Below are 115,343 nucleotides of genomic sequence, written 5' to 3' on the forward strand. Positions count from 1 at the left end.
AACTTCAGGAAAGTAAGTGACGCCACCAACAATTACTTCTGCTTTTACTGGAATAAGCAGGTTGCCTTGTGTGTCAACAGGGCAGTCAAAGTCACCTTTGAGCCCACTGGGATCAATTTGTTCAATGCCAAAAGTTACATCTTGCGGCACGGCTTCTTTTTCATCTTTCTGGCAGCTTACAACCGCAATTGCGAGAAGCACCAGCAATGTTAAAATTTTTGTTTTCATAATTTCTGATTTTTGGTTTTAAACTTTGTTTTTGGTTTGTTGATTTATTTGTTCCTCCTTCGTGTTCAGGAAACCACTCCTGTTTTTTTTCTGAAGGTCTCCGGCTCATACCGGAGGAAATTTGGTTTTAATTTAACCTGATGGTTTCTGGCTTTTTGTATTTTGCTAGGGGCTGCGGCTAGAGCAGCCAGGCACAGAGCAATCTACATTTGTTCATGGTTTGATTTTTAGGTTGTTTGGACTAAGGTTTAGGAGTTATATAGGGATTCGATCTGGCTGTGGAATACTGACCTTTTGCCTGCTTACTGAAACCAAATAGCTGGCAGGCTTCAGTTAAATAGCACAAAACATCAACCTGCACTTCGGTTTTCTCAAACGGACTGACATTAATATCAAAGTCAACAACGGAAGTTACGTAATCGGCATAATAAGAACCACTTAGCGGTGTTGCCATAATTATATCGCCCCCGATGGACTCAAGCAAAGCGAACCATGAGATATTATATGAGGTTGCAGAGCCCTCAGGCAGGGCAAGTTTAATAGCCTGGGTGTAAAGCTTGTCATTCAAATAATATGTGGAAGGATAATAGGTAGTATCGTTTATGACCACTTCTGCAACTGTGGGGATTTTCAGGTTGCCATCAGCATCAAGCGGACATTCAATATCGCTGGCGTCCTTTAATAATAAGGGATCAATCTGGCTGACGCTGAATACAACATATTGCTGCATCATCACCCTGGGCTCTTCATTTTTATTGCACCCCAGGCTAAAAAGGATCATGATGACCAGTACTATTAAATGTTGGAGATTTTTCATTTGTTTTCTCTGTTAAAAACCTGGTTGATGAAAGTCTGGTTTTTAAGACTGTTGATATTAAAAGCTATATTTTATCTGAGCTATTCCTGTAATTCAATTTTTTCTTGTTATTTATTTCAATTTTCTTTTCAACGATATAATAATGTATGGAGGTGTTGAGTGTATTATCGGCAAGCATGAAATAGTGACGGGAAGGGTTTAGTACTATTACCTTTACTGTTTGCGGTAGTTGCCTGAGTTCATTGAGTAGCAATTTTACCGGGTTTGTTTCATTTTCAATGACCAGGAGTTCTGCATAATAGCGTTCCACTGCATCAAGCGCTTCATCAGCATCATTCACATAGTGATATGTATCGTTCGCGATCTTCTCAATGGCACTCATGGCCTTTCTTGCACTGCCTAACACAACTATTTTCATTTTGGTATCAATCGTTTTTTCTTTTACTAATATCGTGCCAAGCTTATAATCAATTGAATAACAGGAGGTTGCAATGAATATTCGTCAAAGGGGTTGCATATCTGCATGCCCGGTTCCGGGCAACATTTTAGACAACACCTTCCAAACCGGCTTATTTTACTGGCCTTACCGAAGCAAACCTTAAATTGCCCGTAAACGGGCAAGTGGGCAGATTTTGGGCAATTGTTTAACAAAAGCAGATTCTTGAATTCCGGCGATGATGTTTTATTTCTGACAGATTGTTATCCAAAAGCAATCAACCCGAAATCACGCAATCGCCCGGTTGTGGGGCAGTTATTTTATGCAGAAGAGAAGGTATTAGACGGGATGAAGAATAATCATTTTTCTTCGCACAAAGACAACACAATGAGGGGTATATGAGTGTGTCGGAATCAGTCTTGTTTGATGTTTACTTCATTATTATGATTTGAGAGTTTACATTCATTCAAAGTTTGCTCTCATTTTTACATCAGAAAATTAAATTGCATCGAAAGATGCAGTTTAATTACAGATTAAAAGCACCTGATCCATTTTCTTATTCCTGTTACTGTCCTTTCAAAATGTGTTTTCCGGCATTGAACCCATGATTAGGGTATTTCACCAAGCATCATTTTCCTATCCCTGAGCCAGGGCTTACTTTTGCTACAAATCTGAATTGAACTATCCATTTATATGTTGAGGTAAATAGAAATGCGCAAACCCGTAATCCAATCATTAAAGGAATTGAACCAGTTCAATCATGATCATGGTTTTTTGCATTACCGCGAGAAAAACCTGAAACGTATCCTGTTGGTGATTACTATTATAGGAATACTGCTGGTGGCAGTTTTTCATACCCACGACTGGCTTTCGGGTTTCCATGGCATCAATTTATTATTTGCGGTAAGGCTTGGCATCATCATGGTTTTTATCACCAATCTGGCCATTGCACACATATCGGACAGCGACAAGGTTGTAAAATGGTGCATTTATATCGGCTTCTATATCAGTGCATTTTATTGCACTCTCATTTCATGGCTGCACGGCGGCCTCGAAAGTTCATACTGGGGCGGCCTCAGTTTTATGCTCATCATTTGGTTTGTTTTTATACCTTTTCCCTATCGCAACCAAATATTGCACGGGATTATTTTCATCTTCCAATATTATCTGATCCTATACGCTTTTTCTTCCGAACCCATTGACTGGGTTCCTGTGCTGGAATGGAGCTTCTTTATGAGCGGTACCTTGCTTATGGGAACCCTTGTTACGGTGCTGAACAACCGTTTATCGGCCAACGCCTTCTACAGCAGCGAAGCGAAAACAGAAGCCGAAAAAGCATTGAAGGAAGCCAACAAAAGGCTCACCCTCCATATACAGCACTCTCCACTTGCTTTCATTGAATGGAATGAGCATCTCGAAGTAGTGGATTGGAACCCGGCTGCCGAAAAAACCTTTGGGTTCACACGGGAAGAAGCCATTGGAAGTCATGCCTATGAGATCATTGTGCCGGAACACCAGCATGCGAGCATCAACAAAGTCTGGGAAAATATTCTGAATAAAACCGGCGGATCTTTTAATGTAAATGAAAATCTGACAAAAGATGGCCGCACCATCATCTGCGAATGGTACAACACTCCGCTGAAAAATAGCACGGGAAAGGTGATTGGGCTTGCCTCTATGGCCCAGGATATTACTGCACGAAAAAAACTTGAAGCCGACCTTGAAAAGTCATTGTCAATGCTTGAGAAGAACTACTCAACAACTTTGGAACAAATGCAGAGCTATTTCAGTGAGTTGCAACTGAAGAAAAATGAACTGCTGCAACTTCAGAAAGAAAATTTGCAATCGCAGTTTGAGATGCTTAAAAACCAGGTAAATCCACATTTTCTTTTCAACAGCCTCAATGTGCTCACTTCACTGATAAGCGTTGAACCTGAACTGGCCGAGAAATTCACCGGGCAGCTATCAAAGGTTTACCGCTATGTGCTCGAACACCGCTCCGATGATCTCGTTCAGTTGAGAACCGAGCTTGATTTCCTGAAATCTTACATTTTTCTGCTACGTATCCGCTTCGGTGATAAACTGGAAGTAAATTACCGAGTGGATGCTGGCAATCTGGATTTGAAACTTCCACCGCTTTCGCTGCAGATTCTGATTGAGAATGCTATTAAACACAATACTTTTACCAATCGCTCACCATTAAATATTGATATCTTTGTGGATGATGAAAATTATCTGAATGTGATCAACAATTACCAGAAACGCGAAAAAAACATGGAATCAACCGGCCTCGGCCTGATCAATATTGCGAACCGCTACAGCTTTTTAACCGACCGCCCGACTTTTTTTGGAATAGACCAAGAGCGATTTATCGCCCGTATTCCACTTTTATAAATTTGAACCTTAAACCAACTATAGAACAATAGAACAATAGAACATTTGAATTATGAATCCTCAAGAGCGGCAGTAGGCAGCGGCAGCAGCAGTCCACAAGTAACTTAAATTTTACAAAAACGAGAAATAAACAAGTAAGCAGTAAGCAATTAAACAGTAGGCAAAAAAACCAGCAACCAGCAACCAGCAACCAACCTCTTGAACAAACAATAGAACAATAGAACATCTGAATTATGAACCGAGAACCCAGAATCTTGAATTTTGAATCTTGAATTTTGAATCCTTGAACATAAACATCTCACGATTAAATAAATATAAAACTACCGCTATGAAAGTCGTAATCATTGAAGACGAAAAACTTGCAGCCAATCACCTGGAAAAAATGATCACCAAATATGATCCTTCCGTTGAGGTGCTTGCAAAACTCGAATCGGTTGAAGATTCCATTAACTGGTTTACCGCCAATGGCGATCCCGATTTGATTTTTCTTGATATCCATCTTGATGACGGATTGAGTTTTGCCATTTTTGAAAAGGTAAAAGTCAGTGCCCCCATCATTTTCACCACCGCTTACGATGAGTATGCCATCAAAGCATTTAAAATGAAGAGCATTGATTATCTGCTCAAACCAATCTTGCCCGAAGAACTTTATAAGGCCATTGATAAATACAAAGAGTGGCAGGCTCCCGGAAACACTGCTATTGATATGCAATCACTGGTTGATCTTATTTCAAAGCGGGATCCGGTATACAAAGCCAGGTTCAGCATCACGGTTGGAGAAAAGATTAAATCGGTGGGCATTGAGCAGGTGGCTTACTTTTACTCAAGCCAGGGCATTACCTTTTTGGTAACAAATGAGAACCTGCATTATCCTATTGATTTAAGCCTCGAGCAATTGGCCGAGCAACTCAATCCCACGGAATTTTTCCGCATCAACCGGCAATTCCTCATCAGGCTGAAAGCCATCCGTAATGTGCATGTTTACCCCAAAAGCAGGCTTAAGATTGATCTGACCCCAGCCTATCCCGACGAAATTTTCGTGAGCATAGATAAGGTCACCCGCTTCAAGGCATGGCTTGATGCTTAAGAATTTCTGGCAGATTCTTACCTTTGCACCCTTTCCGGCAATTTGAGTTGGCGGAAGGATCATCAAACTGAAAACTAAATGAAAAGAGTACTTATAGTAACCGGCGGCGGTGACTGCCCCGGATTAAATGCTGTGATAAGGGCCGTTGTAAAGCGCGCCTCACAAGAGAAAGATTGGGAAGTCTTAGGCAGTATCGAAGCGTTTAACGGTATTTTGCGCGAACCAACCGAGATCATGGTGCTGGACGAAAAAGCCGTTTCAGGCATCCACTATCAGGGCGGCACAATACTGCAAACCACCAACAAGGGAGGCCCGTTTGCCTGGCCTGTGAAACAAAACGATGGTAGCTGGATCACAGTGGACCGCAGCGATGAAATGATCCGCAAAATACAGTATCTTGGCATTGATGCCGTAATCAATATCGGCGGCGACGGTTCGCAGCGCATTTCCCAGGCCTTGCACGAAAAAGGGCTCAATATCATCGGGGTTCCCAAAACCATTGACAATGACCTCTCGGCAACCGATTCCACGTTTGGTTTTCAAACCGCAATCCAGATTGCAACCGAGGCCGTTGATAAACTGGTGACCACCGCTGCCAGTCACAACCGTGTGTTTATCATGGAGGTGATGGGCCGCGATGCAGGTTGGATCGCACTGAATGCTGCCGTAGCAGGTGGTGCGGAAATCTGTCTGATCCCTGAAATTCCTTACGATACACAAAAGGTTCTCGATAAAGTGAATTCCCGCTTTGTACGGGGACGTGGATTTGTGAACATCGTTATCTCCGAAGGCGCTCATCCGGTTGGAGGCGATGTGGTAGGGAGCAAGTCAGACGAGGTAGGATACCGCAACTTTAAACTAGGCGGTGTCGCGTTCAAGCTATTGGAAGACTTGAAAACAGCCGGATGCGTGCATGAAATGCGTGCTACAGTTTTGGGCCATCTGCAAAGGGGCGGGATACCTATTGCCTACGACCGCGTGCTGGCAACACAGTTTGGGGTGAAAGCCTTTGAAATGGTTAAAAATGCTGAATTCGGCAAAATGGTTTCTTACCAGCATCCTTATATCACAAGTGTTACCCTGAAAGAGGCTATCGTTCAGCCTAACCTGGTTACACCCGATAACGCCCTGATGAAAACTGCAAGGGGAGTAGGGATTTGTTTCGGGGATTGAGACGGGGCCTGATCAGTCTGCACCACTAAGGCACTGAGTTCACTTAGCCTTAATAATTCACACCGCCAAGACACGAAGACGCAAGGATTTGATTTATAGAGAATAAGAAAATCTAAGATAAATTGATTTGAGAACAAGGATTAACGAATAGCGATCTATGAAGTGCCCTCCTAACTTCGAAAATCTAAAATCGTTAACTTAGCGAAGCGATCTCACCGGAGGTAATCCTTGTTCGTAAATCAGTTCTAAGTGAGCTTAGTGGTAAAAACCAAGCTTGGCCGATAGCTGCTTTTTTCCCTATTTTTACAGCCGATTTTAACCATCTCTAACATAACTCTCAGCCACTATGGTAAAAGCCAGCGAAATTCCTTTGGAAATTGTTCTTGAAGAGCGTATTCGCGGTTCGAAGCTAATGGTTCATTTCAGATGGGTTTTTATTGCCCTGCTGGTTTTGCTGCTCGCCATGCAGTATTTCACCGGTTACAAGTCCGAGTCGTTACATGCCATCCTGCTCATAGGTTTTTATGCGCTGTGTAATATTCTTATTGCTGCAGGGCTCAAGCGTAATTACGACCCCGCGTGGAGCCGTTATGGCGGGGCGGCGATTGATACAGGAATTATAGCGTTCCACCTTTTTTATCTTGCGAACTCCTTCGACCAGATTGCCGTAACTGCCGCAGCCACAACATTCCTTTACCCGGTGATGATCCTGCTTTACACCTTCCGGCTCGATCAGCGCTTACTTGTATTCATTACACTCTTCTCGATTTTTAGTTTCAACATCGTTTATTTTTACCATTATTTTGGCAATCCTGATGCCTTTCAGGTCAGCCTCTCGCTCTCACCATCCAGTCACATTTTTAAGTCCTCTTATCTACTGTTTATCGGGTTTCTGTGCATCTATCTTCAACATTCGCTCAAGCGCTTGATCATTAAACAAATGAACGAATCACGCCGAAACCTTGATGCAGAAATTGAGCTCAGCCTCGCCCAGCAGAAAAATGCACATACGGAAGAACTCATCAGGCAGGAAAAAGAACTGAACAAACAACTCGCACGCGAAATTTTTGAACGAAAGGAAGCAGAAACGGCATTGGCTCAAAGCCGGGAACAGCTGCACAGCATTATTTCAAACCAGCTAGGGGTCACCTATCGCTGCAACAACGATGCAAACTGGAGTATGCAGTTCATCAGCCATCAGATTGAGAAAATTTCCGGTTATCCGGCAAGTGATATCATTGGCAATTCAAAGATGAGCTATATGGATATCATCCATCCTGACGATCGCGAGGATGTTGTCAGGCAGGTTAACAATGGCATTTCAATGAAAATGCCATTTGAGGTTATCTATCGGATCACACATGCAAGTGGCAAAACGGTTTGGGTTCAGGAAAATGGTAGAGGTATTTTCGACAAAGACGAAAAACTGCTTTGGATTGACGGTGTGATCATTGACATCAATGAAAAAATGGAAACTGAAAAAGCTTATCATGAAAGCGAGATACGATTCCATGAACTGACTGATTTTCTCCCTCAAACCATTTACGAACTTGATCTTGCAGGCAACATTGTTTTTGTGAACCGCGCCGGAGTTGAACTCTTTGGCGAAGGCGTTCGAAAACCCGATGGCAAAGTATCCGCATTACAATTTTTTATTCCTGAAGATAAAGAAAGGATGGTCAGCAATCTGAGAGACAAGCTGCAAGGGAAAGGAAAACTTTTTAACGAATACACTGCTATTTGTGCTGATGGCAGGCATTGTCCGGTGATTATTTATAGCAGTCCGATCATACGCGATGGTAAGGTAACAGGCTTTCGTGGGATCATAGTAGAAATTAGCGAGCTCAAACGAGTGGAAGAAGACCTTCGCTATGCCAAGGAAGAACTCGAAACACTCAACATGAATCTTGAGAAGGCCGTTGACCAACGCACTGCCGAACTCACTGAAGCCAACACACAACTGTTGCGATTGCAAAAAGAGAACCTGCAATCGCAGTTTGATGTGCTCAAACAGCAGGTGAATCCCCACTTTTTGTTTAATAGTCTGAATGTGTTGATTTCATTGATCAAACTCGAACCAAACCTTGCCGAAACCTTCACCGAGCGGCTGGCCAAGGTGTATCGTTATGTGCTTGAGAACCGTGATGAAAACCTGGTTCCGGTAAAAACGGAAATGGATTTTCTGCGGGCTTACGTTTTTTTAATTGATACGCGCTTCCAAGGCAAAGTGATCATCAAGATAGAATTTGATGAAGAAAAGGAAAACCGCCTCATTCTTCCATTATCGCTGCAATTGTTGATTGAGAACGCCATCAAGCACAACGTTTTTTCGACCAAATCTCCGCTGACCATCCGTTTATTCATTGATGATAACGGTTACCTCAACGTTGTAAACAACCTGCAGGTTCGCGAAAAACATATTGCCAGCACCGGTATTGGGTTGAATAATATTTCCAGCCGTTATTCGCTCATTTGCGACAAAGCACCGGTATTTGAGCAATCACAACACGAATTTATTGCAAAGATTCCTTTGCTGCATGCTTAGCAAGCCAATAGCCAGATTTTTGTAAGTTCAATACTTCTAATGACGGGAGTTTGAAACAGCAAGATTATTAAATAATTACTGCTGCAGATTTTTTTTCTTCAAATTGTTGCAAACGTATATTTTTAAATTACTTTTGCGATATCAAAATGATATCAAAATAATACAGTTATGGAAAAAGAAAAAAACTCATCGTCTGTGTTGGGATTCCTTGGAGTGGTTGTTTCACTTATTCTGCTCATCGGCCCGGTTTGGCTTGCTTTTGCAACCATGAATTTCTGGTGGTTGTTACTGCTTATCCCTGACCTTTTTAGTTGGATTGGCCTGCAAATCGTCAATCCGAATGAATCATGCGTACTTGTATTATTCGGTAAGTACAGCGGGACTTTAAAGAAAAACGGTTTTTACTGGATCAACCCATTTTATAACCGTAAAAAAATCTCGCTACGGGCCCGAAATCTTAACAGTGATCCCATTAAGGTAAACGACAAAATTGGTAATCCTATCATGATTGGCATCGTGCTGGTTTGGAGGGTTGAAAACACTTTTAAAGCTGCCTTCGAAGTAGATGATTATATCCGTTTCGTGGATATACAGAGCGAAGCCGCAATCCGGAAACTGGCAGGAGCATATCCTTACGATAATTTTGATGATGAACAAGCTGAAATTTCTTTGCGCGCCGGAGGTGAAGAGGTAAACCAGCAATTGGAGGATGAATTGCGAGAACGCCTTGAAATTGCAGGCATCCATGTAATGGAAGCGCGTATTGCGTATTTGGCTTATGCTTCGGAAATTGCAAGTGCAATGCTACGCCGCCAGCAGGCTTCAGCCATTGTTGCCGCCCGACAGAAAATCGTTGAAGGCGCTGTGAGTATGGTTGAAATGGCCCTTGAGCAACTTTCACGAAAGCAGATTATTGAACTTGACGAAGATAAAAAGGCTGCCATGGTAAGTAACCTTATGGTGGTGTTGTGTTCAGATAAAGATGCCAGTCCGGTTATAAACACCGGGACCTTGCACCAATAGGAGATTTGAATGACAAAAAAGAAAGCATTTGTTTTAAGACTTAACCAGAAAACCATGGAAAAGCTTGAGAAATGGGCTGCCGATGAGTTCCGTAGCACCAACGGACAGATCGAGTGGATACTGCATCGCGCGCTAAAGGAAGCAGGCCGTCTCAAAGGCCCTGCACCAGGCGAATCGGATGAAACAGATGATAATGCTGCATCGTGATGGAAAATCTTAAGATCAAGGACCTTCTCATTTTATTATGCATCCATCCCGAAAAGGGATGGGTAAGAAAAAACAGCGTGATAGAATATGCGTTGATTGCTGCTGCGATGTTTGACATGGTTTTGCTGGGGAAATTAAATATTGTCACCGGCAGAATTGAAGCAACGCCTCATGAAACCGGCGACCCTGTGCTTGATGATTTGCTTTCGAAACTATCCGGTTTAAATGGAAAGAAATTTTCATGGCTGATGAATGGGCTTAGTACAAAGGCTGGGAAAATTTACCGTAATCAACTCAATTATCTCGAAAATACACGTCAAATAAGCAGTTGGCCTGTTGAATGGCTTGGCATTACATGGGGCAAACGTTATCGTGTGAACCGTTCCGATAGACTAAAGCCTATATTAACCATCATGGACAGGGTGTTGATTTATGGCCGTAAACCTGATCTGAAAATGAGGCTTCTTATTGAATTGCTCGGTTCGCTTAATGTCCTGGGACAGTTTTTTCCTGATGGTGAACTTAGAAAAAGAGCTAAACAACGGTTCAGGCAGATTTCAAAATTACCGTATGAAGACCACAAAGACACATTCAAAGCCATAGGGAAAGAGTTGCAACAAACGCTACAAATGAAAAAAGCATCATCAGGCACGTAATCATAATTTAACCGGGAGAAATTAACCTCACTTGCATAGCGATGATTTTGTAAGGGAAATCATTCGTATGTCAGAAACGGGATTTCAACAGGCTTTTTCCGTCATATATTGTAGTTGTGTTGAGCTGTTTCCCTCCAGCTCAATATTTTTGTTGACAAGAAATAACATGAATAAGCATGAGTAAAACTATAATTATTACAGGGTCAAATTCAGGAATAGGAAAAGCAGCTGCAATAAGATTTGCGCAACAGGGTCATACAGTGGTGATGGCTTGTCGTAACCTTGCTACGTCAGCGAAAACACGGGAAAGTATTATCGCGGCAAGCGGGAACAATAAAGTTGATCTGATGCAGCTGGATGTTTCCTCGTTTGAATCAATCCGGGATTTTTGCGAAGAATTCAAAAGTAAATACAGCAAACTGGATATTCTGATCAATAATGCCGGATACTTCAACTATGGTGAAAAGCACTATCAGCATAGTCAGGAAAACATTGAAATGTCTTTTGCCACCAATGCTTTCGGGCCGTTTTTACTTACAAAACTTTTAAGGCCGCTGCTGGCAAAATCTGAAAATCCCAGGGTTCTGAACGCAAGCACTACAAACATCAAATACTTTTTCGACCCCAAACGTAGCATTGATTGGGATAATCTGCGTGGAGAACATAAAAACGAAAGAAAGTACAACGCTTACAAAATGTACGGCGATTCCAAAATGGCTTTTTTGATGCTCTCATTTAAGCAGGCTGAAGAGTATGAGCCCGATGGAATAAATCTTAACTCTGTACTTATTCCGGCCATAAAGATCAGCAACGAAAAGCTTCGTGGATTTAAGACATTTTATTGGCGAACCATGGCCCGTTTAATGAACCTCACTGCCCGGCCACAAAAGGATATGGCAGAATGTTACTACGAGATTTGCACTTCTGAAAAGTTCAGCAATCTGACAGGCAAACTACTCAATATTCAAACTGAAATCATGGGAAAGCCCGATCTTGAAATGAAATGGACTGGTAAGACCACTATCCAACAGCTTCGGCACATGACAATGGTTCCCCGCTACGCTGTTTTACCAGAAAATAAGGAAAAGATCTGGGATCTAGGAATTAAGCTAATCCAGGAAACCAACCCCATAAATTAAATCCTTTCTTCCGTCCTGCATCCTGGCCCAGTTCAGAGTCTAAAATTCAATGCTCAAAATCCAATGATCAAAGAACAAATAATTAGCAATTACTGAATTATCCAATTAACCAATTGACCAATTAACTAAACACAACTCCATCACTCCATTACTCCATTACTCCAATTACATTAATCTATTAACTAATCACAACTTCATCACTCCCAAGCCAACTGCCACTGCCTCCTGCCTCCTATTTCCCCTGCCTTCCTGTCAGCCAATTTTACTATTTTTGCAGCCACAAATGGGATTTCTCCTGTTGGCATTATTTCTGATAGCCACCCATGTCATAAAATATTAAATAACCACAAGATGCAAAACCAGACTGAACAAGTAAAATGCCTGATCATTGGTTCAGGCCCGGCCGGTTACACGGCTGCCATTTATGCTGCACGTGCCGAACTTAAACCTGTCATGTACCAGGGCTTGCAACCCGGCGGACAATTAACCATTACTACCGAAGTTGAAAATTATCCCGGGTATCCCGATGGAAAAACCGGCCCTGAAATGATGGAAGACTTCAAGAAACAAGCTGAACGTTTTGGCACTGATACCCGCTGGGGCATCATCACCGAAGTGGATTTGTCAAAACGCCCCTTCATTGCCAAAGCAGACGACGGTAAAATTATTGAAGCCGAAACCATTATTATAGCAACCGGTGCAACAGCCCGCTGGTTAGGAATTGAATCAGAAAAGAAATACAATGGCTTTGGTGTTTCGGCATGTGCTACCTGCGACGGGTATTTTTTCCGTGGCCAGGTGGTTGCCGTTGTTGGTGGAGGTGATACAGCCGCAGAAGAAGCCACTTACCTTGCAAAACTTTGTAAGAAAGTCTACCTTATCCATCGCCGCGATGAATTAAGAGCATCGAAAGCTATGCAGGAAAGGGTTTTTAAGACAGCCAACATTGAACCTGTTTGGAACCATCATGTAAAAGAAGTGTTGGGCGATGGCAAGGTTGTGACGGGTGTATTGCTTGAGAACTCTCAGGATGGATCGCACAAACAACTTGAAATTGACGGTTTGTTCATTGCCATTGGTCATACCCCTAATTCTGCCATTTTCCAGGGCCAGCTCGAAATGGATGTGAATGGCTACCTGAAAACCATTCCCGGAACTACCTCCACAAAGATTCCCGGTGTTTTTGCTGCCGGAGATGTGCAGGATCATATTTACCGCCAGGCTGTGACTGCTGCCGGAACCGGATGCATGGCTGCAATTGAAGCGGAAAGGTTCATTTCAGCACAGGAGTAAAAAAAAGAATAAGGGACGCCATCCCCTTTTTTGGTCGGGGTTTGCGTCCCTTTAATCTATCAGATATTAACTTATCTCCGTTTGAATTTCGACTTCTTGTCTTTACCCGCTGATCTTTTTCCCCTTGACTCAGAGAAAAACTCTTTTCTCTGAAATTTATCACCCGAGAAATCGTCCCTGTTTCCACCGAACGATGGCTTTTTTCTTTTTGTTTGAGGTGCGGCGCCATCCCTGTCGCTGGCAAGTTCAATCCTCACCCGCATCGGGTTCTGACTTTCATTGGCGAATGAGCGCTTGAGAAGTTCTACGGAATTGCTGTCAACATCCACAAATGAAAAAGCATGCATGATGTCAATGCGGCCTATCCTCACATCACGCGAACGGGTTACCTCGTTGATCAGGCCGATGATCTGCTGTGCTGCCATTTTATCTTTACGACCCACACTAAAAAACATGCGCTGAAAACGTGATACTTCACCACGCGAATCCCGGCTTTCTTCAACATTCAAATCACGAGCATCGCGGTAATAATCAAGGAAGCGGTTGAATTCCAGTGAAACAAATCTTTTGATGATCTCTTCGCGATCCATCCACTCGAGCTTGCGATAGATAACAGGTAAGAAAGATTCAATTTCTTCGCGATTCACCTCCACGTTTTCCATATTGTCAATATGATGGAAAAGTTGTTTCTCGCAAACCTGCACGCCGGTTGGAATCTTGGCTTTGGCAAATTCACGGCCAACCTTTTTCTCAATCATCTTGATCTTGAATTTCTCTTTCATGTGGATGATTGAGACGCAGATGCCGGTTTTATCGGCCCTTCCTGTTCTGCCGCTCCTGTGAATATAGGTATCGGCTTCATCGGGCAGGTTATAGTTGATCACATGGGTAAGATCATTTACATCCAGGCCACGGGCTGCAACATCGGTGGCAACCATCATTTGCAGGGTCCGATTACGGAAGCGTTTCATTACATGGTCGCGTTGCGCCTGGCTCAGATCACCATGAAGCGAATCGGCATTGTAACCGTCGCGTATGAGTGAGTCGGCTATTTCCTGGGTCTCAGCACGGGTCCGGCAAAAAATGAGCGCATACATGCGGGGGTTGAAATCGGCAATGCGTTTCAACGCCTGGTAGCGATCTTTGGCCTGAACCATGTAATACATGTGTTTTACATTGCTGGTTCCTGAATTACGCTGTCCCACAGTTTTAATAACCGGCTTCTGCATGTATTTGGTCAGGATGCGTTCCACTTCTTCGGGCATTGTAGCCGAAAAAAGCAGTGTATGCTTATCTTTCGGTGTGGACTCAAGGATGGTATCTACTTCTTCCTGGAAACCCATATCGAGCATTTCATCGGCTTCGTCGAGCACTACCCAGGAAACCTTACTGAAATCCACTTTTTTACGACGGATCATATCGTTGAGCCTGCCCGGGGTAGCTACAATGATTTGAGGTTTTGCCGCCAACTGTTTAAGTTGCACATCAAAACTGGCGCCTCCGTATATCGGGACAATGTTCACACCTGGCATAAATGCTGCAAAGCTTTGCAGGTCACGGGTAATTTGCATGCAAAGCTCACGGGTGGGGCAAAGGATTAGGGCTTGCGTATGGCGCAGGCTCAAATCCAGATATTGCAGCAAGGGTAAACCGAATGCGGCAGTTTTGCCTGTTCCGGTTTGTGCAAGACCGACAACGTCGCGGGCTTGGGTCAGTAAAAATGGGATTACGGCTGCCTGTACAGGCATGGGTTCTTTGAACCCGAGGGCTTCAACCGCTTTTATAAGGTCCGGTTTCAACCCAAGTTCTTGAAAATTAAGCATAAAAGTATTTAGGAAATTTGCCTGCAAAGGTAGTCTTAATTGTTAATCAAATAACATGACAACGCTAATTATTGAATTGAGTGTTTATCGTCTGTGTTGTCAATTAGAATGATCTTCACCTAAAAGAATGCAAAAGAATTGTTCTTAAGTGTTTGGCTCTATTTCAGCTAAACAACCTATCTGTTAATCTTTTGTTAATTTACGATTTAGACAGCTTAAATGCTTGACATGGCTTCTTAGATGTTGTAGCTTTGATCCTGCATTAAGCCGGCCTGAGTAACCCAAACAAACTCATTCCACTACACCCCATTTAGCTTCGGCTCCACGAGATTCAAATTGTTTATTTATCAGGCTATTTTGACTGGACTTTGTTGAGATACGATTAAGTTCGTGAGTGTAAATAATTAGAAAAGAATGGTTCATCCTGTTTTAAAATTCCTTGCTGAACAAATGAATGTATTCATTGACCAGGTAAAAAAAGCCGGCGATGGGATCACTTCTCCTGTTGTTGCTTTGCAGAATGTTGCCCGCCTCAGCGAGGATGATCTTGATACGACCAATAATCTTCTCCTTTCTCTTGTGAACCTGTCGGAAGAGCCGACCATGAAAAATAATCCCGGGCATACTATTGTTAACAATGATCTTGTGAAATACGGTAACCCACCGGTAAATCTCAACTTATCGCTACTGGTTTCTTCATGTATGACTAATTACGAGAATGCATTGATCTACCTATCGTTTGCTATAACCTTCTTTCAGGGTAAAAACATTTTCACCAAACAGAATAGTATGACACAGGTAGAGGGCTTGCCTGATAATTTCCGCATTATCGTTGATCTTCAATCGTTGAGTCTTGAACAGGTAAATTTCCTCTGGAGCACCCTGGGTGGAAAACAGCAACCATTTGCATGTTATAAAGTAAGGATACTGCAGCTTGAGCGCGACAGCACAACCGAAACCCGTGGAATAATCAGGCAGGTAAGAATTGAGGAATCAGGAATCTAAAATTAAAGCTGAATTGAACAAACATTCATTAAATGGCAGTGACAATCACATACAATAAACTATTCGAGGTGAAAATACTTCATCACTTCTTCCTGAACAAAGGAGAAACGGTTTTTGACTCAATGACTGATGAAGACAAAGCGCTGACAATGCTGCAATATGATGTGCGTGATTTTTTTGATATTTACCCTTCACCCGAATGCCAAAAAACTTTAAACGCGCATAATTGCGTTTTCAAAGCAACGTCACAGGGCATCATTATCGGGGTCAGAGCCGAAAGCGATGATCAGAACCCGCCAACCTTAAGTCTGTTCAACCCTTTTGATGATGATCAGGTTTTTACCTTCGTGATACAGCTTAAGGACATGGGTTTTATGAATTACACTGCCCTGCCATTTATTGGAAATTCTGGCAAAATGTATGTGTTCAGAAACCTGACTTCTGGTTCTTCCAGGAGTTTTCCATCAATTTCTTCAAATCCGCCGGTGTATGAAGCAGATACCGAGTATTATCCAGGTGATATGCTTGGAAACCATCCTGATAATCTTACTACGTTGTTCACAGCCCTTAATAAGACCACCAATCCTGTTACAAATTCAGTTGATTGGATGATTGAAACGCTTGCAGATAATGTTCCGTTAGCTTATGTCAATATAAACGACCAGCATAGTGTGGTTCGCGGAATGCTTCTTTACAAAGTAAGTGAAACCGATGTTACCCCTTCAATTACGGTAAAAACAGCAGCGGGCGTCACAATCACTCCCGAAATAAATATTCTTGCAGGAGAGTATCGTACAGTACAGGTTGATATGCGTGGATTCCCCGATGGTTTTTACACAATTCATTTTGAGTCTGCTGATCCAATTTATGACGACGATATTGCCTTCTACCTTTTCCAGCAGCGATCAAATCCGTTTGGCATTATAAACCTGACCCTGCATAGCGATAGCCCGGATTACAGTATGATTGATGGTAACGGATTCCTTCGATCCCCGGAATATGAACTTCGCTTCCGCAACCGGCGTACTTACTGGCGCTATGTTGGCAAAGTGTTCAATGCAAATTCAGTTACTGAAAAACCGCTTCCTTTAACCAGGTATGGAGTAATCACCAATGTAACCGTTAAAGATAAAGACGGTGCAGATATTGAAGATTTACCCAATCCCGGATATGCCCCTGTTAAAACAGAGGCGTTAAGCAAACCAGCTGAAAACAAATATTACTCAGAAATTCATATAAATTAATTTAAACAATAATTACAATGGCAACAACCTACAAAACCCCAGGAGTGTATGTTGAAGAAATCTCCAAACTGCCTCCATCCGTAGCCCAGGTTGAAACGGCAATTCCTGCTTTTATCGGGTTCACTGAAAATGACAGTTATAACGGATTGTCGCTCTTAAACAAGCCCAGGCGCATCAGGTCACTCGCTGATTTTGAACAGGTATTTGGAATGCCCAGGCAAACAGCCTTTACCAATGATAACGATCCCACCAACGGCATCAGGATAATGAAAAATACGCAAGGTGAATTTGTAATGGATGGCAGCCTGCGCGATCCTTTCGACAGCCTGCAGTTCAGGCTGCATTATTGCCTGCAGATGTATTTTGCCAATGGTGGCGGGCCGTGTTACATCATTTCCTGCGGAAGTTACGATGATGCTGTCTTTAACGAACCAGACCAGATGGAAGATGCATTGGCGGCGCTCAGGAAAGAAGATGAACCGACCATGATCATTTTCACTGATGCAGTATCCCTTTCCCGCACTGATTTCTACTCGCTCTACACCAGGGCCTTAACCCAGGCTGCTGAGTTAATGGACAGGGTTGTGATCGCCGATTTATACCTGGATCTTTCCGATGCTCAAAGGTTGAGTGATTTTAAGGCAGGCAAAATTGACATGTATTATGATATGGGGGCCGGAGCCCTGGCTGATGATTTCCGCACAGGTATCGGCAACAATAATCTTACCTATGGAGCGGCTTATTTCCCCTGGCTTATAACAACTTTGCCCTACTTCACCGATGAAAGTCAAATTGTGATCACCGGCGGTGTGGATGAACTTGCCGACGTGGAGGTGCTTCGTAAATACCCCGAACCTGGTCAGGCCGATGTGGAAGACCCGCAGGAATCATTGTACCACATGAACAGTCAGTTGTATGCCGCTATCAAAAAGCAGATGGATATGCTGAGGGTAATTCTGCCCCCGGCTTCTGCATTAGCAGGGGTTTATGCAACGGTTGACAGCACACGTGGGGTTTGGAAAGCGCCTGCAAACATCAGTCTGAACTTTGTAAAGGAACTCAGTGTCAAACTCGACGATGAGGATCAGAAAGATATGAATGTAACAGCGACAGGAAAATCAATCAACGCCATTCGCAGGTTCACAGGCAAAGGCATATTGGTTTGGGGCGCCCGCACCCTGGCTGGCAATGACAACGAATGGCGGTACATCAGTGTGCGCAGGTTCTATAATATGGTTGAGGAAAGCGTGAAAAAAGCCACCGAACCCTTTGTGTTCGAACCCAACGATGCAAATACATGGGTGAAAGTGAGGGCTATGATTGAAAACTTCCTGATCCTGCAATGGAGGGCAGGTGCGCTGCAAGGTGCAAAACCAGAGGAGGCATTCTTTGTGCGCGTAGGTTTAGGTGAAACCATGACCGCCCTCGACATCCTCGAAGGCCGCATGATCGTTGAGATCGGGCTTGCAGTAGTAAGGCCGGCAGAGTTCATCATCCTCAGGTTCAGCCATAAAATGGTAGTTTCATAGTAAATTAATTCAATACCTAACGATTATGTCATACAAAACCCCAGGTGTTTATGTGGAGGAAATCGCGCTGTTTCCGCCATCGGTTGCGCAGGTCGAAACGGCCATTCCCGCCTTTGTTGGATATACCGGAAAAGCCGAAGACCCAAATGGCAAAGACCTTACAGACCTGCCCGTGAAAATAAAATCGCTCGTGGAGTTCGAATCATTGTTCGGGACGGCTTATACACCCGAAAGTTTCCGGATTGTTACCGATGAAACGAAAAGAAACGCCATTGTTTCGATCACACCCTCCAAGCACTTCTTCCTTTATGAATCCATGCGCCAGTTTTATGACAATGGAGGTGGAAACTGTTATATCGTCAGCGTTGGTTCGTACGAAGACAACATTGAATTTGCTGCGCTGAAAGCTGGATTTGATACACTGCGAAAGTATGATGAACCAACCTTGTTGCTCTCGCCTGATGCGGTTGGTTTGCTGGATGGCGATGATGAGCCGGATTTAGCACAGTTTGCTGAATTGCAAAAGCTCGCACTTAAACAATGTGCCGATCTTCAGGACCGTTTTGCGATCCTTGATGTCATGCAGGGCCATCTGGCCGAAGATGTGGTTAGCCAACCGGTTTCAGATTTCCGTGATTCCATCGGCATCAATTCCCTGAATTACGGAGCAGCCTATTATCCCTGGGTCATCAGTTCATACAATCATAAGGTAGGCCTCAGGCAATTGCAGTTTTTTGATGTAGCAGACCTGGATACTGAAATCGTTGATCTGACTGAATTTTCAAATAATACTAATGAAAACGCACTGCTTGAAAAACTAGCTGAGACCCGTGAAGACAGCGATGCGGTCACTGACATAACCGAGCCTCAAATTGATCTGAATGAACTGCGGGCTCGTGGAGTTGAATACATACGTGAACAGTTAGTGTCTTACAGATCAGCAATTGCTGCCGATCAGTCACCGATTGTGAGCATCACGGCTTATCTGAACCTGCTTGCCGGCCTGGTCGGAAGTTTTGAAAAGTCGGACATTGCAGCAGATGCCGGTTCAAATTTTCATAAAGATGTTCAAGCGTTGAAAATCAATGCAGCGCTTACCGATGCCATAAAACATCTTGTGTCCATTGAAAAAAATCCTGCAACCCTGGCTAACTCACATGCCAACCGCGATGCTGCTGCTCTTGAAGCTCTTTATGAATTTCTCGAAACTGAATGGTTTGGCGGCGACACTTATGCTGCCATAGCAGCCGATGGTACACCTTTTAGCAATGATAACACCGGCCGCATCGCAATCATTGATGCACTGAGCGCTACTGTTGATGTGATCCTTCAAGCTTATCAGGGCTTGCTTTCTGCTGCACTGTTTTATGAGGACCAGGCAGAAAAGGCCATATTTGCTTCGCATACTTTCTTTCATGGTGTCAACGACAAGGTTACTGAATATATGCGAACCTTGCCGCCATCTGCCGCCATCGCCGGTGTGTATGCCACCATTGACCGTACCCGTGGTGTCTGGAAAGCGCCGGCCAATATCAGCCTGAATTCGGTAATTGGCCCGGCTGTGAAAATTGATAGCCGCGATCAGGAAAGCCTGAACGTACACACCACCGGAAAATCAGTGAATGCTATCCGCGCTTTCGCCGGAAAAGGCACTTTGGTCTGGGGGGCTCGCACCCTGGCAGGAAATGACAATGAATGGCGTTATGTGCCGGTACGCAGGTTCTTTATCATGGTTGAGCAAAGCACAAAGAAAGCTTCTGAGCCATTTGTGTTCGAACCCAACGATGCAAACACATGGGTGAAAGTCAGAGCAATGATCGAGAACTTCCTGATACTCCAATGGCGGGCCGGAGCGCTACAAGGCGCCAAACCCGAAGATGCATTCTTTGTTCGTGTAGGTCTCGGCGAAACCATGACCGAGCTCGACATCCTTGAAGGCAGAATGATCGTTGAAATTGGCATGGCCGTGGTAAGGCCGGCGGAATTCATCATCCTCCGCTTCAGCCACAAGATGCTGACGGGGAATGCATAACAGATAGCGGGAGGTTTCACTTCCGCCAAAAACATAACAGACAATCCAACAATCCAATAAAACAAAACCTTAAATAACATTAACATGGCAACTTATCCATTACCTAAGTTTCATTTTCAGGTTGAGTGGGGCGGCACACGTATCGGCTTTACCGAAGTCAGCGGCCTGACCATCGAAAATGAAGTGATCGAATACCGCGAAGGCAGCAACAAAGAATACAGCAAACTTAAAATGCCGGGAATGCAGAAGTATGGCAACATCACTTTGAAACGTGGCACGTTCAGATCGGACAATGAGTTTTATAACTGGCTCAACACCGTAAAGCTGAATACCATTGAGCGCCGCGATCTGACCATCAGTCTGCTTAACGAAGAGCACGAACCTGTCGTGGTGTGGAAGATTAAAAACGCATGGCCGGTGAAGATCCAACCAACTGATATGAAAAGCGATGCCAACGAAGCTGCAGTGGAAACATTGGAACTTGCACACGAGGGGCTGGTTATTCAGAATGATTAATTGATTCCTTAGCTGCTATGGCAAATTATTATCCACCGGTAGGATTTCATTTTCGTGTGGTTTTTTCGGGCATTGGAAATGAGAATGTTGACAGCCGCTTTCAATCCGTTTCAGGCCTCAGCATGGAACTGGAAACCGAATCAGTGAAGGAAGGCGGTGAGAACCGATACGAACATGTGCTTCCGGTTCGCGCAAAGTTTCCGTTGCTTGTGCTCAAACGTGGCCTGGTAAAAAATTCCGCTTTGCTCACACAATGGTGCAACGATGCATTTCAGTCGCTGATCATCAATCCGGTTGATATTTCAATTTCGCTGCTTAACGAAGCGCATGAACCCTTGATGACCTGGAATGTGAAGCATGCCTGGCCGAAAAAATGGAGTCTCAGCGACCTGGATGCGGAACAAAGTTCCATAGCTATAGAGACCTTTGAGCTGCAATATCAATATTTCACTTTGTCGAAAAACTGAAGCCATGCCCATTGAGATCAGAGAATTAAACATAAAGGTGAGTGTGAACCGCAACCAATTGGAGCGCGACGTAAGGCCTCTGCAAACGGGGCAAGTCCCATCCAAAGAGGAGATCATAGCCGAATGTGTCGAGCAGGTGATGGAATTGTTAAAAAAGAAAAATGAACGCTGATGCAGATGAATGTTGCAAAGATGATGATCTTTTCCTACCCTGACGCCGAAAGGAAAATTCCCGATGGCATGATGGTAGTAATGGTGAACCCTGAAAGCTACTCACAGAAAATCAATGTGAACTATGCTGAGAAACAGGCTCCGGGAACTACCGGTATGCTTCCGCAGTTTAACAAAATCGAGCCGCAGAAACTCAACTTTGAGTTGCTTTTCGACAGTACCGGAGTGGTAAACTCGATCAGGAACGATGTCACTGGCGTTGAAGCTGAACTTTTCTTGTTTAAGAAAACTGTGCTGGAATACAAAGGCGACAAACACAGGCCAAGGTTCCTTAGCATTTTCTGGGGAACTCTGAAATTCGACTGCTGTCTTGAGAGCCTTGATATTACTTACAAACTTTTTCGCCCAAGTGGCCTTCCAATTCGTGCAGTTGCCAAAGCCGGCTTCATCGGTGCAATTGACGACACCAAACGCGTAGCCAAAGAAAACGCCAGTTCGCCGGATCTGACCCATGTGCGAACCGTCAACGAAGGAGATACCCTTCCATTGATGGCATTCAGGATTTATGGCGATTCCAAATATTACATTGAAGTGGCAAAAGCCAACGGATTAAATGATTACAGGAACCTTGTAACCGGACAAAAAATCAAGTTTCCACCCATAGCAAGATAGTATGCCCAGTAGCAGAACCATACCAACAACGCGGCCTGCAACGGTTGTTACGCCTGCGATCAGGATCAACGGCAATGAGATTGCTCGCACTTTTCTGGTTGATTCCATCACTGTTTCAAAAGAGATCAACCGCATACCCTGGGCTAAAATTGTATTAATTGACGGAGAATCCGCGGGAGGGAGTTTCCAGGCCAGCGACAATGAACTCTTCATTCCTGGACAGGAAATCGAAGTGATGGCAGGCTATGAAAATGATGTTTATACTATTTTCAAAGGCATGATCATCGCACACAGCATCAAGATCAGGAGCGGAGGGGGCTCCGTTCTTGTGCTGGAGTGCCGCGACAAAACTGTGAAAATGACAGTTGGCCGCAAAAGCAAATATTTTGCTGAAATGAAGGACAATGATATTCTTTCAGCTATCGCCGGAACCTATGCTGGTTTGAACCCCAATATTGAGGCTACAGCGGTATCGCACAAAAAGCTGATCCAATATGATTGCAGTGACTGGGATTTTATTGTGGCCCGCGCCGAAGCCAACGGCAAATTCTGCTTCGCTGACGATGGCCAGCTAACTGTAAAAGCTCCCGATATTTCACAGAATGCGGTTTTGACCCTAACCTACGGGGCAACCATCCTGGAAATGGATGCTGAGATTGATGCAAGGCTTCAGCTTGGCAAAGTGAGTTCGAATTCATGGAGCCCCAGCGATCAGGGAATCATTGAAGTTGAAGCCAATAATCCACAGATAGCCTTGAACGGAAATCTTTCCAGTAATGATCTAGCTGAAGTAATCGGTCTTGATGAATTTGTGTTAGGGCATGGCGGCCAGGTTGAAGAACCGGAATTACAAGCCTGGGCCGATGCATTGATGCTGAAACGCCAGTTGGCAAAGGTTCGCGGACGTGTAAAATGCAGGGGAATTCATACGGTTAAGCCCGGTTTAACGATTGAACTCGAAGGTGTTGGAGAGCGGTTCAACGGAAAAGCTTATGTGAGCGGCGTGCAGCATTTCATTTCTGGTGGCGACTGGCAACTTGATATTCAGTTTGGTTGCGACCCGGATTGGTTCACGGGAAAATTTAATATTGAGAAAAAACCTGCCTCAGGCTTGATGGCTGCTGTGCAAGGCTTACATATTGCGAAAGTCTTACAATTGGCCGGCGATCCTGATGGTGAGGACAGGATAAAAGTTCATCTTCCAATTCTTGGTTCAGACCAGGAAGGCCTTTGGGCACGCATTGCAAGCCTTGATGCCGGCAACAACCGCGGCTCGTTTTTCAGGCCCGAAATAGATGATGAGGTGATTGTGGGCTTTATCAATGATGACCCACGCGATGCAATTGTGCTCGGAATGCTGAATAGCAGCAGAAAACCGGCACCACTGTCAGGCAGCGACGACAATCATGAAAAAGGCTTCGTAACCCGCAGCGGAATAAAAATGATTTTTAACGATGATGAAAAATCGTTCACACTGGAAACTCCGGGTGGAAAGAAAATTTTGGTGGATGACTCGGGCGGGGAAATACAATTACAGGATGAGAACCAGAATAAAATTGCAATGAACAGCACAGGGATTTCTATAGAAAGTATTGGCAAGATAGAGTTGAAGGCGGGCCAGGGGCTTGTGCTCGGAGCCGCAAACCTTGAACTCAAAGCCCAGGCAGGCATGACGCTCGAAGGAGGTGCAAGTACTGAGTTGAAAGCGGGTGGCGTATTGATAATCCAGGGATCATTGGTTCAGATAAATTAAAAGAATTATGGCATTTGCAGCAAGAGTCACCGATATGCATGTCTGTCCGATGGTTACAGGAACTGTACCCCATGTGGGCGGACCTATATTGCCACCAGGGGCACCAACGGTTCTAATTTGTGGAATTCCTGCTGCAAGGGTAAGTGATCAGTGTGTTTGTGTTGGACCCACGGATGTGATCATCCAGGGTTCGGCAACAGTTCTCATTGGCGGTTTGCCGGCTGCACGGATGGGTGATGCTACTGCTCATGGAGGAATGATCGTTGCTGGTTGCCCAACGGTGATCATAGGTGGATAAAATTGAAAATCAATGAATAAGTAAAATATAATGAGCGCTGAAAATTCATTCCTGGGACGTGGCTGGGGCTTCCCGCCAACCTTCGATAAAGCATCGAAAGGGGTGGGCATGCTGGAAGAGGAAAAGGACATTGAAAGCAGCCTCGACATACTGCTCTCAACCCGATTGGGCGAGCGCATCATGCAACCCAATTACGGCTGCAACCTCGATGAAATGGTGTTCGAAGCTATGAACCTGACTTTGCTCACCTATCTGAAGGATCTGGTGGAAAACGCAATTCTGTATTTCGAACCAAGGATTGATCTTGGCGAAGTTGAAATTGACACCTCGCGAGAGTTGGAAGGCGTGTTGCTCATAAAAATTGATTACACGGTTCGAACCACGAACTCCCGGTTCAACTTTGTATATCCGTTCTACAAACTTGAAGGGTCGAATTTACCTGTTAACCGATAAAGATGGCACTGAACTGCAATACGAAACATCCCTTACAGCATGATGGCACCAGCCAGCATCAGCGGTTTCTGGAAGCGCTTGAGCCGTCTTTTGTTAAAATCCATGAATTCGATCTGCGCGACTGGATGCGTTTTGCTTACCATTTTTCCGCAAAACTCAAATATTTCAATGTCAATGACGATCAGAAACCCGATGGCAACTGGCAGGCATTCCTGAAATCGGAAGAAGAAATTGAGTCATTCCTGAAAGATGCAGCTCTCGTTGAAAATGAAACCTGGCTTTCAGAAACTGAACGTGAAAAAATCCTCAGGCGCGAACCACAAGGCAATTACGAACCACACCTTGCGCTGTTCCTGAGTTTCCTGAAACTGCTGAAATTCCAGCAGGAACAGATCAACGGCCTCAGCAAACGCCATCTTGATTTTTATTACAAAGAAGTTCTGCAACTTAGTCTCAAACCTGCCGTTCCCGACCGTGTGCACCTGATTTTTGAACTGGCCAAGAATGCCGGTCAGGCCATTTTGGCAAATGATACGCAATTGGAAGGCGGTAAGGATAAAAATGGCAAACCACTTTATTATGCCACTGATGAAGAACTTGTGGTGAATCAGGCAAGTGTTGCCATGCTGAAAAGCGTTTTCCACCGGCAAGGCGAAAGTATCCGTTACGCTGAGCAAACAAATTCCCTTGATGGCCTCGGCACAGAATTCACGGATGAACATCCGAACTGGCAAGCATTCGGCAACGAAACCTGGCCGGCTGCAAGCCTGGGGTTCGCATTGGCATCAAAGATTTTGCTTTTGAAGGAAGGCACGCGCAAGATCACGGTGGAACTCAGTTTTGCAGCGGATTCAATTCCGTCTGATTTTCCTGACAAGGAAAAACTGCAATCGCAATTTCTCGTTTTGCTCAGCGGTGAAAAAGACTGGATTCAGGCAACTGATTTCGAAGTGGGCAGTGTTCCAGGCTCCAGGGCCGGTAAACTCAGTTTAACTATGCAGATTGATGCTGCCGAAAAAGCAATCGTTCCCTACGATCCGGAAATTCATGAAGAAAGTTTCAATACTGATTTACCAGTGCTGAGGGTGCTGATCAATACCGGCACTGAAGAGGGGTACGCTGTTTATGCTGCCCTCGAAAAAGCAATCGTCACCGAAGCAGCAATTACAGTGGAAGTCAGCGGCATTAAAGACATCAACCTCGAAAATGATCAGGGTAAGCTTGACGGCTCCAAACCTTTCTATCCATTTGGAACCCAGCCCAGGGCAGGCTCAAACTTTTACATAGGCAGCGCCGAAATTTTTCAAAAAAACTGGGAGCACATCAAACTGAACGTTGCCTGGAAAAACAAGCCTCCCAATCTGCAAGCGTATTATTCAGCCTATACCGATGCCGGCATCACGGTTACCGGCGATGATTATTTTACTTTCAAGGCCCGGTATTTAAAAGATAACAAGTGGTTCCCGGAAGGAGCAAGCGCATTCTCAAAAGGGCTTTTTGATGAACTCATTATTGAAAGAGATGCCTCAGATTCTGGATTCAAAATTGCAACATTAGCTTCTCCTTTGCTGATTAAGAAAGGGGTGGATATAAACAAGGCTGTGTTGAAGAATTACCTCGCAAAACAGACCCTGGTTTCTCCGTTCAAGTTGAAGAAAACTACCAAACCGATTTCAACCAAATTTGAGATCGCAAAATTCAATCCCGGATTTTCTACACCTATGACAGCAATTGCGGCTTTTGGCCAGGCCATTAAAGCTGACTATCTCAGGCTCACCCTCGATAAAAGTTTTCTGCACGAATATTTTGTGAACCTGATGACCCAGGCAATGATCAAAATTGCCAATGAGGAAACTGCTAATATTCCGAACGATCCTTACACTCCGCAGATAAGTTCCTTCACGGTTGATTATAAGGCCAGCGCTACCAACAAATTTGCTTTCGGTTCAAGTGCCACGCCCGATAACAAGTTCCGGAATTTCAAGGATCGCAGCGTTCAGTTGTTTCATGAGCAGACTTTCGGGCAAAGCGAGCAGCATGTGTTCCTGAAAGAGCAATGCGCTTTTCTCGATCCGAACGCGAAGCGCAACATTCAATTGCTACCAAATTATGCCCCGGAAGGTGAATTTTACATTGGTTTGGAGAAAGCCAATGCATCTGATATGATCAGTTTGCTGATCCAGGCTGTTGAAGGTAGTGAAGATCCGCTGGCTCCCACCTTTACCGGAAACCAGGCGGTGGAATGGTTCGCATTGGTAAACAATGAGTGGCAGCCATTGAATGATAATTATATTTCGAAAAACAGTACCACCAATTTGCTGCGAGCCGGTATCGTCCGGATACAGTTACCAGCCGGCGCCAATTCCAGCAACACCCTGCTCGATTCCGGTTTTCACTGGATCAAAGCACAATTGCCTGCCGGATTGAAGCATACCTCGGTTTGCAGGATTGCCGGCATTCATGCCCAGGCAATTGAAGCTAATTTCAGTGATCGCGACAATGAACTTTCCCATCTCGCGGCCTCAGTTCCTGCGGAAACCATTAAAAAATTCATAGCCAAACCACCGCTGGTAAAAGGTGTGAACCAGCCTTACGCCACATTTGGCGGGGCAGCCATCGAGGAGGATGTGATGTTTTATCAGCGGGTGAGTGAGCGTTTGCGCCATAAAAACCGCGCGGTGAACATCTGGGATTATGAGCGCCTTGTGCTTCAGGAATTTCCAAAAGTTTATAAAGTCAAATGCCTGAACCATACTTCAATCAACAAAGAGTACGGCACACCCGATTATTTCGAGATCAATCCCGGCTTTGTTTCACTGATTGTGATTCCGGACATTCGTAACCAGGACAGTTTCGATCCGTTGCAGCCCCGTGCCAGTCAGAACCTGTTGCGTGAAATTGAAGATTACATCGCTCCGCTGAATTCACTGCATGTGAAGTTTGATGCTGATAACCCTGATTATGAAACCCTCTTCCTTGATTTCAGGGTAAAATTCTACAATCAATTTGACCCCAATGCCTACCTGAAAATTTTGAACGAGGATATTGTCAGGTATCTTTCCCCCTGGGCTTTCGGTGATTTTTCGGATATCAGTTTCGGTGGAAGCATTTACAAAAGCGTGGTGATCGGGTTCATAGAAGAGCGGCCTTATGTTGATTTTGTTTCGCAGGTGAGAATGTACCACCGCAAAGGCGAAGTGGACACAAACACCTCCGACCTCAACTTCATCAGCGCCTCCAGTGCGCGGGCCATTTTGGTTTCGGCGATAGAACACCAAATAAATTTAATTGATAACGACCTTAGTTGCAATGAATGAGATAAACGCCATACCCAAGGAGATCAGCGCTGAATACGGACGCGATTATGCATTCCTGCGTGCAGAAGGGCTGAAATATATCGAACAGCTTTCACACAAGCTCTGGACCGATTACAACATCCACGATCCCGGCGTTACCATGCTGGAAATGCTTTGCTATGCCATTACCGATCTTGGTTACCGCACTGCTTTTCCAGTGGAAGACCTAGTCTCCAGTGAAAAAGACAACATGGCAAACATGCACAGGCAGTTCCTGTCGGCCATCAGGGCGCTACCGTCAAACCCGATCAGCGCCAATGATTACAGGCAATTATTCGTCAGAATTGAAGGGATAAGAAATGCATGGATCTTACCTTCTGAGCGCCATGTGGTGGCAAAGTTCAATGACCTGACCCAGGAAGGCATTGTAGAATCGCACTACAAAAAGCCCGGCGAAGTGGTTGACCACAAAAAAGCGCATGAATTCAGGCTGCAGGGATTAAACAATGTTTTGCTCGATTTTGATGATTCAGCACTGCTTGATTCCGAAGAAAAGAAAAAATCGCAGTCGGTTCAGGAAACACTGATGGCAAAGAAAAAGAAGGAAATTACCAATCGGGTGCTCGAAGTTTACCAGCGTTACCGCAACCTCTGCGAAGATATTGACACCATTGAAGAAGTTCTGCAACAGGGCGTTGTGATTTGCGGCGATGTTGATATCCAGCCCAACGCAGACCCCGAGCAGGTTTGGGCGCAGATTGTCTTTAATATTGATCAGTACCTTTCGCCCGATGTTCCGTTCTATAACCTGCAGGAAATGCTGGAAGACGGCAAGCAAGCCGATGAGATTTTCATTGGCCCTGCTTTCAGTTTCGATGATGATTACCCTTACCGCACCGCAGGCAATCCGTTTTATAAAAAAGGATTTATCTGCGAAGAAGATTTAGTAAACAGCGAGTTGCGCATGGAAGTTCGCCTGAGCGATATCATCCGCATCATCATGCAAACCGAAGGGGTGAAAGTGGTAAAGGAAATTGCCTTCGGCCTCTGTGCTTGTGATGAAGCGGACATGACCAAGGTTCGCAAAGCAGTTGCCGGCAACAAATGGAATCTGTGCATTGCCCCCGGCCACAAGCCGGTTTTCTGCAAAAGCAGTTCGGTGCTGAACATGTGGAAAGATGTGATGCCCATAATGCTGCGAACCGAACAGGCATTCAGCAAACTTGATGATTTACGTATTGAACGCAACACAAGCATGCAGGCAAAACTCACGGAAGACCTTCCTATGCCAGAAGGAAAATTCCGCGACATTGCAAATTACCAGACTTTCCAGAACCATTTTCCTGAAACCTACGGCACAGGCCAGACCGGCTTGCCTGAAAGTGCCGGTGCTGCCCGCAAATCCAGGGCAAAACAACTGAAAGCTTACCTGCTGTTCTTTGAGCAGGCGCTGGCCAATTATTTTGCACAACTCTCAAATGTTGGTGCAATGCTTTCAGCGAAAAGCGACATCAAACAAAGCTATTTTGCCAATGTGGTGAATGGGCTAAAAGGTGCTTCAGAAATTTTTACGACCCCTAAAAAATGGCAGGACGAAGTTCAGATGCTGCTGAAATCAAATGGGCTGGACAATTTCGTACAACGCCGCAATACATTTCTCGATCATCTGCTTGCCCGCTTCGCCGAGCATTTCAATGAATATGTGTTTCTCATGCACCGCTTGTATTCCGGTGATTCTGACCGAGCTGTCATCCGCCACAAAACTGATTTTCTCAAGGATTACAACAATATGAGCACGAGCCGTGGCAGCGGTTTCGATTATTATAATCCGCTACCTGCTGAAATGCAGGAAGTGAACGTTCCGGGCATGGAAAAACGAATTTCCCGCCTGCTTGGGTTCAACAATTACAAAAGGAAACTCCTTGCGAACCTGGCTTACAAGGTTGAGCAAAGCGGCACGGTTACATTGCCAGTGAATGGCTCTCCGAAAGAAGTTCCTGTGTATGCCTGGAGCATTCAGATGAACGGCAACAAGGTTTTTGAAAGTGTGAATAAAGCTATTCTGACCCGCACAGATGCTTTTGAGGAAATGGGGCTGGCAAGCCTGCTGGGCTGCGAACGCGAATATTACCAGATGGTGCTTTCGGCAAACAAGAAAAAAGTGACTTTTACGCTTCACACTACTTCCGGCACAACCGGTGTTCCGGGCGATGCCATTGCGACCCATCCGACAAAGTACAACGTGCTGGAAGGTGAAGCTGAATCCGGTAAGTTTTCACTGGCTGAAAAGGCAATCAGCAGTATCATTGATTATTTACTCAATGATTTTAAACTGGAAGGAATGTATGTGGTGGAGCATCTTTTACTACGACCCGATTTCACCACGCCGAAAACAAAATACAATCTTTTCCTGCCACTTTGCATCGAATCCAATGGCAATTATTGCCGTCCGCTTGATCCGTATTCGTTCAGGATTACCGTGGTGTTGCCGGGCTACAGCATGCGCCTGCGCAACAAAAATTTCAGGCAGTTTGCCGAAAGGCTCATACGCATGGAAACACCGGCCCATGTGCTGCCCCGCATCTGTTTTGTGGACGAGGAACATATGGACAAATTCGAGGGAGCTTACAATGATTGGCTCACAGAAAGAACGAAATCCAAAGATCCTTTAAAACAAGCTTCAGACGAAACGCTGGTCAAACTCATTGAAGTATTGGAAGAAATTTTCACCGTTTACGAGCAGGGCCGCCTGAGTGATTGCGACGACGAAACCCCTGAGCGCAACCCTGTGATCCTGGGCAGGTCAACCCTGGGTTCGCTCGAGCAGGGTTCAGAACCGGATCAACCGGCATAAACAGCAAATAAAAAATACACGATATGGCAACCAAGCAAAAACTCCAACTTGAAAAAATAAACCTCGAATACAGCAGGTTTGTCAAAGACCAGGTGCTCACTGAAGTGCAACTGAATGAAATCATTGTTTTCTTTGAGGATCAGCATAGGTTAACCCGCACTTGCCTGATCGGAACCGGCATCGTTTGCGGCCTGCATTTGCAGCGCACTTCCACACAGGTTACATTGAGCGCCGGTGCAGCCATCACCACCGATGGCGACCTGCTGAAGATGGAACTTACCAACTACAAGCATTTTGCGGAATATACCATGCCTGATGCCGGCAAATATGATCCGTTCTATTACAAGGAAGGTGGAAAAGAGAAAGTTGTGAAACTTTATCAGTTGCTCACCGATGAGGACAAAGACAAGATCACCTCGGCGCAGGTTCACGGTATAAAGGACCTTGACAGCGAGATTTCTAACTGGGTTGCCATTTTATACCTTGAATATTACCTTAAAGATCCCGAAAACTGCACCCCGACCAATTGCGATAACCTCGGTCAGCGCCAGGTAGCAAAACCCCGTTTGCTGGTGCTTTCAAAAAGCGATCTCGACAAAGTGATACAGCGTGATCCTGACGAAACCATTGGCGACGACATTTACCTGAAATATCATGAGGCTTACGAAAGCTATTTCACTTTCCCGGTGCTCCGTCCCAAACGCGTGATCCTGAACCAAAACAACACAATAAACAGTATTACGCTGGCCAGCGCGTATTTCAAAGCAGCGAAAGATGGCAGCGGAAACATTACCAAAGCCATCGGCGATCTTTATCAGGCTTTCAAATTCATGATTGATAAAAGCGAAGGCCTGAACATTGATCAATTAATGAAGCGGCTTTCCGAAAACCTGAACAAGGCGTCGAATCCCCTGCATGCGCAATATACCTATGATTTTTACAAAGATGTGCTTGTGGCCTACAACGAACTCAGGGACATGATCTACCATGTGGCATTTGAGTGCTGCCCGAATATTTACGCCTTTCCAAAACACATCATGCTTGGCGAACCCAATATTGAGTATGGTTCGCAACCACCAAAATACCGTCACCAGTTTTATCCTTCACCGGCAGTGTCCCGCAACCAGCAGAACAATGTTATAGGCATGTTCAAGCGCCTGCAACTGATGATCATGAATTTCGAACCCAAAGAAATGGATGCTATCCGGATCACGCCTTCAAAGGATTACGACAGGCCGCTTGAAGACAGGGCAATTCCTTTTTATTACGGAAAACCGGCCGATCTGACAAAAGAATGGAATCACAACCGGACGCTCAAAGCCAACGAAAAACTCAACCTTTCCTACAATGCTGATAAATATAATCCTCCCGTTCCCGACGAATCACTCAACCCGCTGGATTACAGCATTGACGAATTTAATTTTTTCAGGATAGAGGGTCATATTGGCAAAAACTATAAAACCGTTCTCAGGGATTTGGATCGCATCAAAAGCAGCAAAGCCGTGCCGGTAGATGTGGTGGCCATCAGGCTGGGCGATGCAAGGTTATCGGATATCAATCTCGACGATTTTGAGTGCCATTTCGAAGATCTTAACGTAATGCTTCGTGCCTTCCAGACAGAGATCAGTTGCCTGCTGGGCGAAGGGAGCAACTTTTTCTCCGGCTTCAGCGCCAAACCTGAATTCCAGCATGTGAACTTGGTGCGCTATATTCCGCCTCCGGATCAGCCACCCTGGATCATCAAAACCGATCTGATCAAAAACCTGTTCCCCAAGAGAGGTATTGAAAAGCTTACAGTTGATCTTAAAGCTGCCGAGCGAATGTTGGCGACAGAATTGAAATCTGCTGAGCGAAAGGAGGCGACGGAAATTAAAACACCTACCAAAAGGGAAACCACAGAAATTAAGTCCGGTGTACGGGAAGCCATCCTTGCTTCAGGCGATCTCTTTGCAAGCAATATGAGAGAGAAAATAGCTGAGATCAGCAGGCTGGATCTGAAAGTTGATGACTGTGACCGCTTTCTCAAACCCGTTTTTAAACCTGAGCGCCTGGTAAAAGAAACACTTGATTTACATCCCGATGCGTTCGGAAAGTTTGTCCTGAAAGCGCTTGAAGAACCTGTGGGCACTGTGGATGAGTTCGTGGAAAAAACCAGGAATTTTGCAGCTGCCGATCCTGATATTTTGAAGCTTGACGAAAACAACCGCAATGTTCTTTTTGAATATCCGGTTCAGATCCTTGCACATCTGAACTTTGTGCAACGCTTTGTTCCCGGTTCAATAAGAGAAATAACGCCAAAGTTTATACTTGATTACCGCAACTTCTCGCTGAGCTTTTGCAGCAGGCTGAAAGTGATGCGAACCCGGTTGGAGCGCTATTTCCGAACCGGAAATTACGTGGCAAGAGGATACGAGTCGAATTACCTGAACATGGTTGATCGCATGGAACGCATCTGCTGCAGCAATGAGAAACTGGAAGTGATCATGCGTGAGATTGAGCGCCGCAAAACAGAAATTCTTTCTTACCTCTCGTTTTCGAAATATATAACCCGTCATCCCGGCCTCGAACACAAAGCCGGAACCCACCGTGGCGGAACATTCGTAATTGTGTATGCCGGCGCAACAAGGGATGGCGGTGTGCAGCAGCCTTCCAGGGATTTTACAAGAGTTACAGGACTTGCGCAAGGTATTGCAGTCGTAAACCTTGCAGAGAAAACAAAGCCCCAGTATCGCGATGTTGAATCGTTTGCTCTGTTCATTGTTAACAACGATGAAAAGATTGACAGGGAAGAAGAACTCGACAATTTCTTTACGATCAACAATATTCAACGCAGCAGCGCCTATGCTGAAATGGTTGTTAAGGAACTGAACACAAGGGTTACTGACATAAGCCGCATTATTTGCAGAGACCTTACGCAAGCGCCTGAAGATATAGTTGTAGCCGATTTTAGCCTGCCTTACCTATGTTGCTCTGAATGCCCGCCAGTGGCCTTTATTGTAGAAAAAGAGAAAGAACCGGAACCGGAACCAGATCCGGATCCCGTATCACTAGAAATAGAAACTTCAGAGTTTTGCAGCAACGACCGAAACGTATATCCTTTTATTGTTACACCTGAAGATGGAGAGGTTACAACTGCTGACCCTGATCTCGTTAACATGGTCAAGCAAGATGAGGGTAGCTCGAAATACCAATTCATTCCCCGGCTGGCACCCGCTGATCATTTTGGTAAGCCAATCGGATTCACAGTCAACGGCCAGGATGTGCCTTTAACAGTTACCGTTTTCAGCAATCCGGTTGCAAAGATCCTCGTACCTGCTGTTACCGAAAACCGGGCTGATATTACGATCGTTCTCAAAGCACAGCCAAATCCGGAAGGGGAGGGCAATTTTGAATACAAATGGACATTTGGTGATGGCTCAACAATGGATGGACTGGAAATCGAGGCGCACTTCAAAAAGGCTGGGTTTGATGGAGAAATTCCTGTAACGCTTACCGTGACTAACGGGCCCTGCACTGCAACTGATTCTGTTACTATCCCATTCCAGGGTGAAGAGCCGACAGTGGACTGTCAGGAAATTGTTGCAAGTTTCATTACAGAAAAGCAAAAATTCCTGGGGCTGGAAACCACTAAAACCTCAATATCAAAACCCAGTAACCGGACTATAAATGCCATGTATGCGGCCGTTATAAAAGCATTTGATGGGGCAGCCGCTTTATCGCATAGACCAACTCCGGCAAGAACATTGACGGTGATACAAAATGTGGATCAGCTCATAAGGCAGATCTACGAATTTAACCCTCCGGCGAATAGTCCTGCTGTGGCCAGGGTATTGGAAGAATTCATCAGGCTGCTGATGATCCTTATGTTGAACCTTGTAAGATGTGGCCGAAGTATTCCTGAAGACCAGGTTAATATAATCCTTGAGAACCTGGCTGCATTCAATATTTCTTTCAGAACGCTACTGAGTAAATATCCTGAATTGAATAACAGGAAGTTATTTGAAAATGAGGTGACAGAATTTTCTCAAAATTTTGTTTCACAGGATGCAAAGCTTAAATCTGCGCTCACAAAGTTCATTAAAGCTATTCTTAAGTTTCCATAATTAAATGAGTAAGAGTAAGCATATAATTCATCGTGTGAACCTGGAGTTAGAGGCACCCGATCAGCAAACTGCAAGGCAGTTGCAGGAGGATGCAATACGCATCCTGAAAAATGATGTTTTGCCCTTACTTGATAAATATCTTCATAGCATTGAAACCGGTAACCGGATTTTCAGGATTAATGAGTTTGATTTGAACCTTGCCGATATCCGTTCGGAGGATTTTGAAGCAGAATTTACCGCTGCATTAATAAACAAATTCAAGGAACAGATTGAAAAAATAGTTGATCCGCATGGTTCACATGAAGATGATGAACCTGTAACAAAGCTCACACAGGATGAATCGGACTTTGAACGCTTCCTTTATTTTCTAAAAACCGGTCACTTACCCTGGTGGAGCAGCAGAGAAGATGCTTTCCCGGATGAGCCGGCGTTATTGAAAAACCCTCTGCTTGCAAAACAAACCTACCGCAAGCGCCTGATAATGCTTCTGTTTGCTAATGGGGTTGCGCTTGAACGTTTGTTGCTGCAGTTCACAAATGAGTTTGCTGTCAGCCTGGTTCTTACTGCATTGAATGCTAGACCCGAAGAAAAAAGTAAAGCAAGGAAACTTCTAAAAGAGAACCAAACTTCAGGTTCCAACCTGAAAAATCAACTCATTGATTTGATGAAGGAGGTTCAGCAAAAAGAAAAAGATGTTGGCGAACCTAAAGACAAAGCAAGTTCAGATGAGGCAAAGCAAGAAGAATTGATCCAGGATGAACCAGCTACTCCATTTCCTGTTGATGGAATCTTTGTGCAAAATGCAGGGTTGGTGCTGCTTCATCCTTTCCTGGAATATTTCTTTTTGGAGTTTAAATTGCTGAGCGATCAAAAATTTGTTAACACAAAAGCCCAAATCACTGCCATTCATTTGCTGCATTACCTGGCCAACGGCAAAGAAAACCCCATGGAATACGAGCTTTTGTTTGAGAAATATCTCTGTGGCTGGGATCTTGAAAAACCTGTTCCGCGCCGTATCAAGCTGAGCAAGGCCATGAAAACTGAAAGCGATAAACTGCTCACATCAGCCATTGGGCATTGGAAATCTCTAAAGAAAACTTCGTCTAACGGTTTGCGGGAAGGATTTCTGCAAAGAGAAGGAAAACTTGTACTGAATGATTTTCAGCACCGGCTTATTGTTGAGGGAAATGCTACCGATGTTTTGCTGAGTTCCCTGCCCTGGGGTTATGGAATGATTAAACTGCCCTGGCTGGATCAAATTTTAATTGTGGATTGGAACCATTAATTCTATTGAAATGAAAGAAACGGCCAAACCTCAAAATACCATAGAATCGCCAGATAAAACTCCATTCTTTAAAAAAGAAGGGGAGAGCGAAACTGCTGTGATGAGGTCGCCGGCTTCATTTTTCATTGCCAATGGAATACAGGCGAAGCTCACAGTAGGCCAGCCAGGCGATAAGTTTGAGCAGCAAGCCAACCGGGTTGCCGACAGAGTTGTGAACGGCCATAGCCTGGCAATCAACCGAAAATCCGACGGACAAGACACTCAATTGCATGAAGAGGATGGTGTTCACATGCAGGAAGAAGAAGAACTCCAACTGCAGGAAGAGGAAGAAGATCTTCAGATGCAAGAGGAGGAAGATGAAGTGCAGATGAAGGAGGAAGAAGAGGAAGCAGTTCAGATGCAGGAAGAGGATGAAGAGTTGCAGATGCAGGAAGAGGAGGAAGAACCTATCCAGATGCAAGAGGAAGAAGAACTCGTGCAACCGCAGGAAGAAGAAGAGTTGCAAATGCAGGAAGAGGAGGATGATCTTCAGATGCAGGAGGAGGAAGAAGAAGTGCAGATGAAGTCAGAAAAAGGCAAATCCCGTATGAGCGATGATTTGAGCCAGCAGATAAGCAACGCTGCCGGAAAAGGTAGTTCTTTGCCGGCATCCACTCAATCTGAAATGTCTGAATCCATTGGTTATGATCTCAGTGATGTGAAGGTTCACATTGGCCCAGAATCGGTTCAAATGAATAAAGCCTTGGGCGCCCAGGCCTTTACGCATGGAAATGATGTGTTTTTCAATTCCGGGAAGTTTAATCCTGAAAGTACCAATGGGAAACATCTCCTTGCTCATGAGTTGACCCATGTTGTGCAGCAAGGCAAAGGCAGGGTTGCACCACAGGTTCAGGGAATTTTTGGCAAAATAAAAAAGGGTCTGAAAAAAGTCGGCAGAGCAATTAAAGGAGGTGCAAAAAAAGTATTTGGTGGAATAAAGAAAGGCGTAAAAGCTATCGGTAAAGGCGCCAAGTGGTTGGGTAGAAAAATAAGCAAAGGCGCCAAATGGCTGGGTGGCAAAATAAAAAGAGGCGCTAAATGGCTATTTGATAAGATCAGGAAAGGAGCCACGAAAGTAGGGAGAGGAATTAGAAAGGTAGCATCTAAAATCTGGAAAGGTCTTAAAAAAGCAGGTAAATGGGTCTGGAACGGATTGAAGTATGTTGGGCGACAATTGTGGGACAAGATCAAAGCCATTTATCACCGCGCCAAACGATGGATTACGTCTCTGCCAGCTAGACTGAAGCGCCTTGTTGTTCATTTGTGGAACGGAGTCAAAAGCCTTAAACCCTGGTCGCTTGAATGGTGGAAATCGCTTGGTAAGGCAGATACCTGGAAGAAGTTTGGTGCATGGCTGGGAGAACTCGTGATTTACGCATTGGAAGTAGGTGGAATTGGTGAATTATATGAAACTATAGCCGATTTTATCAAATTCAATACCCGCGCCATGACGGATGATGAAATAAAACTGGCCAAAACTGTTTTTGGCAACAGTATCAACTACAACCTGATCCGTATTGACGAGTATGCCGTGTTAGGTCCTAAGTTTTCAGGCAGGGAGTATGTCAGTTTTCATACCATAAACGGTTGGGGCAAGATTGATCCCTCCACCCTTATTCACGAACTCACTCATATTTGGCAATATGAAAAGATGGGCGCCATGTATATGCCACGGGCCCTTCACGGAAACAGCAAGCCCGGTTTTTATGATTATGGGGGTGTCCCCGCTTTAATTGCCAATGCCGGCAAGGGAATGGATGCCTTTAATCCCGAGCAGCAAGGCGATATCATGGAGGACTACTATCGCATAATAAACAATATTCCAGTGAAACATGGCAGCGGAACCAAATCTGACATTTTCCATTATGAAGTTTATGTAAATGAAGTTAAATCTAAATAAAGATTTCAGAGCTTGAAATCCAACTCCCTTTATAATGCTCGAAAAGGAACTCAATTGGCTGGCTGATGTTGTGCAAGGGCAACTTCAACAATACTTCCTGAAAAAGGAAGGCAAGCATAATGAAGATCAGGTAACTCCCTTGAAGCCACCGGAGTCAGGTGAAAACGAAGAGTATTTAAATCTTATCAGGAGATTTAAGTTGGCCGCTGAAGAAAGACTTGTTCTTATTCTTGGCCTTAGCCCTCACATTTCCCCAAATTTCCTTGATGATGTGATCCAGACAAACCTGAAAAATTCAGGCGATTTTCCACAAATAGGCGGAACCCGTGGAAAAACCTTCCGCGGCATGTTACCCACCGGCGAAACCGCGCTCTTTCTGCTAGCCGGTGATGACCAGGCCAAACGAACCCAGGTGCAGGAACTTTTTGCCGAAGAACATCAGTTTGCCAGGAACCGCATCCTTTGGCTCGAAGCCGTGCCACATGGCGAACCACGCATGAGCGGTCGTATTATTGTGAACCCTGATATTGTTGATCAGTTGCTCAGCGGAAAAGTTTCCCAACCCCGCTTCAGCATGGATTTTCCGGCTGAATATATTACCACCGAACTGGACGACAATGATTTGGTGCTGGACAAGAAAACCCGCGCTCAGATTGCCGAACTGCAAAACTGGCTCAAACACCAGGATACCCTGATGAACCAGTGGAACCTGAAACGCTGGGTCAAACCAGGCTACAGGGTCTTATTTCACGGGCCTCCGGGAACCGGAAAAACTTTAACGGCCATGATCCTCGGGAAAAATACCGGGCGTGATGTGTTCAGGATTGACCTCTCCATGGTGGTTTCAAAATACATTGGCGAAACCGAGAAAAACCTTTCCCAGCTTTTTGACCGCGCCAAAAGCAAAGACTGGATACTGTTCTTTGATGAAGCCGATGCGCTCTTCGGCAAACGCACCAGCGTGCGCGATGCCCATGACAAATATGCGAACCAGGAAGTTGCCTATCTCCTGCAGAAAATTGAGAGCCACGACGGACTTGTGATTTTGGCTTCGAACTTTAAAACCAATATTGATGAAGCTTTTATGCGCAGATTCCAATCGGTGATCTATTTTCCGCCACCCACACCTGCTGAAAGGTTTATGCTATGGAAAAAGACGCTGCCGGAACGCAAAGGATTAAAAATTCCCGGCGATGAAATACTGCAGACCATTGCCAAGAAATATGAGATTACCGGGGCTGGGGTCGTAAATGTTGTTCAATATTGCTCGCTTGCCTGCCTGGCAAACAAAAAGCACGAAATTACTGTTGATTTGATTCAGGCCGGCATTGAACGGGAATATCAGAAAGAAGGAAAAGTATTCTGATTTAAATACGAAAATGGATATATCCACTTTAAAAGCAAAAATTATGGGAGTTACAGTAATCAAACATGGAAGAATCACTTCTTTGGGCAACAGGCCTGTTGAAGGCACTCCGTCAGGAATGGTTGTGGAAGAAAAACGAACAACTGAAGAAAATAATCCGGTTGAGCAAGCATCTCCTGAACCCAGGCCATCTGGCAAGAGATACCAAATCATGCGTGAACCTGATCAAACCAGGCAAACGCTTGGAACCTTTTCCATCACAGAAGGGAATAACATTTTGTACACATGCAAAACCATTGAATTGCCCTGGAGAAACAATGAGCGAAAGGTTTCGTGTATTCCCAATGGAGTTTACAAAACCATTCGTCATCGCAGTCCTAGCTATGGCGAGTGTTTCTGGGTTCAGAATGTACCCGGGCGTTCGGAGATACTTATTCACCATGGCAATTACGCGGCATCCATCAACCCAAAGACTGGCACACCCGACACTAAGGGCTGTATTCTTCCCGGCGAAAAGCATGCCGATGTAAATGCTGATGGAATTCCCGATGTTACAAGTTCGGTGAATACGATGAAAAAATTAAGGGAAATTTTGCCGGATGCTTTTGAACTGGAGATCAGGACGAAGACTGTTTGATTTTTAAGTTAACATCCGCTTGATAATCTTTTAATTTACACTCACACGCTGTCATGTTGAAAATATTTGGCAAAAATATCATGGGTAATTCAAATTCACCGTTCTATCAGAGGCTTGAATCTGAGATTTTTTTTACTGAACAATCCATAAAAAGAAGGATCGAGGTAAAAAAAGATAGCCCCAATGATTCGAAATGGGACAATTTTGCTTTAAACCAGATCGAAAGGGCCAAAACGTCGCTTAAACAAATGAACATCGATGATGGCTGGAAAGCATTGAACGCAGCCAAACGCTTCGAAGTCTATGCAATGGAGATACCTGAACGAAAGGCTGTCGCAATCCAGGTTGATCATGAGACTGAAAAATTAAATAAGTGGCGTGCTTCGGCCATCAAGGATATTTTCGGGCATGAACATAAATATGAGGAAGCAATCTCAAGCCCTGAAGTGCTGATCAAAGCTATTGAAATCAGGGATGAACATTTCGATAACAGATATAATATCAGCAAAATTGCCCATGGATATTTCACCTTACTGTTTGCCTTACTTTGCATTAGCCTGATATCTATCCTGATTTGGTTTATAGTTCAAACCAACCAGGATTTAAATACTTTAAGTACCGGAATGTCAATGATTGGCATTATTACCGGCGTTTTACTTTTTGGTTTTCTTGGAGCCATTAGCAGTTCGATCCTTTTTCTACGCAAAACTTTCATTAAAGCAGGTAATCAGGACATGCGCATACTGAGTATGATACTCCTCAGCAAGATAATCATCAGCAGCGCATTTTCATTATTTATTTTCTTTTTAGTGAAGTCCTCACTGGCACAGCAGTTTGATATTTTCAGCTTTGAGGTCAGCAATATTTTTGATTACCTGGCGCTCGCATTTGTTTCAGGCTTTTCGGAACGTCTTGCCCAAAAAGCAATCGAAAAGTTTACCGGTAAGGAATAAGAATGTTGAATTATAACTTTAACCAATTCATCAATTTTCAAGCGGTGGTAACGAACAGATATCCCAAATATTAAACACAACACTTATGAAAACAATGATCAAAGAAATTTTTCCGATTCATTTTCGGGTAAGCTGTATCTTGGCCAGGATGTTAGCGTTCACGGCTTTATTGATACCATGTTTGCTGGCTGCTCAACCTGAACATCAGTTACGGCAGCGACAACCCTATACAAGACAAGCAACTACGGTAAGCAGGCCCGATCTGGAAGCCAACCAGCACATCATCAAAGATACCTTGTCGCAGGTAACTGTTCAGGTGGTAAGGGGCGATAGAGTGGAGGTGCAAAATGTGTCCGTGTCTGATTTCAGGTTGAAGCAGGACGAGAATGTGGCCGTTATAAAAAGTACTGATGAGATCAAGGGTTTTGAATCCAAAGGCACAGTAATGATTGATGGCAGCCGGGCAACCCTTGAAGGAGCTGTGCTTCCGGAGATTTATTTTGCAAGGATAAAACGTCCCCCGTCGGAAACAGTACATCCGGAAGAATCACCTTCCGAACCCGAACAGGTCATTTTACAGATACTTGTTGATACCTTGCCAAAATTGCAATACAATGCTTCGAATGGCGCTTACGAAGGCTCCTTCTTTGTTACTTTACTTGAGGATTCGAAAACCAATCTGCTTCCCAAAGAACTTGAAGAACCAGTTTCAATGCAGTTTTCTTCAGTCAGGGCGGAGTTTAACCCGGGCTTCACGGCCATTCGTAATACCAATCTGCCCTCAACAATTGTTCAAATCTCTGATAAGTCAAATGATAATCCGGTTCCCATCAGGATCGCAACAAGTTTTAATCCACAAGGATATACCACTTATCTCAGCAAGCAAGCAGTTGTCCGGATCGAGACCCCGGAGAGAAACGTACAGGGTTATGGCGTTCAGGCCATCCCGGTAAGTATTTCGCTGCTTTCTTACACAGGGCTTGATTCTGTGCGTGTGAACCTGGTTGCCGGCCAGGGATCAGTTGAACCTGATCATATCTTTTTAAGCAGCGGCCGTTCGGGTAAAGTCTTACTCAAATCAGAAGGTATAGGGCAGGCCACGCTTACAGCAAATGCACATCTTTTTACTTCTGATGAGCGTAATTTCAACTTTGTCTTCCCCTGGATGTTTATCCTGTTTTCAGTGATTGGCGGTTTCCTGGGTGCACTTGTTAAATACCTGATGAGATCCGAGCATAAAAATTTACCTCCAACACTGTTGCTGGGTTGCCTTACCGGCTTTATCGTCGGAATACTCTATTATGTTATTGGGATCAAGCTTTTCACTTTTGAGTTTGGGCAGTTGTACTTTGAGTTCGCGGTGTTAGGCCTGGCATTTCTGGGCGCATTGTTCTGGGATTCAATTTATGGCGGACTTTCGAAGTTGGTTGTGCGTTGATTCACATTATAGTAGACCTGTATTGATTTCTCACAAAAAAAAGTCCCGGCCAATTGAATGAGCCGGGACTGATAACTAAAATCGGCAGGATTTACGCCATCTTTACTTCTACCATTGTTCCGTTTGTCACCACATCGTAAACCGGTGATTGGTATGCAAACATCAACATCTCCTGTTTTTGCTCCTCTGTAAGATTGCCTTTGATGTCAAAGGTAACCCTGATTTTTTGATAGCCGTTTCGAACCATGTCGTTGAGGCCGAGGAAGCCCTGCACATCAATGTCACCTTCAAATTTTGATTCGATGCTTTCAATTTCCATGCCCCTGGCTGCTGCATGCAATGCCATGGTGGTTGTCATGCAACCTGAAAGGGCTGTCAGCAGGTATTCAACAGGATTGGCACCTTCGTTCTGACCCAGCAGGATGGGTGGTTCGCCATTATCAAATACCCAGGCCTTTTCGCGGGTGGTATCTTCCTGCATTCCACCATAAAAACCCTTTACAGTAGCCTGATTGTGGCCACCAGTGATCCACTTGTTTCTTACACGAAACTTGAATTTTGCGATTTCAGGGTTATCCTGGATTGCATTGATTGTTCCGACTATGTCTTCAGTCCGGAATCCGTTTACGGTTGTTTTTGTCATTGTTTCCATTTTAATTGATTTTAAGAGTTAAACAAACTTGTTTCCTGAAAGCCAAGCTTCGTGCCACTCTTATAAACATTTGTATTTCAGTACATTTAGCAAATAATTAGATTACGAGATTTCGTTTTTTATGAAATGTCGTTAACTTTACTTCGTAAAACCAAGAAAAATGAGTTCAAAAACAGAACCAGCCAGACATTTACCATCGGGTTTATTGATGTTGAAAAAGATTGTGGAAGGCACTTCTGAACATACCGGAGAAATGTTCTTCCGCCAGTTGGTCAGGAACCTGGCCGAATCGCTGGATGCTCACGGGGTTTGGATCACAAAATATCTGAAAGATAAAAACCGGCTGCGTGCACTGGCTTTTTGGCTCGATGACCAATATGTAGATGAATATGAATATGATGTGCCCGGCACTCCTTGCGAGCCGGTTTTGGAAAATAAGGGTATTTGCCACGTGCCCGAACGTGTAATTGAGTTATATCCTGACGATCCTGATTTGCCGCCTTTGGGAGCGGTCAGCTATATGGGATTATCCCTACGGGATGAAAATGATAACATTCTCGGCCATCTTGCATTGCTTGACAACAAGCCAATGGAAGAAATTCCCGAGGCATTTGCCATTTTCAGGATTTTCGCAGCACGGGCTGCTGCCGAAATGAGACGGCTACGTTACGAGAACATACTGATTGAAAATGAAACAAGGTTGAACCGATTGGTAAATGGAACCCGCGATGCACTCATTGAAATTGATGAGCAACTTTCTGTTTCACAGGCAAACCAGGCTGCATTATTGAATTTTGCCTGCAAGGAAGAGAAGTTTATCGGTCAACCCATTTCAAAATATTTCGATGGGCAAAGCATAAGACAAATTGCCGATTGCATCAATCATTTGCATCAAGCAGGGCAGCATTCTCAGTCGTTCAGTTTTCCCGGACAGCTTGTTTGCATCAAATCTGACCGGAAAATGTTTCGTGCTGAGGCAACTATTTCAAAGTATCATTCTGAAGGCCTTGAATTCCATGCGCTTTTCTTAAGAAATATTGAGGATTCTTTGAACACACAGGAAGAATTAAAGCAATTAAGTGCTGAAGCTGTTATGTTGCGCGAAAAGGTGAGTGACCATAACTTTGAAAATATTATCGGCAGAAGCCCGGAAATTCTAAAGGCGCTGGAAGCTGTTGAGCAGGTTGCCCCTACTGACACTTCGGTGCTGATAAGAGGAGAAACCGGAACAGGTAAAGAATTGTTTGCTCAGGCTATCCATAAGGCAAGTAAACGAAAGCATAAGCCTATCGTTATGCTCAATTGTGCAACATTGCCATCGGAACTTGTTGAAAGCGAATTGTTCGGGCATGTAAAAGGTGCATTTACCGGGGCGACCAATGCAAGGGAAGGGCGCTTTTCGCTTGCCGATGGTGGCACCATATTTCTTGATGAAATTGGTGAGTTGCCTTTGCACTTGCAGGCAAAGCTGTTGCGTGTGCTGCAGGAAGGTGAGTTTGAACCCATTGGCAGCTCAAAAACATCAAAGGTTGATGTGAGGGTAGTAGCAGCTACTAATCGCAATCTTGAGGAGGAAGTTGCAAAAGGGACATTCAGGCAGGACCTGTTTTACCGCTTGAATGTCTTTCCTATTGAAATCCCGCCTTTAAGAGCGCGGAGCGATGACATCATTATGCTAGCTGAAGCATTCCTAGAAAAATTCTCAAAACGTGCAGCTAAAGTTATGGGCACGCTTGATGCAGTAAGCAGGCAACGGCTTCTGGCATACCCCTGGCCAGGGAATGTAAGGGAATTGCAGAATATTATTGAAAGATGCATCATAATCAGCCAGGATGGTAAGATCAACCTTTCCCAACTTTTACCGGCTTCGGAGACCAGCCAGCCTTTAGTGAACACAACTGAGGAGAAGGTTTTTACCGAAACGGAGATGAATAATTTTGAAAAGCAAAATATTATAAAAGCTCTGGATTTGTGTAACTGGAAGATTTCGGGAGATGACGGGGCAGCAGCGATGCTGCAGATTCCATCAACGACATTGAGTTCAAGAATCAGCAAGTTGGGTATAAAAAGAGGGAGTTAATAACTGGTGTGAAGTTAAAAAGTTGTTGCCCGCTAAAACAGGAACATCCTGTAATAGCGGGCAACATCAGCATTAAACATGAATAATTTGTAACAGTTTAGAACTGACCACGAATTTCACCTCCGGGAAATTGACTTGTATGCACGTTTACATACGCATTTCCGTCGTTAAGGTAATCAACCAGGTCAGAGAGATCCATTCCTGACAACGGCCCTACCAGGTTCGAGCTTGTTATTACACCCGTAGCCAGGACACCATTATAAGGTCCCGGTATCAATTGTGCCGGTGGGCCGGATGGATACAACCATGCTGCAACAGGCCCGTTGGCGCCTGAAGGGGCAAGGTGAATATGCGCCATTGTAACATTTTCAATGTTTGCTACAATAACACGATAATGCAGTTCGGTTCCATTTTTTCTTAAGTGGAAGATAGATTGCCCCACAGCATTGGTTTGTGCCGGGGGTACTTCCTGATCGCCCGTCATGTGAACCGCAAAATTCTTACCTGAATTTCCTTTTTTCAGGGCTGAATCCTGCTGCACTTCCTGCGGGCTTACAGGATCACTTTTTTCTTTAGCACACGATGCTAGTATAAACATCATGGCAGCGAAGAATAGTAAATTGTGTCTTTTCATTTCCAGATGTTTTAGTTAATAATGTTGTAAACATCTGGCTGCGTAATTGGTTCACAATGATAGTGTTAATTATCTGTTAAATAGCTAACATACCTGGTCTTTTTCTTGCATTATTCAGATAAGATTCTACTCTCCAGAGACTGTTAAAACCGCCATTTCTATTTTGCTTCCAAACTCTTAGGCTGTGTTAATTTGTATTTTCGTAGCTGGAACCAGTGCTCTCCGGCAATCTGACCTTGCAAGCATGAATAACAACGGATCAGCTCGACATTGTACAAAAGCAATTACAGGAATTTGTTAACCAATCAAAAAAACACATTATGACAAAGACAAAGAATAAAGAATTGATTCCAGAACAACAGAAAGAATTATTAAGCACCTTAATGGCCCGTTTTGAGAAAAATATGCAGCGTCATGAAGGTATTAACTGGGCTAAGATTGAAGTACGGCTTCAATCAAAGCCTGAAAAATTATGGTCACTTTATAAAATGGAAGAAACAGGTGGCGAACCAGATGTGACAGCTTATGACAAAAGTAAAGATGAGTTTATTTTCTGCGACTGTGCTGCTGAAAGCCCAAAAGGTCGTAGAAGCATTTGCTATGACCAGGAAGCACTGAATTCAAGAAAAGAAAACAAACCTAAAAATAGTGCAGTTGGTATGGCAGATGAAATGGGTATAGACGTCCTAACTGAAGAGCAGTATCGTGAAATGCAGCAGTTTGGAAAATACGACACAAAAACATCAAGCTGGCTGAAAACCCCTGCTGAAATCAGAAAGCATGGTGGCGCCATCTTTGGCGATTACCGCTATGGGCAGGTATTTATGTATCACAACGGTGCAGAGTCATATTACGCTTCCAGGGGTTTTCGCGGGGTATTAAGAGTGTGAGTTTTGCATTTACAGCCCAACCTGACAATCCGCCGGGTTAAGAAAGTTTTGTGAATGCTTTGTAAGTTTGACTGAGTGGTGCGTGAAAGCTGAGAGTAAATCCCTATTTTTGCTCAGCTATCAAAAGCTGTTGCAAAGAGTGAGTATATATTCAATTCTGCACAATCCCATCATTATTATCAACACCCAGAAATCAAACTTATGAGAAGAATTATATTCCTATTCCTGTTGCTGATCATTGCGTTCAGTGTAAAGGCGCAAAGTTATTTTATCACTTTCAGCGGATCGGGGCAAAGCGCTGCCGTAGATTCAGTTTGGGTGAAAAATATTGAATCGCAGCAAACCCTCATTCTAAGTGGTTCTGACACCCTTCATTTGCTGAACCCGCTTGGAATAAAGCCGGTTCAGGAACAGGATCAGCAACCTCTTTTATACCCCAACCCAACCACTGGAAGCAGTATCCTGGAGTTCTATTCCACCGGTTCAGGTGAAATAAATATTGAAATTATGGATATTACCGTTAAAATTCTTACCGGTATTAACGGCAATTATCCAGCGGGAACTCATCAATTCAATCTGAGTGGTTTGAAAGCCGGTATTTATTTGGTCAGAGTGATTACGCCCATAAAATCCTTTGCAATTCGCTTGGTTTCAGTGTCTGAAACCGATGCTTTACCTCAGATCAGATACAGTGGGGTCAAACCTGATATGCCCTTTAACAGCCAGGCTAAAAGTACAAGAGATATCCATGTGATGAATTATGATGATGGCGAACACCTGGTATTCACTGCCACCTCAGGCATTTATTCCCATACCAGTTCTTTGGTTCCAACCCAAAGCCAGAACATTGACTTTGAGTTTATTGAATGCGGGGATTACGATGGAAATCAATACGGCGTTGTTACCATCGGGGAACAAGTTTGGATGGCGGAAAACCTGAAGACCACACATTACCAAAACGGTGTTCCAATAGAAAATCCGGTTGATAATTACCTCTGGCCGCTCAATACCACCGGTGCTTATTGCTGGCCTGAAAATAACATTTCATGGAAAGACCCTTATGGTGCCTTGTACAACTGGTTTGCAGTTACACAACCTCATGGCCTTTGCCCGGAAGGCTGGTATTTACCTTCAGCAGAAGAGTGGCTACAATTGATTGATTATCTGGGAGGAGTCAATTCACCTAATGGCAACTATTTAAAATCCTGCCGACAGATATTATCTCCGCTGGGCGGAGACTGCGAAACATACGTGCACCCACGCTGGCACGTTAATGTAGCAGATTTTGGAAACGATAAATTTGGATTCTCTGTCGTTCCTGGCGGCGCTCGTTACACTTATGGGGATTTTCTGGCCGTAGGTCACGGAGGTAAAATGTGGAGTGCAACAGAAAATAATGACGAAAACGCATGGTTGATCAGGCTTGGTTATTATACCGGTGAAATATTATGGATCACTAATAATAAACATCTAGGCTTATCAGTACGCTGCATCAGGAATAATCCACCAATGGTTTCTACATCAGCGGTTAATTCCATTACTTCCATTTCGGCTAAATCAGGAGGATTGGTTCTCAGCACTAATGGCGCTGAGGTTACAGCCCGTGGTGTGGTATGGAGTAAGTCTGAAAACCCAACCATTGAAGACCATGAAGGCATGAGTACAGATGGTAACGGAACAGGAACGTATGCAAGCAACCTTTATGGCCTCGAACCGGGAACCATCTATTGCGTCAGGGCTTATGCCATCAACGCTGCCGGTGTGGCCTATGGCGAACAGATTGAATTTACGACCCAGACTGCTTCGGTATCGTTTGGGTTTTATGTGGTTGGAAGTGCAACACCATTCAGCGTTGCGGATATTACCGGACGATTTGTACAAGGTATTAATGAGTTCAACCAGCAACCCAGGCCTGGTATGTGGGAAAAATATTGTACCATCCTTGAAGGTTCGGACGGTTTCAATATTGTGAAGATTGAAGGTAATATGCAAACAGTGTTTGGTCCAGCAAGCAATCAGACTATTGACCTTAACGGTGAATGGGATCAGCCCTGGATTACCATACAGAAAGGTAACCTGGGAGCCACAGGGGCCTTTACCGTTTCGTCCGATGGCTTATATCACATTACCATTGATCTTCAAACCAATACTTATGTAATCGCTCCTGTTCCCTACTGGGGAGTGATCGGCAGTGCATTGCCTTCGGGCTGGAGTTCAGACGTTCAGATGCCTCTTGCCGGAGATTTTAATTTGTTCGAAATGTGTTTCGCGGCCACTGATGTTTCGCTCAATACCGGGGAGTTCAAATTTCGGTATGGTGCTGGGTGGCGCATTTTAATCCTGGAAAGTGTGGTAAACGTGAATACGAATTTTGGGGGTTTGCTCAGCGGAACCTTGCCCGAACTGACCACTACCTTAATCCCTGGCGGACAAAACTACCTTGTGACTCCGGAAACCAAAGGCCTTTATGATGTGGAACTCAACTGGAATGCAATTGATGGTTTTACATCGTTGTTGACCAGAACCGGCGACATACCTCCGGTTGAGTACAACGATACTGAACTTGGGTTGATTGGCAGCAGCCTGTTGGTAAACGGTATTCCATGGGGCTGGGAGCTAACTTACCAGCTTCATTTACCAGTGGTTCAAAATGGAACCGATTATTTCTGGACCTGGAGCAATATCGAAATCGCCGCTGGCGAAAGCGGGTTCAGAATACGCGAAGGGCAGGATTGGTTTGGTATTATTATCGGGCGCAACGACGTAACCATGGCCGGCAATGCTGCCGCCACTTTCCCGCCCAATCCCGATGGCAATTTTACAGCCACCGAACACGGATTCTTCGATATGGAACTTCATATTGATGCCGTGCTGGAGGTGTTTACTTTTACGGTGAATGGGGTAGCAGGAAAGGGAACAATAGAATAGTAGAATAATAGAACAGTAGAACAACAGAACATTTGAATTATGAACCAAGAACCCCAGAATCTTGAATCTTGAATTTTGAATCTGGAATCTTGAACCCCCGCCAAACATCGAACTTTGAACTTTGAACCTTGAACTAACAATAGAACCATAGAACAAATGAACAACGGTGCCGGCAGCACCTCATCACTTTTCCTTACTTTTGCCTCTTAATAACACCACCATGATTATCTTCTTCCAGGGCAAAGGGCCGGTTATCTATGCCGTTTCAACTTCCAACAATATAGGCAATTCCGAAATCGAAAAACTTTCCTGGCTCTTTGGGCAGGCAAGGCTGATTGAAAAGGAAAATCTTGAGGGTTATTTCATCGGTCCACGCAGGGAAATGGTCACCCCCTGGAGCACCAATGCTGTGGAGATCACACAAAATATGGGCATCAGGGGAATTGATCGTATTGAAGAGTTTGTGGTTGAGGAAGAAGACAAAGTAAGTTACGATGTGATGTTGCAACAGCTTTACCGCGGGCTTGATCAGCAAATTTTTCATATTGAACATCAGCCTGAACCTTTGATCCCGGTTCAGGATATTGGAAAATATAATAAGGAACATGGACTGGCTCTGAGCAATGAAGAGGTCATTTATCTGGAAGAACTCAGCAAACGCCTGAACCGCCCGCTTACCGATTGCGAGGTATTCGGTTTTTCCCAGGTAAACTCCGAGCACTGCCGCCACAAGATTTTCAACGGGCAGTTCATTATTGATGGCAAAGCCATGGATGAAACGCTTTTCCAGTTGATTAAAAAAACTTCCCGTCTGCATCCAGGTTTGATTGTTTCGGCATACAGCGATAATGTGGCTTTTATTGAAGGCCCCAAAGCGGAACAGTTTGCACCAATAACCCAGCATCAACCTGATTATTTTACAGTCAGGGATATTGAAACCGTCATTTCCCTGAAAGCCGAAACCCATAATTTCCCAACCACCGTGGAGCCTTTCAATGGCGCAGCTACCGGCAGCGGCGGCGAAATACGCGACCGCATGGCAGGTGGCAAAGGCAGTATGCCATTGGCCGGAACCGCCGTATATATTACTTCCTATCCCCGCCTCGATAAATCCCGTAGCTGGGAATTTACTAATCCTGAACGCAAATGGCTGTATCAGACTCCACTCGATATCCTTATAAAGGCTTCCAACGGTGCCAGCGATTTCGGTAATAAATTCGGGCAGCCGCTGATTTGTGGTAGTGTGCTCACGTTCGAACACAAAGAGCAGGACAAAACTTTTGGCTACGACAAAGTGATTATGCTGGCCGGTGGCGTTGGGTTCGCACTAAAAAAGGACGCCATGAAAGACCTGCCCAAACCCGGCGACCGCATCATTGTGATGGGCGGCGATAATTACCGCATCGGTATGGGTGGCGGAGCGGTTTCATCGGTGGCCACGGGTGAGTATGCTAATCAAATTGAACTGAACGCCGTGCAGCGCTCCAACCCCGAAATGCAGAAACGCGTGTATAATGTGATCCGCGCCATGGCCGAAAGCGAAGAAAATCATGTGGTTTCCATTCACGACCACGGTGCAGGCGGCCACTTGAATTCCATAAGCGAGCTGATTGAAGCGACCGGCGGAACGGTAAACATGAACAAGCTTCCCATTGGTGATCCCACGCTCTCGCCCAAGGAACTGGCCGGCAATGAGTCGCAGGAGCGCATGGGACTGGTGATGCATGAAGAGGATCTGGATCTGATTCAAAAGATTTCGGAACGCGAACGGGCGCCGTTTTATAATGTTGGCGAAGCCGGTTCTGACCATCGCCTTGTTTTTGACGACCCAAAAGCCGGCAACAAACCCATTGACCTGGATGTGCATGATTTCTTCGGCAAACCGCCGCAAACGGTGCTGGATGATAAAACAACCGCCTTTGGGTTCGGAGAAATTGAATGCAAAACGGAATTAATCGAAACCTATATTAAGCAGGTGTTGCAATTGGAATCGGTGGCCTGCAAAGACTGGCTCACCAACAAGGTTGACCGCTCCGTTACCGGAAAGGTAGCCACGCAGCAATGCACCGGGTCGCTGCAATTACCCTTGAATAATGTGGGCGTGATGGCGCTGGATTACCAGGGAATCAAAGGTGTGGCCACGGCCATCGGACATGGGCCTGTAGCGGCATTGATCAGTCCGCGTGCGGGTTCGAGGCTCAGTATTGCCGAAGCATTGACCAATATTGTATGGGCGCCATTAACGCATGGTTTGGAGGGAGTTTCATTGAGTGCCAACTGGATGTGGCCAGCAAAAAATCCCGGCGAAGATGCACGTTTGTACGAAGCCGTAAAAGCCGCCAGCGATTTTGCGATTGAGTTGGGTATCAACATTCCCACCGGCAAGGATTCCCTTTCTATGACCCAAAAATACCCTGACGGCAGCACAGTTTTTGCACCCGGAACTGTGATCATTTCTGCGGTAGCCGAAGTGGAAGACATACGCAACACTGTCACTCCGGCTATGGTTTCCGATCCGCTAACAACATTTATTTACATTGATTTTTCGCACGAACCCATGCATTGTGGTGGAAGTGCTTTTTCTCAAACAAGGAACAAATTGGGAACCCGAGCACCGGAAGTAGCCAGTGCAGATCATTTTAAGAAAGCATTCAATGCGTTACAGGAATTGATTAAAAAAGAAAAGATCCTGGCAGGGCATGATGTTTCAGCCGGAGGTTTGGTAACCTGTCTCCTGGAAATGGCTTTTGCCGGAAATAATATGGGTCTTGCCGCGGATTTGAGTTCTCTGAATGAACCCGATCTGGTAAAGCTGCTGCTGAGTGAAAATCCCGCGGTAGTGATCCAAACTGACGACCTGGATTTTGTCAGCGTTTTCCTTCATGAAAGCGACATTCCGTTTCATGTGATAGGAAAGCCTTTATACGAAAAGACTTTGCAGATCAAAAACCAGGAAGCACAGCTCACATTGGATATCGAAAAACTCAGAAGAAGCTGGTTCAAAACCTCCTGGCTGATGGATCAGCATCAGAGCGGAAAAGACCTGGCTGAGAAGCGTTACCGGAATTTCGATCAGCAAGCCTTAAGTTTTATAATCCCGGAAAAATTCAACGGTTCATACAGTCAATATAATATTGACCCGAAACGCAGAAAACCTTCAGGCATCAAAGCCGCCATCATTCGTGAAAAAGGTGTGAACGGCGACCGTGAAATGGCCTGGTCGCTTTACCTGGCAGGCTTTGATGTAAAAGACGTGCACATGACCGACCTGATCTCAGGCCACGAAACCCTCGAAGACATCAACATGATTGCTTTTGTGGGTGGTTTCTCCAATTCAGATGTGCTTGGTTCCGCAAAAGGATGGGCAGGCGCATTTCTTTATAACCCGCGGGCCAAAGAAGCTTTGGATAAGTTTTATGCCCGACCCGATACGCTGAGCCTGGGCGTTTGCAACGGCTGCCAGTTGATGGTGGAACTGGGCCTGATTTACCCGGATCACAAAGCAAAACCAAAGATGCTGCATAATACTTCAGGGAAATTTGAGTCGGATTTCCTGAACGTGGGGGTTCCTGAGAACCCATCTGTAATGCTTGGAAGCCTTGCCGGTAGCCGCCTTGGAATCTGGATCGCGCATGGTGAAGGACGTTTTAGCTTACCGTATGAAGAAAGCAAATACCGTATTGCTGCAAAATACAGCTACACAGAATATCCGGGAAATCCAAACGGTTCAGACTATGCTACCGCTGCCATTTGCTCAACCGATGGCCGCCATCTCGCCATCATGCCCCACCTTGAACGCTCACTCTTGCCCTGGCAATGGGCGCATTATCCCGCTGAGCGGAAGAAAGACGAGGTTTCGCCGTGGGTGGAAGGGTTTGTGAACGCGATCAACTGGGTCAGGAAAAGTTCCAAGACCCAAGCTCCAAATTCCAAGACCCAAGACTAAAGACCAAAATTCAAAGTCCAAAATTTCAAAAAGACAAGGAGACAAGGAGATGGAGAGAGTTAGAGAAAATATCGAATATTTAAACAAATTAACCATTTAACCATTCACTCATCCAACACTCCATTACTCCATTACTCCAACATTCCAAACATCAACACAGTATCACTGCATCACTGTATCACCGCAACACAACAAAAAAATGAGCATACACATAGCAGCCAAATCCGGCGAGATCGCACCCTTCGTGCTGCTGCCCGGCGACCCGCTGAGGGCAAAATTCATTGCAGAGAATATTCTTGACAATGCCGTTTGTTACAACCAGGTAAGAGGCATGTTTGGATATACAGGAACTTACAAGGGCAAAGCGGTTTCGGTTCAGGGAACGGGCATGGGCATTCCATCCATTAGTATTTACGCGCATGAATTGATCTGCGATTATGATGTGCAAACCCTGGTTCGCATTGGAACCTGTGGATCATTTCCGGAGGATTTGCATGTGCGGGATGTGGTGATCGCTCAGGGCGCCTGCACTGACTCTGCTTTTAATAAACTCAAGTTCAAAGGTATGGACTATGCCCCACTGGCTGATTTTGAACTACTGCGTAAAGCATACGATTATGCGAAACATGCTGGTCTGAAAGCCCGTGTTGGCAATGTGCTCACTTCCGATGCATTTTACAATGACGACGAGCCCAATCCCTACGCAATCTGGCAAGCTTACGGAATCCTTGCGGTTGAAATGGAAGCTGCCGCCCTTTATACCCTATCGGCCCGGTTCAAACGAAAAGCACTTGCTATTCTTACCGTAAGCAACCACATGATTACCGGCGAAGAACTTTCCTCAAAAGATCGCGAGCAATCATTTATGGATATGGTGAAGATTGCGCTGGAGCTTGCATAACACCAGTCAATTCCCGGAGTCTTATAATTTGGTCAACACAAGCTTTTGCTGACTGAAATCAATGGCTTCATCAAGTACTTCGGGCAGTTCCATACAGTTTTCAAGGGGAACAAAATTACTTGAATGGTATTTATAGACTTCAAGTGTAATTCGCTCATATCCAATTTATACTGAGCTAATAACACACTAACAGGATATCAACATTTCTGTTCAGACTTCCCTGATAATATCTGCTTCGATAACATGCTGGCTTCATAAACAGGATAAAATCAAAATTGAGGAATTAAATCACTTTCAGGCCGGCAAATCAAACACTATGCAACTCTAGATGTTAATTCATTTACATAACTTCTGTTTATTGATGATTGATTCATAAATGAACAAAACTGCTGATGTTTTAAAAAAAGTCTTAAAAGTGATTTTATGGGTAGTAGCTGGTTTTATGATGCTGCTCATACTTGTCATTGTGCTTATACAAATTCCGGCTATTCAGACTAAAATTGTTCACGAGGCTGCTTCCTTTGTAAGCAGCAAAACTAATACAAAGGTTGAGATTGGAAATTTACGCATCTCTTTCCCTAAGTCTATTTTGATCAAAGACCTTTATCTTGAAGATATTAAAGCTGATACGCTCGTTTACGCCGGAGAAGTCAGGATCAATATAGCGCTCCTGGGTCTTTTAAAGAACAAAATCCAGGTCAATTCTTTCATGCTTGATGAGGCTGTACTGAACCTGGCACGTTCGGAAACTGATTCGCTGTTCAATTTTAATTTCCTTATCAATGCATTTAGCGACACCACCAATCAAGCGGTTGAAAAGGTGGAAAATGAGGAGAAGGCAGCATGGTCGTTTAGCATTGATAAGGTTGATCTCAGAAAAATCCGCTTTCTTTTTAATGACAGTTATGCCGGGATGAATGTATCGCTGGCCGTGGCTAAACTGGAGGTTAAAATGGATGAAATTGATTTGGATGCATCCATTTATGATATTGACAAGCTGATCGTTGAGCATCTTGTAGCTGATGTATTGATCACGAAATCTTCAGAGTCAAGCGAAGAAGCATCTGAGAATTTGCCTAAAATATCGGCAAAGGAGATTCAAATCAGCGATACGCGTATAAGCTACGAAGATTCACTAATCAATCAGTCAGTTGTAGCTGAGATACATAAATTTATTTTAGACAACGGAGCAATTAACCTGGAGGAACAAACTGTATCAACTGATAGGCTACGCTTATCACAAAGCAGTGTTGCTTATAACACCAGAGAAAATGAGATACCTGATACCACAGAAACAACAGACAGTCCTGAACCTGAAAGCAATGAATGGGCAGTAATTGTCCAGCGTATTGATCTTGAAGACAATTCATTGAAATACAATATTGTAAATAAGCCTGAAATTAGCCAGGCTTTTGACGTCAATCATATTGATTTGAAAGAACTTACGCTCAAGGCTAAGGATTTCCAGTTTTCGCCTGTAAAAACTGAAGTGGCAGTCAATGAATTTACTGCAATCAATAAAGATGGTTTTACGATAAGCGGGTTTGAGACTGATTTTAGGATGGATCAGCAGTCCATCACCGCCGATAATCTTAAAATTTCGACCCAAAATTCTTCTATTGATGCTGATGTGAACCTGCAGTTTTCCTCAATGGAATCACTAAGTGATTCTCTTCAGAACCTTGTCATCAACCTTGATATGAGAAATGTGAGCATAAGCAATGCTGATATTCTCTATTTCAGCCCCGACCTGTCTGCGCAGCCATTTTTCAGCAATGCAAGGAATGTTACAAGTATTTCGGGAACCGTATCTGGTCCGGTAAGCCAGCTCAAAGGTGAAAACATCTTAGTTGAAACTGGGTTCGCTACAGTACTTCGAACCGATTTTAACATCAATGGCCTGCCTGATGCTGAAACCGCCTATTTTGATTTTCCTGATCTGAGCATTGTTACCAAAAAGAGAGATATTCAAATGCTTGCGGGATCATACATCCCAGATTCCATCGGCATTCCCGAGAACCTGGATGTTCAAATTGCTTTTAAAGGCCGGATGAAATCTTTTGAATCAACAGTGGAAATGAACAGCAGCTTCGGTTCTGCAGAACTTTATGCAACAATTGATAATTATGAAACTTTTAACGCCACTCTGAATATCAACAGTTTTGATGTTGGCAGTGTACTCATGGACACAGTCATGTTTGGTCCGGTGACCTTAACTGCTGAAACCAGCGGTCAAGGCCTGGATCTGGCAACCATTAACGCAAAGATCAATGCCGAAGCCTCGCAGCTTTTCCTGAACGGCTACAATTATCAAAACCTTATCGTAGATGGAACCATCAACGGACAAGGATTTGAAGGTAAAGTCAATTTGAACGATGAGTATGCAGTGTTTGAATTTGACGGACTTGTAAATTTAGATCTAGATCAGGAAAAGTATGCATTCCGCTTCGACCTGCAAGGGGCCGATCTTCAGAAACTAAATTTCACGGAAGATGATATACGAATAGCAATGGTTGTGGATTCTGATCTGCAAGACGGAAGGCTTGAGAAGTTGAATGGTACCTTTGCGATTGCAAACATCATTATTGCCAGGGACAATGATGTGTATAAACTCGATTCATTATTATTTGCTTCGGTTAATGAATCGGACGTGAGCACATTGGATTTTAGCAGCGCCCTTATTGATATGAAATATTCAGGAACTATTTCTCCGATAGCTCTTTCAGCGGAACTTAGCGGGTTTATAAACAATTACTTTCAATTTTCTGACAGCATCCAGGAAACCACGGCAAGCGAGCCTGTTAATTTTGATTTTGAAATTCAAATCCACAATCATCCTATTCTTTCGGAGGTTTTCCTTCCTGAGTTAAATGCTTTTGAGCCGGGAATCATCACAGGAAGCTTTGATAGTGAATCAAACAACCTTGAAATCAATGCCACACTAAAAACTTTAGTGTATGGCCAGATTGAAATCAAAGACCTTGTGCTGGATGTGAACTCAAGCCAAGCGGAATTGAATTATTCATTATCCGGCAGCTCTGTATCAAATGAACAATTCAGCCTGGACAACCTGCTGCTTGAAGGCAAACTTGCTGATAATGTGATTTTCGCGGGTGTAACTTCCACTGATGAGGATCAAAGCAAAAAATTTGCAATTCACTCACAGCTCACCAGGCAAAATGATAATTACCGGCTCGCACTCGATCCCGATGATTTCTATCTGATGTATAAGCAATGGAACATTGCTGCCGATAACTACGTTGAATTTGGGGATGAAGGGGTACTTATCCACAACCTCTTTATGAACAACAATACGAGCGAGATTAATCTCACCTCTGTAAATCAGCAGTTCAATGATGATATCAGCATTGGAATAAAGAATTTCCTGTTGGATGATATTTCAAGGATCATTGAAAAAGACACAACTTTTGTAAAAGGAGTTGTGGATGCTGAGATTTTGCTGAAACAATTGGCCGGTACTTATGGTGTAATCGCCGATGTTGAAATAAGCGATCTGGTTGTCCGTGAAGTTCCTGTGGGCAAAATAGATTTGAAAGCCGACAACCCGGAGGCCGGTAGATTTGATATTGAGTTGAATTTAACGGGTGTTGACAATAATCTTACAGCGGAAGGATATTTTATTCCTGAAAGCGAAGAGGACGCCCTGAATATCGAGCTTCTAATTGAATCACTATCAATGAAGACTGTTGAAGCTTTTGCTATGGGACAAATAAGTGAAGCTGAGGGTACATTGTCGGGCAATTTTACTATTCAGGGAAAAACCGATGCCCCTGAAATTACTGGCGAGCTGGTTTTCAATGATGTTTTCATGAACCCGGCCTTACTGAATAACAGGCTTGAAATCAGGGATGAAACTATCCGTCTGCAAGCCGACGGGATTTATTTTAGTTCTTTTACGATCCTGGATGCTGACGGACAGCCTGCAGTTATTGATGGTTCTGTAAAAATGACAAATTTTGCTGACTATGTTTTTGCTTTAAAGGTTGATGCAAACGACTTTCTGCTATTCAATACATCAGCAGCGGATAATGAATCGTTTTTCGGAACCATGATCATTGATAGCAAAATTGATGTGGAAGGCCCTATGGAACTTCCGGTTATTAATGCTAATATAAAAGTGATGGAAGGCTCCAACTTCACCTTTGCAATTCCTGAAGATCAGCTCACTACTGATAGGGGAGAAGATGTCGTGGAATTTCTCGCACCGGAAAATCTGAACCCAATAATATACAGGGATGAAGAGGAAACAGAAACAAGCGTTGTAGTTGAAGGTATTGACCTATCCGCCATCATCGAAGTTGATGAAAATGCAACGCTGAGATTATTGATGGATCCCAGTTCAGCCGATTCATTGGTGGTAAAAGGGGAGGCGGCATTAAGTTTTGGAATTGACAGAAGTGGAAAGATGAGCCTTACCGGAGCATATAACCTGCACGAAGGTAGCTATCTCGTATCACTTCAAAGTGTAATAAAGCGGCAATTTGATATTTTAGAAGGCAGCACAATAATATGGACCGGAGATCCGATGAATGCTGGAATTTCCCTCAATGCCAGATATACTGTAAGAGCCGCACCTTACGATCTTGTAGCTTCTCAGATATCAGGATTAAGCGATGTTGAAAGGGGAAGCTATAAGCAACAGTACCCCTTCTGGGTATTGCTGAAATTACGAGGTGAAATATTAAAACCACAAATTAGTTTTGAAATTCAGCTACCGCCTGAGGAAAAAGGCATCCTGGGCGGCGCAGTTGATCAAAAATTAACTTTACTCAATGAAGATGAATCCGCCTTAAATAAACAGGTATTTGCTTTATTGGTAATGGGCCGCTTTATCCAGGAAAACCCATTCCAGACCGAATCAGGTGGCACCTCTGCTATGGTACGGTCAACAGTAGGTGGATTTTTGTCAGCACAATTAAATAAGCTAACCGAAAAGGCTATTCCGGGAGTAGAATTAGATTTTAATATTCAATCTTATGATGATTATCAAACCGGCGAAGCTGTGGGCAGAACAGAAGTGGAACTGGGTGTGAGGAAACAACTTTTTGATGAGCGGGTAACAGTGAAGGTGGGCGGTGCAATTGATGTGGAAGGTGAACAAGCCAAACAGAATGCGGCCAGCGATATCGCAAGCGATGTTGAGGTAGAGTACAGATTGACGGATGATGGTCGTTACAAACTCAAAGGGTTCAGACAAAATCAATATGAAGGAGCCCTTGAAGGCCAACTGGTTGAAACCGGTGTAGGTTTTGTGTATGAACGTGATTTCAATAAATGGAAGAATTTTTTCAGAAGTCCAAAGACCGAAGAGGATTCCCGGGATGACTAATACAACACTATCATAACTAATCATAACTCTGAAAAGGAATGGCAATCCTTCAAAAAATAAAACTCTTGACCATCGTCAGACCCATAAAGAATGGATTCTCCTTACACATAATGGTGCTGATGCTGATGTTGCTTTCAGCATGCAGCGGCCTCAGAAATTTACCCGAAGGTGAAAAATTATACACGGGTGCGGATATTGAACTGGAACATAACGAAAAAATCGGGAGAAAAAAGAAAAAGAACATCACTAACGTTGCCGAAGGGGGAGTGCGGCCAGAACCGAACCGAAGTTTTCTTGGCATTCGACCCAGACTGTGGTTGTATCAGGTAGCAGGCGAAAATCCTGAATCAAGACTGGGCAAGTGGATCAAAAAGAAAGGAAGCCCACCGGTATTAATGAGCCAGGTTAAACCGGATGTTACTAAGGCTATTATTGATGCACGTCTATACAATATCGGTATTTTCGAAAGCTATACCGATTATGAAACTATAGAAAAAAAGCGCACCGCCAAAGTAGTTTATACAAGCGATATTCACACGCCATATACAATCAGCGAAGTGAAATACTCCATTTTTATTGACAGTTTGAGCCGCCTGATTGAGTCAGTTAAAGAAAGCTCACTGGTTGAGCCAGGCGAGGATTACAACCTGGATATACTTAAAACCGAAAGAGAGCGGATTGATCTCTTCTTAAAACACAGGGGCTATTTCTATTTCAGCCCCGATTATTTGCTTTTTTTAGCAGATACCGCTGCCGAAGACCGATCTGTTTCGCTAACACTCATATTAAAAGGAGGCATCCCTGAAAGTGCCATTACTGTTTACTGCATCAAAAATGTATTTATTGACCAGGATTATTCATTAAGTGAAGAAGTTGTAGAAAGAACGAAAGATACAGTAAGACACCGGAACAACGTATTCCGCATCAGAGGATCAGGAATGAACATTAAGCCCGAAGCAATTTTAAACTCAGTGTTTCTGAGAAAAGGTGAAATTTATTCAAGACGTAAACACAACATCACACTTAACCGCTTGATGTCAATGGGCAATTTCAAATTTGTTCAAGTTAAGCTTTTTGACAGCGATACCAGTGCCTTAGGCTACCTCGACGTGGACATTTTAATGACTTCCATGACAAAACGCTCGTTCAGGGCAGAAATGGACATTGTAACAAAATCGAATGATTTTACCGGGCCACGAATGAATGTGAGCCTGTTAAACAGGAACATCTTTAAAGGAGCCGAATTGTTGTATGTGGCCATGGCCGGTTCGTACGAGGCACAATTTGGCGGAGATGAGAATCTCTATTCTTTTTCCCTGAACCCAAACCTGGAGCTGACTTTTCCACGTTTTATAACTCCGTTTAAAATCAGAACCGAGAATAGTATTTATATTCCAAAAACAATTGTGAACCTGTCTTATAATTATTTAAGGAGAGTTAAGTATTTCGATATGCAGACCATTCAGTTTGGTTTCGGTTACCGATGGAGAGAAAGCAATTTGAAGGAACATGAACTGAATCCCTTCACGCTGAGCAACACCTCTATCAGGAACCAGTCAGCCGAATTTTCAGAATTACTCGAATCTAATCCATTTCTGAAAAGAAGTTATGAGGAACAATTTATTGCTGCTGCAAATTATACTTTTGTTTACGATGACCAGGTTTTGCCGCATAAAAGCCTTCAAACCTATTTACGTGCATCTGTTGAATCTGCAGGCAATTTGTTTTCCCTGGGCAATATAATATCCGGCGAAACTCCATCTCCGGAAAATTCTTCCAGCGTTCTAGGTTCAGTTTATTCCCAATATGCAAAATTTAGCCTGGATAGCCGTGTTTTTTACAGTTTCAGGGATAAGAACAAGATTGCTGTAAGGCTTTTTACGGGTGTTGCCAAACCTTACGGAAATTCCGCTGTATTGCCTTATGCAAAGCAGTTTTTTAGTGGAGGATCAAACAGTATACGTGCTTTCCATATAAATTCAGTGGGACCCGGCACTTTTAACCAGGATAGCATTAGCATCGGATTCCTGCAGCTGGGGGGTGAAATAAAACTTGAAGCGAATGCAGAGTACCGCTTCAACATCTATCGCTTTTTTAAGGGCGCTCTATTTGTTGATGCAGGTAATATATGGTTGAATAAATCAAATCCTGAAACTCCCGGAAGTGCGTTTGCAGGAGATAAGTTTTTAAGTGAACTTGCCGCTGGAACAGGCATTGGAATCAGAATAGATCTTTCCTTTTTCCTTTTACGCTTCGATCTGGCTATGCCGTTACGCAAGCCCTGGCTGGAGGATGGGAACAGATGGGTTATTGATCAGATAAATTTCAGCGACCCCGAATGGAGACGAGATAACCTGATCTTGAATGTAGCCATTGGTTATCCCTTTTGACATATATTTATCAAAACTTGCAGGCAGCCTGCAAAAACTGCCTAAATATGATCATATTAAATTAATGATTGTCCGTATTCTCGGCAGTGTGCAGTTTTCTTTAGCTCCTGTAATATTAAGAACGGGCTGAAAGCCCAAATTTATTTAATCCGTTGGCATCGCCACGAGAATTGCAATCAAACTCTCAAATAAACGCCCTGAAAGGGCAACTTAACCTGAATTAACCATTTTTTGCGGTTTTATCAGTATTTATTAATCTGCCCTTTCAGGGCGAACAAACATTCGTATTTCTATTTCCCCAGGGCGTTGCAGCTAGGTTGATATAAGTTGTCCTTTCAGGACGATCAGATTGTTTTTATTTATCATTGATTTCATTGCTCCTAATAATGGCAAGATTGGAGATATACATATTAAATTAATAAAAATTGTTATGAACAAAAATAGGTGTACCTTTGCCGCATAATTAAATTACATTATGAATAAAGGAATAGTAAAATTTTTTAATGACTCCAAAGGTTTTGGGTTTATTAAAGACGAATCGAATGACAAAGAATACTTTGTACATGTATCAGGCCTGGTAGACGATGTCAGGGAAAATGATGAAGTAACTTTTACCCTTCAAGAAGGAAAAAAGGGACTCAACGCCGTAAATGTGAAACTCGTTTAATCAAGTTTATATAAGACATTTATTGGAAGAGCCCCGCGTTATGCGGGGCTTTTTTTATGCCCGTACTCCATCTCAAGCTGCTTCAATCAAAACCCGTTTAAGTTTGTTTATCTCATTGACAGGCGGTGAATTAAGATAAGTATTGCTGATTTTGAGTCCCGCACTCTTAAAGGCTTTTTGGTATAAATTCCGGGAAATGATGGCTTTTGACTGGCTTGATAAATCAGAATACCCGTTCAGGCATAATTACTTTAGCATGAACGGTCTCAACCTACATTATATTAATGAAGTTGAAACCATTGTATTTGTTCATGTCACGCCCTTGTGGAGCTTTGTTTCCAAAGCAAGAGCGAATAAGAAATCAAGCATCAGCATCACTCAGCGGGTTGTGCAACTTGCTTTATTTTGCCTGCTAGTAACACAAACCTGGATTCTGAGTGGGCAGGAACCTTTTATTCACGAACCAAGCCCGGCTCCATTTGATCAAAACGAACTCAAAGATATAGATGTTGATGCGGATGGGCGGATGGTGGCCGTGGGATGGTGGCGGGAATTCCAGATTGGTGGTTCTCCCGGTTTTCCTCTTGTTATGATTAAAGACCAGGCAGATGATCCCTGGACTGTAATTGAAGCTCCTGATTTCGGCTGGACCTGGCATGATCTGGAAGCTGTTAAATTTATTCCGGGCAGCAATGGTGATTTTGTTGCTGTCGGCGATTATTATATCAATCCTTCAATGGCCCATCCCTATGGAATGGTATTGCGTTATTTTAAAGAAATTGATTTTTGGCAACTGCATAGTTTCAATGATCCTGGTGCACAATTTCATTTCGTAAGGGACTTCACATTTTACCCTGATGATCCCAATAGGATAATGATTGTTGGAACGCGTGGAATAAGTGATCCGGGAGGAAATTGTTTTCAATTTACAACATTGGCAGTAGATTATAATATTGATGCGCATACTTATACGGTTCTGCCAACAACTACAAAAGGTCTTTTACGATCCATAGTGCCAATACCAAATGGCAACTTCTTTTCAGTTGGTTCTGCCGCGGGAGATTGCGATTACCTGCCCTGGCCGCTGATAATGGAGGTTGGCGAAGGAGTGGAAACGGTGCTTCCAAATCCACCGCCTAAAACACCTGGTTTTTGGTACGACCTTACCGGCACAACTTTGCTGGCTGACGGAAAACTTTTTATGGTGGGTCATGAAGCACCGTTTGGCGGATCCAACTTTAGCACATTAGCCTATCGCTATGATCCGGTCATCCATTTGTATGAATCGTTCAAACCAATTGATCAGGACACAGTTACTTTTCCAAATTATACAAATCAGCTTTGGAGAGTGGAGCAAGCTCCTGATGGGCGTATTTTCAGTGTCGGACGCACAAGCTATATGTATGATAATTTGCACCTTCGGAGAGCTTTGATACAAAGTTTCGACGGAGAAAACTGGCATCTGCATCCAATTCCGGAGCATTTTTCACAAGGGTACGACAATTATGTATGGGACCTTACAATACACCCTTCGGGGCAGGTTTATACTGTAGGACGATTCAGGGAACCAGGAATCTACACTCCAAGTACCCTGGTTTTAAGAACCGACGAAATCAGCGGATCAGAGGCACTTGATGGCAAACCCACAGAATTACAACTCGAAATGGCTGGTCCTAATCCATTCTATGACAATACTGCTTTTCGGATTTTCTCAGAGAAGTCCACGCATGTGACTGTTGAAGTTATGGATGTTTTGGGGAAACAAGTCAGGTTGTTGTCGGATCAGAAAATGAATGAAGGTTGGACCACATTAGATTGGGATGGACAGGATAAGCAAGGGCATCAGGTTAGCAGTGGAGTTTATTTTATCAGATTCTCTACAGTTTCGGCAGCGGCTGCTATCAAAGTGTTAAAATCTTATTAAGCCGAAAAAACTAGGTCTTTCATTGACTTAATGAACCAGTTGCATTAACCTTGTTTAATTAGGCGCTCCCATGAACCAGAATTCCACATCAATAATCCTTTTTAGTGGATTCATTACTAGTACTTTGTTGTTCCTCAAATCCTTTAACGTAGCGGCAAGATTTTTTTTTGTATCTGCATTGGTATTTTGGATTTCATTTTACCTTTGACGAACCTTGCCCAAAGGGAAAATCTTTGTTCGAAGCGGTTTTTCTTATTCAGTACTTCCCTCTTTCAAGTTCCGAAGTGGCAGGATTGATTAACCAAAGCCAACTGAAAATGGTGTATCGCGGTTTTATCGGTTTGTTTTAATATATTGGAGGTCAATGAATGAAAAGACTAATTGCTTTCAGCCTGTTATTTTTGGTATGGATTAGCCATCTATCAGCCCAGGACTTTAAAAAGTTTGCCGTTGTGGTTGGCTGTGCTGATTATCAGCATGCAAACATGGATTTACGCTATTCCGATGATGATGCCTACCGCTTTTATGCTTATCTGAAAAGTCCTGAAGGCGGCGCCCTTCCTGATGAACATATCGCTGTGCTTGTTGATGAAGCAGCCACTAAGAACAATATCCTCAAAACCATGAATGAGGTTTTCTCAAGAGCTTCGGCAAACGATATGCTCATTTTTTATTTTTCCGGTCATGGATCGGAAGGAGCTTTTTGCCCGTCTGATGTCACCGATCAATACAGTTCTTTGTTATTGCACAGTGAAGTTAAAGCAATCTTCAAAAAGTATCCTGCCAGCTATAAGATCTGCCTTGCTGATGCCTGCTACTCCGGCAGCATTTACCAGGGAAGCCCTTCATCTTCTTCCAATGCAGCAAGCGGATCCGAAACCAATGTGGTTATCATAATGTCATCAAAACCAACTGAAACGTCTCAGGAGAATCCAATGATCAGACAAGGCGCTTTTACCTATTACCTTTTGAAGGGGTTAAAAGGCAGCGCAGATAGAAATAATGACAACATCATTTCCCTCAAAGAACTTTTTCCATACGTAAAAGGCAATGTACTCAATTTCACTGCTAACAAGCAAACTCCTGTAATTGAAGGAAATGCATCCCGGTATATGCCTATTGGTATCCTGAAGTAGAAATCGTGTTAAAGCACCCATCATTTGACAGAAAACAATGAAAATTGACTTATTCAAACCACAGTTTATTTTCGGCAAGGGCAAGCGCGACAATATGGAAGATTGCATATTTCCTTACCCGGGTTTAGCCTCTGAAAATGATGGTTTTTTTATTGTATGCGATGGGATGGGTGGACACGCAAAAGGTGAAGTAGCAAGCAAACTAGCCTGCGAAACCCTTGGCAATTATTTTTCGAACCATATTTCAGAAATGATCTCTGAAACAACGTTTCTTGATGCCTTCAACAAGCTGCAGTCGGTTTTTGATGAATATACCAGCAACAACGCCAGCGCAAAAGGAATGGGAACCACTGTAGTTATGGCTGTACTTCATCATAACGGCATTGCTGTTGCCCATGTTGGCGATAGCAGATTTTATCACTTCAGGAATGGTAAAATTATCTGGCAAACCCTTGACCATTCGCTGGTAAATCAATGGGTAAAGCAAGGATTGATATCGAAAGCAGATGCCATCAAACATCCAAAATCAAATGTTATTACCAGGGCGATTCAGGGAAAGAAAGTTGCTAAGGTTAGCCCGGAAGTGAATTTTATCTATTATGTGGTTCCCGGCGACTATTTCCTGCTTTGCACCGATGGCATCACCGAAGGGATTAGTGAATCACAGTTATGCGATATACTGGGTTCGGACAATGACAATGAAACAAAGATAGGTTTGATAGAGCAACTTTGCGAAGCCAATTCACGCGATAATTACTCAGCTTACCTGTTGAAGGTGAAAGAAATTCATTGACAATAAAAGCGTTGCTTAAATAGGTTTATTCATGAATAAATACCTGATGATCTTTTGCAAATGAATGACACACTGCATATTGGACGCGGAAAGGAAAACCATTTGGTTGTAAAAGACGAAAAGGTGAGCAGCAATCATTGCTGCATCAAAAAGCTTTCCGCTAATGAATTTATTGTTGAGGATTTGGGAAGCAGTAACGGCACATTCTTAAATGGCAAGAGAATAATGCGGGCGGCCCTGACAGAAACCCATACGTTGTGCCTTGCTTCTTATGCTGTTGAACCCAAATTCATTTTATCATCTTTCGATCACGTTACGCTGAAAAAAGGCGTAGCTTATGAAGATCTTATCAAACAGGAACATATCTTTCATGATTTTGCGAACCTGAAGATGATTTATGATCAATACCAGAAAGAAAAGCGCAGGATTATGAAAAGCAATACGCTAAAAAGTACCGGCCTCCGGGCAGGACTGTCGTTTATTCCTGTGGTTGGTGTTGCACTCGGCATCTTATCAACGGGAGTTACAGGTAATGTCCAGGAGCAGTTAATGGAACTGGAAGAAACATTTAAAAGAAATTATATCTGCCCCGGTTGCTTTAAGTTCTTAGGTGCCGAACCGTTTGAGAATATGGAGAAAAGGGGCTTTTGCCACGCCTGCAAAACAAAATGGAAGCGAAAACCAATAATATTAAAGTGAACAACAAGCTAAAATCAAATATTATGAGCACAGAAAAAACCAATGCCGGCAAAGATCTTTCGTTTGTGAACCCTGAACCAAATGAAAGACTGTTAGATCCAAAAACAGGAAAAACCATCAGCAGGAAGAAGTCACTCTTCATGGCAGGTGGCGCAATGGCTGCAGGAGCAGTGTTAGGCGATTTTTCACAGAGTCAGGAAATTACTGAAATATTACTTGATAGTGATGGCGATGGGGTTGCTGATTCTACGTTAACTGATGAAAACAATGATGGTGTTTTTGAGGTTGAGACATCACTTAGTGAAGATAATGCACAGCAAACCGAAACCCAGGCGCAACCGTGGAACCCAGGTACTGCTCCAATGGCCGGTTCAGGAACTGTAAGCGACAACATGTCTTTTTCCGAAGCATTTTCAGCCGCCCGCGAAGAACTTGGAGCTGGTGGAGTTTTTGCCTGGCAAGGGCAGTACTACAACACTTTCTATGCAGAAGAACTGGATGACAACAACCAACCTGTTGTTGATTATCCAACAACAGACTATCATGGTTTGCCACAAGTTGATTTCAATGAGAATGCTGCTGAGTCAATACATGATGAAGGCGGGTTTGAGAGTGCAGATACAGATTCTGGTTCTGACCTTGACCCTCAGGCGCTGGCTGCAGACCTGGACATGGATGGGAATGTAGATGCGGTTTTTGTTGATCTGAACCTTGATGGAAGCGCAGATGTCATCTACACCGATATTAACCAGGATGGCCAGATTACAGAGGATGAATTTATTATTATTCATGATCCTGCTGACCTTGTAATTCCTGAAACCCCATCGGATGGTTCAATGATGTCAGTTGATACGAACGCTGATGGAATTGACGATATGCTGCTGGCCGATGTTGACTCCGATCAGGTTGCCGATATGCTTGGTGTTGATGCAAACAGGGATCAGCTTATTGATGAAAGCGAAATCAGTGTCCTTAATGCGGAAGCTATGGAGGATACATCATTTGGCCCAGCTGAAATAGAATACTCGGGTGAGGTTTCAGTGGATATGCCGGAAGATGTATCCGATGAAATGCTTGACAGCATGGATGATGATTTGTCAAGCCTCGAAGATAACTTTGATGAAATCAATGAGTGGTCGTAATTTATTCTGACTTATGCAACTCAAATGCTCCAAGTGCCAGAAGGTTAATGTTATTGCCGACGATAAGCTGCCAAAGGACAAGGAAAAGGCCATGGTAAAATGCCCTGCATGCCAGCAGGTTCTTGTGTTCACAATTCCAGCGGCATTAAGAAAATCAACTGTTCAGGATGAGAAAACCGTGATCAGTGGCGGACAAACCATCCATCAGCGCCCGATACTCTGGCATGCAAACGATGGCACGGAATACAATCTGGAAAAGGGTATTAATATCATTGGCCGTGAGGCTGATATTTCATTTCCAAACGATCGCTACATCAGCCGTAAACATTGCGTTATAGAGGTTATAGAGAAATATGGTGAAATGCAATGCATCCTTACCGACGACGGAAGTTTATCATCAAGTGGTGAACCCAGCACCAACGGCACTTTCCTCAACGATCTCAGGTTAACCCGCTATGACAAACTTTTTCTGAACCACGGTGATAAGATCAGGGTCGGGCGCACGGAATTTCTTTTCAAAAATGACTAACGAGACCATCATTCCATGATAGGAGAAAAAATACATCATTACAGAATTACCCGTTTGATTGGCGAAGGCGGCATGGCTTCGGTGTATGAGGCATTGCACGAGAAATTGCAATCGAAAGTAGCAATCAAAGTGCTGAACCCCATACTCACTGCCAACGCGAATATCCGCCAACGGTTCGAAAACGAGGCACGTTTCATGGCCGGCTTAAACCACGCTAATATTACACGGGTGATTGATTATGAAGAACGCCCCGATTTGCTAGCCATTGTAATGGAATTCCTTGAAGGGGAAGACCTGAATGTAATCATTAAAAAGCATGGCCCCATGCCGCTGACAGAAGCTATTCCCATCTTCCTGCAGGCATTGGATGCGTTTGAGTATGCACATCAGAAAGGGATTGTTCATCGTGACGTTAAACCTTCAAATATTTTTATAAAATCTTCGGGTACCGCAAAGATCCTTGACTTTGGGATCGCAAAGATCGTTGGCGGTGCTGATGACATGACCGTAACCGGAACCCAGATGGGAACTCCCGTTTACATGAGTCCTGAACAGGTAAATACCGATAAAAACATTGATCATCGCAGCGATATTTATTCCCTTGCTGTTACGCTTTATTACATGCTGAATGGCAAACCGCCTTATGATGTGACAACCACATCGAGTTTCCAGATTTATACCCGCATCGTCCACGAACCATTGCCATTGCTGGGCCGTTTCCCGGAGATTGACGAAATCCTGAAAACAGCCACCCATAAGGATCGCACTTTAAGGTATCAAACATGCAGGGATTTTAAGCTTGCGCTGATTGAAGCCACACAGACACCAAACTCTGCTCTGGATAAACAAATCACACTTCCTGCTATTGATGATGATAAAACTATGATTGATGATGGGTCGGATACCTATAGTAGTAAACAGGGCAAGAATGAAGTTAAGGGAAAGCATGTGGCGCAGAAGAAAGATCCGGTTAAGGTAGAAGGCAACAACACGATCAATAAGCCTCAGAAAACAAATAAGACAATTTTTGTCCTGGCTGTATTGCTGGGCTTGTTGGCGCTAATAATTATTCTTTGGCGAACCGTTGGGCCTTTTGAATCACACACTGCTGATTTGGCGCGCCAGGATAGCATTCGTGTTGCTGACAGTTTGAATAAGGTCAGGGATGAAATACGAAACCGAAGAATAGCCGATAGCCTAGGGGTTCAGGATAGCATACAATCCATAATTAATGATTCAGTAAATAGAATAAGGGATATTTACCTGGGTGATCACCTTTTCAGTTGCTATTTTATCGGTAGTGATGAGCAGTTTGGGAAGGTTACAATACAGGAAGCGAACGGGGTGTTCAATTTGAACGGCAGGCATGAGCACCAAGGCAATTCTGTTAAGATTGAAGGAACCATTAAAGTCCTTTCCTTACGAAAGTTTGAATTCACTGGAACAATCACATCCAATAATAAATCGGAGTCTAATGCTTCCTGCACATGGAACGGTACTACTGTATTCTGGGCATCAGGTTCAAGAAGGTACTGGCGAACTCAAGATCATAATTGTTTTAGTCATACCGGAGATATGGATATCTATTTTAACAGATCTGGCACTTAGTTGCTTAAAATTCAAAGCTTGCCAAGATATTACCGTTTTTTACTAACAATCAGGATTTGGAGAAAAGGAGACCGCAAAAATGTTTAAGCAAATCAGAGATATGCTTGATAATGCTCAAAGGCTTGCTGAAGCAGAAACAGCGGCAGCAAATCCAATAGTTTCTAACGACCCTAAGATAAATTTCGAAGAACTAGTCAAGTTATCTGAAATCAAAAATTCGCGTTTTAAGATTGCAGGTGATGCCCAGCAATTTGAAATTATCTGCAAACCGGATTATTTTATTGTATTGCTCTGGGCAGTATTTATCTTCTATGTACCGGTTCGTTCAATCATTGAACAGAGCTTTGATTCAACCAATCTGATTGTAATGTTTGTTTTACTGGGTGTAATGCTTTTTTACTATAAGTATGCCAATACTACCTACATTATTATTGTTGACAGTCATCAAAAACTAATGTTGTTAAAAAGCAATGATCCGGTAGGAAGAATTCTAAGACCCGAAATAGTTATTGAATTCAGGGACTTTACTGATTTTTCAGTTAAGCGTATCTTTACCAAAATGAAAGGTACAACCCGCCAATACTGCAAGGTATATATTCATTCTAAAAATGATAAATTAGCGCTCATTTACCTCCCTGATGAACAGCTTAACGTTGTTGACCACAAATTATTTATAGCTAACCTGAAAAGCATTTTAAAGCATCATATCTGATTTTGTTTTTTACCAGTTTTGCAAACCGCTAAAATTACTTTTGCCAGCAGTTTGTCACTTTACGGTGAAGGCATAATTTTTCTGTTTAAAAAATGCACATTCCCTCACATTAAATCTGTTTGTATCTTTGAACCTGCTTAAATCACCGATTTGGTTCAAACCGATGCTGACCAGGAAAAGGGCACATAGTTTAAGGATAAACACTCTCAACCTTGGGTTGCTTATTCCTTTTCTGGTAATTCACAGCCTTTTTTATTCTCAAAGCCCTTATCACATAACCAATTATAAAAAATCTGATTATGGCGCTGCCAATCAGAATTGGGATATTGACCTTGATGCCAACGGCAACGTTTTTATTGCCAATCATAAAGGCTTGCTCAGTCTTTCAGGTTCGCATATTTCCCTGAACGAACTTCCAGGCAAAACTATTATCCGCTCGGTAGCATCCATCAATAACAGGATTTATACTGGTTCTTTCGAGGAATTTGGTTATTGGGAAAATGATGAGAACGGTCAGTTGCATTACTATTCGTTAGTTCCGTTGCTTACTGGTGATTCGTTGCTGAATGATGAGATTTGGAAAATTGTAAATGTGGGAGACCAAATCTATTTCCAGAGTTTTGGGAAATTGCTTTGTTACGAAAACCATCGTGTCAGCTCCATAACAATTCCGGGTTCCATGATGTTCTTGATCAAATGCAACGAAAGACTTTTTGCCCAGCAAATTGATGGTGGACTTTACGAAATCATAGACAAACAGCTAATTTTTATTGAAGGAAGCCAGATATTCAGCGAAACGGAAATTAAGGCGATATTGCCATTGGAGAACGGCAGGTTTATAATAGGAACAAGTTCCCGTGGGCTCATACTTTTTGACGGCCTGGATTTTCAGGAGTGGGAGATTCCGGTTTCAGAGCAACTTAAAGCCTTTAAGATCAACAACGGGATCAGGATTGGCGACCGGCTGATTTTTGGAACAATCTTGAATGGCGTTTTTATTCTCAGCCTCGATGGCGAACTCGTTTATCATATCAACACAGCAACATCACTTCAAAATAATACTGTGCTGGCAGTTCATGGAGACGCTGACAACAATCTTTGGGTAGGGCTTGATAAAGGCTTTGATTATATTGCATTCAATACCCCCCTTGTAACTTACATCGAATCAGCGGAAAGTTTTGGAACCGTTTATGCTGCTTGTCTTTTTAAGAACACACTTTACGTTGGAACCAACCAGGGAATTTATTATTTCAGTATGTATGCTGATGGGTTGCTATATAACAAAAAGTTTCTCAACGGATCACAGGGACAGGTTTGGTTCATCAATATAATTGATGGGGCTCTCTACTGTGGGCTAAATGATGGCACATACCTGATAAAGGACAATGAGCTGACTCCTGTGAGCAACGTCAGCGGAGGTTACAATCTAAAGCATGCCACATTGCATGATGAGCAATTCATGATTCAGAGTACATATAGCGACCTAGTGGTTTATAGTAAACAAAATGTAACCTGGATGCAAAGCCATACTATGGCTGGATTTGGAGCTCCGGCGCGCTTTCTTGAAATGGATCATACCGGAAACATTTGGCTGGGGCATACCATAGCAGGCTTGTATTTGGTTCAGCCGAACGCTGGATTAGATACAGCTATGCTTGTACTCAAACCAGGCATCGAACATGGCATCCATGATAATTGGAACCATATTTACAAAGTTGACAACAGAATTATTGTACCAACCGGCCAAGCCTTGCTGCAATGGGATGCCATTCAAAACAAAATGGTTCCATACCATGAACTTGCAATGCAGCTTGAAGGATTTGAAGCATCGCATACAATCCTTTCGGCAGGGCCAGGTAAATACTGGTTCATAAAAGAAAACGAAGTCGGTTTTTTCGAGATCCGGTTTGGTAAGGCCGAACTGTTGTATCGCTTGCTTCCGCAGATGTACAGCCTGAGCATGGTGGAGGATTATGAAAACATCGTAGCGCTCAATGACAGCCTGCAACTTATTTGCCTTGAGAATGGTTTTTCTATTCTGAACCTTCAGCGTTTGAACCGGCTACCTGACTTAAACGCACCACCGCTGATCAGCGAGGTCGTTTTCTGGAAAACCTCAGAAAATAAGATACGGTACAAACCTGACACCGACTCGAAAAAGCAGTTTAAACATAGTCATAATAACCTGCAGTTTATCTTTTCAGCGCCCGGCCCAGTTGGCAAAAAGAAGTACTTCCAGTATAAACTACATAGTTTTGATATAGATTGGAGCGATTGGATCACTACATCGGAAATCACTTACAACCGCCTGCCTCCCGGGTCTTATACATTCATGTTACGAACACTTACAAACCAGGGAGTGATCACACAAAATGCACAGGTTTCAATAAAGATAAGGCCACCCTGGTACCTCTCGTATTTTTCATTTGCGTTTTATGTGCTGTTTTTTGTTGGCCTTGTTTGGTTAATAAGGCTCAATTACCTGCGGAGAAACTGGAAAAACCAGGAGGAGATACTTCGCAAGGAACAAGAGAAAATTCTGCTTCAAAAAGAACAGGCCGAAAGTGAGGTCATACGATTAAGTAACGAAAAGCTGCAATCTGAAATAATGTTGAAGAATTCGCAACTTGCCAACAGTACGATGGCGTTGTTAAGAAAGAACGAATTGCTGGGCAATTTGCAGGAAGAGTTAAACCGGCAAAGGGAAGAACTCGGGCAAAGACTTCCCAGGAAATATTTCATGCGTATTAACCGATTGATTGAAAACAGTTTTAAGAGCGACCAGGAATGGGAAGTGTTTGAAAAACTTTTCGACCAGGCTCATGAGAATTTCTTCCAGCGACTCAAATCTGATTACCCTGGCCTTACCCCAAGCGATCTCAGGCTTTGTGCTTACCTGCGCCTGAATTTATCATCAAAGGAAATTGCCCCATTGCTTAATATCTCAGTAAGAGGGGTTGAGGAGCGGCGATACCGTTTACGTAAACGCCTTCATCTGGCATCAGAACAAAATCTTATAGAATTTATACTTGCTTACTGATCTTCGAATCCTCTCATCTGCCGAAAGTCAACTCAGATTCGAATTTTTTCCTCTAAGTAGTTCTATTTATCCTATTGTCATTTCCACATTAGAAATTTAACAACGTGCATGTTATAGGCATTATTTGAGTATTGATGTGGTAATGATGAGGTGTATTTTACTGTTCGTTTTCCAATGATGTATACTAGATGATTGCCATTTCTTGACTTTAACTTTAATTAAGTGTAACTTTGCTAAATTGCTGAAAATCTGAAAAAAATTGTAATGTTTATTGTTTTTAACAAGCCAAAGTCATTTAAAACAACTAAATTATGCAGAATAAATACATACTTAAATTCTTCTCCCGATGCACAGTATTAGTGTTCATCCTTTTATTAGGGATGCAGTCGTTCAGCCAGCGTATTGTGAGCGGAACCGTTACAGCTTCTGATACCGGAGAAACTTTGCCGGGCGTAAATGTAATTGTTAAAGGAACTTCCATTGGAACATCAACGGATATCAACGGTTCATTTCAGCTCGAAGTTATGCCTGGCGAGCAGGTACTGGTTTTTTCATTCATTGGCTACATTGATCAGGAAGTAGTTGTTGGCAACCAGCAGAATATAAATGTGGTACTTGAAATCAGTAGCACCCAACTCGAGGAATTTGTTGTGATCGGTTATGGAACGCTGCGCAAAAGCGATTTAACGGGTGCGGTTAGTTCATTGAAGGCGGAAGACATCCGGAAAATAACGGCGATTCACCCGGAAAAAGCCCTTCAGGGTAAAGTAACTGGTGTACAGGTAACAACTACTTCCGGAGCGCCCGGAGCAGGCGCTGCGGTTCGAATCAGGGGTGTGGGCACTTTTAACAATTCCGCCCCGATTTTTGTGGTGGATGGAATGATCCTCGATGATATTTCTTTTTTGAATTCCGGCGATATCGAATCAATGGAGGTTCTTAAAGATGCCTCGGCAACCGCCATTTATGGTTCGCGGGGAGCAAATGGTGTTATTCTGATCCAAACCAAGAAAGGTTCTGTTGATCAGGAAAAACCTTCTTTCAGTTTCTCCAGTGAGTATGGAATTCAAAGACTTGCAAAAAAAATTGAACTGCTCAGCGGCCGGGAGTTTGCAATCATAAGCAATGAAATCAGGCCAGGTTCGTACAATAATGTGGATATGGTTCCCAATACTGATTGGCAGGATCTGATTTTTCAAACAGCGCCGGTTCAGAACCATCAGCTTTCTATAACGGGAGCTACGAACATCTCTCAGTATTATTTTGGAATTGGATTGTTTCAACAGGATGGCATTATTCCAAAATCGAACTACCAGCGCATTACGCTTAAACTCAATAATACCTACAACCTGTCGAAATATTTCAGGTTGGGGAACAACATTACTGTAGCTCCTTATGATCAACGCAATGCCCCCAATGCAACTTATGCAGTTTACCGGGCCCAGCCTTTACTTGAGCCTTATTACAGCGACGGAAGTTTTGGGGTTGTGTACAATGTCGGGAACCCATTGGCCGATCTTGAGTATTCTAATAATTACAACAGTGGGGTTCGCGGTGTTGGCAATCTTTATGCTGAAGCAAACCCGATTGATGGGATCACACTAAAATCAAGTTTTGGCATTGACGCTACATTTAGTAAATCAAAAAGCTTTACACCGGCATATACGGTATATAATCCTGACGGGACTGCCTCCCAACAGTTCAATGAATTCAGCGATCTCTTCAAAGGGACCGGTGAAAATAGTAGTTGGTTGTGGGAGAACACGGTTTCATACGATAAGCGTATCAGCAAGCATAACATCAATGCAGTTGCCGGTTATACAATGCAGAAGACCCGCTCAGAATCTTATGGGCTCTCAGGGCAGAACTTAATTCGTGATAACCCTGATTTCTGGTACATCGCACCTCAATACATCATGGATGAAGCTAACAATATCAATATGCTGCAAAGCATCTCTAATAATGTTGATCTAAACCAGAATTACTCAATGATCTCTTACCTTTTCCGGGCTAATTATAGTTATGATAACCGGTTCATTGGTACCGTAACATTTCGCCGTGATGGTTCTTCCAAGTTCAGCCAGGAAAACCGTTATTCAAACTTTCCTTCTTTTGCCTTGGGCTGGAATATATCAAATGAGCAATTCATGCAATCATTTGGCCTCATTTCAAACCTGAAACTACGGGCAAGCTGGGGAAAGATCGGTAACGAAAAGATACAATATTTCGATCGGTATGCCAGGGTTGAATCCGGCCTTTTAGTTATTTTGTCCGATCCCGATGCCGCTTATCCTGCTGCCAGCTACTTTAGCAGCGGCAACCCCGATCTGGTATGGGAAACTACAACCCAAACCGATATTGGATTGGAAGTTGGTATGCTCAACAACCGTTTAACCGGTGAATTTGACTACTACCACCGTATAACTGACGACATTCTGATCTTACTCTCAAATCCCGGCCATGTGGGCAATGGGCAGGGTGTAAAGGTGCGTTACAATGCTGCGTCGGCATTGAACCGTGGTGTTGAGATGAATATACGCTGGCGTGAAAAAGTGGGCGACTTCACTTATAGTGTTGGTGTTCTGGGAACCAGCATTCATAATGAAGTACTCTCAATTGGAGGTGCAAGCGGAGTAGATTCTGTTTTAATTGGCGGCGGGCTGGCTAATGGACAGCAAGTTACTTTAAGCCGTGTTGGCCTGCCAATCGGAGCATTCTATGGGTATCAGACCGATGGAATTTTTCAGGACCAGGCCGAGCTGAATGCTTACCCGCACATGTCGCTTGCCGGAGTAGGTGATCTTCGTTTTGTGGATGTAAACAACGATGGCCAAATCAATGGTTTGGACAGGACTTATATTGGATCACCAATTCCGAAATATATCTATGGCTTCAATTTCGAAATCCAATACAAAACCATTGACTTCTCAGTTGATATTCATGGACAAAGCGGGAATGAGATATTCAATGGCAAAGATGTAGTGCGACCCGACCCTTATAACTTTGAGAAAACCGTCTGGGACCGCTGGACTGGACCGGGTACAAGTACAACTGAACCACAGCCTTCATTTGGCGGTTACAATTACACGCCTTCTGATCGCTTTATACAGGATGGCTCCTTTGTTCGCCTGCGAAATATCCAGCTTGGATATACATTGCCTGAATCCCTGACCAACAGGGTCGCAATGCAGCAGGTCAGAATTTATGTAAAAGGCACTAATATTTATACACAGTCTAAATACACCGGATATACACCTGAAATAGGTGGTCACGATGTGTTGTCGAACGGGATTGACACTGGAGTTTACCCGATTTCTGCCGTGTATTCTGTTGGTATTAATGTTACATTTTAAACCCCGCGATCATGAAAAAAATAGGATACATACTCGTTGCACTTAGCTTATCAGTCCTCGTGGGTTGTGAGGATTTTCTTGACATCAATCCGCAGGGAGAACTGACCCAGGAAGCATTTCCGATAAATCAGGCCGATGCGCTGCTAGCTACCAATGCAGCTTATTCAACACTTCGTAGTTGGAATTATCATTCAGGAGGTTTTCCGATCCTCGATATTATGTCGGATGATACACATAAAGGAAGTAACCCAAACGATGGTTTGAACACCGTGGGGCCTTATGATAATTTCACTCACACTCCTACACAGGACGGCCTCGACCGCTGGTGGGCCTCATTATACCAGGGCATCAAACGCGCTAACGTAGTGGTTGAAAAGGTGCCTGAGCTAGAAATGGATAACAATTTAAAGAACCGCTATATTGGCGAGGCCAGGTTTTTGCGCGGTTTGTATTATTTCGATCTTGTAAGGGCTTGGAGTGGCGTACCACTGGTAACTACTACTGTAGTGCCTCTCCAGCTTCCGCGTGCAAGCGTTCAGGAAGTATATGATCTTGTAGAGCAGGATCTTTTATTTGCTGTGAGCAACTTACCCGAAAAGAGCGGTTACAGCGCCAATGATTTGGGCCGTGCTTCAAAAGGGGCAGCCAGGGCATTGCTGGCCAGGTTCTATCTTTTTAAAGGCGATTTTGTGAACGCTGAAAAATATGCACTTGAGGTAATTCAATCAAATGAATATGACCTTGAACCGAACTTTGAAGACGCCAATGGCAAAAATGGCGAGCATGGTGTTGAGTCTGTTTTTGAGATAGGCGCTATGGAAACCGAAGGTGCAGTTGGAAATCAGTATGCCAATACACAAGGCGTTCGTGGAACACCGAACCGTGGATGGGGTTTTAACCGTCCTTCGCTCAATCTGCGCAATGCATTTGAAGAGGATGATCCGCGTTTGAAACTCACAATCATTGATCTTGGAGACGAAATTGATGGTATTTTGATACTGGGCGATGGTACAACTCCTGATGAAACCTTTGATGAGCAGGGAAATTTGGTTGAAGTAGAATGTTACAACCGCAAAGTGTGGATTCCGGGAACTTCAACCAATACCCAATTTGGCCATAACCGACGTTTGATCAGATTTTCTGATGTACTATTAATGGCCGCCGAAGCGCTGAACGAGAATGGCAAACCAGGCGAAGCATTGTTACATCTTAACGAGGTTCGTAATAGAGCGCGGCACGGCAACGGTGAAATTTTGCCTGATATCACAACAACCAATAAAGATGAACTTCGCGATCTGATCCTTTTCGAACGCAGGGTAGAACTGGCTATGGAAGGACACCGATTCTGGGATCTTGTAAGAACCGGAAAAGCACCCCAGTTGTTGGGCCCTCTTGGATACCAGCAAGGCAAACATGAACTACTTCCAATTCCGCAAAATGAGATTGACATTTCGCAGGGATCATTATCACAGAATACGAACTGGTAAGCAGTTATTAGAATCAACATAAAAACCAATTAATCATTCATTAAAAATTATCATTATGAAAAAATTTACTCTTCTTTTAGTTGCGATGCTGGCAGTGGCCGGCATATCACGTGCTCAAATGGTCGAAGACTTTGAGCATATTAATTTAAATATGATGCTTGGTGGAGCTGATGACAATAGTACCATGACGATTGTTCCAAATCCGGATCCAAGTGGTATAAACGTCAGTTCACATGTCGTGAAATTTGATCGTAGCCAGCATGGTGTGCCCTGGGGTGGATTCTGGTCATCCTTGCCCGAACCACTTGACCTGACTGTTAATAAGTATGTGCATGTGCGTGTATGGAAGCCACGGATCAGCCCACTGAGGTTTAAAATTGAAGGAGGCCCCGGCGCAAATACTGAAGTTGCCAGTATGAACCCCCAAACTCTCACTGAAGAATGGGAAGATATCGTTTTTGATTTTTCAGGCGTTACCGGCGAATGGAATGTAGTAGTCTTTATGCCCGATTTCGAAGATCCTCTGACATTAGAGGATGACATTGTGATCTATTTTGACTACATCATGGTAAATAACGACCCAACTCCCGGCAGCGCTGCTGCATATGTTGTTGAAGATTTTGATCACATCCAATTGAACCTTATGCTTGGTGGAGCCGATGACAACAGCAGTATGACGGTTGTTGGTAATCCAGATCCAACTGGTATTAACGAAAGCGGACACGTTGTGAAATATGAACGCAGTCAGCACGGCGTTCCATGGGGAGGTTTCTGGTCTGCGCTGCCAGCACCTCTTGACCTGACTGATAATAAGTTTGTTTATGTAAAAGTATGGAAACCACGTATCAGCCCTCTTAGATTTAAGGTTGAAGGTGGACCAAGTGCCAACCTGGAAATTGGCAGCATGTATCCTCAAACCCTTACAGGGGAATGGGAAGAGATTGTTTTCGATTTTTCTGAAAAAACTGGCAGCTGGAACGTAATTGCTTTTATGCCCGACTTTGAAGATCCACTCACCCTGACTGATGATATTGTTATTTATTTTGACGACATCAGGGTTGGGGGAGATCCTTTATTTACTTATGAGCCAGACAAGGCAAATCAACTGCAAGTGTATCCAAACCCTGCAAGTGATTTTATAACAATTAGAAATTCAGAAAAAATACAAACTGTTGAGATTTACGATCTGGCTGGCAGACTTATGTATTCTGCCAACACGCAGACACTTGAATCTCAGGTGGATGTTTCTGATTTGAATCAGGGTATCTACATTCTTCGAGTTACTGCCAATAACACTCCGCTCAATACTAAAATAAATATTATGCGTTTTTAAGTAATAATTCTAACTAATCATTCAATTTTAAACTAAGTAGTATGAAAAGAAAGCAGTTTTTTTTAATTCCTCTGGCAGCGTTGGCCATTACAGCAATGGTTTTCACCGCCTGTAAGAAAGATGATGATCCAAAGGATCTTACTTTGGAAACCCTAGTTGCTGGTACAATAGATCTTAATGCGGCTGTGGCGCCGACCACTGTTCCTCTGGAGCCGACCATTGTTGCTACATTCAGCACAGAAATTGATCCGGCGACAGCAATTCCTGCAAACATTACACTAACACAGAATTATGACAATACCGACATTGAACTCACAATCACCGTTGCAGGTAAAAGCATAACTGTTGTTCCTAAAACAGTACTTGGAAGCGGAACACTCTATGACCTGAAGTTTAAAGCAGGCCTTAAATCAACCGAGGATAAATTCATGACAGAAGTTTCACGTAATTTCACCACCGAAGGCACTTTTGCCCCTGCGGGTGTAATTGCTCATTGGACTTTTGAAGACAATGCCAACGATGTAGCAGGTTCATACAATCCAGCTGCCAACGGCATTGTTGACATAGCTTATGTTGCATCACGCAATGCTGCTGCAGGCAAAGCTGCAGATTTTAACGGAACCAGCAGTATCATTGAGATTCCCAATGGCGACGTATTAATTAATACAAAGGATTTTACTATATCATTCTGGGTAAAGGCCATGGATCAGGGCAAAGGGCATTTTGTTATTGGCCTGGGCGCATTCTATGGTTTGCAGTTCGAGATGTTTGGGGGTCTTGACGGAGCTAAATTTGCCATCCGCTATGAACTGGAAGATGGCACAACAGCCGGTGAAGACATGTGGTTTCCAAGCGATGCAACTTTTAATGGAAATGGTGGCTGGCAGGGATGGGACTTTGCTAAAGCAATTGCCCCTGCCGATATGATTTCAATGCTTAAAGAAAAGTGGCTGCATGTAATTTATACCTATGATGGTGATGCTAAAAAAGCAACTTTGTATTACAACGGCGAGAAAATGAAAAGTTTCGATTTCAATCTCTGGCCTGATGGCGACGCCAAGCGTGGAGTTAAAGGTATGAAATACGATGGCGCTATGCCCGATGTAAATAATGACCTTGCATTTGGGTTCATCCAGTCAAGAGCCGGATCAATGTGGGCTAACGAACCATGGGGTGGTTATACCTTCCCTGAAGCTAACCACTTCAAAGGTCAGCTCGACGATATCAGGATCTACCACAAAGTTTTAACTCCAGCGGAAATTCTGTTGATGTACAACTCAGAAAAACCGTAAGGTATGGTTTTAGTTAGGAATGTGGAGGGGCGAGCCTAGGCTCACCCCTCCTTCATTAATACTGAAAAATGGCAAACGGCTCCAGGCTAATCATCTTTCTATTTATACTTTTCTCTGCCTTATCCTGCAAAAAAGACAATGGCGACCCAACTGACCCGGGAACATTGCAATTAATAAGGGTAAGAGCGGGCAATACCACACTGTCACATACACAGAGCACTTCAAATATTCCTGTAAGCAGCATTTTTTATATTGAATTCAGCAGTGCTGTAGATACTGCATCGGCCAGAGAAAATATTGCAATTGTAAATACTGAAAGTGACCAAACAATAGGTGCCACAACTTCATTTTCAAATGAGAATAAAACGGTGATGCTAACTCCCAACAGCGCTCTTGAAAATTCTGTTACCTACAAAGTTGCAATTTCATCTGAGATAAAGGGTGCAGATAAGCAGACCTTCCCAGGAATTGAGTATCCTTTTATGACAGAGGTCGGAACGCTAACCATACAATTAGTTACACTAAATGGTGTAAACTTCAACATTGCAGCAGAAATAAAGAACATTGATTTTGATGCAATTGAATTGGTAATTACCTTTTCCGAAAGCCTTGATCTGAATAATTTTCAAAACCATTTTTCATTCTACCCCGGTTTTGGTTTCAATACAGTTCTTTCTGGTGATCACAAAACGATTACGATCACAAACAATGCAAACCTTGACTACTACTCAAAATACACATTCAATATTTCCCCGAATCTGACCGCTCTGAATGGATTTAAGTTCGCCGGCTTTTCAAAACCTTTTTACACAGGCCTTGATCCTACACCGAAATTTCCTCCTATCAGCGATGAGGATCTGCTCACGTTGGTCCAAGAACAATCATTTAAATATTTCTGGGACTTTGCTCACCCGGTTAGCGGACTGGCACGCGAGCGGAATTCATCGGGAAATACTGTAACCATTGGGGGAAGCGGTTTTGGAGTGATGGCAATTTTGGTCGGAATAGAACGTGGGTTTATTTCTCGTGTTGAAGGTGTAAACCGTCTCAATCAAATTGTAGATTTCTTAACAGCCGCCGACCGCTTCCATGGTGTTTGGCCACATTGGATGAATGGCAATACCGGGCAAACCATTGCTTTCAGCACAAAAGACAACGGCGGCGATCTGGTTGAAACCTCATTCATGGCCGCAGGCCTGTTAACAATTCGTCAGTATTTGGATCCCAATGCTTATTTTGAAGGCTTGCTCTTCAACAAGATCAATGTCTTACTCAATGAAATAGAATGGTCGTGGTACACCCGTGGCGGACAAAACGTATTGTACTGGCATTGGTCGCCAAACTATGGCTGGGATATGAACATGCAGGTGAGGGGATACAATGAAGCCCTCATTACTTATTTTATGGCCGCCACATCCTCAACTTTTCCGATTGAACCCTCAGTATATCACCAGGGTTGGGCACGTTCCGGAAATATCAACAACGGTAAAAGCTTTTATGGAATTCCTCTTCCGGTGGGCTATGACTTCGGTGGGCCACTTTTCTTTGCCCATTACTCGTTTCTTGGTCTGAACCCAACCAACCTGATTGATCAGTATGCCAACTACTGGACACAGAATGTGAACCATACACTCATCAACCGGCAGCATTGCATTGAAAATCCTTATAACCATATCGGCTATGATGCAGATTCCTGGGGTCTAACCGCAAGCGACGATCCCTGGGGTTACCTTGCACATGAACCAACTCCTGCAAGGGACAACGGTACCATTACCCCAACTGCTGCCCTGTCGTCAATGCCATACACCCCCGAAGAATCAATGCAGGCGATGCAACATTTCTATTCGATCCTTGGAGATAAATTATGGGGCGAATATGGCTTTTATGATGCCTTCAATCCGGGTCAGGGATGGTGGGCAAATTCATACCTGGCAATTGACCAGGGTCCCATCATTGTAATGATTGAAAACTACCGGACCGGCCTTTGCTGGGATCTGTTCATGTCAGCGCCTGAAGTGCAGGCTGCGATGGATAAGCTGGGGTTTTCAAATTAGTGACAATACTACGTGAAAACTAAGTGCATTGATGGTTGAAAAATCATCAATCTGCACAACTTCATTGACACAAATGGAACTGATAAGAACGCATTTGAAAAACTATTAATCCAAAGACTATGAAGAAGATATTTACTTTGTTTTTAATCGCATTATCAGTGTCTGCCTGCAACCAACCAAATCAAGTAGTGTTTAAATCGCATGGGAAAATAGATTACCCATTATCACAGGCTGATGAACTCATGCTCGATTCTATACAGAAGAAAACATTTCTCTTCTTTGTGAATGAACAGCATCCTGAATGGGGTATTGTGAAAGACCGCTCTGCTGACTGGGCGCCATCAAGCATAGCTTCCACAGGATTTGGTATTCCATGTTTCGCAATTGGAGTAGAAAGAAATTGGATTGCACGGGAAGAAGCAGCGCAAATAGTGCTCTACATGCTAAATTTCTTTTACAATTCTGAGCAGAGCACTGACGCGCTGGCAACAGGCTACAAAGGATTTTATTATCACTTCCTAACGATGGACACCGGAGAACGTGAGTGGGATTGCGAACTTTCCTCGATTGATACCGGCTTGCTGATGATGGGGATCATATTTGCGCGTAATTATTTCAATGCAGACAATAAAACTGAAAAGCAAATTCGCTCACTTGCCAGTAAACTAATTGACCGACTGGAATGGAATTTCCTGGACATGCCAGCCGAAAGCCAGCATCCCCATACGATTTCAATGGGCTGGGATCCCGAAGAAGGTTTGCATAGCTGGGGTTGGACGGGGTATAATGAAGCGCTGTTCCTATATGTGCTGGCCGCCGGTACCGGAATGGAAAATGTTGAAAGAAGCTATAATTCATGGTTATCAACATACAAATGGAATACTCCTTATGAAGGCCTTTCGCATGTTGCTTTCCCTCCATTGTTCGGTCATCAGTTTTCGCAGGCATTTATTGATTACCGCGGCCTTGTTGATTCATACATGAAAGAAAAAGGCATTGACTATTTCGAAAATTCGCGCCGTGCAACCTATGTTCAGCAACAATACGCCATTGAAAACCCACATGGCTGGGTCGGTTATGATTCGCTTTGCTGGGGTGTAACTGCAAGTGATGGACCCACAGAGATTCATAATTTCGATGACAAAGAATTTTTAGGGTATGCAGGCAGGGGAGCTGCCGGACCTGAGTACAATTATTTTGATGATGGAACCATCGCTCCTTATGCATCGCTTTCATCCTTGCCGTTTGCACCCGAAATTGTTCTTCCAACCATTCATTCCATGATTGAGAAGCACGGCGACAGCATCTGGGGCAAATACGGATTCTACGATGCTTTCAATCCAACAGCCAAATGGGTGAATGATGATTTTATCGGCATCGCCCAGGGTCCTATGCTTATCATGATTGAAAATTTCAGAACCGGCCTGGTCTGGGATTATGTGATGAAAGATCCTGTTATCCAGGATGGATTGAATAAGCTGGGCTATGAATACATGGGCAAGTAAATTTTTAAAACGATGTCCCATGAGAATATACTGCGAAGGCGCAAAGACGCGGGGAAATTTAAAGTCTTTGCGCCTTCGCGCCTTAGCGGTTTAAAACATTAGAATGATGAAGAAATTTGCACTCTCTACATTATTGTTTTTAATGACAACGGTCGGTTTGGCTCAGATCCAAACGCTTGATCAGTTTGAAAACAAATCCGGCTGGGATTTTATACAGTCCGATGGAGTTGATCTCAACCTCTCAGTAGACAAAGGATTAAGCGATAATGCACTCCGCTTTGATTATGATTTCACAAAAGGAACCGGCTACGGGGGCATCCAGAAATTGTTTCCGATTGACCTGCCCGAAAACTATGAGTTTACCTTTTATTTGAAAGCCGAATCGCCGGCAAACAATTTTGAGGTTAAATTTATTGATAGCAGCGGCGACAATGTCTGGTGGGTGAATAACCGCAATTATGATTTCCCGGAAGAATGGAAAAAAATCACAATTAAAAAAAGGCATATCGGATTTGCCTGGGGTCCCACCGATGACCGTGACTTAAAACGCATTGACCGGATTGAGTTTACAATTGCCTCTTTCGTTGGCGGCAAAGGCACAATCTGGATTGATGATCTCAAATTTAAGCCGCTTCCGCCCGAAACAGCTACTTATCCTGATCCCATTGTAACTGCCTCTTCATCGCATCGTAATCACCAACCCGCGCTTATCCTCGACGATTCAAAGGAATCTTCATGGCTGAGCCGTAAGCGTAAAAATCAGTTTGTGCATTTTGATTTTCGAACCCAGAGGGAATTTGGTGGCCTACAGATTACGTGGGAAAAGGATCTTCGCGCCAAAAGCTTTGAAATACTTGTTTTCGATGACAATCAATCCTGGGAGAAAGTTTACTCAGTCAGATCAAATCATGGAGATGTAAGCTTCATAAGAATGCCTGAAACCGAAGCCAGATATTTAAAGATTAATCTTTTAGATGGGGCTACAAAGAACAGGTTCGGGATTGCTGAAGTCAATTTTCTAGACATAAAAAGCGCTATGTCAGCCAATGATTTTCTCAGATACACTGCTCAGAATTCTACCGCAGGTGATTATCCGCGCTATTTTCTTGAGCAGGCTTCGTACTGGACTGTAACAGGCGTTAACAACGATATGAAAGAAGCCATGATCAATGAAGATGGAATGGTTGAGGTGGATAAAGCCCTGTTTTCAATTGAACCAATGATAATATCCGGTGGCAAACTCTATAACTGGAACAATGTACAATCAAACCAATCTTTGAATTATTTTGAAGATGATGGCGGGCTTGGTTTCACACCATCAGTAAGCTGGCTTTACGATGATATAAATTTTGTGACAGGGATTTCTGCCAGCGGAGAAGCCAATGTTGATTCCCGCCTGAATATTGCTTACTCATTCACCAACACTTCAGGCCAAACGAAGGATTTCGAGTTTTATTTGCTGGTACGGCCATTCCAGGTGAATCCTTATTACCAGTTTTTGAACCTCGAGGGCGGCGCTGGTAAAATTCATTCGATCCGTGGACCGGAAAAAGGTAGGGCAATTACCGTTGATAAGAAGAAACTGTTCTCTACCATAGATTATGATCATTTCGGGGCATTTGCTTTTGATGCTGGCAACGTAGTTGATTTTATCCGGAATGGCGAAATTCCTTACAGGACTTCTGCCACTGATCCGCAAGGGCTGGCAGGTGGAGTGATGAAATATATTATGAGACTGAATCCCGGCGAGCGCAAGGAATTCTTTGTAGTAGTCCCGTTTTATGATCCTGTTCCTGAGAACCACGAAATAAGCAACGAAATAATTGCAGAATATTTCAGACAATCTACCGGGTTCTGGAGAAATCGGGTGGACCACATTAAATTCAACCTGCCCGAATCGGCTGACAGGATTGTAAATGCCTATAAATCGAACCTTGCCTATATATTGATCAACCGCGATAAAGCCGGGATCCAACCCGGTTCGCGTTCGTACGAGAGAAGCTGGATACGTGATGGATCGCTTACTTCATCGGCGCTGTTAAAATCAGGAATTGTTGAAGAGGTGAAAGACTTCATCAACTGGTATGCCGATCACCAGTACGAAAGTGGCAAAGTTCCCTGTGTTGTGGATTTTCGCGGGCCCGATCCGGTTCCCGAGCACGATAGCCACGGCCAACTGATTTATCTGATCCGTGAATATTTCAACTTCACAAAGGACACAGCCTTTCTGCGATCAAAAAATGAAAACGTTTTAATGGCAGTAGAGTACATTGAATCGTTAATTGCCGAAAGATCAACCGACCATTTCAAATTCGGCAACGACAGCATCCGGGCTTATTACGGCCTGGTTCCGGAATCCATCAGTCATGAAGGCTATTCCGAAAAACCCATGCACTCCTATTGGGATAATTTTTTTATCATGAAAGGTTTAAAAGATGCGGTTGAAATCCAGAAGATTCTTGGCGAGCAAGAGCATTACGAAAGCATTGCAAAAACACGCGACACTTTCAGGGAAAACCTGTACAATTCCTTTAAATTGGCGATGAAAACCAGGAACATTGATTACCTCCCCGGTTGTGTTGAGCTTGGCGATTTTGATGCCACATCAACAACCATCGCCTTAACACCATGCAACGAACTGAATAATCTTCCCCGGCCGGAGGTTTATAATACCTTCGAAAGGTATTACAAGTATTTCAGGACCCGACGAGACGGTGAAATTGAATGGATCAATTACACCCCTTACGAGACGCGCCTGATAGGTTCTTACATCATTTTGGATCAACCGGAAAGGGCGCATGCATTAATTGATTTTTTCCTCGACGATCAGCGGCCTCAGGGTTGGCATCATTGGGCCGAAGTTGTTTGGAAAGATTACCGCATTCCGCGATTTATAGGCGATATGCCACATACCTGGGTCGGCAGCGACTTCATCAATGCCATCCGCTCAATGTTTGTTTATGAAAATGAGTACGATGAATCGCTTGTACTCGCGTCGGCGCTTTACCAGGATTGGATTGATTCACCTGAAGGAATTTCGGTTGAGAACCTTCCGACCTATTATGGTGAAATCTCATTTTCAATTAAGAAGGAAAAGTCGCGCTACCACTTCTCAATTTATGGTGATGCGAACCTTCCCGCCAATGGAATTAAAATCAGGAATTTCAACAGTTTGTTAATGCCTGAAAAAATCACCATCAATGGTATTGAGACCCATGATTTTAATGAAAGGGAGATTTCGGTAAGGGAATTTCCTGCAGAAGTAATTGTTTATTATTAACGTTTCCGCCAGCATTTTTTACTATGAACGAACAGAAAGAAGGCAGAGTAAAGCATGTTTTAGCAGAAGATAGAATCCCTTTCCCACAACTGGCAGCTTATGGTGCAGGCGGAATCATTCCCATTGCCCTCTTTAACATAGCCGGGATACTCGTTGGTTTGATGGGCAATATTAGTTTGGGGCTCAGCGCTTTCTGGCTGGGAGTTATTTTAATCATACCCCGTTTGTGGGATGCAGTTTCCGATCCCATTATCGGCCATATGTCAGACAATACCCGTACTCGCTGGGGACGTCGTCGACCATATTTGCTGATAGGCGGAATCCTGGTAGCATTCTTTTTTGTTGTAATCTGGTGGATTCCCAAAGGTGATATGGTGAGGGTTTGGTTCCCGTCAGAGGCGGGCTTCCAGGCTTTCCAACTTGTTTACATCTTGGTCGCGCTCCTGCTGTTTTATACTGCCTGCACCATTTTTGAGATCCCACACGGCGCACTTGGTATGGAGATGACCACCGACCAACATGAGCGCACCCGGCTTTTCAGTGCCAAAAGCTTTGTCGGTAATCTTTTTGCAATGAGTACACCCTGGCTCTTTGCCCTGGCAAGCCTGGAAATTTTTAGAGGACCCGGAGGCAATGAGGCTGATGGCATGCGCTATGTTTCCATACTTATCGCAGCCATCCTGATCCCACTCTCGTTCTGGTGGTTCTTTACATTGCGTGAACCAGGATTCAAACGTGTGAAGAAACAGGCGAAGACGCCTTTCTGGAAAGATGTAAAACACACCGCCAGCAACAGGAATTTTATCATGCTGACGTTAACGATCTTTACCTTGGCCATGGGATTTAATTTCGTGAACCTGCTGGGGTCGTACATTCCTATTTTTTACATTTTCGGAGGAGATAAAGTTGCAGGGGCATATTTGCTTGGAATAAATGGCACTATCTGGGCCATCACAGGGGTGCTGGCTGTATTCCCCCTTAACTGGATCAGTCCGAAACTGGGTAAACGAAAAACCCTCTCAATTGCAATTTTACTCATGTGCCTCGCGCAACTCTCCAAAATCTTCGCCTATAACCCTCAATATCCTTACCTGATTATTATTCCCACAGTTTTACTTTCAGCCGGGATGCTGTTTTTCTTTACCCTGGGTTCTTCAATGGTGGGCGATATTTGCGACGAAGATGACCTGAAAACGGGTACACGCACCGAAGGCAGTTATTATTCTATTTTCTGGTGGTTTATTAAAATGGGAACCGCTTTGGCCAGCTTTGTTGCCGGAGCGCTAATCGTATTTACAATGTTCGACGAAACCCAGGTTACCAGGGTTGACAGCCTGCAGGGGAGCATCAGGGAAATGCAGGTCAAGGTGCAGGATTGGGGAAGCGCTCAATCACTCATGGGAACCAATACTGAGCTGATTGAAAAAGCAAAAATACAGACTGCGGAAGCGTTGGCAGAATCACAAACATATGCAATTTATCTTGAGAAGGAATTGCTGAGACAGCCTGAAATGTCGGGTAAAAAAATAGCTACCTACGAAAGCCAGAAAAAAGACATGTTGGCAAACATCCTTACAGCCACCAACTCCAACATGAATGAGTTGGAACAATTACAGTCGCGTTTACAAAACATAACATTACCGGCTGATGAAGTTCTTGCCAAATCAATTACAGAAGAGGCAATCACCCTTACATTGCAAACCAGGCTTAACAAAGCAAGAATGAATTCATTTGAGCTAATGCTGCACCTTGAAGCCAGGGCAATGAAAACAAAAAAGAGCGAAGAACACTATCAGGAACTGATGGAAAACATGCTGGGCGTAAATAACCGGCTTGCCAATCTGAACACTGCATTGCCACTCGAAAAGCTTGATCAGGAGCTAAGCGTTGTTGAAGACGAAATTGTAGAACTCACACAGCAATCGCCATATACCTTGTTTATGATGCGCGCGGTAGAAATAGGGCTGCCATTGCTGTTGAGTATCTTTTCTGTTTTCTTTTTACTGCGTTACTCGCTAACTGAAAAACGATCCAGCGAAATTAAGGCACTTCTCAAGCAAAGAAACAAGGAAAGACGGGATGAGGAGGACAATGCCAATGGAACAATTATGGCTTAAATTGAAAATCTTTGAAAATGAATTTTAGTATTAAGGAAAATAACTTTTACCTGGATAATAAAAAGGTCTTTCTCAATTCAGGTGAGATCCATTATTTCAGGGTTAAGCGTGAGTTATGGAACACTCACCTTGAAGCAGCAAAAGAAGCCGGGCTCGCAGCGGTAAGTTCTTACGTGCCCTGGGCCTGGCATGAGCCTGATGAGGGCGTATTTGATTTTGATGGAACCACATTGCCTGAACGCGATCTCAAAGGCTGGCTGAAATTATGCAAGGATTTTGGTCTGACCTGCATTTTGAAACCCGGCCCTTATATACTTGCCGAATTCCGCGGCGCCGGTCTTCCATATTGGTTCCTGAACAAATATGGAGAAGCGTTGAGAATGCATAACAGCAGGGGAGAAGCAGTTCCGAGCGATGGTGTAAGCCTGTTCCACCCTGGATATATCGAAAGTGTTACCCATTGGTATAATCATATTATGCCTTTTATTCGGGAGCATGAAATCTCAAATGGCGGGCCGGTGATCATGATGCAGATTTGCAATGAAATTGGTTTGTTCTCATGGCTCGCACATCAGGCTGATTACAGTGAGGATATCAGGCAGCGGTTTATAAAATACCTTGAAAGCAGGTTTGCCAACATTGAAAAAGTGAATTCATTGTGGGGAACCAATTTCAATGATTTTGAGCATATTGCTTTACCACCCGATGGCAAACTTCCGTACGAATCAAAAGGAGATCGCAGCCGTGATTACGAATGGCATTCCTTCTGGCGCATGTATTACGCTGAATACCTCAAAATGCTTGCGCAGATGGCCAGGGTACATGGCGTTACGGTTCCTTTTTATCACAACCTGCCGGGCTGGATTTACGGGCATGGATATGAGTTTCCGGTGAATATTACAATGTATGAGGAATTGTACAGGGAAAAGAGCGATATCATTTTCGGGGTTGATCATATTCCTGAGTTCATGTCGCACTGCAACATGCACGACGACCGGATTATTAATGATATAACCATTGCAATGCAGGGAAACAAACCATTGTTTGCTGCGGAATTTCAGAGCGGTTCACGCGAATACCATGTGGTTACGAACCCACGTGAAATGGAACTTTTTTACAAAGCCAGCATTGCCAATGGACTGACCGGCTGGAATTACTACATGTTCTCACAGGGGCGCAACCCGGAGAAAATGGGCTACTCAGGCGATACATTTTATTGGTTCACACCATTGACTGCCGAAGGGGAGCGTACAAGCGCGTTTTCATTGGTTCAGCGAATGAGCAAACTCATCAAAACAAATGAAAGCCTCATTCTCGAAGCAAAACGTCAATCCGAAATATGTGTGTTGTTCTACCCTCCCTATTATGCTACAGAACTGGAAAGGCCTGAAGAAGGAGCATCCGGACTAAAGTTTTCTTATTCTGCCATTCGCAGGCCTGCATATTTTGATGGTTTGCTGAAAGCACTGCAGGTTCTGAATGTAGATTATGACATGCTTGACCTGACGAAAACTACTGCTGCTGAGTTAAATAAATACAAACAGGTTTGGGCATTTTGCACCGATGAAATGAATTCAGGGGATCAGCAAACCATGATTAACTATGTTGCCGCAGGTGGAAATTTGGTAATCTTCCCGAACCTGCCCAACCGGGAAATGTCACAAAAACCCTGCGCAATTATCCGGGATGCATTGTCAGTTAAACCCTTAGGAGTCGAAACCATTGATTCGCCTCTTATTGATGTTTTTAGTTTAAGCGATATCAAATGTGCGAACCCGCAAATCGTTTATCCCGAAGAAACATTTACGTCTGATGAAGTAATTGCCCGAACACTGAAGGGCAGTGTTTGCGGTTTTTCAAAATCGCATAAAAAAGGCAGGATAATTCATCTGGGAACATGGATTGGGTTCGACACCGAAGGACACAAACCGATTTACGAAGCTTTACTGGAAACATCGGGAGCAAGACTTCGGAAAGCATCGTCAGACAACGATTTCATAACGGTAAGGCAACGATTTACCGATGAAAATTCCGCGATGCTGTTTGTCGGAAATTATTATAATGAAGAGCAAACCGGAACAGTAACCTATACGCATCCAGGCAGCCATGAAACTATAACGATACCGTTTTCAGGCAAAGCAACTTTGTGGCCGGCTTTATATGCTGTTCTGACCCCAATATGCATGCAAATGGGAGAAGGACTGACGATACTTCACAGCACATCCGGTATCCTGGCGATTGAAACAAAGGAATCTATAACTGAAATCACAGTTTTCGGAGATCGCGACCTGGCAGGGGAAATCGTTTTTGAAGGCGAGAATTTGGCTCAGATCAATTCGATTACCATTGACGATGAACCGGTTAAAATGCTAAGCAGTGGGAAGCGGATTGTAGTTAATTATCCGCACAAGCACAGAGAAGAATTTGTCATCCGTCTTAATTTTTAACCGCTAAGGCGCAAAGACGTAAAGAAAAGGCTATTTCATAAAAATCCATACGCCTTCGCGCCTTAGCGGTTTAATCTCTTTTCAACTATGAACATTATAAACCAATCAGGGCTCACCGTTAAATTCCTTGGAAATGGCTCAATCAAAAGTTTTGAAGCAGATCCCATCAGGATCAGCCTTAAAGAAACAACGCCTTTTTCAAAACCGGGAGCCAATATCTACCTTAGAAAAAGGTCAAAACCCATTGAGTTCATAGCCCTCCTCGGACCCGAAAGCAATAGTCGGTTTAAAGTTTCCGGCGAGACTTTGATTGCCGGCGGCATCTGGCAGGGTATTGAATATCTTTGCTCACTCCGGCTTTCGCCGAAAAGTCTGAGCTGGCAGTTCATGATCGAAATCAACAACAAATCTGATGAAGAGGTCGAGCTTGATTTAATTTATGTGCAGGACATTGGATTGAAACCAATCAATTCAGGGCTGATCAATGAATATTATGTAAGCCAATACCTCGAAAGACGAATCCTTGAAGATCAAACCTTTGGCTCAGTAATATGTTGCCGCCAGAATATGAAAGAAGCCATTGGCAATCCTTGGTTCATGATGGCTTGCGAAAATGGCGCTGTTGCAGGAAGCACGGATGGCATGCAGTTTTATGGCAAAACTTACCGGGAAACCGGGATTCCTGAAGGTTTGATTATAGAAAGGCTGGGGGGCGAGTATGCCGGTGAATCATCTGTTGTTGTTTTGCAGGGAAAACCCTTCAAACTTGCTATAGGAGAAAATTTTAAGAGTGTTTTTTTTGCTACTTATTTGCACGATCACCCAAAGGCTTCATCAGAAGACGATCTGGGCCGCTTAGCCACCCTGAAATCGGAATTTGATATTAAGAATCCTTCCGGTAGTCCTGGCGAATGGTTAGCACCGGAAAAAAACATCTTCAATACTTCCGCTTTTTTCCCTGTTGAAGATTTAAATGATGTCGAACTGAACCAGTTTTTTGGCAACGAACGGCGACATCCTGAAAAAGTGGATGGCCGCTTATTGTCGTTTTTCAGCAAAGAGAACAGGCATATTGTACTCAGGGCAAAAGAGTTGCTTGCCGACCGGCCTCATGGCCATATCATGCAGGCCAAAGCCGGACTGGTACCTGATGAAAACATCGTATCCACCACTGCTTTTATGTTTGGTGTTTTCAATTCGCATCTTACACAGGGAAATACAAATTTCAATACACTGCTATCCATTTGCACGAGCCAGTTTAATCTTTCGCCAGAATCAGGCCAACGGATTTTTGTTGAAATAAATGACACACTCTATTTGCTTGGAGTTCCCTCCGCGTTTGAAATTGGCTTGAACCATTGCCGCTGGATTTATAAGCATGGCAAGTACTGCTTCCAGGTTCGAACCTGGACATCTAAATCAGCCCCACAGGTGAATATGGATGTCAAGGTTCTCAGGGGTGATGATGTGAGATTTATAATTACGCATGATTTTGATGGTTTGAACGGCTGGAAAGCTTTTACCGGAAACAACAATGGCGAATATATTTTCAGGCCAAAGCCAGATAGCATGATAGCCGGAAAATTTCCAGAAGCACAATTCCGGATAAGGGTTCAAAGCGAGAATGCTGAATTTTCGGCGAACGATAATGAAGTCTTTTACGGTAATGACAAGAGCTTATCTGATTCAAAGTACGTGCTGGATGTCAGGACAACTTCTGCGTTTTGTATGAGTTTTCTTGCTGAAGTAGGTTGCGAAGCCGAAATGATTCAGTTTGAAAACGCCGATGAACAGTGGCTCTCCGATTGCATTGATGCCGGTTTTGCATGGCAGGGCTTAAGTTTGAACCTATCTCTTGAAAGTCAACAGAAAGATGTTTTAGCTATTCGTGAAATCTTACCCTGGTATGGCATGAACGCTTTGACCCATTTTCTGACCCCATACGGCCTCGAACAGTTCAGCGGCGCTGCCTGGGGAACACGCGATGTTGCCCAGGGGCCGGTTGAGTTGTTGCTGTGCCTGCAAAAATATGATGAAGCCAGGCAAGTTTTGCGCATTATCTTCTCGAACCAAAACCCTGATGGCGGCTGGCCGCAATGGTGGATGTTCGATAGCTATCACAACATCAGGGCGCATGATTCCAACGGCGATGTGGTTTACTGGTGCATCATAGCGCTTGCTAATTATGTCAAAGTTACCGGCGATACACGCATCCTTGACGAAGTACTCCCTTATTATCATCAAAACGGAATTAATGCTGCTGAAAAAACTTCACTCAGCGAGCACATGAACAGGCTGATCAATATGATTACCGGATCATTTATCCCGGGCACCGCGCTTGTGCCCTTTGGTGGCGGCGACTGGAATGATTCTTTACAACCTGTTAGTGAGCAACTCGCTCAACGCATGATCTCAAGCTGGACGGTAGAAATGAACTACCAGGCTTTTAAGGATTATCAGCAGGTATTTATAAGAACCGGACAGACTGAAAAAGCCGGCGAACTGGCTCAGATTAGCGAAAGGATCAAATCTGATTTTAACAAATATCTTGTAAAAGATGGCGTGGTAGCAGGATATGGACTGGTGGAAAAAAATGGCAACATCAGTGTTTTGCTTCACCCGACTGATACCACAACCGGAATCCAATACAGTATTTTACCCATGGAACGTGGCATACTCAGTGAAATCTTTACCAAAGAACAGGCCTTGCATCACCAGGATTTAATTGAAAAGCACCTGAAAGGCCCCGATGGCGCCCGCCTCATGGATCGCCCACTCAAATATAAAGGAGGCATTCGAACAATTTTTCAAAGAGCTGAAAGCAGTACTTTCTTTGGCCGCGAAATTGGCCTTATGTATATGCATGAACATATCCGTTATGCAGAGTCATTGGCCCGCACGGGCAATGCCGATGCGTTTGTGAAAGCGCTTCGGCAGGCAATCTCGGTGGCTTACAGGGATATTGTGGATTGTGGTGATATCCGCCAGGCAAATTGTTATTACAGCAGTTCAGATGTTGCTTTCAAAAGCAGGTATGAAGCTGATGAGCTTTATGATAAGATTGCGGCTGGCAACATCACAGTCAGAGGTGGCTGGCGGGTGTATTCAAGTGGGCCGGGTATTTATATCGGGCTGATAATTTCAAAATTACTGGGCCTACGGATTGAATCTGATTATGTGATCCTTGACCCGGTTATGCCGTTTGCGTTTAGCGGGCTAAATGTTTCAATGAAATTTCTGAGCCATGACGTAAGGTTCAGATATAGAATAGAAGAAAACAACCACAGCCCGAAAACTGTTTTCATCAATATGCATCCTGTTGAGTTCACAAAAGAAGCAAATCCATACAGGAATGGTGGTGTGATGATCCGCAAGGAAGCGTTTATCAAGATGTTGCATCAGGCATCAAACGAAATTGAAATTATCTTATAACGATCATTGAGCCTTTGATTGATGCCGGTGAAAGCTTCAAATCTAAATGATAACAAAATTCTGACATGAAAGAAATTTGAGATGAAGATAAAATTAATATTGACAGCGCTGCTTTTAGCTCTCATGATCTTATCCTTTTCTCAGAAGAAGGAACCTGTGGCCGGTTCCGAAATGGATGCATTGATAAATGAACTTATGCAGCGCATGACCATGGAAGAAAAGATCGGGCAACTCAATCTGCTGCCTGGTTATGAAGATATAGTCACTGGAGAGGCGACTTCGTCAGAAATAGGAAAAAAAATACTGGAGGGCAAAGTAGGCGCTGTATTCAATCTGCGAACCTTAGGAAAAATACGTGAGATGCAACGCATTGCGGTTGAAGAAAGCAGAAATAAAATCCCGCTTATGTTTGGCCTGGATGTCATTCATGGTTACCGTACGGTTTTCCCTATTCCACTGGGACTGGCTGCAAGTTTTGACATGGATCTGATTGAGCGAAGCGCAAGTATAGCGGCTAGTGAGGCAACTGCCGACGGCTTATGCTGGAATTTTTCTCCAATGGTTGATCTTACCCGTGATCCCCGCTGGGGTCGCATCGCCGAAGGTTTTGGTGAAGACCCTTACCTCGGTTCCCGCTTCGCAGAAGCATTCGTAAGAGGTTATCAGGGGGATGATCTTTCGAAAAATAACACAATGATGGCTTGTGTAAAGCATATGGCTTTGTATGGCGCTGCTGAGAGTGGCCTTGACTACAACACCACCGATATGAGCCGCTTGCGTATGTTCAATGAGTATTTTCCACCTTATCTGGCTGGAATCAGGGCTGGCGCCGGAAGCGTAATGACCTCCTTCAATGAGGTTGATGGAATTCCTGCATCAGGAAATCGTTGGCTGCTGACTGAAGTTTTGCGCGATAATTGGGGTTTTGACGGTTTCGTGGTAACCGATTATACTGCCGTTAATGAAATGATGATGCATGGCGTCGGCGATCTTCAAACTGTTTCGGCAATGGCTTTAAAAGCAGGAGTGGATCTGGATATGGTTGGTGAAGGCTTCTTAACAACACTCGGAAAATCATTGGAAGAAAAAAGGATTACGCCTTATCAGATTGATCAGGCATGCCGCAGAATACTGGAAGCCAAATATAAACTCGGATTATTCCACGATCCATACAGGTATTGTTACGAAGAGCGCTCAGAAACTGAAATTTTCACCGAAGAAAATAATCGCATTGCCAGGGAACTGGCTGCACAAACCTTTGTTTTGCTCAAAAATGAAGGACAAATATTGCCGCTTAAACCCCAGGGAAAAATAGCACTGATAGGGCCACTGGCTGATAGTCGCATGAATATGGCAGGCACGTGGAGTGTGGCCGTTGATCATAATCAATCAATAACAGTTCTGGAAGGATTCAGAGATGCGGTGGGCAACATGGCAAATGTTTATTATGCCAAAGGTGCCAATATTACCGACGACCCAAAACTTGACCAAAGGTCAGCAGTGCGGCGAATGCCAACGATTGATACAATAAGAACTCCTGAACAATTAAGGGATGAAGCTGTAGCGCTTGCAGCAGAATGCGACGTTGTTTTAGCGGTGATGGGTGAATCAGCTGAAATGAGCGGCGAAAGCAGCAGCCGTACTGATTTGCAGCTTCCCGGCAGCCAGCGCGAACTGCTCAAAGCTTTAATGAATACGGGTAAACCTTTAGTATTGGTTGTGTTCGCAGGCCGCCCATTAATTCTGGATTGGGAAAAGGAAATTATTCCTGCGATCCTGAATGTATGGTTTGGAGGAACCCAAAGCGGAAATGCTATTGCAGATGTTGTTTTTGGCAAAGTCAATCCCTCTGCCAAACTACCTGTAACTTTTCCACGAAGTGTAGGACAAATCCCAATATATTACAATCATAAAAACACCGGACGCCCTCTGGATGATGATGAGTGGTTTAAAAAGTTCCGGACCAATTATCTTGATATTCCCAATGAACCTTTATGGCCTTTTGGTTATGGCCTGAGCTATACAAATTTTGATTACGGGAAAGTTGTACTCGACAAAACAGAGTTTAGCGAAGGACAAGAGCTGAAGGCGAGCATTAATGTCAGAAATAGCGGTAGTTACGATGGTGCCGAAGTGGTGCAGCTTTATATACGAGATATGGTTGGTAGCATCACCCGTCCGGTGAAAGAACTGAAAGGATTTCAAAAAGTGCACCTGAAAGCAGGCGAACAAAAAACAATAACTTTTACTGTTCAGACAGAAGACCTGGCTTTCTATCACGATGACATGAGTTTTTTTGCTGAAAAAGGAGAATTCATTCTAATGATTGGCAGTAATTCAAGCGATACGCAAGCAATAGGCTTTTCTTATAAATGATTAGTATTTACGGCAGGTTTTTTACATTTGTCTTTTCAATACACTTGATGACCCGTTTTTCCAGCTTCCATTAGCTAACAGGATTTAAGTATTCGAAATTGAACATTAATACTGAATTACATGAATCAGAAAGAACCAGTCAGTTTTCACCCACCTGCGATTAATCATGCCCGGGTGATCGGCCTTTCAGTTGTTGCAGCCTTGGGTGGCTTTCTTTTCGGTTTCGACAGCGGGGTAATCAATGGTACAGTAGGTGCGCTGCAACAAGCCTTTAATTCCGATGCAGTTGGCACAGGCTTTAATATTGCTTCTATGCTATTGGGTTGTGCAGCAGGCGCTTTTTTTGCCGGAACACTGGCCGATAAAATTGGCCGTAAATACACCCTGCTGATAGCTGCTGTTGCTTTCATTGTCAGCGCCTGGGGTTCAGGGATTGCAGATGGTTCAACAGAATTTGTTATTTTTCGTGTGCTTGGAGGACTTGCCGTGGGCGCTGCCAGTATTATTGCTCCAGCCTATATTGGAGAAATAGCTCCCTCACATATTCGGGGCAGATTGATTTCGCTTCAGCAACTTGCCATTGTGCTAGGTTTGTTCATGGCTTTTTTCTCCAATTACAATATTGCCAATGCTGCAGGTGGCGCATCCGGAGCGTTTTGGTGGGGATTCAATGCCTGGCAGTGGATGTTCTGGATTGAAATTATTCCTGCATCACTTTTCTTCATCTTTTTATTCTTCATACCCGAATCACCCCGCTACCTTGTTGCTGCAGGTAAAGATGAAAAAGCCAGGAAAATAATTGCCAGCCTCACTGATGAGGAAACAGCAAGGATGCAGGTTGAAGAAATAAAGCTCACAGTTTTTCGCGAACGCAAGCCAAGACTTTCAGATATTATCAATCCGGCCAGTGGAAAGATCCATCCCATTGTGTGGATAGGAATTGCCCTTGCCGCTTTGCAGCAGTTTACCGGTATCAATGTTGTGTTTTATTATGGTTCAGTATTATGGCAAGCCGCTGGCTTTACTGAAGCCGACGCCTTGCTGACCAATGTAATCAGTGGTTCGGTAAACGTGTTTTTCACTTTTGTGGCGATTGCTTTGGTTGACAAAGTTGGCCGCAAACCATTGTTGCTTGTAGGTGCGTTAGGACAAGCCGTGACCCTCGGAATTTTAGGTTTGATTTTCGCTTTCGGCGCAAAGGATGCTTCAGGCGGACTTGAATTAACCGGCAAAAGTGGTGTGATTGCGCTGGTGGTGGCTAACCTTTATATTGCTTTCTTCGCAACCACATGGGGGCCGGTAATGTGGGTGATGCTCGGCGAAATGTTCCCTAATAAATTCAGGGGAGCAGCACTTGCTGTTGCTGGTTTGGCCCAATGGGGCTCCAACTTCCTGATTACAATTTCTTTCCCGATCCTTCTTACATCCATCGGGCTTGGAATTTCGTATGGCATTTACGCCGCTTTTGGCTTGCTGGCATTTTGGGTCGTAAAGCGTTATGTTACGGAAACCAAGGGCCGAACGCTTGAGGAAATATCTATGGATGAAGCCGGTTAACTTTACAATTCAAAAACTTTAATCAACCTCAGAAAAATGAAGACCTGGATTTCGATATTATTGAGTAGCTCAATAATAATTGTCCTTTTAACTGTACTATTCAATTATCCGGTTAAGGCTCAAATTGCCAGAAATTTTGAACCGAGGGTCTATCACAACAATATCGACAGCTTGCCATACCGGATTATGTTTCCTGAAAATTTTGACCCGTTACTGAAATACCCCCTGATCCTGTTTTTGCATGGTGCAGGTGAACGCGGAAACAACAATGAAAGCCAGTTAATACACGGTGGCAGGTTTTTCGCTTCCGATACCAACAGGCAAAATTATCCCTCAATTGTAGTTTTTCCGCAATGTCCTGCTGATAGTTATTGGGCCAATGTCAATTTTTCTTTCGATCCTGAAGGCAAGCGTTCTTTTAGTTTCGATCCGTCTGGCGAACCAACGTTGCCGTTGCAACTCGTTATGCAGTTGCTTGACTCTATGCTGAACCAGAGCTGGGTAGATAAAGATCGGTTTTATCTGGGCGGACTTTCCATGGGCGGAATGGGCACCTTCGAGTTGCTGTACCGCAAACCCGAAGTTTTTGCAGCAGCCTTTCCAATTTGTGGCGGAGGAAACCCGGATCTGATCAACGAAAAAGTAAAATCAGTTGAAATATGGGCTTTCCACGGCCAGGATGATCCGGTAGTTCTGCCTGAACTTTCCGTAAAAATGATAGCGGCAGTCGAAAAAGCCGGTAGCAAAACCAAACTGACCCTTTATCCCGATGTCGGACATAACGCCTGGGATCATGTTTTCCTGGAACCGGAATTACTTCCCTGGCTTTTCTCGGTTCGCAGGTAGCTGACCAAAGCTCAAAGCTCAAAATCCAAAGTTCAAAGTGCAAAGCCCAAAATCCAAAACCCAGAGTACACATTCAAAATAGCTTAAGTTTGAAGATTTACGAATCTTAAATCTGGAATTTTGAATTAACAAATCCATTACTCCATCACTCCATCACTCCAAATTTATCCGCTGAAGCTTTAGCGTAAGCGGACTCCAAACCAATCAACCAATCGACTAATTTACTAATCAACCAAAAAACCATTTGTTTCCAAACTTTTTCTATCTTTGGCCGCCTTCTTTCGGAGTGTTTTTCTGAAGGCTTTAATTACCTGTTTATCAAAACCAAAAGTACAGTCAGCCGTAACCCCCGGTTCTGATTGAGAATTTCTACATTTGGCTGCTGATCTTTAGGTAACATCATCAAAAGGAGAAAAATGAACAAAACAGTACTGATCACAGGTGCAAGCAGTGGTATTGGCGAAGCTGCCGCTGGTATCTTTGCCAAAAACGGTTTTAAACTCATCATTACAGGCCGCCGCCACGACAAGCTTGAAAATCTTGCCGCCAACCTTCGAAAGCTATTCAATATTGAGGTGCTGACGCTTTGCTTTGATGTCAGAGACCATCATGCCTGCAATGTTGCTATCGGCAACCTTCCGGAAGAGTGGCGTAGCATTGATATCCTTATTAACAATGCTGGTCTTTCACTCGGACTCGATCCCATTCACGAAGGCGATATGGATGACTGGGAAACAATGATTGATACCAACATCAAAGGACTTTTGTACATGACCCGGCAGATTGCTCCAGGCATGGTTGAACGCGGTAAAGGCCATATTATCAATATTGGCTCCATTGCCGGCAAAGAAGTGTATCTGAAAGGCAATGTTTATTGCGCAACCAAGCATGCCGTTGATGCGCTTACACAGGCTATGCGAATGGATTTGCTACCGCACGGTATCAAGGTAACACAAGTTGCACCCGGTGCTGTGAACACAGAATTTTCAAAAGTGCGTTTTCATGGCGATCATGAACGTGCTGAACACGTTTACGACGGGTTCGAACCACTAAAGGCTGAAGACATAGCCGAGGTAATCTGGTTTGCAGCATCCCGCCCCGATCATGTGAACATCAATGATATTTTGGTGATGCCAACCGCTCAGGCCAGTGCATCGCAGATTTTCAGAAAAACAGAATAAAGCAGAAATATAACCATCATTAACTGTTATGGGTATTGGATTTTCAGAAAAAATGGCTTTTGTTTAGAAAGTTTATAAGTGTAGAGGTTTAGGATGTTTAGACGGTTTAGAATAAGCATCTAATTAGTAATCATCCTGTTCATCTTACCCGTTAGTCACATTAACTAAAACAAACAAAATGAGCACCAACGTCACCCGCATCTTTGACATCCTGCCCTGGATGAAGGAAAACTATTCTCACCGCGATTCCATGCTTGCAGGCAAGGAAGACGGAACATGGATCACCTACAATGTTAAACAGTACATTGAGCATTCTTATAATGTTGCTTACGGATTATTAGTCCTGGGCATCAAACCGGGCGATAAAATTGCTACCATTACCAACAACCGCCCCGAGTGGAATTTTCTGGATATGGGCATCATGATGGCCGGCGCTGTGCATGTTCCGGTGTATCCTACCATCAGCGAATCGGATTACAAATACATTCTCACGCATGCCGAAGTGAAATACGTTTTTCTTGCAGGCAAGGACCTGCTCAGGAAAATAGAACATATTCTCCCTGAGGTTCCCACGCTGAAAGGGATTTACACTTTTAAAAAGCTCAATGAACATCCACATTTCCCTCAACTCCTTGAGCTGGGAAAGCACAATCCCGCTGCCGAAAAGATAGAAGCCATAAAAGCCGGCATCAACCCTAATGATGTGGCTACAATTATATACACATCAGGAACAACAGGGAACCCCAAAGGTGTGATGCTTTCACATAACAACATTATAAGCAACCTGATGTCGGTACGGCATATTCCGCCATTAACCGGCGAAGACAAAGCCTTGAGCTATTTGCCGCTATGCCATATCTACGAGCGTATGATCAACTATGTGTGGCAATACGTGGGCGCAAGTATCTATTATGCTGAAAGCATGGCAACTATTGGTGACAATATGCGGGAAATTAAGCCTCAGCTTATGTCAACCGTGCCGCGCCTGCTTGAAAAAATCTTTGACCGGATTATGGCAACCGGCCGCAAGCTGAAAGGCATCAAGCGCATGTTCTTTTTCTGGGCAGTGAACCTCGGTTACCGATACGAACTCGACCGCGCCAATGGCTGGTTCTATCATCTGCAGTTAAGTATCGTTGATAAACTTGTTTTTTCGAAATGGAGGGCTGCTACCGGCGGAAATCTGAATGTGATGGTTTCCGGAGGTGCCGCCTTACAGCCCCGCTTGTCGAGGGTTTTCTGGGCTGCCGGTATATCGGTGCTTGAAGGCTATGGCTTAACCGAAACCTCACCTGTAATAGCCGTTGGCCATTTCGGTAAAAACGGCTTTAAGTTTGGAACCGTTGGACCACCGTTGGAAGGTGTTCAGGTCAAAATTGCCGAAGATGGCGAAATCCTTTGTAAAGGTCCCAACGTGATGCTTGGCTATTACAAAGAACCGGAAATGACCAGAGCATGTTTTGATGAAGAGGGTTGGTTCCGCACAGGCGATGCAGGCCTTATTGAACCACAGGGGCAGGTTCGGATTACAGGCCGGAAGAAAGCTATTTTTAAAACCTCGATGGGAAAATACATCAACCCTGAACAGATGGAAAATACTTTCAAGGAATCATCTTTTATTGACAGTATCCTTGTGATTGGTGAGAACCAGAAGTTTGCTGCTGCTTTGGTAGTTCCCGACTTCGTCCACCTGAAATCATATTGCGCTATCAAAGGAATTCCGTATACCACCAATGAGGAAATGGTGTCCAATTCAACATTGCGGAAACGTTTTCAGGTTGAAATTGATAAATACAATGCCCGGTTTGGATCGCACGAGCAGATCAAACAATTTGTGCTGATCGGCAATGAATGGACGGTGGATAGTGGCGAACTAACGGCTTCCCTGAAAATGCGCCGGGGTTATATTATTGAAAAATACAGCGATCTGATCAATAAAATATTCAAGTGTTCGGGCACTAAAGAATAGTTGATTTCGAGCCGGGCTTTTCCTATCTTTGACTTCTCTTTGAACCTCATCAAAGAGTCTTTGTCAGATTATTATGGGTGCCATGACCCGCATATTTGATTTGCTCGAACTCTACCGTGTAAAGTATGCTGCACGGGAAATTGTTTTTGCAGGAAAAGAAGCTGAAACCTGGCAAACCTTTTCTGCTGCTGATTATTCGCGGATTTGTGATCAAGTAAGTGCAGCTTTGCTGGCACTTGACATGACGAAAGGCACCAAAGTGGCCACCATCATGAATAATTGCCCAGAATGGAATTTTCTTGATATGGGCCTGATGCAGATCGGGGCAGTGCAGGTTCCTATATATCCTACCATTTGCAACGATCATTTCGCTTATATTTTTGAACATGCCGACATCGAATATGTATTTCTCTATGATGCTGGAATTTATGGCTGTGTGCAGGATGTTATCAGCAAATTTCCACAAATCAAAAATGTTTTTTCGATAAAGAAGGTGGATGGTCTTAAGCATTGGAAGGAATTCCTTGCACTGGGTAAAGACATAACCGATACTCATAAAATTCGTTCCATCAGCCAGCAAATACAACCCGATGATTTGGCCACCATTATTTATACTTCAGGAACCACCGGAACCGGAAAAGGCGTCATGCTTTCGCATCGGAATTTTGTAAGCAATTTTATGGCCGCCCAGCAAATCCTTGCACCCAAAGGCGTGACAGTTACGTTGAGTTTTTTGCCTCTATGCCACGTATATGAACGCATGTTGAACTATGTTTATCAATATCTTGGGATCCGAATTTATTATGCCGCAAACATGGATAACCTTGCCGAAACTATGCGTGAGGTCAGACCCGAAATAATCTGTGCAGTTCCAAGAATGCTTGAAAAAATTTTCGATCGAATCGTGGTTCGTGGTAGGGGCTTGAAACAACCCAGGCGTACTATGTTTTTCTGGGCTTTTAACCTTGCTGTGCGCTATCAGTTGTATGGCGCCAAAGGTTGGAATTATGAATTCAGACGTTATTTTGCTGATCTGCTCGCTTATCGCAAATGGCGGCAGGCTCTCGGAGGCCGATTGCGATATGTGGTTTGCGGTGGCGCCAGCCTGAGGCCCCGGATTGCCAAATTTTTCTGGGCTGCAGGCATACAGGTGGTTGAAGGGTATGGACTTACTGAAACTTCACCTGTTATTGCGGTGGGAACCTTTGAACCTGGCGGATTGAAATTTGGAACGGTCGGACCACCATTGGATGGAGTGGAGGTAAAAATCGCGGAAGACGGAGAAATTCTCTGTCGTGGCCCCAACGTCATGCTTGGGTACTATAAAGACGATGTCCTTACCCGCGAAGCCATTGATGATGAAGGTTGGTTTCACACCGGTGATGTCGGTACGCTTGATGAAGGAAAATACGTTAAAATAACGGATCGGAAAAAAGAGATATTCAAAACTTCAGGTGGGAAGTACATTGCTCCCCAGGTGATTGAGAACCGGGTCAAAGAATCAGAATTCATTGAAAATATTATCGTAATCGGCGAAAACCGGCATTTCCCTGCGGCACTCATCGTTCCGGCATTTGAGCACCTGAAATCATGGTGCGAAGTCAAGGGAATTGATTATCAAGATAGTGAGCAAATAGTTTTAAACCATCAGGTAATTGCCAGAATTGGAAAGGAAGTCGAAAAAGTCAATTACTTTCTTGGAAAGACTGAACAGATCAAGCAATTCGGGTTAATCGGCCATGAATGGAAGGTTGAATCCGGCGAGCTTTCACCCACGTTAAAATTGCGGAGGAAATTTATTCTCAGAAAATATGCTGGTATGATTCATGATATTTACCATGGTCAGCGATAAGTAGTAGATTCATCAGTATTTTGCCTCAAACGCTGTTCGGTAAAGCCAAAGATATTTTCACCCTAATGCAAAATCTTATAAATCATCTCCCGCATCAACTCGCCTTCTGTTGTTGATTCGTTGTTGATTCCTTTGGCGCGTATGTCGTATTCACGAAGAACAGAAATAATGTTCGAGAGCTTGTCGAAGCTAATGTTACGTGCAGCTTCCTGGTATTCTTTAACAACGAATGGATGAACCCCTAAAGCAGTTGCCGCATTCTGTTGCGATTTATCAGCGAGCTGGTGATAAATCAACAGTTTTATAAAATACTGGTAAAGGAAAGGAATTACCTTCAGCAATGGATTTTCTTTGAGATTGGCAGAGAAATAATGAATGATCATATTCGCCTTCAGAATGTTCTTCTGGCCAATTGCCCTCTGGAGTTCAAATACATTATAATCCTTGCTGATGCCAATGTTCTGCTCAATGAGTGCTTCATCAATTGCAACACCGGGTTTCAGGTTAATGAGCATTTTGTCGAGCTCATTCACGATTTTTCCCAGGTTAGTGCCAAGAAACTCGGTGAGTAAAATGCTAGCCTTTGGAGTAATGGAAGCAGATTTTCCTTTCAGATAAGCAGTGATCCAATCCGGGATTTTATTATCATAAATTTTAGGGGATTCAAAGAAAACGCCTTTTTCTTTAAGCTTCTTGGCTAGCTTGGTTCGCCCGTCAAATTTTTTGTATTTGTAAGAAATGACAAGGATGGTACTATCGAGCGGTTTTTCAAGATATTGCTCAAGACCCTCAAAGTCTTCAATATCCTGTGCTTCGCGAACACTCACAACAAAATGACTTGCCATCATAGGATAGCGTTTGCAGTTGCTTACAATGGTTGGCACATTGGTGTCCCGCCCGTAAAGCACCAACTGATTGAATTCCCTCTCTCCTTCATTGAGGATATTTTCCTCGATGAAATCAGATATTGCATCAATGTAATAGGGTTCGTCACCTGTAAGAAAATATACAGGATGGTAGATTCGCTTCTTTAGGTTCGCGATGATATCGTTGTAATTCATTTACCCTTGTAATCTTAAACTGATTAATCGAAGCGCAGGTGTTTCACGGTGAGGCCATCGTTGATAAGCTGGTGCAGTGAGTCAATGCCAATCCTGATATGATCTTCAACAAAAGTTTCTGACACCATTTTATCACTTGCCTCAGTTTTAATCCCCGATGAGATCATCGGTTGATCAGTAATCAGCAGCAAAGCGCCTGTTGGAATAGCATTGGCGAACCCAACCGAGAATAAAGTGGCAGTTTCCATATCCACTCCCATGCACCTGATGGATAAAAGATAGTCCTTGAAATGTTCATCAAATTCCCATACCCGGCGGTTGGTTGTATAAATGGTGCCTGTCCAGTAATCCTTTTTATGATCCCTGATGGTAGTAGAAACAGCTTTTTGCAGGCTGAAGGCAGGCAATGCCGGTACCTCGGGCGGAAAATAGTCATTGGAAGTTCCTTCGCCACGGATGGCGGCAATTGGCAGGATAAGATCACCCAGTTGATGCTTGACTTTTATACCGCCGCATTTACCAAGGAACAAACATGCTTTTGGTTGAACCGCACTCAATAAATCCATAATCGTTGCAGCATTGGCACTGCCCATTCCAAAGTTGATCATTGTGATCTGATCCGCTGTAGCGCTGGGCATTGGCCGTGTTGAGCCTTTTACCGACACATTGTTCCATTGTGCAAAAAGTTCCAGGTAACTGTTAAAGTTTGTAAGCAGAATGTATTGCCCGAATTCTTCGAGTGAGGTGCCCGTATAGCGCGGCAACCAGTTGTTTACGATTTCCTGTTTTGTTTTCATCTGATCGGCTTATTTATTTCCCGCAATGCCCGAAAGGCAAAAATAGGTGATTTAAAAAAACTATTTACTTTTATCTTTTTATTAATAGGAATAAATGGATCTTCCAACACTCAACCTTCCTGCGGTTACTTCCAGCATTCGAACAATTGATGGCTGCACCGAAATATTTGATCCGATCAGAAAAGTATTTGTTGTATTAACCCCTGAAGAATGGGTCAGGCAGCACTTTATCAATTACCTGGTTTCTGACAGACTCTTTCCGGCCGGATTGATAGCAATTGAAAAGCAGATCAGGGTGAACCGCATGAGCAAACGCTTCGATATTGTTGCCCATTTTCCAACCGGCCAGCCTGCCATGATTGTTGAATGTAAAGCTCCATCTGTAAAAATTAGCCTGGAAACATTTAACCAGGCCTTACGCTATAACCTTTCACTCAATATTCATTATTTGGCTCTTACAAACGGACTTACACACTTTTGCTTCAGGCTGAATTATAATGATAAAACCAGCCGGCAGTTGGATCATATTCCGAGTTACCAGGAAATTGTCGGCTAACATAGCAAAGACGCAAGTTCCAAGCCCCAAGCTCAAAATCCAAAATCGTCAATCCCTCGTCCCCCGCCCTCGTCCCATAAATACTCCCCGCTCTAAACTCTGCTTTAGCATATTGATTTTTTTGTACTTTTACCCCCTACAAATCCTGTGTATGACTTTAATTCACCCCGATGAGTTTGCCAAAGCATTATCACTTCAAAAGATAGGCTTAAAGTCTCTTGCAGTGCCATTGATGAAGTTGTTCAGGGTTCAGCGGTTGAATAAAATCTACCAGCGGTTCAGCCATTATAAAGGCCTTGAATTCCTGGATGTTTGTCTTGATGAGTTGCAGGTAACGTACGATGTTCCTGTCAACGATTTTAAAAATATTCCTCTTTCAGGGCCGGTTGTTTTTGTGGCAAACCATCCTTACGGAGGCCTTGACGGATTATTACTTATAAGAATCATCGCAGGTATCCGCACCGATCTGAAGGTCATGGCAAATTATATTTTGAAGAATGTAAAACCACTTGAGGATTTTATATTGCCTGTTGATCCGTTTGAGAGAAAAGACAGTGCACAAAAGAGCATTATCGGAGTAAAAAGTTCACTCGATGTGCTTATGAAGGGCGGAAGCCTGGCTATTTTTCCGGCTGGAGAGGTATCATCTTTTCATTCCAATACAAAACGCATTACTGATAAAGCCTGGAACCCAATGATTGGAAAATTGGTTGCCAAATCGGGCGCTAAGGTTGTTCCATTATATTTTGGCGGTAGCAATAGCCTTCTCTTTAATTTGCTGGGCATGATCCACCCCAGGCTTCGTACCGCACGTCTGCCATCAGAACTGCTTAACAAGAAACGGTTTGCGGTAAAAATCAGGATAGGAAAACCAATCTCTGCTGACGATATTGCTGAGTTTACTGACAATACCCAACTCATGCGGTTCTTAAGGGCCAAAACGTATGCATTGGCAACTTCGCTTGAGGTTAAGAAGCATTACTTTACAATTCCACTTCGTGCCAAGGCAACACCTGAGCAGATCATTGCCCCCGTTGAACAATCATTGCTAGAAGAGGAAATCGCTAAAATACGAGTAAGTGATCTCATGATTGAATTTCAGGATTTTGAACTCTATTTATCAGAATCAGTTGATATTCCAAATATCCTAAGAGAAATAGGGCGCTTGCGTGAAGTTACTTTCCGCGAAGTTGGCGAAGGAACCAACCGCGCCATTGATATTGATGAATACGATCTCTATTACCACCACCTTTTCATTTGGTCCAAATCAGAAAAGCGGCTCATTGGCGCATACAGGATTGGCAAAGGCAATGACCTTTTCAATAAATACGGGGTCAAAGGCTTTTATATAAGCACGCTGTTCAACATTCACCGGAAAATGAATCCCATTCTACGTCAATCTGTAGAGCTTGGCCGTTCATTTATAATAAAAGAATATCAACAAAAAGTATTTGTGCTGCTGCTTTTGTGGCGGGGAATACTTACCTTTATCCGGCGCAATCCCGAATACCGCTATCTGATTGGCCCGGTTAGCATCAGTAATCATTTTCTTAAAATATCAAAAGCTTTGCTTGTGCATTATATCAAAAAGAATTTTTACGACCACGAAATGGCAAATTATGTTTCGGCGAAAAAAGAATTCAAAGTGAGGCTTTCAAATTTGGATACTGAAATCCTGTTGATGCACGACAAATCGGTTTTTATGAAAAGCATTGATGATATTATTTCGGAACTTGAACCTGAAGGCTTCAAAACACCTGTGCTGCTAAAAAAATATCTTAAACAGAACGGGCGGATCATTGGGTTCAATATTGACCCAAAATTCAATAATGCCCTCGACGGATTTATTGTTATGGACATACGCGATACCCCTGAAGAAACACTCCAGATGCTTGAGAAACAGGCTTCCGCTTCTGAGAGACCATGTTAATTGCTGCTTACCAGTTCGTTACAATAGTCATGAATAAAAATCTGCAATTACGGATTGAATGAATAAAAAATTATAAATTTGCGCGTACATTAAAATCTGACATCATGAACCGATTAATCTTCCGCATTGTATTAACATTGATAATCATTGTTCTTGGATACCTTATTATTGAAAGCATTATGAATCCCGTACGGTTTCAGAAAGAACTTGATCACCGTAAAGAAGTTGTCGTGGACAGGTTGAAGGACCTGAGGTCAATCCAGTTGACTTATCGCTCATTAAATAATGAATACGCTGGCAACTTTGATACATTGCTTCTTTTTTTAAAGAATACACAAATCCCGGTAGTAAAAATAGTTCCTGATCCCACCGATACAACTTTTACAAGAACCATCCGGGATACAATTAATTATATCCTTGCTGCCGATTCGCTCCTAAAAATGGCGAATTATCCTGTTGATTCTCTTCCCTACATTCCTTTTTCCGAAGGTAAGAAGTTTGAACTCAACGCAGGAAAGATTGACCGCGGAGGTGTGATGGTAAATGTGTTTGAAGCCAAAGCTCATTACAATACCTTTCTGCTTGGCATGAATGATCAGTTACTTAGAAACCTTGCTTCATCAGAAACTCAGATTGGACGATACCCCGGGCTTAAATTAGGCTCTATGAACGACCCATCCACCGATGGTAACTGGGAATAAAGATGTAATAATCAATGGCTGAGATTACGCCGTTTCATCGGTTCGTTGACCCCGGGCTCAATTATTTGTTTACCAACAACTTTGATTTATCCATCCGAATTTTACCGGATGGATTCGTTTTTACAGTTTTTGATACCCTGAAAACCAAGTTTATCTGCCTCGAAGAATATCGTTATCCTGATACGGCTATTTTGCGATCCGTTTATGGATCAAAGGAATTTTGCATTTGGCTTGAGTATGTTTTTGTTCAGTCCTATCTGCTGCAGGAACATTATAACAAGGTAAGTATTTTAACAGGTGGATTCAAATTTACTCTGATGCCGGGCCCTTTGTTTGATCCAACAAATGCCAGAAAATACCTTGGCTTCAATCATGCGATCCAGGATGAGGATGCTGTTTATTATGACATGATCAAAGCTCCTGAAGCTTGTTTAGTGTTTTCTGTTCCCTCCGGGTTAAATGAATGGATTAGAAATCACTATCCCGGTTCACGCCAACTTCACAGTTGTGGATCGCTCATCCGGAGTTTTTACTTACAATGTAAAGGCAGTAGTCCGGCTACAAGAATTTTGGCCAATGTTCAGGGTGATACGATTGACATCATCATTTTTAAAGGTTCTGACTTCCAGTTCTGCAATTCCTTCCATTATACATCACAAACGGATTTATTATATTATCTGCTGTTTGTGATGGAACAACTTAAAATCAATACCGAAGAATCCCCCCTGTATTTATCGGGGATCGTAGAAAATGAAAGCGAGCTATATAGACTTCTTGCTACTTATTTCCGATTTGTTGGCTTTATCCCGGATGCTGAAGACAGGAAATTCAGTCCCAGCTTCGATCACGCGCCTTTGCCCCGTTATTTCGACCTTTTAAATGTATCGTTATGCGGATAATCAGAGGATCACATCGTGGAAAGCAAATTGTTGCGCCCAGGTCGTTTCCAGTAAGACCAACAACTGATTATGCCAAGGAAGGCCTGTTTAATATTCTTGAGCCAACATTTGATTTTGAAAGCCTTGAAGTCCTTGATCTTTTTGCCGGAACGGGAAGCATCTCCTACGAATTTGCCTCGCGAGGATGCAAAGCAGTTACAGCAGTTGACAGCAACAAACAATCCACTCGTTTTATAACTCAGATTGCTGACGAGCTTTCTTTAAAAAATCTTAAAGTTATTTGTACCGATGTCTTCAGGTTGGTCATGAGCAATAAAAAGCCTTACGGTCTTATTTTTGCCGATCCGCCTTACACACTCGAAAACCTTTCCGATCTCCCGGGGCTCATATTAAATGCGCGCATGCTCTACCATGAAGGCTGGCTGGTGCTTGAACATTCCAGTGTATATGACTTTTCCGGGAACCCATATTTTATCGAGCACCGGAAATACGGGGAGGTGAATTTCAGTTTTTTTGAGTTTCTAATTCCTGCTCAGCAAAACAGCTAAATTTCCGGCAATTAACCTGTGTTCAGGGTAGGCACTTTTGGTTCTGATAGTTTCTAAAAGCGATAAAATACTATGCTTTGAATAACCGGGATTGGCAAGCAAATCGGGTATGTTTTTTAAAAGCACCAGTTCTCTCAGTTGTCTGTCATGCAGCAATTTGTCCTTGTCAAGCACATTCATCATGCTTTTGTAAGCATCAGGTGATTCAAATGCCTTTAAAAGTTGGTTGCGGTCGAACAATCGGGATGCAGTAAGGTATTTTGCAAAATAATCGTTGAAGAAGTCCATATAAGCCATATGGCTGTATAGAATTTCCTGGTTCAGAAGATAAGTATCTGCAATTGCATCCCGACCCTTTGCCCGCGCCATCAGTTCAAGCGATGCTATGTTGAACCTGAGCAAATCATTAAACCATGCATTGTTGATCCCCGGAAAACGATTGTAGATTTCAGTGACATATTGCTGCACTAAACGGCCGTCGCGCTGTCGTAAGATGGTATGTGCATGTTCGGCCATAAACCCATCATGGAAAATATAGAAATCATTTACCAGGCTGTTAAGTTCAAACCGCCATGGGCTGACAATTTCAATTTGAAGGGCTGGAATCTGAAATGGCGCTATCTCCTTGTTACGGAGGCTTCTGTCTAATAGACCAGAAATTTTTAAGTTATAGGTTTTGCCGGGTTCGAGAATAATTTCGCCTTTCTGTATTCCTATTTTTAAGATGGCGATAGTGGTTGTTTTTAAATCTGCTCTGATCTCAAACATCCCTGCCTGCCCGATGTTGGTTTCTGCCAGAGGCATTTCGGTGTTGGTAATAAAATCGGAATATACAATCAACTCAATCTTTAAGCCCGATGCCCCTTGTACCGAACCTCTTATTGTTACAGGCTCAGCCAACGCGATGGCGCTTGTAATGATTGACAGAAATATGAATGTTATGCGAACCAGGATCATTAAAAACCAAACTTTATTTTTGAATGCTTATTGCATCGGGTAAGAAGGCCGCAGGATCGCCACCATGACGGATAATATCTCTTACTATTGAGGAAGTAATGGCAGTGTATTCAGGCATGGTAAGCAAAAACACGGTTTCGGTTTCAGGCAGCATTTGTTTATTCATTTGGCCAATGCTTCTTTCGAACTCAAAATCGGCGGAAGTTCGCAGGCCACGCAGTATGTATTGAGCATTCACCTCCTTGCAGAAATCTATCGTAAGGCCTGTAAACGACCTTACACTTACGTTGGGATATGACTCAAAAACCTTCCCGATCCATTCCAGGCGCTGCTGCACCGGAAAGAAACTCTGCTTTTCTGAATTTAATCCAATGGCAATAATGATTTCATCAAAAAGGCCGATGGCTCGTAAAATCACGTTCTCATGACCCTTGGTAATTGGGTCGAATGAGCCTGGAAACACTGCTATTTTCTTCATTGTGATAAATTTAATGACCCCGGCGAAAACCAGGGAAAACATTTCATTAAAGTTCCCATGGAGTATGTGTTGTAACAAATTCTTTAGCAAGTTGCTGTAAGCTGGCGTAGGTGTTATTTATCTTTTCTTTTATCGAAGTATCAGTAGCCCATTCAACTTCTGTGATGCCTTCTTCCAACTGTGGGGTTAGAGGGCAATCCGGACTTTCAACGCCCATCTTATACCAATGCGAAGTTTTAAGAATAAATTTATTTTTCTCGCGGTAGGCATGACGGGTAATACCTAATGCCCTGGTGATATATAGATTTTTAAGCCCGGTTTCTTCGCTCACCTCCCTGATGGCGGCCTCCTCCATGCTTTCATTACCGTTAGGTTTGCCTTTCGGCAAATCCCAACGCTTATGTCTTAATATCCAAAGCATTCCTTTGTCCGGATGATAAACAATGCCACCGCCAGTAACTATTGATGTGAAGAAAGATTCA

The 115,343-nt window shown here is 43.6% G+C and carries 78 protein-coding genes (1 of these 78 running past the window's edge); 67 read left to right on the forward strand and 11 right to left on the reverse strand.

Going from position 1 to position 115,343, the window contains the following annotated elements; translation table 11 throughout:
- The 3 genes from IH597_09380 to IH597_09390 all read right to left on the reverse strand — a co-directional run.
- On the reverse strand, window positions 1-228 hold a 228-nt coding region (locus tag IH597_09380; protein ID MBE0662667.1), incomplete at its 3' end, for a hypothetical protein.
- 241 nt (window positions 229-469) lie between these two features.
- Entirely contained in the window at window positions 470-1,045 is a 576-nt protein-coding gene (locus IH597_09385; GenBank protein MBE0662668.1) for a hypothetical protein, read from the reverse strand.
- A gap of 64 nt (window positions 1,046-1,109) precedes the next feature.
- Entirely contained in the window at window positions 1,110-1,463 is a 354-nt protein-coding gene (locus IH597_09390) for a hypothetical protein (GenBank protein ID MBE0662669.1), read from the reverse strand.
- Window positions 1,464-2,192: 729 nt separating this feature from the next.
- On the opposite strand from IH597_09390, the gene IH597_09395 reads away from it, so the two are divergent.
- From IH597_09395 to trxB, 9 genes are all read left to right on the forward strand, one after another.
- Window positions 2,193-3,875: a histidine kinase gene (locus IH597_09395; GenBank protein MBE0662670.1), complete on the forward strand. Its 1,683-nt coding sequence runs from the start codon at window positions 2,193-2,195 to the stop codon at window positions 3,873-3,875.
- Window positions 3,876-4,203: 328 nt separating this feature from the next.
- A complete protein-coding gene (locus tag IH597_09400) occupies window positions 4,204-4,962 on the forward strand; it encodes a response regulator transcription factor (GenBank protein ID MBE0662671.1) in 759 nt (252 codons plus the stop codon).
- A gap of 78 nt (window positions 4,963-5,040) precedes the next feature.
- Entirely contained in the window at window positions 5,041-6,135 is a 1,095-nt protein-coding gene (locus tag IH597_09405) for an ATP-dependent 6-phosphofructokinase (protein MBE0662672.1), read from the forward strand.
- Window positions 6,136-6,481: 346 nt separating this feature from the next.
- Complete coding sequence (locus tag IH597_09410) at window positions 6,482-8,680, forward strand: PAS domain-containing protein (protein ID MBE0662673.1); 2,199 nt, start codon at window positions 6,482-6,484, stop codon at window positions 8,678-8,680.
- A 168-nt stretch (window positions 8,681-8,848) separates the two neighbouring features.
- Complete coding sequence (locus IH597_09415) at window positions 8,849-9,703, forward strand: SPFH domain-containing protein (GenBank protein MBE0662674.1); 855 nt, start codon at window positions 8,849-8,851, stop codon at window positions 9,701-9,703.
- 9 nt (window positions 9,704-9,712) lie between these two features.
- Window positions 9,713-9,910 carry an Arc family DNA-binding protein gene (locus IH597_09420; GenBank protein MBE0662675.1) on the forward strand — a complete coding sequence of 66 codons (198 nt, stop codon included), beginning with the start codon at window positions 9,713-9,715 and terminating at the stop codon, window positions 9,908-9,910.
- Window positions 9,910-10,566, forward strand: a complete 657-nt coding sequence (locus tag IH597_09425) for a GPP34 family phosphoprotein (GenBank protein ID MBE0662676.1) — start codon at window positions 9,910-9,912, stop codon at window positions 10,564-10,566. The genes IH597_09420 and IH597_09425 overlap by 1 nt, the downstream gene beginning before the upstream one ends.
- 176 nt (window positions 10,567-10,742) lie before the next feature.
- Window positions 10,743-11,705, forward strand: a complete 963-nt coding sequence (locus IH597_09430) for an SDR family NAD(P)-dependent oxidoreductase (protein MBE0662677.1) — start codon at window positions 10,743-10,745, stop codon at window positions 11,703-11,705.
- Window positions 11,706-12,056: 351 nt separating this feature from the next.
- Entirely contained in the window at window positions 12,057-12,998 is a 942-nt protein-coding gene (gene trxB, locus IH597_09435) for a thioredoxin-disulfide reductase (protein MBE0662678.1), read from the forward strand.
- Window positions 12,999-13,069: 71 nt separating this feature from the next.
- Here trxB and IH597_09440 read toward each other — a convergent pair whose 3' ends face one another.
- Window positions 13,070-14,821 (reverse strand): DEAD/DEAH box helicase, encoded by a 1,752-nt coding sequence (locus IH597_09440; protein ID MBE0662679.1) that lies wholly within the window; start codon window positions 14,819-14,821, stop codon window positions 13,070-13,072.
- Between the two features lie 414 nt (window positions 14,822-15,235).
- Here IH597_09440 and IH597_09445 point away from each other — a divergent pair, with 414 nt between their 5' ends.
- From IH597_09445 to IH597_09540, 20 genes are all read left to right on the forward strand, one after another.
- Window positions 15,236-15,826 carry a DUF4255 domain-containing protein gene (locus IH597_09445; protein ID MBE0662680.1) on the forward strand — a complete coding sequence of 197 codons (591 nt, stop codon included), beginning with the start codon at window positions 15,236-15,238 and terminating at the stop codon, window positions 15,824-15,826.
- Window positions 15,827-15,858: 32 nt separating this feature from the next.
- On the forward strand, window positions 15,859-17,070 hold the full coding sequence (locus IH597_09450; GenBank protein MBE0662681.1) for a hypothetical protein: 1,212 nt from the start codon (window positions 15,859-15,861) through the stop codon (window positions 17,068-17,070).
- Window positions 17,071-17,087: 17 nt separating this feature from the next.
- Entirely contained in the window at window positions 17,088-18,599 is a 1,512-nt protein-coding gene (locus IH597_09455) for a phage tail sheath family protein (protein MBE0662682.1), read from the forward strand.
- A 25-nt stretch (window positions 18,600-18,624) separates the two neighbouring features.
- Window positions 18,625-20,631 carry a phage tail sheath subtilisin-like domain-containing protein gene (locus IH597_09460; protein MBE0662683.1) on the forward strand — a complete coding sequence of 669 codons (2,007 nt, stop codon included), beginning with the start codon at window positions 18,625-18,627 and terminating at the stop codon, window positions 20,629-20,631.
- A gap of 84 nt (window positions 20,632-20,715) precedes the next feature.
- Window positions 20,716-21,147 (forward strand): phage tail protein, encoded by a 432-nt coding sequence (locus tag IH597_09465; GenBank protein MBE0662684.1) that lies wholly within the window; start codon window positions 20,716-20,718, stop codon window positions 21,145-21,147.
- A 17-nt stretch (window positions 21,148-21,164) separates the two neighbouring features.
- The gene (locus IH597_09470) at window positions 21,165-21,614 is read left to right on the forward strand and encodes a phage tail protein (protein ID MBE0662685.1); all 450 of its coding nucleotides are present in this window, start codon (window positions 21,165-21,167) and stop codon (window positions 21,612-21,614) included.
- A gap of 4 nt (window positions 21,615-21,618) precedes the next feature.
- Window positions 21,619-21,786 (forward strand): hypothetical protein, encoded by a 168-nt coding sequence (locus tag IH597_09475; GenBank protein MBE0662686.1) that lies wholly within the window; start codon window positions 21,619-21,621, stop codon window positions 21,784-21,786.
- Window positions 21,786-22,457, forward strand: a complete 672-nt coding sequence (locus IH597_09480) for a LysM peptidoglycan-binding domain-containing protein (protein MBE0662687.1) — start codon at window positions 21,786-21,788, stop codon at window positions 22,455-22,457. The genes IH597_09475 and IH597_09480 overlap by 1 nt, the downstream gene beginning before the upstream one ends.
- Before the next feature lies 1 nt (window position 22,458).
- Window positions 22,459-24,210, forward strand: coding sequence for a type VI secretion system tip protein VgrG (gene vgrG / locus IH597_09485; GenBank protein MBE0662688.1), 1,752 nt, complete (start codon window positions 22,459-22,461; stop codon window positions 24,208-24,210).
- A 7-nt stretch (window positions 24,211-24,217) separates the two neighbouring features.
- The gene (locus IH597_09490) at window positions 24,218-24,508 is read left to right on the forward strand and encodes a PAAR domain-containing protein (protein ID MBE0662689.1); all 291 of its coding nucleotides are present in this window, start codon (window positions 24,218-24,220) and stop codon (window positions 24,506-24,508) included.
- Window positions 24,509-24,538: 30 nt separating this feature from the next.
- Window positions 24,539-24,961: a GPW/gp25 family protein gene (locus tag IH597_09495; GenBank protein MBE0662690.1), complete on the forward strand. Its 423-nt coding sequence runs from the start codon at window positions 24,539-24,541 to the stop codon at window positions 24,959-24,961.
- Between the two features lie 2 nt (window positions 24,962-24,963).
- A complete protein-coding gene (locus IH597_09500) occupies window positions 24,964-28,278 on the forward strand; it encodes a baseplate J/gp47 family protein (protein ID MBE0662691.1) in 3,315 nt (1,104 codons plus the stop codon).
- On the forward strand, window positions 28,250-31,111 hold the full coding sequence (locus IH597_09505; protein MBE0662692.1) for a hypothetical protein: 2,862 nt from the start codon (window positions 28,250-28,252) through the stop codon (window positions 31,109-31,111). Before IH597_09500 ends, IH597_09505 begins: the two co-directional genes overlap by 29 nt.
- A 23-nt stretch (window positions 31,112-31,134) precedes the next feature.
- Window positions 31,135-35,214: a PKD domain-containing protein gene (locus IH597_09510; GenBank protein MBE0662693.1), complete on the forward strand. Its 4,080-nt coding sequence runs from the start codon at window positions 31,135-31,137 to the stop codon at window positions 35,212-35,214.
- 4 nt (window positions 35,215-35,218) lie between these two features.
- On the forward strand, window positions 35,219-36,499 hold the full coding sequence (locus tag IH597_09515; GenBank protein MBE0662694.1) for a hypothetical protein: 1,281 nt from the start codon (window positions 35,219-35,221) through the stop codon (window positions 36,497-36,499).
- Between the two features lie 10 nt (window positions 36,500-36,509).
- The gene (locus IH597_09520; protein MBE0662695.1) at window positions 36,510-38,438 is read left to right on the forward strand and encodes a DUF4157 domain-containing protein; all 1,929 of its coding nucleotides are present in this window, start codon (window positions 36,510-36,512) and stop codon (window positions 38,436-38,438) included.
- 34 nt (window positions 38,439-38,472) lie between these two features.
- Window positions 38,473-39,804: an ATP-binding protein gene (locus tag IH597_09525; protein ID MBE0662696.1), complete on the forward strand. Its 1,332-nt coding sequence runs from the start codon at window positions 38,473-38,475 to the stop codon at window positions 39,802-39,804.
- 211 nt (window positions 39,805-40,015) lie between these two features.
- Window positions 40,016-40,441, forward strand: a complete 426-nt coding sequence (locus IH597_09530; GenBank protein ID MBE0662697.1) for a hypothetical protein — start codon at window positions 40,016-40,018, stop codon at window positions 40,439-40,441.
- Window positions 40,442-40,689: 248 nt separating this feature from the next.
- Window positions 40,690-41,394, forward strand: coding sequence for a hypothetical protein (locus IH597_09535; GenBank protein MBE0662698.1), 705 nt, complete (start codon window positions 40,690-40,692; stop codon window positions 41,392-41,394).
- An 85-nt stretch (window positions 41,395-41,479) separates the two neighbouring features.
- Entirely contained in the window at window positions 41,480-42,832 is a 1,353-nt protein-coding gene (locus tag IH597_09540) for a hypothetical protein (protein ID MBE0662699.1), read from the forward strand.
- Between the two features lie 91 nt (window positions 42,833-42,923).
- Here IH597_09540 and IH597_09545 read toward each other — a convergent pair whose 3' ends face one another.
- The gene (locus IH597_09545) at window positions 42,924-43,475 is read right to left on the reverse strand and encodes an OsmC family protein (protein ID MBE0662700.1); all 552 of its coding nucleotides are present in this window, start codon (window positions 43,473-43,475) and stop codon (window positions 42,924-42,926) included.
- 169 nt (window positions 43,476-43,644) lie between these two features.
- Here IH597_09545 and IH597_09550 point away from each other — a divergent pair, with 169 nt between their 5' ends.
- The gene (locus IH597_09550) at window positions 43,645-45,564 is read left to right on the forward strand and encodes a sigma 54-interacting transcriptional regulator (GenBank protein ID MBE0662701.1); all 1,920 of its coding nucleotides are present in this window, start codon (window positions 43,645-43,647) and stop codon (window positions 45,562-45,564) included.
- 97 nt (window positions 45,565-45,661) lie between these two features.
- Here IH597_09550 and IH597_09555 read toward each other — a convergent pair whose 3' ends face one another.
- Window positions 45,662-46,162 carry a CHRD domain-containing protein gene (locus IH597_09555; GenBank protein MBE0662702.1) on the reverse strand — a complete coding sequence of 167 codons (501 nt, stop codon included), beginning with the start codon at window positions 46,160-46,162 and terminating at the stop codon, window positions 45,662-45,664.
- 356 nt (window positions 46,163-46,518) lie between these two features.
- Here IH597_09555 and IH597_09560 point away from each other — a divergent pair, with 356 nt between their 5' ends.
- From IH597_09560 to IH597_09715, 32 genes are all read left to right on the forward strand, one after another.
- Window positions 46,519-47,088: a DUF4256 domain-containing protein gene (locus IH597_09560; protein ID MBE0662703.1), complete on the forward strand. Its 570-nt coding sequence runs from the start codon at window positions 46,519-46,521 to the stop codon at window positions 47,086-47,088.
- A gap of 201 nt (window positions 47,089-47,289) precedes the next feature.
- Window positions 47,290-50,016, forward strand: a complete 2,727-nt coding sequence (locus IH597_09565) for a T9SS type A sorting domain-containing protein (protein ID MBE0662704.1) — start codon at window positions 47,290-47,292, stop codon at window positions 50,014-50,016.
- A gap of 220 nt (window positions 50,017-50,236) precedes the next feature.
- Window positions 50,237-53,962, forward strand: a complete 3,726-nt coding sequence (purL, locus tag IH597_09570; protein ID MBE0662705.1) for a phosphoribosylformylglycinamidine synthase — start codon at window positions 50,237-50,239, stop codon at window positions 53,960-53,962.
- 199 nt (window positions 53,963-54,161) lie between these two features.
- The gene (gene deoD, locus IH597_09575) at window positions 54,162-54,863 is read left to right on the forward strand and encodes a purine-nucleoside phosphorylase (protein MBE0662706.1); all 702 of its coding nucleotides are present in this window, start codon (window positions 54,162-54,164) and stop codon (window positions 54,861-54,863) included.
- Window positions 54,864-55,239: 376 nt separating this feature from the next.
- Window positions 55,240-60,213 (forward strand): translocation/assembly module TamB domain-containing protein, encoded by a 4,974-nt coding sequence (locus tag IH597_09580; protein ID MBE0662707.1) that lies wholly within the window; start codon window positions 55,240-55,242, stop codon window positions 60,211-60,213.
- Between the two features lie 38 nt (window positions 60,214-60,251).
- Window positions 60,252-62,603 (forward strand): BamA/TamA family outer membrane protein, encoded by a 2,352-nt coding sequence (locus IH597_09585; protein MBE0662708.1) that lies wholly within the window; start codon window positions 60,252-60,254, stop codon window positions 62,601-62,603.
- Between the two features lie 475 nt (window positions 62,604-63,078).
- On the forward strand, window positions 63,079-63,270 hold the full coding sequence (locus tag IH597_09590; protein MBE0662709.1) for a cold shock domain-containing protein: 192 nt from the start codon (window positions 63,079-63,081) through the stop codon (window positions 63,268-63,270).
- Window positions 63,271-63,466: 196 nt separating this feature from the next.
- Window positions 63,467-65,194, forward strand: coding sequence for a T9SS type A sorting domain-containing protein (locus IH597_09595; GenBank protein MBE0662710.1), 1,728 nt, complete (start codon window positions 63,467-63,469; stop codon window positions 65,192-65,194).
- 368 nt (window positions 65,195-65,562) lie between these two features.
- Complete coding sequence (locus IH597_09600) at window positions 65,563-66,330, forward strand: caspase family protein (protein ID MBE0662711.1); 768 nt, start codon at window positions 65,563-65,565, stop codon at window positions 66,328-66,330.
- A gap of 37 nt (window positions 66,331-66,367) precedes the next feature.
- Window positions 66,368-67,123 carry a serine/threonine-protein phosphatase gene (locus IH597_09605; protein MBE0662712.1) on the forward strand — a complete coding sequence of 252 codons (756 nt, stop codon included), beginning with the start codon at window positions 66,368-66,370 and terminating at the stop codon, window positions 67,121-67,123.
- 60 nt (window positions 67,124-67,183) lie between these two features.
- Entirely contained in the window at window positions 67,184-67,822 is a 639-nt protein-coding gene (locus IH597_09610; GenBank protein MBE0662713.1) for an FHA domain-containing protein, read from the forward strand.
- A gap of 23 nt (window positions 67,823-67,845) precedes the next feature.
- Complete coding sequence (locus IH597_09615) at window positions 67,846-68,964, forward strand: hypothetical protein (GenBank protein MBE0662714.1); 1,119 nt, start codon at window positions 67,846-67,848, stop codon at window positions 68,962-68,964.
- Between the two features lie 13 nt (window positions 68,965-68,977).
- Window positions 68,978-69,493: a zinc-ribbon domain-containing protein gene (locus tag IH597_09620; protein ID MBE0662715.1), complete on the forward strand. Its 516-nt coding sequence runs from the start codon at window positions 68,978-68,980 to the stop codon at window positions 69,491-69,493.
- Between the two features lie 15 nt (window positions 69,494-69,508).
- Window positions 69,509-71,101 (forward strand): serine/threonine protein kinase, encoded by a 1,593-nt coding sequence (locus IH597_09625; GenBank protein ID MBE0662716.1) that lies wholly within the window; start codon window positions 69,509-69,511, stop codon window positions 71,099-71,101.
- Window positions 71,102-71,180: 79 nt separating this feature from the next.
- Window positions 71,181-71,813: a hypothetical protein gene (locus IH597_09630; GenBank protein ID MBE0662717.1), complete on the forward strand. Its 633-nt coding sequence runs from the start codon at window positions 71,181-71,183 to the stop codon at window positions 71,811-71,813.
- Between the two features lie 163 nt (window positions 71,814-71,976).
- A complete protein-coding gene (locus IH597_09635; GenBank protein MBE0662718.1) occupies window positions 71,977-74,853 on the forward strand; it encodes a hypothetical protein in 2,877 nt (958 codons plus the stop codon).
- A gap of 311 nt (window positions 74,854-75,164) precedes the next feature.
- On the forward strand, window positions 75,165-78,206 hold the full coding sequence (locus IH597_09640; protein ID MBE0662719.1) for a TonB-dependent receptor: 3,042 nt from the start codon (window positions 75,165-75,167) through the stop codon (window positions 78,204-78,206).
- Window positions 78,207-78,217: 11 nt separating this feature from the next.
- Window positions 78,218-79,693: a RagB/SusD family nutrient uptake outer membrane protein gene (locus IH597_09645; protein ID MBE0662720.1), complete on the forward strand. Its 1,476-nt coding sequence runs from the start codon at window positions 78,218-78,220 to the stop codon at window positions 79,691-79,693.
- 55 nt (window positions 79,694-79,748) lie between these two features.
- Window positions 79,749-81,026, forward strand: a complete 1,278-nt coding sequence (locus IH597_09650) for a T9SS type A sorting domain-containing protein (GenBank protein MBE0662721.1) — start codon at window positions 79,749-79,751, stop codon at window positions 81,024-81,026.
- Between the two features lie 41 nt (window positions 81,027-81,067).
- Window positions 81,068-82,318, forward strand: coding sequence for an Ig-like domain-containing protein (locus IH597_09655; protein ID MBE0662722.1), 1,251 nt, complete (start codon window positions 81,068-81,070; stop codon window positions 82,316-82,318).
- A 68-nt stretch (window positions 82,319-82,386) separates the two neighbouring features.
- Window positions 82,387-84,372 (forward strand): Ig-like domain-containing protein, encoded by a 1,986-nt coding sequence (locus IH597_09660; protein ID MBE0662723.1) that lies wholly within the window; start codon window positions 82,387-82,389, stop codon window positions 84,370-84,372.
- Between the two features lie 119 nt (window positions 84,373-84,491).
- Window positions 84,492-85,877: a Tat pathway signal protein gene (locus IH597_09665; GenBank protein MBE0662724.1), complete on the forward strand. Its 1,386-nt coding sequence runs from the start codon at window positions 84,492-84,494 to the stop codon at window positions 85,875-85,877.
- 103 nt (window positions 85,878-85,980) lie between these two features.
- Window positions 85,981-89,157 (forward strand): discoidin domain-containing protein, encoded by a 3,177-nt coding sequence (locus IH597_09670; GenBank protein MBE0662725.1) that lies wholly within the window; start codon window positions 85,981-85,983, stop codon window positions 89,155-89,157.
- A 23-nt stretch (window positions 89,158-89,180) separates the two neighbouring features.
- Window positions 89,181-91,274, forward strand: a complete 2,094-nt coding sequence (locus IH597_09675) for an MFS transporter (protein MBE0662726.1) — start codon at window positions 89,181-89,183, stop codon at window positions 91,272-91,274.
- A gap of 17 nt (window positions 91,275-91,291) precedes the next feature.
- Complete coding sequence (locus tag IH597_09680) at window positions 91,292-93,721, forward strand: beta-galactosidase (protein ID MBE0662727.1); 2,430 nt, start codon at window positions 91,292-91,294, stop codon at window positions 93,719-93,721.
- An 87-nt stretch (window positions 93,722-93,808) separates the two neighbouring features.
- Window positions 93,809-97,153, forward strand: coding sequence for a hypothetical protein (locus tag IH597_09685; GenBank protein MBE0662728.1), 3,345 nt, complete (start codon window positions 93,809-93,811; stop codon window positions 97,151-97,153).
- A gap of 81 nt (window positions 97,154-97,234) precedes the next feature.
- On the forward strand, window positions 97,235-99,529 hold the full coding sequence (gene bglX, locus IH597_09690) for a beta-glucosidase BglX (GenBank protein ID MBE0662729.1): 2,295 nt from the start codon (window positions 97,235-97,237) through the stop codon (window positions 99,527-99,529).
- A gap of 120 nt (window positions 99,530-99,649) precedes the next feature.
- The gene (locus IH597_09695; GenBank protein MBE0662730.1) at window positions 99,650-101,086 is read left to right on the forward strand and encodes a sugar porter family MFS transporter; all 1,437 of its coding nucleotides are present in this window, start codon (window positions 99,650-99,652) and stop codon (window positions 101,084-101,086) included.
- Between the two features lie 36 nt (window positions 101,087-101,122).
- Window positions 101,123-101,932 (forward strand): dienelactone hydrolase family protein, encoded by an 810-nt coding sequence (locus tag IH597_09700; GenBank protein MBE0662731.1) that lies wholly within the window; start codon window positions 101,123-101,125, stop codon window positions 101,930-101,932.
- 416 nt (window positions 101,933-102,348) lie between these two features.
- A complete protein-coding gene (locus IH597_09705) occupies window positions 102,349-103,113 on the forward strand; it encodes an SDR family oxidoreductase (protein ID MBE0662732.1) in 765 nt (254 codons plus the stop codon).
- Between the two features lie 178 nt (window positions 103,114-103,291).
- Entirely contained in the window at window positions 103,292-105,082 is a 1,791-nt protein-coding gene (locus tag IH597_09710) for a long-chain fatty acid--CoA ligase (GenBank protein MBE0662733.1), read from the forward strand.
- A 73-nt stretch (window positions 105,083-105,155) separates the two neighbouring features.
- The gene (locus IH597_09715; GenBank protein ID MBE0662734.1) at window positions 105,156-106,934 is read left to right on the forward strand and encodes a long-chain fatty acid--CoA ligase; all 1,779 of its coding nucleotides are present in this window, start codon (window positions 105,156-105,158) and stop codon (window positions 106,932-106,934) included.
- Window positions 106,935-106,996: 62 nt separating this feature from the next.
- On the opposite strand, the gene holA is transcribed toward IH597_09715, so the two are convergent.
- Window positions 106,997-107,995: a DNA polymerase III subunit delta gene (gene holA / locus IH597_09720; protein ID MBE0662735.1), complete on the reverse strand. Its 999-nt coding sequence runs from the start codon at window positions 107,993-107,995 to the stop codon at window positions 106,997-106,999.
- A 23-nt stretch (window positions 107,996-108,018) separates the two neighbouring features.
- Window positions 108,019-108,792 (reverse strand): AMP nucleosidase, encoded by a 774-nt coding sequence (locus IH597_09725; GenBank protein MBE0662736.1) that lies wholly within the window; start codon window positions 108,790-108,792, stop codon window positions 108,019-108,021.
- A 94-nt stretch (window positions 108,793-108,886) separates the two neighbouring features.
- Between IH597_09725 and IH597_09730 the strand changes: the two genes are divergently transcribed.
- The 5 genes from IH597_09730 (at window position 108,887) to IH597_09750 (ending at window position 113,426) form a co-directional block, all read left to right on the forward strand.
- Window positions 108,887-109,348: a type I restriction enzyme HsdR N-terminal domain-containing protein gene (locus tag IH597_09730; GenBank protein ID MBE0662737.1), complete on the forward strand. Its 462-nt coding sequence runs from the start codon at window positions 108,887-108,889 to the stop codon at window positions 109,346-109,348.
- Window positions 109,349-109,499: 151 nt separating this feature from the next.
- Window positions 109,500-111,278 (forward strand): lysophospholipid acyltransferase family protein, encoded by a 1,779-nt coding sequence (locus tag IH597_09735; GenBank protein ID MBE0662738.1) that lies wholly within the window; start codon window positions 109,500-109,502, stop codon window positions 111,276-111,278.
- Window positions 111,279-111,382: 104 nt separating this feature from the next.
- Window positions 111,383-111,979 (forward strand): hypothetical protein, encoded by a 597-nt coding sequence (locus IH597_09740; GenBank protein MBE0662739.1) that lies wholly within the window; start codon window positions 111,383-111,385, stop codon window positions 111,977-111,979.
- Between the two features lie 14 nt (window positions 111,980-111,993).
- Window positions 111,994-112,878, forward strand: a complete 885-nt coding sequence (locus tag IH597_09745) for a DUF3822 family protein (protein ID MBE0662740.1) — start codon at window positions 111,994-111,996, stop codon at window positions 112,876-112,878.
- On the forward strand, window positions 112,869-113,426 hold the full coding sequence (locus IH597_09750; protein ID MBE0662741.1) for an RsmD family RNA methyltransferase: 558 nt from the start codon (window positions 112,869-112,871) through the stop codon (window positions 113,424-113,426). Before IH597_09745 ends, IH597_09750 begins: the two co-directional genes overlap by 10 nt.
- Here the strand turns inward: IH597_09750 and IH597_09755 are convergent.
- The 3 genes in view from IH597_09755 to IH597_09765 are tightly spaced (at most 46 nt apart) and all read right to left on the reverse strand, a layout consistent with a single transcriptional unit that may run on beyond the window.
- Window positions 113,400-114,383, reverse strand: a complete 984-nt coding sequence (locus IH597_09755) for a hypothetical protein (GenBank protein MBE0662742.1) — start codon at window positions 114,381-114,383, stop codon at window positions 113,400-113,402. The two genes, IH597_09750 and IH597_09755, sit on opposite strands and share 27 nt — an antisense overlap.
- Before the next feature lie 13 nt (window positions 114,384-114,396).
- Window positions 114,397-114,861, reverse strand: a complete 465-nt coding sequence (gene coaD, locus IH597_09760) for a pantetheine-phosphate adenylyltransferase (protein ID MBE0662743.1) — start codon at window positions 114,859-114,861, stop codon at window positions 114,397-114,399.
- 46 nt (window positions 114,862-114,907) lie between these two features.
- On the reverse strand, window positions 114,908-115,343 hold the 3' portion of the coding sequence (locus tag IH597_09765; GenBank protein ID MBE0662744.1) for an NUDIX domain-containing protein. It continues 203 nt past the right edge of the window; the window shows 436 of its 639 coding nt (coding positions 204-639); its start codon lies off the right edge, out of view; its stop codon occupies window positions 114,908-114,910.

The sequence above is a fragment of the Bacteroidales bacterium genome, from assembly GCA_014860575.1.
Taxonomy (GTDB): Bacteria; Bacteroidota; Bacteroidia; order Bacteroidales; family JAAYJT01; genus JAAYJT01.

What these genes read in the sequence shown, in the direction of transcription:
- IH597_09385 (MBE0662668.1), bottom strand. Translation starts at nt 1,045, where the DNA reads ATGAAAAATCTCCAACATTTAATAGTACTGGTCATCATGATCCTTTTT.
- IH597_09390 (MBE0662669.1), bottom strand. Translation starts at nt 1,463, where the DNA reads ATGAAAATAGTTGTGTTAGGCAGTGCAAGAAAGGCCATGAGTGCCATT.
- IH597_09395 (MBE0662670.1), top strand. Translation starts at nt 2,193, where the DNA reads ATGCGCAAACCCGTAATCCAATCATTAAAGGAATTGAACCAGTTCAAT.
- IH597_09400 (MBE0662671.1), top strand. Translation starts at nt 4,204, where the DNA reads ATGAAAGTCGTAATCATTGAAGACGAAAAACTTGCAGCCAATCACCTG.
- IH597_09405 (MBE0662672.1), top strand. Translation starts at nt 5,041, where the DNA reads ATGAAAAGAGTACTTATAGTAACCGGCGGCGGTGACTGCCCCGGATTA.
- IH597_09410 (MBE0662673.1), top strand. Translation starts at nt 6,482, where the DNA reads ATGGTAAAAGCCAGCGAAATTCCTTTGGAAATTGTTCTTGAAGAGCGT.
- IH597_09415 (MBE0662674.1), top strand. Translation starts at nt 8,849, where the DNA reads ATGGAAAAAGAAAAAAACTCATCGTCTGTGTTGGGATTCCTTGGAGTG.
- IH597_09420 (MBE0662675.1), top strand. Translation starts at nt 9,713, where the DNA reads ATGACAAAAAAGAAAGCATTTGTTTTAAGACTTAACCAGAAAACCATG.
- IH597_09425 (MBE0662676.1), top strand. Translation starts at nt 9,910, where the DNA reads ATGGAAAATCTTAAGATCAAGGACCTTCTCATTTTATTATGCATCCAT.
- IH597_09430 (MBE0662677.1), top strand. Translation starts at nt 10,743, where the DNA reads ATGAGTAAAACTATAATTATTACAGGGTCAAATTCAGGAATAGGAAAA.
- trxB (MBE0662678.1), top strand. Translation starts at nt 12,057, where the DNA reads ATGCAAAACCAGACTGAACAAGTAAAATGCCTGATCATTGGTTCAGGC.
- IH597_09440 (MBE0662679.1), bottom strand. Translation starts at nt 14,821, where the DNA reads ATGCTTAATTTTCAAGAACTTGGGTTGAAACCGGACCTTATAAAAGCG.
- IH597_09445 (MBE0662680.1), top strand. Translation starts at nt 15,236, where the DNA reads ATGGTTCATCCTGTTTTAAAATTCCTTGCTGAACAAATGAATGTATTC.
- IH597_09450 (MBE0662681.1), top strand. Translation starts at nt 15,859, where the DNA reads ATGGCAGTGACAATCACATACAATAAACTATTCGAGGTGAAAATACTT.
- IH597_09455 (MBE0662682.1), top strand. Translation starts at nt 17,088, where the DNA reads ATGGCAACAACCTACAAAACCCCAGGAGTGTATGTTGAAGAAATCTCC.
- IH597_09460 (MBE0662683.1), top strand. Translation starts at nt 18,625, where the DNA reads ATGTCATACAAAACCCCAGGTGTTTATGTGGAGGAAATCGCGCTGTTT.
- IH597_09465 (MBE0662684.1), top strand. Translation starts at nt 20,716, where the DNA reads ATGGCAACTTATCCATTACCTAAGTTTCATTTTCAGGTTGAGTGGGGC.
- IH597_09470 (MBE0662685.1), top strand. Translation starts at nt 21,165, where the DNA reads ATGGCAAATTATTATCCACCGGTAGGATTTCATTTTCGTGTGGTTTTT.
- IH597_09475 (MBE0662686.1), top strand. Translation starts at nt 21,619, where the DNA reads ATGCCCATTGAGATCAGAGAATTAAACATAAAGGTGAGTGTGAACCGC.
- IH597_09480 (MBE0662687.1), top strand. Translation starts at nt 21,786, where the DNA reads ATGCAGATGAATGTTGCAAAGATGATGATCTTTTCCTACCCTGACGCC.
- vgrG (MBE0662688.1), top strand. Translation starts at nt 22,459, where the DNA reads ATGCCCAGTAGCAGAACCATACCAACAACGCGGCCTGCAACGGTTGTT.
- IH597_09490 (MBE0662689.1), top strand. Translation starts at nt 24,218, where the DNA reads ATGGCATTTGCAGCAAGAGTCACCGATATGCATGTCTGTCCGATGGTT.
- IH597_09495 (MBE0662690.1), top strand. Translation starts at nt 24,539, where the DNA reads ATGAGCGCTGAAAATTCATTCCTGGGACGTGGCTGGGGCTTCCCGCCA.
- IH597_09500 (MBE0662691.1), top strand. Translation starts at nt 24,964, where the DNA reads ATGGCACTGAACTGCAATACGAAACATCCCTTACAGCATGATGGCACC.
- IH597_09510 (MBE0662693.1), top strand. Translation starts at nt 31,135, where the DNA reads ATGGCAACCAAGCAAAAACTCCAACTTGAAAAAATAAACCTCGAATAC.
- IH597_09515 (MBE0662694.1), top strand. Translation starts at nt 35,219, where the DNA reads ATGAGTAAGAGTAAGCATATAATTCATCGTGTGAACCTGGAGTTAGAG.
- IH597_09520 (MBE0662695.1), top strand. Translation starts at nt 36,510, where the DNA reads ATGAAAGAAACGGCCAAACCTCAAAATACCATAGAATCGCCAGATAAA.
- IH597_09525 (MBE0662696.1), top strand. Translation starts at nt 38,473, where the DNA reads ATGCTCGAAAAGGAACTCAATTGGCTGGCTGATGTTGTGCAAGGGCAA.
- IH597_09530 (MBE0662697.1), top strand. Translation starts at nt 40,016, where the DNA reads ATGCGTGAACCTGATCAAACCAGGCAAACGCTTGGAACCTTTTCCATC.
- IH597_09535 (MBE0662698.1), top strand. Translation starts at nt 40,690, where the DNA reads ATGAACATCGATGATGGCTGGAAAGCATTGAACGCAGCCAAACGCTTC.
- IH597_09540 (MBE0662699.1), top strand. Translation starts at nt 41,480, where the DNA reads ATGAAAACAATGATCAAAGAAATTTTTCCGATTCATTTTCGGGTAAGC.
- IH597_09545 (MBE0662700.1), bottom strand. Translation starts at nt 43,475, where the DNA reads ATGACAAAAACAACCGTAAACGGATTCCGGACTGAAGACATAGTCGGA.
- IH597_09550 (MBE0662701.1), top strand. Translation starts at nt 43,645, where the DNA reads ATGAGTTCAAAAACAGAACCAGCCAGACATTTACCATCGGGTTTATTG.
- IH597_09555 (MBE0662702.1), bottom strand. Translation starts at nt 46,162, where the DNA reads ATGTTTATACTAGCATCGTGTGCTAAAGAAAAAAGTGATCCTGTAAGC.
- IH597_09560 (MBE0662703.1), top strand. Translation starts at nt 46,519, where the DNA reads ATGACAAAGACAAAGAATAAAGAATTGATTCCAGAACAACAGAAAGAA.
- IH597_09565 (MBE0662704.1), top strand. Translation starts at nt 47,290, where the DNA reads ATGAGAAGAATTATATTCCTATTCCTGTTGCTGATCATTGCGTTCAGT.
- purL (MBE0662705.1), top strand. Translation starts at nt 50,237, where the DNA reads ATGATTATCTTCTTCCAGGGCAAAGGGCCGGTTATCTATGCCGTTTCA.
- deoD (MBE0662706.1), top strand. Translation starts at nt 54,162, where the DNA reads ATGAGCATACACATAGCAGCCAAATCCGGCGAGATCGCACCCTTCGTG.
- IH597_09580 (MBE0662707.1), top strand. Translation starts at nt 55,240, where the DNA reads ATGAACAAAACTGCTGATGTTTTAAAAAAAGTCTTAAAAGTGATTTTA.
- IH597_09585 (MBE0662708.1), top strand. Translation starts at nt 60,252, where the DNA reads ATGGCAATCCTTCAAAAAATAAAACTCTTGACCATCGTCAGACCCATA.
- IH597_09590 (MBE0662709.1), top strand. Translation starts at nt 63,079, where the DNA reads ATGAATAAAGGAATAGTAAAATTTTTTAATGACTCCAAAGGTTTTGGG.
- IH597_09595 (MBE0662710.1), top strand. Translation starts at nt 63,467, where the DNA reads ATGATGGCTTTTGACTGGCTTGATAAATCAGAATACCCGTTCAGGCAT.
- IH597_09600 (MBE0662711.1), top strand. Translation starts at nt 65,563, where the DNA reads ATGAAAAGACTAATTGCTTTCAGCCTGTTATTTTTGGTATGGATTAGC.
- IH597_09605 (MBE0662712.1), top strand. Translation starts at nt 66,368, where the DNA reads ATGAAAATTGACTTATTCAAACCACAGTTTATTTTCGGCAAGGGCAAG.
- IH597_09610 (MBE0662713.1), top strand. Translation starts at nt 67,184, where the DNA reads ATGAATGACACACTGCATATTGGACGCGGAAAGGAAAACCATTTGGTT.
- IH597_09615 (MBE0662714.1), top strand. Translation starts at nt 67,846, where the DNA reads ATGAGCACAGAAAAAACCAATGCCGGCAAAGATCTTTCGTTTGTGAAC.
- IH597_09620 (MBE0662715.1), top strand. Translation starts at nt 68,978, where the DNA reads ATGCAACTCAAATGCTCCAAGTGCCAGAAGGTTAATGTTATTGCCGAC.
- IH597_09625 (MBE0662716.1), top strand. Translation starts at nt 69,509, where the DNA reads ATGATAGGAGAAAAAATACATCATTACAGAATTACCCGTTTGATTGGC.
- IH597_09630 (MBE0662717.1), top strand. Translation starts at nt 71,181, where the DNA reads ATGTTTAAGCAAATCAGAGATATGCTTGATAATGCTCAAAGGCTTGCT.
- IH597_09635 (MBE0662718.1), top strand. Translation starts at nt 71,977, where the DNA reads ATGCTGACCAGGAAAAGGGCACATAGTTTAAGGATAAACACTCTCAAC.
- IH597_09640 (MBE0662719.1), top strand. Translation starts at nt 75,165, where the DNA reads ATGCAGAATAAATACATACTTAAATTCTTCTCCCGATGCACAGTATTA.
- IH597_09645 (MBE0662720.1), top strand. Translation starts at nt 78,218, where the DNA reads ATGAAAAAAATAGGATACATACTCGTTGCACTTAGCTTATCAGTCCTC.
- IH597_09650 (MBE0662721.1), top strand. Translation starts at nt 79,749, where the DNA reads ATGAAAAAATTTACTCTTCTTTTAGTTGCGATGCTGGCAGTGGCCGGC.
- IH597_09655 (MBE0662722.1), top strand. Translation starts at nt 81,068, where the DNA reads ATGAAAAGAAAGCAGTTTTTTTTAATTCCTCTGGCAGCGTTGGCCATT.
- IH597_09660 (MBE0662723.1), top strand. Translation starts at nt 82,387, where the DNA reads ATGGCAAACGGCTCCAGGCTAATCATCTTTCTATTTATACTTTTCTCT.
- IH597_09665 (MBE0662724.1), top strand. Translation starts at nt 84,492, where the DNA reads ATGAAGAAGATATTTACTTTGTTTTTAATCGCATTATCAGTGTCTGCC.
- IH597_09670 (MBE0662725.1), top strand. Translation starts at nt 85,981, where the DNA reads ATGATGAAGAAATTTGCACTCTCTACATTATTGTTTTTAATGACAACG.
- IH597_09675 (MBE0662726.1), top strand. Translation starts at nt 89,181, where the DNA reads ATGAACGAACAGAAAGAAGGCAGAGTAAAGCATGTTTTAGCAGAAGAT.
- IH597_09680 (MBE0662727.1), top strand. Translation starts at nt 91,292, where the DNA reads ATGAATTTTAGTATTAAGGAAAATAACTTTTACCTGGATAATAAAAAG.
- IH597_09685 (MBE0662728.1), top strand. Translation starts at nt 93,809, where the DNA reads ATGAACATTATAAACCAATCAGGGCTCACCGTTAAATTCCTTGGAAAT.
- bglX (MBE0662729.1), top strand. Translation starts at nt 97,235, where the DNA reads ATGAAGATAAAATTAATATTGACAGCGCTGCTTTTAGCTCTCATGATC.
- IH597_09695 (MBE0662730.1), top strand. Translation starts at nt 99,650, where the DNA reads ATGAATCAGAAAGAACCAGTCAGTTTTCACCCACCTGCGATTAATCAT.
- IH597_09700 (MBE0662731.1), top strand. Translation starts at nt 101,123, where the DNA reads ATGAAGACCTGGATTTCGATATTATTGAGTAGCTCAATAATAATTGTC.
- IH597_09705 (MBE0662732.1), top strand. Translation starts at nt 102,349, where the DNA reads ATGAACAAAACAGTACTGATCACAGGTGCAAGCAGTGGTATTGGCGAA.
- IH597_09710 (MBE0662733.1), top strand. Translation starts at nt 103,292, where the DNA reads ATGAGCACCAACGTCACCCGCATCTTTGACATCCTGCCCTGGATGAAG.
- IH597_09715 (MBE0662734.1), top strand. Translation starts at nt 105,156, where the DNA reads ATGGGTGCCATGACCCGCATATTTGATTTGCTCGAACTCTACCGTGTA.
- holA (MBE0662735.1), bottom strand. Translation starts at nt 107,995, where the DNA reads ATGAATTACAACGATATCATCGCGAACCTAAAGAAGCGAATCTACCAT.
- IH597_09725 (MBE0662736.1), bottom strand. Translation starts at nt 108,792, where the DNA reads ATGAAAACAAAACAGGAAATCGTAAACAACTGGTTGCCGCGCTATACG.
- IH597_09730 (MBE0662737.1), top strand. Translation starts at nt 108,887, where the DNA reads ATGGATCTTCCAACACTCAACCTTCCTGCGGTTACTTCCAGCATTCGA.
- IH597_09735 (MBE0662738.1), top strand. Translation starts at nt 109,500, where the DNA reads ATGACTTTAATTCACCCCGATGAGTTTGCCAAAGCATTATCACTTCAA.
- IH597_09740 (MBE0662739.1), top strand. Translation starts at nt 111,383, where the DNA reads ATGAACCGATTAATCTTCCGCATTGTATTAACATTGATAATCATTGTT.
- IH597_09745 (MBE0662740.1), top strand. Translation starts at nt 111,994, where the DNA reads ATGGCTGAGATTACGCCGTTTCATCGGTTCGTTGACCCCGGGCTCAAT.
- IH597_09750 (MBE0662741.1), top strand. Translation starts at nt 112,869, where the DNA reads ATGCGGATAATCAGAGGATCACATCGTGGAAAGCAAATTGTTGCGCCC.
- IH597_09755 (MBE0662742.1), bottom strand. Translation starts at nt 114,383, where the DNA reads ATGATCCTGGTTCGCATAACATTCATATTTCTGTCAATCATTACAAGC.
- coaD (MBE0662743.1), bottom strand. Translation starts at nt 114,861, where the DNA reads ATGAAGAAAATAGCAGTGTTTCCAGGCTCATTCGACCCAATTACCAAG.